At 65.4% G+C, this 100,897-nt stretch carries 87 protein-coding genes and 4 pseudogenes; 49 read left to right on the forward strand and 42 right to left on the reverse strand.

The features are described 5' to 3' along the window. The first annotated feature begins 169 nt into the window (after window positions 1-169). Both ACLQI9_RS08185 and ACLQI9_RS08190 read left to right on the forward strand, forming a co-directional pair. Window positions 170-2,206 carry an erythromycin esterase family protein gene (locus ACLQI9_RS08185; RefSeq protein WP_442378175.1) on the forward strand — a complete coding sequence of 679 codons (2,037 nt, stop codon included), beginning with the start codon at window positions 170-172 and terminating at the stop codon, window positions 2,204-2,206. A gap of 43 nt (window positions 2,207-2,249) precedes the next feature. Next, a pseudogene (locus tag ACLQI9_RS08190) lies at window positions 2,250-2,771 on the forward strand (PfkB family carbohydrate kinase); the annotation flags it as partial. Window positions 2,772-3,144: 373 nt separating this feature from the next. Here the strand turns inward: ACLQI9_RS08190 and ACLQI9_RS08195 are convergent. The 5 genes from ACLQI9_RS08195 to ACLQI9_RS08215 are packed head-to-tail and all read right to left on the reverse strand — an operon-like array spanning window position 3,145 to window position 7,586. After that, window positions 3,145-3,594: a hydrogenase maturation protease gene (locus ACLQI9_RS08195; protein WP_442378176.1), complete on the reverse strand. Its 450-nt coding sequence runs from the start codon at window positions 3,592-3,594 to the stop codon at window positions 3,145-3,147. Continuing rightward, window positions 3,591-4,880: a Ni/Fe hydrogenase subunit alpha gene (locus tag ACLQI9_RS08200; protein ID WP_442378177.1), complete on the reverse strand. Its 1,290-nt coding sequence runs from the start codon at window positions 4,878-4,880 to the stop codon at window positions 3,591-3,593. Before ACLQI9_RS08200 ends, ACLQI9_RS08195 begins: the two co-directional genes overlap by 4 nt. Beyond that, window positions 4,877-5,635 carry an oxidoreductase gene (locus ACLQI9_RS08205; RefSeq protein ID WP_442378178.1) on the reverse strand — a complete coding sequence of 253 codons (759 nt, stop codon included), beginning with the start codon at window positions 5,633-5,635 and terminating at the stop codon, window positions 4,877-4,879. The genes ACLQI9_RS08200 and ACLQI9_RS08205 overlap by 4 nt, the downstream gene beginning before the upstream one ends. Beyond that, window positions 5,636-6,493 carry an FAD/NAD(P)-binding protein gene (locus ACLQI9_RS08210; RefSeq protein ID WP_442378179.1) on the reverse strand — a complete coding sequence of 286 codons (858 nt, stop codon included), beginning with the start codon at window positions 6,491-6,493 and terminating at the stop codon, window positions 5,636-5,638. Next, window positions 6,486-7,586 carry a 4Fe-4S dicluster domain-containing protein gene (locus tag ACLQI9_RS08215; protein ID WP_442378224.1) on the reverse strand — a complete coding sequence of 367 codons (1,101 nt, stop codon included), beginning with the start codon at window positions 7,584-7,586 and terminating at the stop codon, window positions 6,486-6,488. The genes ACLQI9_RS08210 and ACLQI9_RS08215 overlap by 8 nt, the downstream gene beginning before the upstream one ends. A gap of 725 nt (window positions 7,587-8,311) precedes the next feature. On the opposite strand from ACLQI9_RS08215, the gene ACLQI9_RS08220 reads away from it, so the two are divergent. The 3 genes from ACLQI9_RS08220 (at window position 8,312) to ACLQI9_RS08230 (ending at window position 11,654) form a co-directional block, all read left to right on the forward strand. Further along, entirely contained in the window at window positions 8,312-9,169 is an 858-nt protein-coding gene (locus tag ACLQI9_RS08220) for a universal stress protein (protein WP_442378180.1), read from the forward strand. Window positions 9,170-9,247: 78 nt separating this feature from the next. After that, on the forward strand, window positions 9,248-9,898 hold the full coding sequence (gene dosR / locus ACLQI9_RS08225; RefSeq protein WP_442378225.1) for a hypoxia response regulator transcription factor DosR/DevR: 651 nt from the start codon (window positions 9,248-9,250) through the stop codon (window positions 9,896-9,898). A 37-nt stretch (window positions 9,899-9,935) separates the two neighbouring features. Next, window positions 9,936-11,654: a sensor histidine kinase gene (locus ACLQI9_RS08230; RefSeq protein WP_442378181.1), complete on the forward strand. Its 1,719-nt coding sequence runs from the start codon at window positions 9,936-9,938 to the stop codon at window positions 11,652-11,654. An 18-nt stretch (window positions 11,655-11,672) separates the two neighbouring features. On the opposite strand, the gene ACLQI9_RS08235 is transcribed toward ACLQI9_RS08230, so the two are convergent. Continuing rightward, window positions 11,673-12,566, reverse strand: coding sequence for a universal stress protein (locus ACLQI9_RS08235; RefSeq protein WP_442378182.1), 894 nt, complete (start codon window positions 12,564-12,566; stop codon window positions 11,673-11,675). A 240-nt stretch (window positions 12,567-12,806) separates the two neighbouring features. On the opposite strand from ACLQI9_RS08235, the gene ACLQI9_RS08240 reads away from it, so the two are divergent. Then, on the forward strand, window positions 12,807-13,799 hold the full coding sequence (locus ACLQI9_RS08240; protein ID WP_442378183.1) for an Acg family FMN-binding oxidoreductase: 993 nt from the start codon (window positions 12,807-12,809) through the stop codon (window positions 13,797-13,799). Between the two features lie 12 nt (window positions 13,800-13,811). Here ACLQI9_RS08240 and ACLQI9_RS08245 read toward each other — a convergent pair whose 3' ends face one another. The 4 genes from ACLQI9_RS08245 to ACLQI9_RS08260 form a co-directional block, all read right to left on the reverse strand. Beyond that, window positions 13,812-14,333 (reverse strand): GNAT family N-acetyltransferase, encoded by a 522-nt coding sequence (locus ACLQI9_RS08245; RefSeq protein ID WP_442378184.1) that lies wholly within the window; start codon window positions 14,331-14,333, stop codon window positions 13,812-13,814. A gap of 26 nt (window positions 14,334-14,359) precedes the next feature. Continuing rightward, window positions 14,360-15,190, reverse strand: a complete 831-nt coding sequence (locus ACLQI9_RS08250; RefSeq protein ID WP_442378185.1) for a universal stress protein — start codon at window positions 15,188-15,190, stop codon at window positions 14,360-14,362. 11 nt (window positions 15,191-15,201) lie between these two features. Beyond that, window positions 15,202-16,182, reverse strand: a complete 981-nt coding sequence (locus tag ACLQI9_RS08255; RefSeq protein WP_442378186.1) for an Acg family FMN-binding oxidoreductase — start codon at window positions 16,180-16,182, stop codon at window positions 15,202-15,204. 110 nt (window positions 16,183-16,292) lie between these two features. Next, window positions 16,293-16,886: a TetR/AcrR family transcriptional regulator gene (locus tag ACLQI9_RS08260; RefSeq protein WP_442378187.1), complete on the reverse strand. Its 594-nt coding sequence runs from the start codon at window positions 16,884-16,886 to the stop codon at window positions 16,293-16,295. Window positions 16,887-17,352: 466 nt separating this feature from the next. Here ACLQI9_RS08260 and ACLQI9_RS08265 point away from each other — a divergent pair, with 466 nt between their 5' ends. Next, entirely contained in the window at window positions 17,353-17,787 is a 435-nt protein-coding gene (locus ACLQI9_RS08265) for a hypothetical protein (RefSeq protein WP_442378188.1), read from the forward strand. A gap of 185 nt (window positions 17,788-17,972) precedes the next feature. Here ACLQI9_RS08265 and ACLQI9_RS08270 read toward each other — a convergent pair. Continuing rightward, a pseudogene (locus ACLQI9_RS08270) lies at window positions 17,973-20,371 on the reverse strand (HAD-IC family P-type ATPase). Between the two features lie 11 nt (window positions 20,372-20,382). Beyond that, complete coding sequence (locus ACLQI9_RS08275) at window positions 20,383-20,892, reverse strand: hypothetical protein (RefSeq protein WP_442378189.1); 510 nt, start codon at window positions 20,890-20,892, stop codon at window positions 20,383-20,385. A 509-nt stretch (window positions 20,893-21,401) separates the two neighbouring features. Between ACLQI9_RS08275 and ACLQI9_RS08280 the strand changes: the two genes are divergently transcribed. The 4 genes from ACLQI9_RS08280 (at window position 21,402) to ACLQI9_RS08295 (ending at window position 24,773) form a co-directional block, all read left to right on the forward strand. After that, window positions 21,402-22,385: an Acg family FMN-binding oxidoreductase gene (locus tag ACLQI9_RS08280; protein ID WP_442378190.1), complete on the forward strand. Its 984-nt coding sequence runs from the start codon at window positions 21,402-21,404 to the stop codon at window positions 22,383-22,385. Between the two features lie 45 nt (window positions 22,386-22,430). Further along, complete coding sequence (locus tag ACLQI9_RS08285) at window positions 22,431-23,318, forward strand: universal stress protein (protein ID WP_442378191.1); 888 nt, start codon at window positions 22,431-22,433, stop codon at window positions 23,316-23,318. 231 nt (window positions 23,319-23,549) lie between these two features. Then, window positions 23,550-23,981: a hypothetical protein gene (locus tag ACLQI9_RS08290; RefSeq protein WP_442378192.1), complete on the forward strand. Its 432-nt coding sequence runs from the start codon at window positions 23,550-23,552 to the stop codon at window positions 23,979-23,981. Between the two features lie 126 nt (window positions 23,982-24,107). Further along, complete coding sequence (locus ACLQI9_RS08295) at window positions 24,108-24,773, forward strand: hypothetical protein (protein ID WP_442391455.1); 666 nt, start codon at window positions 24,108-24,110, stop codon at window positions 24,771-24,773. Between the two features lie 38 nt (window positions 24,774-24,811). Here the strand turns inward: ACLQI9_RS08295 and ACLQI9_RS08300 are convergent, their stop codons facing one another. From ACLQI9_RS08300 to ACLQI9_RS08310, 3 genes are read right to left on the reverse strand one after another with little or no spacing between them, the layout of a single operon-like run. Continuing rightward, the gene (locus ACLQI9_RS08300) at window positions 24,812-25,621 is read right to left on the reverse strand and encodes a universal stress protein (protein WP_442378194.1); all 810 of its coding nucleotides are present in this window, start codon (window positions 25,619-25,621) and stop codon (window positions 24,812-24,814) included. Further along, window positions 25,618-26,802, reverse strand: coding sequence for a site-2 protease family protein (locus ACLQI9_RS08305; protein WP_442378195.1), 1,185 nt, complete (start codon window positions 26,800-26,802; stop codon window positions 25,618-25,620). The genes ACLQI9_RS08300 and ACLQI9_RS08305 overlap by 4 nt, the downstream gene beginning before the upstream one ends. Before the next feature lie 48 nt (window positions 26,803-26,850). After that, window positions 26,851-27,753, reverse strand: a complete 903-nt coding sequence (locus ACLQI9_RS08310; protein ID WP_442378196.1) for a universal stress protein — start codon at window positions 27,751-27,753, stop codon at window positions 26,851-26,853. A gap of 512 nt (window positions 27,754-28,265) precedes the next feature. Here ACLQI9_RS08310 and ACLQI9_RS08315 point away from each other — a divergent pair. From ACLQI9_RS08315 to ACLQI9_RS08330, 4 genes and pseudogenes are all read left to right on the forward strand, one after another. Continuing rightward, a complete protein-coding gene (locus ACLQI9_RS08315) occupies window positions 28,266-28,697 on the forward strand; it encodes an Hsp20/alpha crystallin family protein (protein WP_442378197.1) in 432 nt (143 codons plus the stop codon). A 111-nt stretch (window positions 28,698-28,808) separates the two neighbouring features. Continuing rightward, window positions 28,809-30,842: an erythromycin esterase family protein gene (locus tag ACLQI9_RS08320; RefSeq protein WP_442378198.1), complete on the forward strand. Its 2,034-nt coding sequence runs from the start codon at window positions 28,809-28,811 to the stop codon at window positions 30,840-30,842. A 25-nt stretch (window positions 30,843-30,867) separates the two neighbouring features. Beyond that, window positions 30,868-31,848: pseudogene (locus ACLQI9_RS08325) on the forward strand (1-phosphofructokinase family hexose kinase). Between the two features lie 23 nt (window positions 31,849-31,871). Further along, window positions 31,872-32,240 (forward strand): STAS/SEC14 domain-containing protein, encoded by a 369-nt coding sequence (locus tag ACLQI9_RS08330; RefSeq protein ID WP_442391457.1) that lies wholly within the window; start codon window positions 31,872-31,874, stop codon window positions 32,238-32,240. Between the two features lie 39 nt (window positions 32,241-32,279). Here the strand turns inward: ACLQI9_RS08330 and ACLQI9_RS08335 are convergent, their stop codons facing one another. Beyond that, on the reverse strand, window positions 32,280-33,032 hold the full coding sequence (locus tag ACLQI9_RS08335) for a 3-oxoacyl-[acyl-carrier-protein] synthase III C-terminal domain-containing protein (protein WP_442391459.1): 753 nt from the start codon (window positions 33,030-33,032) through the stop codon (window positions 32,280-32,282). Between ACLQI9_RS08335 and ACLQI9_RS08340 the strand changes: the two genes are divergently transcribed. Beyond that, a complete protein-coding gene (locus tag ACLQI9_RS08340) occupies window positions 32,913-33,464 on the forward strand; it encodes a hypothetical protein (RefSeq protein ID WP_442391472.1) in 552 nt (183 codons plus the stop codon). The genes ACLQI9_RS08335 and ACLQI9_RS08340 overlap by 120 nt on opposite strands. A gap of 31 nt (window positions 33,465-33,495) precedes the next feature. On the opposite strand, the gene ACLQI9_RS08345 is transcribed toward ACLQI9_RS08340, so the two are convergent. Together ACLQI9_RS08345 and ACLQI9_RS08350 are read right to left on the reverse strand one after the other, a co-directional pair. Further along, window positions 33,496-34,383 (reverse strand): universal stress protein, encoded by an 888-nt coding sequence (locus tag ACLQI9_RS08345; protein WP_442378201.1) that lies wholly within the window; start codon window positions 34,381-34,383, stop codon window positions 33,496-33,498. Window positions 34,384-34,435: 52 nt separating this feature from the next. After that, window positions 34,436-35,032, reverse strand: coding sequence for an Rv1733c family protein (locus ACLQI9_RS08350; protein ID WP_442378202.1), 597 nt, complete (start codon window positions 35,030-35,032; stop codon window positions 34,436-34,438). Between the two features lie 163 nt (window positions 35,033-35,195). Here ACLQI9_RS08350 and ACLQI9_RS08355 point away from each other — a divergent pair, with 163 nt between their 5' ends. Then, complete coding sequence (locus ACLQI9_RS08355) at window positions 35,196-36,026, forward strand: universal stress protein (RefSeq protein WP_442378203.1); 831 nt, start codon at window positions 35,196-35,198, stop codon at window positions 36,024-36,026. Window positions 36,027-36,359: 333 nt separating this feature from the next. Here ACLQI9_RS08355 and ACLQI9_RS08360 read toward each other — a convergent pair whose 3' ends face one another. Then, a complete protein-coding gene (locus tag ACLQI9_RS08360) occupies window positions 36,360-37,340 on the reverse strand; it encodes an Acg family FMN-binding oxidoreductase (protein WP_442391461.1) in 981 nt (326 codons plus the stop codon). A gap of 219 nt (window positions 37,341-37,559) precedes the next feature. On the opposite strand from ACLQI9_RS08360, the gene ACLQI9_RS08365 reads away from it, so the two are divergent. From ACLQI9_RS08365 to ACLQI9_RS08380, 4 genes and pseudogenes are all read left to right on the forward strand, one after another. After that, complete coding sequence (locus tag ACLQI9_RS08365; protein WP_442378205.1) at window positions 37,560-38,966, forward strand: acyl-CoA synthetase; 1,407 nt, start codon at window positions 37,560-37,562, stop codon at window positions 38,964-38,966. A 119-nt stretch (window positions 38,967-39,085) separates the two neighbouring features. Further along, window positions 39,086-40,381 (forward strand): MFS transporter, encoded by a 1,296-nt coding sequence (locus tag ACLQI9_RS08370; RefSeq protein WP_442378206.1) that lies wholly within the window; start codon window positions 39,086-39,088, stop codon window positions 40,379-40,381. Between the two features lie 126 nt (window positions 40,382-40,507). Next, window positions 40,508-40,573 (forward strand): annotated as a pseudogene (locus ACLQI9_RS08375) (PPE family protein, SVP subgroup); the annotation flags it as partial. An 88-nt stretch (window positions 40,574-40,661) separates the two neighbouring features. Then, window positions 40,662-40,757, forward strand: coding sequence for a hypothetical protein (locus ACLQI9_RS08380; RefSeq protein WP_442378207.1), 96 nt, complete (start codon window positions 40,662-40,664; stop codon window positions 40,755-40,757). Window positions 40,758-40,762: 5 nt separating this feature from the next. Here the strand turns inward: ACLQI9_RS08380 and dapD are convergent, their stop codons facing one another. Then, window positions 40,763-41,716 (reverse strand): 2,3,4,5-tetrahydropyridine-2,6-dicarboxylate N-succinyltransferase, encoded by a 954-nt coding sequence (gene dapD / locus ACLQI9_RS08385; RefSeq protein ID WP_442378208.1) that lies wholly within the window; start codon window positions 41,714-41,716, stop codon window positions 40,763-40,765. A 103-nt stretch (window positions 41,717-41,819) separates the two neighbouring features. Between dapD and dapE the strand changes: the two genes are divergently transcribed. Next, window positions 41,820-42,884 carry a succinyl-diaminopimelate desuccinylase gene (gene dapE, locus ACLQI9_RS08390; protein WP_442378209.1) on the forward strand — a complete coding sequence of 355 codons (1,065 nt, stop codon included), beginning with the start codon at window positions 41,820-41,822 and terminating at the stop codon, window positions 42,882-42,884. Here the strand turns inward: dapE and ACLQI9_RS08395 are convergent. Next, window positions 42,881-45,157 carry an AAA family ATPase gene (locus ACLQI9_RS08395; protein WP_442378210.1) on the reverse strand — a complete coding sequence of 759 codons (2,277 nt, stop codon included), beginning with the start codon at window positions 45,155-45,157 and terminating at the stop codon, window positions 42,881-42,883. The genes dapE and ACLQI9_RS08395 overlap by 4 nt on opposite strands. A gap of 105 nt (window positions 45,158-45,262) precedes the next feature. Between ACLQI9_RS08395 and ACLQI9_RS08400 the strand changes: the two genes are divergently transcribed. Together ACLQI9_RS08400 and fadD6 are read left to right on the forward strand one after the other, a co-directional pair. Further along, window positions 45,263-45,826: a TIGR00730 family Rossman fold protein gene (locus ACLQI9_RS08400; RefSeq protein WP_442378211.1), complete on the forward strand. Its 564-nt coding sequence runs from the start codon at window positions 45,263-45,265 to the stop codon at window positions 45,824-45,826. A 49-nt stretch (window positions 45,827-45,875) separates the two neighbouring features. Beyond that, the gene (gene fadD6, locus ACLQI9_RS08405; protein WP_442378212.1) at window positions 45,876-47,657 is read left to right on the forward strand and encodes a long-chain-acyl-CoA synthetase FadD6; all 1,782 of its coding nucleotides are present in this window, start codon (window positions 45,876-45,878) and stop codon (window positions 47,655-47,657) included. 205 nt (window positions 47,658-47,862) lie between these two features. Here fadD6 and ACLQI9_RS08410 read toward each other — a convergent pair whose 3' ends face one another. After that, window positions 47,863-48,855 (reverse strand): ABC transporter ATP-binding protein, encoded by a 993-nt coding sequence (locus ACLQI9_RS08410; protein ID WP_442378213.1) that lies wholly within the window; start codon window positions 48,853-48,855, stop codon window positions 47,863-47,865. A gap of 3 nt (window positions 48,856-48,858) precedes the next feature. Next, window positions 48,859-49,908: an ABC transporter permease gene (locus ACLQI9_RS08415; RefSeq protein WP_442378227.1), complete on the reverse strand. Its 1,050-nt coding sequence runs from the start codon at window positions 49,906-49,908 to the stop codon at window positions 48,859-48,861. Between the two features lie 493 nt (window positions 49,909-50,401). Between ACLQI9_RS08415 and ACLQI9_RS08420 the strand changes: the two genes are divergently transcribed. From ACLQI9_RS08420 to ACLQI9_RS08430, 3 genes are all read left to right on the forward strand, one after another. Continuing rightward, the gene (locus ACLQI9_RS08420) at window positions 50,402-51,589 is read left to right on the forward strand and encodes an amidase family protein (protein ID WP_442378214.1); all 1,188 of its coding nucleotides are present in this window, start codon (window positions 50,402-50,404) and stop codon (window positions 51,587-51,589) included. Beyond that, window positions 51,522-51,848, forward strand: coding sequence for an amidase family protein (locus ACLQI9_RS08425; protein ID WP_442378228.1), 327 nt, complete (start codon window positions 51,522-51,524; stop codon window positions 51,846-51,848). Before ACLQI9_RS08420 ends, ACLQI9_RS08425 begins: the two co-directional genes overlap by 68 nt. Before the next feature lie 116 nt (window positions 51,849-51,964). Continuing rightward, on the forward strand, window positions 51,965-52,972 hold the full coding sequence (locus tag ACLQI9_RS08430; RefSeq protein WP_442378215.1) for an NAD-dependent epimerase/dehydratase family protein: 1,008 nt from the start codon (window positions 51,965-51,967) through the stop codon (window positions 52,970-52,972). 54 nt (window positions 52,973-53,026) lie between these two features. Here the strand turns inward: ACLQI9_RS08430 and ACLQI9_RS08435 are convergent, their stop codons facing one another. The 5 genes from ACLQI9_RS08435 to ACLQI9_RS08455 form a co-directional block, all read right to left on the reverse strand. Continuing rightward, a complete protein-coding gene (locus ACLQI9_RS08435) occupies window positions 53,027-54,394 on the reverse strand; it encodes an FAD-binding oxidoreductase (protein ID WP_442378216.1) in 1,368 nt (455 codons plus the stop codon). Between the two features lie 29 nt (window positions 54,395-54,423). After that, complete coding sequence (locus ACLQI9_RS08440; protein WP_442378217.1) at window positions 54,424-55,416, reverse strand: NAD-dependent epimerase/dehydratase family protein; 993 nt, start codon at window positions 55,414-55,416, stop codon at window positions 54,424-54,426. Window positions 55,417-55,421: 5 nt separating this feature from the next. Further along, the gene (locus ACLQI9_RS08445; protein WP_442391463.1) at window positions 55,422-60,755 is read right to left on the reverse strand and encodes an amino acid adenylation domain-containing protein; all 5,334 of its coding nucleotides are present in this window, start codon (window positions 60,753-60,755) and stop codon (window positions 55,422-55,424) included. Continuing rightward, on the reverse strand, window positions 60,745-67,518 hold the full coding sequence (locus ACLQI9_RS08450; RefSeq protein WP_442378219.1) for an SDR family NAD(P)-dependent oxidoreductase: 6,774 nt from the start codon (window positions 67,516-67,518) through the stop codon (window positions 60,745-60,747). The genes ACLQI9_RS08445 and ACLQI9_RS08450 overlap by 11 nt, the downstream gene beginning before the upstream one ends. Before the next feature lie 61 nt (window positions 67,519-67,579). After that, the gene (locus ACLQI9_RS08455) at window positions 67,580-67,756 is read right to left on the reverse strand and encodes a hypothetical protein (protein WP_442391465.1); all 177 of its coding nucleotides are present in this window, start codon (window positions 67,754-67,756) and stop codon (window positions 67,580-67,582) included. Between the two features lie 126 nt (window positions 67,757-67,882). Between ACLQI9_RS08455 and ACLQI9_RS08460 the strand changes: the two genes are divergently transcribed. The 7 genes from ACLQI9_RS08460 (at window position 67,883) to ACLQI9_RS08490 (ending at window position 72,005) form a co-directional block, all read left to right on the forward strand. Further along, window positions 67,883-68,350: a hypothetical protein gene (locus tag ACLQI9_RS08460; protein ID WP_442378220.1), complete on the forward strand. Its 468-nt coding sequence runs from the start codon at window positions 67,883-67,885 to the stop codon at window positions 68,348-68,350. A 9-nt stretch (window positions 68,351-68,359) separates the two neighbouring features. Next, window positions 68,360-68,596 carry a hypothetical protein gene (locus ACLQI9_RS08465; RefSeq protein WP_442378221.1) on the forward strand — a complete coding sequence of 79 codons (237 nt, stop codon included), beginning with the start codon at window positions 68,360-68,362 and terminating at the stop codon, window positions 68,594-68,596. Window positions 68,597-68,872: 276 nt separating this feature from the next. Continuing rightward, window positions 68,873-69,697 (forward strand): dihydropteroate synthase, encoded by an 825-nt coding sequence (gene folP, locus ACLQI9_RS08470; protein ID WP_442378229.1) that lies wholly within the window; start codon window positions 68,873-68,875, stop codon window positions 69,695-69,697. After that, entirely contained in the window at window positions 69,694-70,668 is a 975-nt protein-coding gene (locus ACLQI9_RS08475) for a glucosyl-3-phosphoglycerate synthase (RefSeq protein ID WP_442378222.1), read from the forward strand. The genes folP and ACLQI9_RS08475 overlap by 4 nt, the downstream gene beginning before the upstream one ends. Before the next feature lie 45 nt (window positions 70,669-70,713). Then, window positions 70,714-71,070, forward strand: coding sequence for a DivIVA domain-containing protein (locus ACLQI9_RS08480; protein WP_442378223.1), 357 nt, complete (start codon window positions 70,714-70,716; stop codon window positions 71,068-71,070). Between the two features lie 5 nt (window positions 71,071-71,075). Continuing rightward, a complete protein-coding gene (locus tag ACLQI9_RS08485) occupies window positions 71,076-71,645 on the forward strand; it encodes a DNA-3-methyladenine glycosylase I (protein WP_442378230.1) in 570 nt (189 codons plus the stop codon). 192 nt (window positions 71,646-71,837) lie between these two features. After that, window positions 71,838-72,005 (forward strand): DUF3117 domain-containing protein, encoded by a 168-nt coding sequence (locus tag ACLQI9_RS08490; protein WP_003406247.1) that lies wholly within the window; start codon window positions 71,838-71,840, stop codon window positions 72,003-72,005. Window positions 72,006-72,039: 34 nt separating this feature from the next. Here ACLQI9_RS08490 and glgA read toward each other — a convergent pair whose 3' ends face one another. Beyond that, on the reverse strand, window positions 72,040-73,212 hold the full coding sequence (glgA, locus tag ACLQI9_RS08495; protein WP_442380815.1) for a glycogen synthase: 1,173 nt from the start codon (window positions 73,210-73,212) through the stop codon (window positions 72,040-72,042). Between the two features lie 167 nt (window positions 73,213-73,379). Here glgA and glgC point away from each other — a divergent pair, with 167 nt between their 5' ends. Beyond that, window positions 73,380-74,594: a glucose-1-phosphate adenylyltransferase gene (glgC, locus tag ACLQI9_RS08500; protein ID WP_442380813.1), complete on the forward strand. Its 1,215-nt coding sequence runs from the start codon at window positions 73,380-73,382 to the stop codon at window positions 74,592-74,594. Here glgC and ACLQI9_RS08505 read toward each other — a convergent pair whose 3' ends face one another. From ACLQI9_RS08505 to ACLQI9_RS08525, 5 genes are all read right to left on the reverse strand, one after another. Continuing rightward, window positions 74,595-75,269: a methyltransferase family protein gene (locus ACLQI9_RS08505; protein ID WP_442380811.1), complete on the reverse strand. Its 675-nt coding sequence runs from the start codon at window positions 75,267-75,269 to the stop codon at window positions 74,595-74,597. It lies immediately after the preceding gene. A gap of 10 nt (window positions 75,270-75,279) precedes the next feature. Next, the gene (locus ACLQI9_RS08510) at window positions 75,280-76,923 is read right to left on the reverse strand and encodes an ABC transporter permease (protein ID WP_442380809.1); all 1,644 of its coding nucleotides are present in this window, start codon (window positions 76,921-76,923) and stop codon (window positions 75,280-75,282) included. Window positions 76,924-76,972: 49 nt separating this feature from the next. Beyond that, complete coding sequence (locus ACLQI9_RS08515) at window positions 76,973-77,914, reverse strand: ATP-binding cassette domain-containing protein (RefSeq protein WP_442391467.1); 942 nt, start codon at window positions 77,912-77,914, stop codon at window positions 76,973-76,975. Next, window positions 77,904-78,545: a TetR family transcriptional regulator gene (locus tag ACLQI9_RS08520; RefSeq protein ID WP_442382409.1), complete on the reverse strand. Its 642-nt coding sequence runs from the start codon at window positions 78,543-78,545 to the stop codon at window positions 77,904-77,906. The genes ACLQI9_RS08515 and ACLQI9_RS08520 overlap by 11 nt, the downstream gene beginning before the upstream one ends. Window positions 78,546-78,617: 72 nt before the next feature. Further along, window positions 78,618-79,286, reverse strand: coding sequence for an O-methyltransferase (locus ACLQI9_RS08525; protein WP_442382408.1), 669 nt, complete (start codon window positions 79,284-79,286; stop codon window positions 78,618-78,620). Window positions 79,287-79,610: 324 nt separating this feature from the next. Here ACLQI9_RS08525 and sigE point away from each other — a divergent pair, with 324 nt between their 5' ends. The 4 genes from sigE to tatB all read left to right on the forward strand — a co-directional run bounded on the left by sigE (window position 79,611) and on the right by tatB (window position 82,999). Continuing rightward, a complete protein-coding gene (sigE, locus tag ACLQI9_RS08530; protein ID WP_442382407.1) occupies window positions 79,611-80,387 on the forward strand; it encodes an RNA polymerase sigma factor SigE in 777 nt (258 codons plus the stop codon). A 117-nt stretch (window positions 80,388-80,504) separates the two neighbouring features. After that, window positions 80,505-81,005 (forward strand): anti-sigma E factor RseA, encoded by a 501-nt coding sequence (gene rseA, locus ACLQI9_RS08535; RefSeq protein WP_442382406.1) that lies wholly within the window; start codon window positions 80,505-80,507, stop codon window positions 81,003-81,005. A gap of 86 nt (window positions 81,006-81,091) precedes the next feature. Then, complete coding sequence (gene htrA, locus ACLQI9_RS08540; RefSeq protein ID WP_442382405.1) at window positions 81,092-82,588, forward strand: serine protease HtrA; 1,497 nt, start codon at window positions 81,092-81,094, stop codon at window positions 82,586-82,588. Further along, complete coding sequence (tatB, locus tag ACLQI9_RS08545; RefSeq protein WP_442382404.1) at window positions 82,589-82,999, forward strand: Sec-independent protein translocase protein TatB; 411 nt, start codon at window positions 82,589-82,591, stop codon at window positions 82,997-82,999. It abuts the gene before it with no gap. A gap of 6 nt (window positions 83,000-83,005) precedes the next feature. Here tatB and ACLQI9_RS08550 read toward each other — a convergent pair whose 3' ends face one another. The 4 genes from ACLQI9_RS08550 to ACLQI9_RS08565 all read right to left on the reverse strand — a co-directional run bounded on the left by ACLQI9_RS08550 (window position 83,006) and on the right by ACLQI9_RS08565 (window position 87,650). After that, window positions 83,006-84,151, reverse strand: a complete 1,146-nt coding sequence (locus tag ACLQI9_RS08550; RefSeq protein WP_442382403.1) for an Mrp/NBP35 family ATP-binding protein — start codon at window positions 84,149-84,151, stop codon at window positions 83,006-83,008. A gap of 30 nt (window positions 84,152-84,181) precedes the next feature. Beyond that, complete coding sequence (locus ACLQI9_RS08555) at window positions 84,182-85,414, reverse strand: lytic transglycosylase domain-containing protein (RefSeq protein ID WP_442382413.1); 1,233 nt, start codon at window positions 85,412-85,414, stop codon at window positions 84,182-84,184. Window positions 85,415-85,812: 398 nt separating this feature from the next. After that, window positions 85,813-86,358 (reverse strand): DUF1003 domain-containing protein, encoded by a 546-nt coding sequence (locus tag ACLQI9_RS08560; protein ID WP_442382402.1) that lies wholly within the window; start codon window positions 86,356-86,358, stop codon window positions 85,813-85,815. Further along, a complete protein-coding gene (locus ACLQI9_RS08565) occupies window positions 86,355-87,650 on the reverse strand; it encodes a magnesium transporter MgtE N-terminal domain-containing protein (protein ID WP_442382401.1) in 1,296 nt (431 codons plus the stop codon). Before ACLQI9_RS08565 ends, ACLQI9_RS08560 begins: the two co-directional genes overlap by 4 nt. A gap of 23 nt (window positions 87,651-87,673) precedes the next feature. On the opposite strand from ACLQI9_RS08565, the gene ACLQI9_RS08570 reads away from it, so the two are divergent. After that, complete coding sequence (locus ACLQI9_RS08570; protein WP_442382400.1) at window positions 87,674-88,642, forward strand: HpcH/HpaI aldolase/citrate lyase family protein; 969 nt, start codon at window positions 87,674-87,676, stop codon at window positions 88,640-88,642. 76 nt (window positions 88,643-88,718) lie between these two features. Here ACLQI9_RS08570 and ACLQI9_RS08575 read toward each other — a convergent pair whose 3' ends face one another. Next, window positions 88,719-89,393 (reverse strand): DUF4190 domain-containing protein, encoded by a 675-nt coding sequence (locus tag ACLQI9_RS08575; protein WP_442382399.1) that lies wholly within the window; start codon window positions 89,391-89,393, stop codon window positions 88,719-88,721. Window positions 89,394-89,544: 151 nt separating this feature from the next. On the opposite strand from ACLQI9_RS08575, the gene ACLQI9_RS08580 reads away from it, so the two are divergent. From ACLQI9_RS08580 to ACLQI9_RS08605, 6 genes are all read left to right on the forward strand, one after another. Next, window positions 89,545-90,069: a general stress protein gene (locus tag ACLQI9_RS08580; RefSeq protein ID WP_442382398.1), complete on the forward strand. Its 525-nt coding sequence runs from the start codon at window positions 89,545-89,547 to the stop codon at window positions 90,067-90,069. 130 nt (window positions 90,070-90,199) lie between these two features. Beyond that, entirely contained in the window at window positions 90,200-91,612 is a 1,413-nt protein-coding gene (locus tag ACLQI9_RS08585; RefSeq protein WP_442382397.1) for an extracellular solute-binding protein, read from the forward strand. A gap of 53 nt (window positions 91,613-91,665) precedes the next feature. Next, entirely contained in the window at window positions 91,666-92,553 is an 888-nt protein-coding gene (locus ACLQI9_RS08590; protein ID WP_442382412.1) for a carbohydrate ABC transporter permease, read from the forward strand. 3 nt (window positions 92,554-92,556) lie between these two features. Then, entirely contained in the window at window positions 92,557-93,381 is an 825-nt protein-coding gene (locus ACLQI9_RS08595; protein ID WP_442382396.1) for a carbohydrate ABC transporter permease, read from the forward strand. Between the two features lie 4 nt (window positions 93,382-93,385). Further along, complete coding sequence (locus tag ACLQI9_RS08600; protein WP_442382395.1) at window positions 93,386-94,567, forward strand: ABC transporter ATP-binding protein; 1,182 nt, start codon at window positions 93,386-93,388, stop codon at window positions 94,565-94,567. Then, window positions 94,564-95,172: a suppressor of fused domain protein gene (locus ACLQI9_RS08605; RefSeq protein ID WP_442382394.1), complete on the forward strand. Its 609-nt coding sequence runs from the start codon at window positions 94,564-94,566 to the stop codon at window positions 95,170-95,172. Before ACLQI9_RS08600 ends, ACLQI9_RS08605 begins: the two co-directional genes overlap by 4 nt. Window positions 95,173-95,174: 2 nt before the next feature. Here the strand turns inward: ACLQI9_RS08605 and corA are convergent, their stop codons facing one another. Further along, window positions 95,175-96,275 carry a magnesium/cobalt transporter CorA gene (corA, locus tag ACLQI9_RS08610; RefSeq protein WP_442382393.1) on the reverse strand — a complete coding sequence of 367 codons (1,101 nt, stop codon included), beginning with the start codon at window positions 96,273-96,275 and terminating at the stop codon, window positions 95,175-95,177. 238 nt (window positions 96,276-96,513) lie between these two features. Between corA and ACLQI9_RS08615 the strand changes: the two genes are divergently transcribed. The 3 genes from ACLQI9_RS08615 to ACLQI9_RS08625 are packed head-to-tail and all read left to right on the forward strand — an operon-like array spanning window position 96,514 to window position 99,603. After that, window positions 96,514-97,503, forward strand: a complete 990-nt coding sequence (locus ACLQI9_RS08615) for a malate dehydrogenase (RefSeq protein WP_442382392.1) — start codon at window positions 96,514-96,516, stop codon at window positions 97,501-97,503. 55 nt (window positions 97,504-97,558) lie between these two features. Further along, the gene (locus ACLQI9_RS08620; RefSeq protein WP_442382391.1) at window positions 97,559-98,749 is read left to right on the forward strand and encodes an NAD(P)-dependent malic enzyme; all 1,191 of its coding nucleotides are present in this window, start codon (window positions 97,559-97,561) and stop codon (window positions 98,747-98,749) included. Then, window positions 98,746-99,603 carry a glycine betaine ABC transporter substrate-binding protein gene (locus tag ACLQI9_RS08625; RefSeq protein WP_442382390.1) on the forward strand — a complete coding sequence of 286 codons (858 nt, stop codon included), beginning with the start codon at window positions 98,746-98,748 and terminating at the stop codon, window positions 99,601-99,603. Before ACLQI9_RS08620 ends, ACLQI9_RS08625 begins: the two co-directional genes overlap by 4 nt. Before the next feature lie 11 nt (window positions 99,604-99,614). Here the strand turns inward: ACLQI9_RS08625 and ACLQI9_RS08630 are convergent, their stop codons facing one another. Further along, window positions 99,615-100,445, reverse strand: a complete 831-nt coding sequence (locus tag ACLQI9_RS08630) for an SDR family NAD(P)-dependent oxidoreductase (RefSeq protein WP_442382389.1) — start codon at window positions 100,443-100,445, stop codon at window positions 99,615-99,617. A gap of 213 nt (window positions 100,446-100,658) precedes the next feature. After that, window positions 100,659-100,895, reverse strand: coding sequence for a WXG100 family type VII secretion target (locus ACLQI9_RS08635; protein ID WP_442391470.1), 237 nt, complete (start codon window positions 100,893-100,895; stop codon window positions 100,659-100,661). Between the last annotated feature and the right edge of the window lie 2 nt (window positions 100,896-100,897).

The raw sequence follows: 100,897 nt of genomic DNA on the forward strand, positions 1-100,897 counted from the left end.
AACCACATCCGCCAACTCGAAGCCCTCGGTTACGCGGTAACCCTCAACCCTGCCGCGTGACCCGCACAGCACCACCGCACACGCGTGCACCACACCAGACGCACGTCACCTTCATTTTCGGATTAGAGTCAGACATCGAATTCCGCGAGCAGCCAGTGATGGCCACGTCATGACTCGGGCGGCTGATCTGGGTAGGCCTCGACAGGTGTTCCGCGACCGCCGTGAGGCCGGCCGGGTGCTGGCCGGCCTTCTGCACGCTTACCGCAACCGAGGCGACGTCGTGGTGCTGGGCTTGGCGCGCGGAGGAATACCCGTCGCGTGGGAGGTCGCGGCCGCGCTGCGGGCACCGATGGATGCCTTCGTGGTACGCAAACTCGGCGCGCCCGGACACGAAGAGTTCGCAGTGGGCGCCTTGGCCAGCGGTGGCCGGGTAGTAATCAACGACGATGTGGTCCGGGGGCTGCGAATCACGCCGCAGCAGTTGCGCGATATTGCCGAAGCTGAAGGTCGGGAGCTGATCCGGCGCGAGGCCGCCTATCGCGGCGGACGGCCCCCTGCCGACGTCGCCGGGAAGACAGTCATTCTTGTCGATGACGGGCTGGCCACCGGGGCAAGCATGCTCGCCGCGGTGCAGGCATTGCGTGAGGCCGAGCCGGCGCAGATCGTGATCGCCGTTCCGGCGGCTCCGGAATCGACCTGCAGAGAATTCGCGGGCATTGTCGACGACGTCGTGTGTGCCACCATGCCGACACCCTTTTTCGCTGTAGGCGAGTCGTTTTGGGACTTCCGCCAGGTCAGCGACGAGGAGGTCAGAGAACTGCTTACCACCCCCACCACGGGTGCGGTATCCGTCGTCAGGCCCGAAAGCACCGCAGCCGACGTGACCAGAGACGCGGCCGTCGAGGCACCCGACGGCGTTCCTCCGCCGGAAACCTTGGAGAAGCTGATCGGCGATGCGCGGATCGTATTAATCGGCGAAAGTTCACACGGCACCCATGAGTTCTACGAGGCACGCGCCGCCATCACGAAATGGCTGATCGAGCAGAAGGGCTTCTGCGCCGTCGCCGCGGAGGCCGACTGGCCCGACGCCTACCGAGTGAACCGGTATGTTCGTGGGCTCGGCGAGGATAAGAGCGCCGATGAGGCGCTCAGCGGGTTTGAGCGTTTCCCCGCCTGGATGTGGCGTAACGTCGTCGTCCGCGATTTCGCCGAGTGGCTGCGCGGCCACAACCAACGCTGCCGGTCAGAGGGCCGGCAGGAATCTGGCTTCTACGGCTTGGACCTCTACAGCCTGCATCGGTCGATGAACGAGGTGATCGCCTACCTCGACAAGGTCGACCCCACAGCGGCGGTGCGGGCGCGCCAGCGTTACGCGTGCTTCGACCACACCTCGGCGGACGATGGCCAGGCCTACGGGTTTGCCGCGGCGTTCGGCGCCGGACCACCGTGTGAGCGACAAGCAATCGAGCAGCTGGTCGAGTTCCAGCGCAACGCACTCGCTTACGCGCGCCGCGACGGGTTGCTCACCGAAGATGAGGCGTTCTACGCGCAGCAGAACGCACAAACGGTCCGCAACGCGGAGGTCTACTACCGTGCGATGTTCAGCGGACGAGTCACATCGTGGAACCTTCGCGACGCGCACATGGGCCAAACCCTGCAAGCCCTGGTGGCGCACTTGGACCGCGACCAGCAGACCAATCCCGCGCGAATCGTCGTCTGGGCGCACAACTCCCACGTCGGTGATGCCCGGGCAACCGAAATGGGCGTCGACGGGCAGCTCACGCTTGGGCAGCTTGTTCGCGGGCGATACCACGAGGAATCTCGTCTTGTCGGATTCACCACGTACACCGGCACGGTCACCGCTGCCAGTGAATGGGGTGGCGTTGCCGAACGTAAAACAGTCAGGCCGGCGCTCAACGGAAGCGTGGAAGAACTGTTCCATGAGACCGGCATGCGTGCCTTCCTGGTGTCGACCGTGATCAGCAGCGCCGCCGCGGAACCGTTGAGTGCCGTTCGACTGGGGCGCGCTATCGGCGTGATTTATCAGCCGGCGACTGAGCGGCAAAGCCACTACTTTCACGCCCGGCCCGCCGATCAGTTCGACGCGATCATTCACATCGACCACACTCGGGCGCTGGAACCGCTCGAACCGACCAGCCAGTGGATCGCCGGAGAGACGCCCGAAACCTATCCGACCGGCTTGTAGACACTGCGTCGCCGTGAAATGGAGTGAGTCCGAAATGAAACCGCCGACTCGGCCTTCGACGTGCGGATCGCGGACCGTCAACGAGGCATGCAGCGGCCAGCAGTATTGGTTCGTTCTTCCTGGTCCACGTTGAGCTTCGCAGAGCAGGCGCAATGCCTCGACGAATTGCGTACAGCGGCACGATCAGCCGAGTTCGTAGTGGCAAGCGGAGGGGCCTGCCGCCGGGTGTTCCCGCCGACTACTGTCAGCGCGTCGCAGATATCTGCGACAACCTTGGGGCGTCACTGGTTCTCGACACATCTGGCGGCGGCTTGCAGCACATCATTTCCGGTGTATTCCTGCTAAACGTGCGGGAACTCGCGAATGCGTTGGGCGGGACCTCGTCGGTGAATCAGACCAGCTAGCGGCTGCGCAGAAGCTCATCCGGTGCGGCCGCGCCCAAGCTGTCGTGGTGCCGCTGGGTTCACACGGCGCGCTGCTCGCGACACCGCTTAGGAGCCAACGATTTTCCACGATCCCGATGCCATCCGGCAGCGGCGTCGGGGCAGGCGATGCGATGGTGGCCCCGCATGAGGAGCTGCACGCCGTGGCCGAAGCAGGCGTTCACGCAAAGTTAATGCTAAGAATCCAGCAGCCTCGCGACGCCTATACGGAAAGAACGCCCGCTTCTTAGCGAGCCCCGGGCCGGCGCCACAGTCCTCCTCCAGAAGTGGGTAAATGGACAACTGGACAAGCCAACACCGTATTCAATGCCAAAGCTGCATGGCGGTAATCGACGTGGGCATCCATCTCCCAGGCCACAACGCGACAGAAAACCACAACACTATAGAGAAAGAGTCGCTCAACGAACTGCTGGTCGATTACGGCTGGCTACCAACATCCAAGGGGTCTTACTGCCCACGGCACGCCCGGGAGGCACGGGTCAGTTTTCGACACCCCTAGTTGCCGCGATCGATTTCGGCCAGAGCAGCGGTGACAACGTCCGGCACGGCGGCCGACACCTGCGGCGTCAGTCCGACACCGTGACCCACCTCCGCGGTCTCGACGGTGAACACCACCAGCCGCTCGGGTGCCCGGCCGAGCGTCTGACCTAGTGCGAATACCTGGGCGACATCGAGGCTGTGCGAACTAATCCCGCGCACCGAAGCCAGATCGTCGGCTGTAACCCGATGGATACGGCCGGGCGTCGATGGAGATGCGATTGCCGCGTCGATGACCAATGCGAGAGCCGCGCCAGACCAGGCATCCAGCAGATCCATTGGGTCCGCGGTTCCGACCACGACACAGACACCAGGGAGCTTCCGCTCGTTGATCGCGGCGGCCACGATCAACCCGACACCGTCGTCGCTGCGATATTCGTTTCCGATGCCGATAACAACGGTGTTCAACGCCGATCCACCGTTAGTCTCAGAAAATGCGCCGAGCACGAAATGCAGGGGTCATGGCTGCGAATCACCCTCTCGCACAGTGCTGTCAGTTCGCTGTCGTCCAGCGATAGGTTCTCCGATACCACCTGCGCCAGGTCGGCTTCGATGGCCGCCTGGTTCTGCGAGGTGGGCGGGACGATGGTCGCCGCGGCGATCAGCCCGTCTTCGATCCGGTATCGGTGATATAGCAGCCCGCGCGGCGCCTCGCTGACGCCGTGGCCAACCCCCGCGCGGGCCGGCACCTCGACGAACGGCCGTGAGGGGCGTTCATAATCATCGATGATTCGCAGTGCCTCTTCGATCGCATACACCACCTCGACCGCGCGAACCACGATGCTGCGAAACGGGTTTCGGCATTGTGCTCCCAACCCGGCATCATCGGCGGCTTGCCGGGCGACCGGCGAGAGCGCCGACGAGTTCAGCGAGTAGCGGGCCAACGGGCCGGTGAGGTAACGGTCACCGTCCAGAGTCGCGTGCAGCGCGGTGGAGTACGGCACCTGCGACTCGACAACGTGATCGCTGAATTGCGCTGCCCCGAAAGGTGTTCCGGCGCTGCGTGCGATCTCGCCGTTCTCGATCGGGTAACAGCCCGGCTGCATCAGCGCCAGCAGTTCGTGTTCGATTTCGAGATCGGGGAAGTCAAATTCGGACACCCACGCGACGGTGTTCAGCGCCTCGTCGAGCGCCCGGCGCAGCCCTTCGGCCAGCGGTGCCAGCTCCCTGCGGGTGGGCACCGAGTAAAACCCCCCCAGCCGAACGTTGATCGGGTGGATCGCCCGCCCGCCAATAAATTCCATCAGCGTGTTAGCGGCCTTTTTCAGCGCCAAGCCGCGTTCGACGGTATCCCGCTCGTCTCGCGCCATGCTGATCGCGTCCGGATAGCCAAGGAAGTCCGGCGCATGCAGCAGGTAGATGTGCAGGACGTGACTGTGGATCCACTCCCCGCAGTACAGCAGTCGACGCAGCTGCACCAAGGAGCGCTCAAGCTCCACGCCGCACGCATCTTCAATCGCGTTGCAGGCGCTGACCTGGTAGGCCACCGGGCAGATGCCGCAGACCCTCGCCGTGATGTCCGGCGGCTCGGTGTAAGCGCGACCACGCAGGAAAGCCTCGAAGAACCGTGGCGGTTCGTAGATGTTCAGCTCGACGCTCTCCAATGCGCCATCACGCAGCCTCACGTGGACGGCACCTTCCCCTTCGACACGGGTGAGCGCGCCAACGCTCAGCGTGCGGGTGGCCGGGTTCACTGCTGGTCCCGCTCCGCGGCGAACGCGGCGACGTTGAACGTCGAGAACACCCGGTCGACGTCGTCCTCGGACATCCCGTCACGGCGCAGCAGTGGGATCAGGGTCGCGGTTGTCGGGACAGCGGACGGGCCGAAACAGCCATAGCAGCCTCGATGATGCCTGGGACACAACGCTCCGCATCCGGCATGCGTCACTGGGCCTAAGCACGGGATGCCGTCGGCGACGATGACACACGTCACTCCGCGGAGCTTGCACTCCGTACACACCGTCTTGGCCGGTAGTCGGGGTTTGCGTCCGATCAGCAATGCCGCCAGGGTGTCGAGCAGCTGACCGCGATCGATCGGACACCCTTGCAGCTGGTAATCGACAGTGACGTGCGCCGACGCCGGCGTGGACGTTGCCAGGGTGTCGATGTATTCGGGCTTGGCGTAGACGACCGATGCGAACTCGGCGACATCGGCGAAGTTCCGCAGCGCCTGGACACCGCCGGCGGTGGCGCACGCCCCGATCGTGACCAGCACCCGCGACTGTTCGCGGATCTCGCGGATTCGTTTCTCGTCGGCCGCGGTAGTGATGGAGCCCTCGACCAGCGACACATCGTATGGTCCGCCGACAATCGTACTGGAGGCCTCCAGGAAGGTCGCGATCTGGACTTCTGCTGCCAGCGTGAGCAATTCGTCCTCGCAGTCCAGCAGGGTCAGTTGACAGCCGTCGCACGAGGCGAACTTCCAGACGGCCAACGTCGGTGTGCTCATCTATAACTCCTTGACCGCAAGCAGCGGAGCGGCGATGTCGTAGCCCACCACGGGCCCGTCGCGGCACAGCAGCAGCGGCCCGAGCTGGCAGTGACCGCACCAGCCGATCCCGCACTGCATGTTTCGCTCGAGTGAGACCCGAATGTCGCTTTGGGCCATGCCCTTTTCCAGCAGGGCCTCGGCGGCGAATTGCATCATCGGTTCGGGTCCGCACAAAAATGCCGTAACGCGAACGGTATTCAGCGCGAGCCGATGCAGCGGCTCAGTGACGAACCCGATCTCACCCGACCAGCCTCGCACCGGAACGTCGACCGTCAGGTTTACCTCGATCCGGCTATCGCGTGTCCACTCGTCGAGCTCGGCACCGAACAAGAAGTCGGCACGCGAACGCGCACCCGCGATCAGCACCACCCGCCCGTAGCGATCCCGGTGCGCCAGCGCGCCCAGCACCACCGGACGTAGCGGCGCCAATCCGACGCCGCCGGCGACGATTACCAGATCACGACCACCCGCGTCGGCAAGGCCCCAGTTAGTTCCGAACGGTCCGCGGACCCCTACGACCGTGCCCACCTGCGCGTCGCACAACGCACGGCTGACTGCACCGACCGACCGGATGGTGTGCGTAATCGTCCCGTCAGCGAGAGTCGGGTCACCACTGACCGAGATCGCGATTTCCCCAATCCCGAAGGCGTAGAGCATCATGAACTCACCGGGCAGTGGTGTCGGGAGTAAGTCGCGCCGTGGCTTCAAACATAAGGTGACTGAATCCCGGTTCTCGACCACGCGGTCGCGAACCAAGTAGGGGACCGGCGCCATTGCCGATGGTTCCGACTCGAAGCGGGTGGCGGCGTCAGTCATCGTCGCCGTCCGCGCTGGCCATCTTGTTCATCTCCTCGGTGATGTCAATGCCGGTCGGGCACCAGGCGATGCACCGCCCGCACCCGACACAACCCGACATCCCGAACTGGTCGTGCCAGGTGCCGAGCTTGTGGGTCAGCCATTGCCGGTAGCGGGATGCGCCGGACTGCCGGACGTTACCTCCGTGGATGTAGGAGAAATCGGGCTCGAAACAAGACGCCCAATTCTGCCAGCGTTCGGCGTGCTCACCGGTCAGGTCGGTGACGTCCTCGGTGCTGGTGCAAAAACAGGTTGGACACACCATCGTGCAGTTCCCGCACGTTAGGCAGCGGCTGGCCACCTCCTCCCACTGCGGCGACTCCCGCGAGGTCACCAGCAGGTCGCGCAGGTTCCCCGACGGCATCTGGCGGCCCATCCGGTGGGACGCCGCTTCGACGTCGGCTCGGGCACAGCTGATTTCATCGGCCTTGGCCGGGCAGTTCGGTATCGCCGCCAGTACCTCGGCACCATCCTCGGTGCCCACGTCAACAAGGTAGCGGCGCCCGTCGCCGTCGACGCGTTCGGTCAGTGCAAGGTCGTAGCCCGGCCCGGCGGCGGGACCGGTTCCCATCGACGCGCAGAAGCATAGGCCGCCCGGCTCTGTGCAGTTGACCGCGACGACGAAGATCTGCCGTCGACGCCGCGCGAATGATCCGTCCGGGAACTTGCCGCCGCCGAGCACCCGATCCAGCGTCGCGATTCCGGCGAGGTCGCAGCCGCGTACGCCAATAAAGGCGTATCGTGGAATCTCTTCTGCGGCATCATCACTCATTTCACCGCCGCGATCATCTGACCACAACCGTTGCCGGGGTGGGTGCAGGAACTGCTTCCAGGACTGTGGACCGGCCGAGTGTGCGAACGCCGCGTCATCGTCGCGGCGATGCAGCCGATAGTGCCCGGGACCCACGTCGACCCCCCAGCCGCGGGGCAGATCCTCGGCCGACTCCAGCTCGGCGAGCACGATCGCGTTATCCCGCAGTGTCGGGCCGACGACCTGATAGCCGCGCTCGATTAAGACACTGACGAGGCGGTCGAGTCCCGCCGTATCCAGCATCGCGGTCGCTTCCGCGCGTGTGCCGGCGGGCGTTTCGCCGTCCCGATCTTCGCACTGCCCGCTCATCCGTAACTCCTGTCGTTACGGCCACCATCATCGTCGATTAAGCATCGTAGCTCGCGCTCCCTTTGTCCGTCGCGCATCCGACCCATCCGCCAGTGCGCGACCGCCACCAGTGTCGCTGCGGCCGCGACCACGGTGAGAAGGATCGCTACGTCTCTGCGTATTCCATCGGCGGCGGCGCGCGAGGTTGGTGTATGTGCGTTGACTTGGTTACCATCGTTGCTCACCCCAAACGTCGCTTTCCTGAGCAGCTTTGGCTGGATTGCCGGCGTCGGCGGCGCTCCATCTGGCGTGTCCAGCGGGACCGGAATCATGCGCGGCTGTAAGGCCGCTCAGCACCGCGGCGCCCCGGAAGAACGCACGATCCACCAGCAGCACGGGTCAAGCGTGAATGTCAGCACAACAACTCCTTCGGCGATGCATGCCACATCGATCGAATGAGACGATTGTCCTTCGGAGCCCCGGAGGTCTCAAGGGCCGAAAGCCCCTGGCGTCCATGGCCGCGTGTCATTAAGCCGCGGCCGACAATCGGGGCGGGCTTGGCCGTGTTGGGACCAAGGGCCGACAAACTGAGGACCAACGGCTCTGAAGAGGCCGGCGTGTCACCGATAGCGTTGCGCACGAGGGCGCCTTCATTGGAGTGTGCCGGCTCGGAGTTCGCGATGAATGATTTGCCAACACCGCCCGCGGTTGTGGTCGGCGTCGACGGTTCGACGGCGGCCCTGCGTGCTGCCCTGTGGGCCGTTGACGAGGCAGTTAGCCGGGACATCGCGCTGCGCCTCGTTCACGCACTCCACGCCGACGACAGCGAGAGTCTGGACCGCGCGGACACCGCTCGCTCGTTCGCCACCGCCGAGCGCGCCGTTCGGCGTGTCATCGCTGCCGTTGAGGCCACCGACAAGCCAGTGAAAATAGAAGTCGAGATCACCAAAGGGCCGCCAGTCGGCACGCTGGTCCGCGCTTCCCGCTCAGCGGCGATGGTTTGTGTCGGCGCTGTTGGATCTGATCACTTCCAGCCGGACCGGGTCGGGTCCACGGCCACCGCAGTAGCCACCTCGGCGCAGTGCCCCGTTGCTGTCATTCACGGATTTGGCCATCCAACCCGACCGCATCCCGGGTGGGTAGTCGTCGAAGCCGACAAGTCCCCCGACAACGGCGTCGTGTTGGGGGCGGCGGTGGACGAGGCGCGCCTGCGTAACGCGCCGCTACGGGTGATCACCTGCTGGCCAGCTCCATCCTGCGACAAGTCGGCAGTCGCCGAGGGCGATCATCGGATACACGCGCGGCTGACCCGCCGGTTGTCCCCGTGGCGGCGGCGCTATCCAGACCTTCGGATCGAGCCGATTGCGGTGCATGGCAGCATCCTCGATTATCTGGCGAAAAGCGCTGGAGACGTGCAGTTGCTCGTCGTGGGCGCCCGAGATGCCCAACATCTAGCCGAGCTTGTCGGCCCAGCAGGCAACGCCGCGCTGCGTGACTCCGACCACGCGGTGCTCGTAGTTGATCGCCAACACCTGTGAGAAGGGGTCATTATGAGCATGATGGATGCCGATGCGTCGGTCCCCGACGCTAGCCGGCAACAGCGGGGAGGGCTCGCCATGGTTGTAAGGGTCTTTTTGGTCGACGACCACGAGGTGGTTCGTCGCGGGATTGTTGACTTGCTCGGATCGGATCCAGAGCTCGAAGTCGTCGGCGAAGCCGGCTCGGTTGCCGAAGCGATGGCGCGGATACCGGCGGTGCGGCCTGATGTTGCCGTGCTCGACGTCCGCCTGGCCGATGGCAGTGGAATCGAGCTTTGCCGCGACTTACTGTCTGACATTCCCGAGCTGCGTTGTCTGATGTTGACCTCGTTCACTTCCGATGAGGCGATGCTCGATGCGGTGTTGGCCGGCGCCAGCGGATACGTCGTCAAAGACATCAAGGGCATGGAGCTGGCGCAGGCCATCAAAGACGTCGGTGCCGGCAAATCGCTGCTGGACAACCGGGCTGCTGCGGCACTGATGGCCAAGCTTCGCGGCGCTGCCGAACGCACCGATCCGCTGCTTGGGCTCACCGACCAGGAACGGACACTGCTCGGGCTACTCAGCGAGGGGCTGACCAACAAGCAGATCGCCGCGCGCATGTTCCTTGCCGAAAAGACGGTGAAAAACTATGTCTCACGATTGCTGGCCAAGCTGGGAATGGAGCGGCGGACCCAAGCGGCGGTCTTCGCGTCCAGGCTAGACACCACCAACCGGCCGGACAGATAACTGAGCCGGAGGTCTCGCCTGGTGCCACCATGGTCGTGTGACCGAGACAGGTGAGCCGGTAGGCGGCGCGCATCCCCTACGCGAGACGTTGTCGCAGTTGCGGCTGCGGGAGCTGCTGGCCGAGGTCCAAGAACGCATCGCGCAGATCGTCGAGGGGCGCGACCGACTTGACGGCTTGGTCGAGGCGATGCTGGTAGTCACCTCGGACCTCGACTTGGACACCACCCTGCGCACGATCGTGCACACCGCAATCGAGCTCGTCGACGCCCGGTACGGGGCGCTGGGCGTCCGGGGGAGTGGACACGACCTGGTGGCGTTCATCTATGAGGGAATCGATGAAAAAGAGCGCGAGCGGATTGGGCACTTGCCCGAGGGCCGCGGTGTGCTCGGAGTATTGATCGACGACCCGAAGCCCATCCGGTTAGACGACATCGCGCAACAGCCTGCTTCGGTGGGATTTCCCCTGAACCACCCGCCAATGCGGGCGTTCCTCGGTGTGCCCGTCCGGATCCGTGACGAGGTATTCGGCAACCTGTATTTGACGGAAAAAGCCAACGGGCAACTGTTCAGCGAAGACGATGAGGTCCTTGTTAAAGCGTTGGCCGCCGCTGCAGGGATCGCCATTGAGAATGCCCGCCTGTATGAACAATCAAGGGCTCGTCAATCCTGGATTGAGGCGACCCGCGATATCGCAACGGAGCTGCTGTCCGGTGCCGACCCGGCGAAAGTATTCCGGCTCATCGCCGATAAAGCCCTGAAATTGACTGAGGCCCAAGCGACTTTGGTCGCGGTTCCGGCCCTTGATGGCAAACCGCCCGCCGATGTGGATGAACTGCTGGTCGCCGAAATCGCGGGAAAGCTACCTCCGCTCGGTGCGGCACCAACGATACCGGTCAGCGGAACCCCGGTGGGAGACGTTTTTCTGGACCGAACTCCGCGGCGATTCGATAATCTCAACCTCGAGATCGGCGACGTGGAGATCCGTTCCGGTTCCGCGCTGGTGCTGCCCCTTCGCACCACCGACAAGGTCGCCGGTGTGCTAGTCGCACTGCGGCATGACCAATCAACGCCGTTCAGCCAAAACCAGGAAGAGATGATGGCTGCCTTCGCCGACCAGGCAGCGCTCGCCTGGCAGCTGGCCACCTCACAGCGCCTGGCGCGCGAACTCGATGTGCTGGCCGACCGCGACCGTATCGCTCGGGACCTGCACGACCACGTCATCCAACGCCTCTTCGCCGTCGGGCTTGCCCTGCAGGGGACCATCCCTCGGGCGCGATCGCCCGAAGTACAACAACGGCTCTCGGAGTACGTCGACGACCTGCAAGCGATCATCGAAGAAATCCGGACGACGATATTCGATCTCCATGGGCCAGCCTCGGGAATGACCCGGCTGCGCCAGCGGCTCGACGAGGCGATCGCCCAATTCTCGGACGGGACGTTACACATCACGACGAAGTTCATCGGACCACTCTCGGTGGTCGATGCCACCCTGGCCGATCACGCCGAAGCCGTTGTGCGCGAAGCGGTCAGTAACGCCGTGCGACACGCCCACGCGACCACGCTCGCAGTCACCGTCAAGGTCGAAGACGAGCTGTCCATCGAAGTGGTGGACAATGGCCGCGGCATGTCCGGACGCACCAAACGCAGCGGCCTGGCAAACATGCATTATCGCGCACAGCAGGTGGGCGGCACATTCACCGTTGACACCCCCCCGATCGGAGGCACGTTGCTGCGGTGGTCGGCCCCGTTGCCCTAACCGACTTGCGCGATGTACTTACGCGTGCGACTCGCGTGCCACGATGACCGGCATCCGCGCCAACTGGGCAACGGTTTCGCTGACCGAACCCACCAGCATTTCGGCGAATCCGCCGCGGCCACGACTGCCGACCACCAGCAGCTGGGCTTCCTCCGAGCGTTTGACGAGCTCACGTGCCGGCTGATCGCGGACCACGACACGGTGCACGGTCACGTCGGGGTACCGTTCTTGGCAGCCCGCTAGGTGCTCGGCCAGTACCTGTTCGCCTATCGACTGCGTTGCCGGCCAATCGACGCCGGGCCACTCCGATACATCAACATCGCTCCAGGCGTGCAGAGCGATTAATCCCACGTTTCGACGCGATGCCTCTTCGAATGCGATCGCTGTCGCCAACTCGGATGCCGACGAGCCGTCAATGCCGACCAACACCGGTGCCTGAACTGGATATGGCATCAACGGATCCTCATCGTGGATGATCGCGACCGGGCAGTGCGCGTGCCGGACCAGCGCGGTACTGACCGAACCGAGAAGCCGGCCGGGCCACCGCCCACTGTCGTGGGATCCGGCGACTACCAGCTCGGCGTCTTTGGACAGGTCAACCAGTGTGGGAATGGCTGCCGACGACAAGACCTCAGTGTGGATCTGGGTGGGATCTGGGCGGTCGCAAGCGTTTTCAGCAACCTTGACCGCGTCATCAAGCAGTCGGCGCCCGTGTTCTTTCTGCCATTGCGCCAAGCCCGGGGACAGCGGCGTGTTCCACCATGTGGTTAAGTTCGGCGAAACCGCGTTCACGAGCGTTAGCGAGACATTACGTAGCTCTGCATCGCGCGCCGCCCAATCCACCGCTACCTTGGCAGCCGGCGAGTCGTCCACACCGACGACGATCCCCAAATGCGCGTTGCGCGACGACATGGCTTCTCCTGTAGGACCGTGGGTTTTCAAAGGGCGCCCCAGCAACGGTATCGGCGGTAGGCACGGCGGGTCAGGGTCATTCGTCACTAGCGATGTGGCCATAAGACCCGCAAGTATGCAACGTCAGGTGACTGCGGCTGTCAGGAAGTCCTCTGAACTGGAGTCTTTCGGCTCTGGCGGCTGCCACCTGTGCCGGGCGACGCTGGATTCACTATGTTAGCCACAGAAAGCGGTGTTCCGATGAGCGCTCACTTCCCGGATCACGAGACTGTCTACACGGCCTTGTCGCTGGCAACCCGTGCGCCGTCGGTGCACAACACACAGCCGTGGCGGTGGCGGGTGGGCTCGGACAGTCTGCACCTATATGCCGAGCGCGGGTTAAATCTACCTAGCACCGACCCTGACGGCCGTGACCTCATTCTGAGCTGCGGTATTGCCCTGCATCACTGCCTGGTAGCACTCGCGGCACTAGGGTGGCAGTCGAAGGTTCACCGGCTACCCAACTCCCATGAATCCGAACACCTTGCCGCTGTGGAGGTTTACCGTCGTCCAGCTAGTGAGGTTGACATCACGCTGGCGGCGGCGATCCCTCGGCGTCGCACCGACCGGCGCCATTACAGCTCGTGGAACGTGCCTTCCAACTACATCGCCCTGATGGGTGCTCGCGCAGCGCGCGCCGGGGTGATGCTGCGCCAAATCGAATCGTTGCCACGATTGCAACATATTGTGGCGCACGCGGTTTGGCGACACGCGACCGACCACGATTACTTGACGGAGCTGACCACTTGGAGCGGACGATACGCATCGCTGGCCGGCGTGCCGGCGCGCAATACACCGGAGTCCGACCCAGCCGCGCCGGTACCGCCGCGGCTCTTCGCCGGGCCCGCACTGGCACAGCCACCCGCCACCGACTCGGTCCACGACAACGCCGCCGTGTTGGCGCTGGGCACCAAAGACGACAGCACGCTGGCGCGGCTGCGCGCCGGCGAAGCCACCAGCCTGGTGCTGCTGAGCGCAACCGCGCTCGGTTTGGCGAGCTGCCCAGTCACCGAACCCTTGGAGATCACCGAGACGCGCGATGCCGTGCAGATCGAGGTTTTCGGGATCAGCGGGTTCCCACAGATGTTGCTGCGCGTCGGCTGGGCTCCGGTCAACGCCGACCCGTTACCGGCGACTCCGCGCCGCCCACTAGAAGATGTTGTTGAACACCTGGATGGATCAGCCTTCAGCTGATGCCGCTATGGTTCAGTCAGACTCAGGCTTGAGTTCAGCCAAATCAATGTCAAGGTGCACGACACCACTGTCATAGCTCTTGTGTTGCGGATGCAGGCTGGCGTCGTAGAGCACCTTGAACATCAAGTGATTCGTGGTCAAGACGTCTGCGACCAAGTGCCGGATTCCGTTGGCGTGGGCAATGTGAGCGAGCCGCCGAAGCAAAACGGTTCCTACTCCGCGCAAGTGATCGTTGTGGGCCACGACGACAGCGACCTCCGCGGTTGCCGGTCTACCGCAGAAGTCGTAGCTCGCGACGCCGATCAACGTTCCGGATTCGAAGGCGCCCAGCGCGTAGTTTTCAATGTTGCCGTCAGTGAGCTTGTCAGCCAAAGTTTTCAGATGGGCAGGGTGCGTCGTGAAGAATCTCAGGTAGCGTTCGCGTTCGCTGAGCGTGTCATGGAGCGCGATGACCGCGTCGATATCTGTCGGTTCGAGCCGCCGCAACAACACTGTGGCGCCATCCCGAAGCGTCGAGGTAGATACATCGTCCACTACTTGGCTTCCGCTCATCGTCCGTACTAGGACCGGACGATCAGCACTGAGCACTCGGCGTGCCCGAGGATGGGGTGGTGATGGGGCCCAATGAGACGCGCGAGTTGGTCAGCATCGGTGCTGCCGATTACGGCGAGCTGTATCGTTCTGTCCATAACGGCAAGGAAGTCTGCAATGTCGGTTCGGGTGGCCCCGGTGTAGATGTTGACGTCAGGGTGGCGCCGACGCCAGCACTCCACTCGTCGGTCCAGCTCGTCACTGGCCATGTCACCGGTGTCTTTTCGCAGCACTCCGAGGGCAAGAACCGGCGCGTGGCGCAGCTGCGCCTCTTGCATCGCGTGCTCGACAACGTCGTCGTTGTCTGGTGAATCGTTGACTGCGACCACGATCAAGGCACTGTCGGGCTTGGGCTGGCCATGCTGGGTGCGGATGATCGCGACCGGGCAGTGGGCGGCGTCGGCGACTTCGGCGGCAGTGGAACCCAGTAATGCACGCGCAAAGCGTCCGATTCCCACCGTACCGATGCAGATCATCTCGGCATTATGGGATTCGGCGATCAGCGTCGCCGCAGGATCGCCTTGCAGAATCACAGTTTCGACTTTTACAGGTTTCCCGGCGGCTTCCACCGCCGCGGTGGCGATCCTGAGCGCGGCCTCCCCATATTCGAGTTCCATCCGCAGATTGCCGACGGACGCGAACGGGGCAGGCTCGACCTGTTCAAGGACAATCTGGACCAGCCGCAGCGGGACCTCTCGACTGACAGCTTCATCGACTGCCCATTCTGCGGCGTGGATCGCGGCTTGAGAGCCGTCAATGCCGACGACGACAGCGGGCTTTGGCGAGTTCGAATCGTGCATCGCTGTTCCCCTCAACCTTTCAGGCGTAGAACTTCGGAAAGCGGTCGCCGCGGTGTCGGCGGCGGTGTTTTTTCAGTGACGGGCACCACGCCCACCCGGAGTAGCACTTGCGGTACGGCCTCGTGATCCATGAGCGACTGGATGAGTTCGCGGGTGACGTACAGCTCGGTGAGATGCGTAACCGGGCATGTGGCGAGGCCGCCCATCGTGCATTCCAGCATTACCGCGGAAAGCGCTTCGCCGGAAGCCAATGCGTCGGCGCGACCGTTGTCGTCGGTGGACAGCAGCAGGATCTTGGCGTGGTCGTCGGGAATTTCGGCGCGTCGTTCGGGCTGGTGGGTGACCGGGAAAGTCCGGTCTATTCCGACTCGGTCAGCCTCGGCTTCAGAAGTCAGGGCGCTGTACGGAATGCCTTCTGATGCCTCGAATGGTGCTGTCCACCAGTGCAGTTCGTCGTGGTAGGAAATGTCGTAGAACCGCAGTGACTCGGCGAGCTGAGTTGCCTCCACGAGTCGGGGACGCAAATGGTCGGAGAGGATGTCCAGATGGACGGCTGCTCCGTCCACCGTGCTGTCCAGCACCGGTTCGAAGGATTGCCAGTCCGTTGGTCCGCTGAACGGCAGCCGATCGGTGCGGCGTTCCCAGATGGCGCCGGCGCGACGGCGATCTTGGTCAGTCACGAAATCCATCGGGGTGAATTTGATCGACGCCAGGTGATTCGGGCTGTTGGGACTGGGAAACCGATCGACGTGCGACTGCCACCCGGCCGCGGCCATCGCTACTCGAAGATGATCGAGGGCCGCGCCGCAGCCGATCAGCGCTTCTCGCGCGGAATGGTCGGTCTCCGGTACCCGACTTGGATCCAGGAACAACCGGAGTTGATCACCATTGAGCACCCATTGCCAAGGTTGGCTGTTGTGCTGTGACGGGGCGCGGCACGCTGACCGCACCGCATCCTCGATGACTTCGGTTCCCACTACCGTGGCAGGCATTTCTCGACCTCCGATCGTTACCTGCCGTCAAGGGTTGTCCGGCGGCGCTGCCTAGGGCAGGGCCATTAGTCCTCGATCCGGCTGCCATCGGGCCATGCCCCGGTAGGCTATCACCGCGCGTCGACTGCTCGCCTTGCCCGTGGCCGCTCGTTGGCGAACCCTCGGACCAGGTGTGCACGCACAAAGTCTTCGACGACATCGGGGTTGTCCATGTCCAGGGTCGATGACGGCGTGCTGAACAGCGAGAACAGTATGCGCGCAAACCATTCTCCGGCCGACTGAACGTCGAGGTCCTTGCGAACCTCGCCGGTGAGCTTGGCCGCAGCGAGGCGGGGCGCACGGAAGTCCACGCATTCGCGCAGCAAGACCGCGGCGTCTTTGGTCAGCAGCAGGCTGATCGCGTCTTCGTCGAAGTACTTCTCGGAGGCGATGACTCGTCGTGCTTGGGCAACGAATACCGCTGCACGGCTGAGCTTGTCCTCCAGCGAGCTGCCCCGATCCATCGCCGTGGACATCCGGCGATAGAACTGCTCGGAAGCATGCTCGGCGCACGCTTCGACGATGGCGGCCTTGTCGCGGAAGTACTCATAGATCGTGCTTCGCGAGACACCCGCCACCTTCGCGATGTCGACGATCGTGACCTTACGGTTCCCCAGTCCCTCGGATTTAGGGTCTTCGGTCCCTAGCTCAGATGGTCCGATCACGGACCGACGCCCCTGGCATTCGGTACCAAGATCTCGGACTGAAACCTTGCCGGAGTTGGCCCTCGTTCGCGAGCCAGCCGAGCCAGCCGAGCCAGGTCTGATGGAGCAACTACCCAGGTCGACATCAGAGAAGTAATCACCCGTCAATTACACTGGTGCGGTTGGGGATTGATGGAAAGCGCCTCGGCGCTATTGGTCATAGTTTCGCTTATTACCGTGCTGCTGCGCACCGGTTAGCATCCGGGCGATCCAACCGAAGTCGGGACACCACTGCAGCACGTGGTGGCGAACGGCCCGGACAAGCGGGACTTCGGTCCCTATCGCAGGTCGGAGCTCAAATGATCGGATATGGCCACGGGATCAATGCATCTCGAACATAACAGCATGGTTGTCGTATCGCCGGATGACAGCCTTGAACGGAGGCAATACAATGAGATCTTCGCAAGAATCCCAGAGCAGGACGCGCATGTTCGCTCGCGTAGTCGGCCCATATTTGGTCATCATCGCTGCCACGACTGCTCTGCAGCCCAATGATATGCGCGCGCTGCTCTCAGGATTCGAAGCGAATCCCTTGTGGTCCTGGGTGACTGGCGCGTTTATCCTGCTGTTGGGTCTCATGGTCATCGCCCTTCATCCGTACTGGCGGGGCACTGCGGCGGCCATCGTGTCGGTTTTAGGCTGGCTTATCGCACTCAAGGGCCTGTTTCTAGTGGCCTTCCCCCACACCTACTTTTCGATGGCCAACTCTGCAGTTGACGCAATGGGCTGGTGGCGCGGCGGTGCTGTTATCGAGGTTCTGATCGGTCTGTATCTGACTTACGTCGGGTGGATGGCCGCGCGAAGCCATCCAGCGTCACACGAGGCGAGTCCACAACCCAAAGATCTTCGGCGTGCGGCCTGATTGCCGGGCGAGACATCTGGTCGACATGGTTGGTTCAAGGCATCCGCATGCGGGTCTTTGAACTTGGTCCGAGCATCCCGACTTGTGAGGTGATTCGTCCGCTTCGTCGAACTTCGGCCGCCCTCGCCGGGAATCGTCCCGGGAGGGTCATCGACGGCGACGGTGACTGGGAATCTATCGCCTAATCAGACTTCCGGCCGGCGCCACAAGCGAGGCGGTGCTCGGCCAGCGGAGCCCTGCAACCACCAGATCACTTCGACAATCGCCGCGCCGAACACGCCAATCCCCAGCGCGGTGGCGGTCAACGCGATGTTCGAGGGGTCTAGCATAAACTTCTCGCGCGCGAGCGGAATGCTGAACATCACCACGTACGCGCCGCCGGACAGGGCGACCAACACCACCCGCCACCAGGTGTAGGGCCGGGCCACCACCGCCAGCACCCACACCGCGACCACCAAAAGGGTGATTAAGGCGGAGGTTGACGCCTGCATCTGCTGGACCGGGGTGGCCGTAGCTCCTCGGAAGGACAGCAAATAGCTCGCGAAGGTCGCGATGCCGGCGATCGCGCCATTGGGCACCGCTGTCCTTAAGACCCTGCGGACGAAACCAGATTGCGCGCGTTCGTTGTTGGGCGCTAGCGACAGGATGAACCCGGGGATCCCGATGGTGAACCAGGCCGCGATGGTCACCTGGATCGGCTGGAACGGGAACATCAACGATTTGATGCCCAACCCTTTGGCGGCTAGGCAGGTGATGCCGATCAGCAATGCCAGCAGCACCGAGTACACGGTCTTGGTCAAGAACAGGTTGGATACCCGTTCGATGTTGCCGATCACTCGGCGTCCTTCGCCTACGACATCGGGCAGCGTGGCGAACTTGTTGTCTAGCAGCACGATCTGGGCGACAGCCCGTGACGCCGAACTCCCCGCCCCCATCGCAACACCGATGTCGGCGTCCTTCAGGGCCAGCACGTCGTTGACACCGTCACCTGTCATGGCGACGGTGTTGCCGCGGGATTGCAAGGCGCGCACCATCGCACGTTTTTGGTCCGGGCGGACCCGTCCGAAAGTGGTGTACTTCTCTAACGTTTCGGCCAGCTCGTCCGGGTCGGTGGGCAACTTCCGGGCGTCGAGCGTCTCACCGTCGAGGCCAAGCTTCGATGCCACGGCACCCACCGAGACAGCGTTGTCGCCCGAGATCACCTTGACCGAAACATTCTGTGCAGCAAAGTATTCTAAGGTATCGCGGGCGTCTGGGCGAACTCTTTGCTCCAGCATGATCAGAGCAGCCGGAACGACGCGGCCGGGGGCATCGGGATGATCGGCCCGCAGGTCGGTGAACCCTAGCAGTAGCACACGCATCCCCCGCGAACCGGCCGCCTCGGCCTGCCGAGCGACCACTGACGAAGAGTCCAGCAGCACGTCCGGGGCGCCAAGGACCCAGTTGCCGTGCTCGCTGTAGGACACCCCACTCCACTTCGTGGCCGACTTGAACGGGGCCGTCGCGGTGACGGTCCAGCCCGGCGGGTTGCGGTAGGCCTCCGCGATGGCCTGGATGCTGGCGTTGGGGCGGGCGTCGTCGGCAGCCATCGACGCCAGTACATCGATGATCGTGTCCATGCCAGCCGCGGAATCGAGCCGCTGCAGGTCGGCGACCTGCATCCGGTTCTCGGTCAGCGTGCCGGTCTTGTCGGCGCAGACCACGTTGACCCGCGCGAGTCCCTCGATGGCGGGCAGCTCCTGCACCAGGCACTGCCGGCGGCCCAGGCGAACGACGGCCACCGCGAACGCGATCGACGTCATCAGCACCAGTCCCTCGGGGACCATCGGGACCAGCGCGCCCACCGTGCGCAGCACCGACTGTTGCCAGCCGACATGGGTGGTGAACAGCTGCGTATAGATGATCAGCAGCCCGGCGGGAATCAGCAGATAGGTGATGAACTGGAGAATCTTGTTGATTCCGGCGCGCAGCTCCGAGCGCACCAGGGTGAACTTGTTGGCCTCCGCAATCAGCCTGGCTGCGTAGGCTTCGCGTCCCACTTTCGTGGCCCGGTATGCACCAGTCCCGGCGACATGAAGCTGCCGGACATCACCGCGTCATCGATGCGCTTCAGGACAGGGTCGGCCTCGCCGGTGAGCAGCGACTCGTCGACCTCCAGACCGGATTCCTCGATCACCACCCCATCGACCACCACCTGATCCCCGGGGCCCAGTTGGATGACGTCGTCGAGCACGACTTCGTTGGGCGACAGTTCACGTGTTCCGGCGGCCCGGCGCACCAGCGGCTTGGCTTCCCCGAGGATGGACAGCTTGTCCAGCGTCTGTTTGGCTCGCAGTTCCTGCACCATGCCGACGACGCTATTGACGATGATCAACAGCCCGAACAGCCCGTTGATCAATGAACCGGTCGTTAGCACGATCGCGAACAGCACAGCGAGGATCGCGTTGATCCGAGTGAATAGGTTGGCCCGGACGATGTCGGCCACGCTGCGGGTCGCCCGGCTCGGCACATCGTTGGTCCTGCCGTCGGCAACCCGCTGGGCCACTTCGGCGGCCGTTAGCCCAGCGGCCAGCGACGAGGTCATGGAGCGCAAGCCTACGGAAAAAGATATCGCGGAATGCGGTTGTCAGCGTGGTCGAGTCCCCGCGCGGCCGAGGTTGGCAGCGGAGCCGGGTCGGCGGCTAGCTGGCTGTACTGAGCAAGAAAGAACTCGCCGAGATCTTTGCGGCCCAGGAACTCCAAATCCATAGCCAGAAAGGCGGCGTCGTCGATTGTGTCGACGTACCGAAGGTTGTCGTCAAACTCCAGGCAGTCCAAAATTTCCGGACCGTTGGGAAGGCAGAAGATATCATCGGCAAGCAAATCGCCGTGTCCGTCGACGATCCGCCCGACGTGGACGCGTCCAGCGAACAGCAGCGCCCTGCCGGCGATGAATCGACCTGCCAACCGTTCGACGGCCTCGAAACGTTGCCGGTCGATGACCGTGCTGACAAATCGCTGCAGCTCCGCGATATTCGCATCCCAGCGGGCTTGGACCGCAGCGGCGGTGCTTTGCGCTTCGACGGGCCGGCCCCGCTCGGCGCTTTCGTGGAACCTCGCCAGCATCTCGGCGATTTTCTCTAGTGGGTCGGTGACTGGTTGGCCGCGGCGCACATCGTGGCCAGCCGGGACGAGTCCGGGTGGCGCTTCATGACGAGCACCGGCTCACTAGTGCCGGCCCACTCAGCGCTCAGGTGAGCGACGCCCGAATAGCTGGCGGACGCCAGCCGCCGGTTGAGCTCCAGTTCGCGCTGAAGAGCCCGTTCACGCCGTTGCTGAGTGCTGAAATCCAGGAAGTCGGTGCGAATCGGTTTTTTTGACCTTGTATGCCAAATCTCCGACGAGCACGACGAGCCCGGTGTGAGTCTCGTGTACCACGCTGTATGGCTCGACTGCCTGTTGGTTGGTGGCCATGGCGTGCCCCATGAGCACATTCTGTTAGCCGGCGCGTTCTTCGCGAAGCGGTCCGAAGACCTCCACAGCCGGGTAATACGCCGCGTCCTCAAGGGACCAATGACCCTGGCTTCCAGTGCCCCGCCCCGTAAAGCTTGAGAGAGGAAAGGGCTGGTGAACCTGTGTCGACAACGGCAGTGGCTACCGATGTGATCGCGCGGGCAGTGGAGTTGGCATGCCGTGCGCCATCGCTGCACAACAGCCAACCCTGGCGATGGGTGGCTACACCCGCCGACGTCGAGGTGTTCACCGATCCTCATCGTGTCGTGCGATCAACCGACAGTTCTGGCCGCGAGGCAATCATCAGCTGCGGCGCCGTGCTCGATCACTTCCAAACCGCGATGGCCGCCGCCGGATGGAACACCCAGATCGATGAGTTCCCCAACCCGAATAGGCTCGAGCACCTCGCGTCGATTTGTTTCACGTCGCTCGATTACGTGACTCAGGCCTGGCGCGACCGTGCCGATGCGATATCGCGACGCCGCAGCGACCGATTGCCGTTTGGGCCACCAGGGGATTGGCAGTCATTCGAGACGACGCTGCGCATCGCATTCGGGTCCGATTTGGTCTCCATCGAGGTGTTGGCCGACAACGCACGCCCGCAACTACATGAAGCGTCGCGGCTCACCGAATCCCTCCGCCGCTACGACGACTTTTATCACCGTGAGTTGCAATGGTGGACAAGTCCTTTCAGACAGTCCGAAGGAATCCCACCCAGCCAATTGGTGTCCTGGCCAGAAGCCGATCGAGTTGCGGTAGACCGAAAATTCCCGTCCAGTGGTTTTAGCGATCGGCGCTCCGCCACCTCGAAGGACCAAGCAAAGATACTGGTGCTGTCCACACCTGAGGACACCCGCGCAGACGCACTCCACGCCGGCCAGGTGTTATCGAAGGTGCTGCTGGAATGCACCATGGCCGGACTGGCGACGTGCCCCCTCACGCACATCACCGAATTGGAAGCCAGCCGGGACATCATCCGAGATCTGATGGTGACCAAGGCGATGCCGCAAGTCTTGATACGGGTCGGTACCGCGCCGGACGGCGAGGACGTTCCGCCACCGACGCCTCGCCGACCGTTGTCTGACGTCCTGGAATTTCATCGCTGATTGCTCGGCAGTCACGCGCAATCGGTCGCGATCAAGAGAGGCGAGATGTCAGAAACCTCAACAAAATACGGAATACTGGTCGGCGTCGACGGTTCGGCGGAATCGGATGCGGCCGTATCCTGGGCGGCGCGTGAAGCATCCCTGTGTCATGAACCCGTCGCGCTGATGCATGTCGTACAACCGGTGATCGTCAGCTGGCCGGTCAGCGCCGACCAGTCAACCGTCGCGGAATGGCAAGACGACAACGCGCGACACGTCATCGACCAAGCGCGCAAAGGTCTCAGCGCCGCCGTGGATCAGCCGCGGCTGCCAGACGTTCGAACAGAGGTGCTCTATTCGCATCCGGTGGATGCGCTGGTCGATGCCTCCAACCAGGCGCGGATGATCGTCGTCGGAAGTCACGGCAGGGGCGCACTCGGGCGTCTTGTAATGGGTTCGGTCAGTAGGGGCGTGGTTGAGCATGCGCACTGCCCGGTAGCGGTCATCCACGCCGACCAGGCGTCCCTTCCGGTCGACCCGGAAGCGCCCGTTCTGGTGGGTGTAGACGGTTCGCCCGGCTCCGAAGCCGCCACCGCCTGGGCATTCGACGAAGCTTCGCGGCGGGGAGTGGCGCTGATCGCGCTGCACGCGTGGAGCGACGTCGGGGTTTTCCCGATCCTCGGCATGGATTGGCGGACATATCAGGGCCAGGGTGAGGAACTGTTGGCCGAACGCTTGGCCGGCTGGCAGGAACGGTACCCCGATGTGCGCGTCAGTCGACGGTTGGTCTGTGATACGCCGGCGCGCTGGCTGATCGAGGAATCCCAAAACGCGCAACTGGTGGTTCTCGGCAGCCACGGCCGCGGCGGGTTCGGCGGCATGCGACTCGGCGCGGTCGGCGCTACGGTCGCACAGTCGGCGAGCGTTCCGGTAATCGTCGTACGCACACGGTAGAGCAATAGCTTTCGATCCGGCAGCGGACACATCCCGCTGACATTGTGACGAACGGCCCAGCGCTGCCGGGACTTCGGCCTCTGTCGCATGTCGGCGCCGAGATGATCGGATATTCATACGGGACCAACACATCTCGAATACAACAACACCGGTTGTCATCTCGCCGGATGGCGGCCTTAAACGGAGGTAGTTGCAATGAGGTCTTCACATCAATCCCAGAACAGGACACGCATGTTCGCTCGCGTGATCGGCCCGTACTTGGCCATCATCGCCGCGTCGGCCGCTTTGCGGCCAACTGATATGCGGGCGATGCTGTCCGGATTCGAAGCGGACCCGTTGTGGTCGTGGGTGACTGGGGCGTTCATCCTGCTGTTTGGTCTCGTGGTGATTGCCCTTCATCCGTACTGGCGGGGCGTCGCGGCGACCATCGTCTCGGTTGTGGGTTGGCTTGTCGCAGTCAAGGGGCTGTTTCTGGTGGCGGGCTCCCACACTTACTTTTCGATGGCCAACTCCGCTGTTGACGCAATGGGTTGGTGGCGCGCCGGCGCCGCTGTCGAGGTGCTGATCGGGCTGTATCTGGCCTACGTCGGCTGGATGCCTCCGCGGACCCGCCCGGCGTCACAACCGGCGAGCTCAACTCCGGACCTGCCCCGGGCCGCCTGACTAACACCTCAGACGTGCGGCTGAGGACACGGCGGCGACCCCTGCCTGGGGGTAGTCGCCGCGGACATGGCAGGTCATGACCAAAGGCCTCGATCTGAGGACTAACGACACAGGTTCCCTACGGTCGTGCTGCATAGCGTCGAAAGGCAAGAACTCAGAACAGGTTTGGGGCCCAACCCAGGAAGAGAAAGAACGATGGCAAACTATAGCTATGGGCATCCGGGTCCGCCCGGCCGGGAATCGCCTGGGCAGTTCGGCGTCCCGATCGCACCTAATCCTGAGCCGTCCAAAACCGGATCTAGACGCCGGGCGAAATGGATCATTGGCATCGCTATCGCCGTTGTTCTATTCGCTGGGGCAGCAGCCGGCATGGCTGTTATGAACCACCCGCGACAGATCGGTTCGGCGGGTCCGGCGACGTCCAGCGTTACAGCGCTGCAACAATGGTGGGCTGGGGCGGAGAAAGACTTCACTGATATGCGGAACGCATCGGATGACGTGGATCAAGCGTTCAGTCGTTTCAGGCCAGGCGCTTTGGCGGCGGCATGCCAGCATGTGCATGATGCTGCGGAGATCAAGATGCAGAGCCGTCTGCCTAGCCCCAATCCGAAGCTGACTGCCGAGTTGAGTTCGGCGATCATGGACTTCGGTTTCGCTGCGCATTTGTGCCTGGCAGCTGTGGCCGGCTCACCCGGAAACTATGACGGCGAATTCCTGTCGCTGATGACTCAGGCGAATAAGCACATGCGGACCGCTCAGGACATCATCGATCAGATGTTGACCAACATTTGACACTCGTTGCCGGTCGAGTCACCGCTGGTGACCCTTCACTAGCGGACGATGAGCACCGAGGATTGGGCATGCCGGAAGACGGGATGGTCCTGCGGCCCAACGATCCGCGCAAGTTCTCCGGCGTCGGCGGCGCCGACAACAGCCATCGGGACTAGGTCATCGATGGTCTTCAGGAAACGCGTGACGGTGTCGCCCGTTGTCACGGGGTAGATGTGGACGTCCGGATACCAACGTCTCCACGGCCACAAGCGATTGTCGAGTTCGTGAGACGGCGCCTCGGCCGCGTCAGCTTGCATAGTTGCGATAGCCAGCACCGGCAGCTTGCGCAGCTGTGCTTCTCTCATCGCCTGATCGACGATGATATCGCGTCCAGGCGCGTCGCTCACCGCCACCACGATCCAGTTGATGTCCGGTCCGGGCCGATCTGGCTGGGAGCGGATTACCGCGACCGGACACAGCGCCTTCTCTGCGACTTCGGTTGCGGTCGAACCCAACAACGCCCGGGAATAGCGACCGATCCCGACAGATCCGACGCAGATCATTTCAGCATCGTCGGACTCGGAAATCAGAATGGCACCCGGTTGCCCGCGGAGGATCCCGGTTTCGACTTTCACCGGTCTTCCCATCGCCTCGACCGCGACTCGTGCGGCCTGAAGCGATGTCTCGGCGTGTGCGACGTCTCGGTGGTAGTCCTCGGCGGAGGGATGAGTGGCCTTGATGACCCCAAGCATAAGTAACGAGACCCCACGACCGACGGCCTCATCTGCGGCCCACTCAGCAGCATGGATCGCCGCCTGCGAACCATCTATACCGACGATGACGGCCGGTCGAATTCGCCTGTCGCTCACAGTATCCTCCTTACCTCGCCACCTTCGTAACGGCCTCGGTACCCGTCTGCGGCGGTGATCTCGGGTTTTGCGAGCCGGTACACGTCGACCAAACGCGTGAGATCGCTTGGGGTGACGATACCTACGACACGCCCCCCGTCGATGACGAGAGCGCGGCTGCTTTCACCGGAGGCCAGCCGTTCCAGCAGCGCGGTGACCGGCTCGTCCGAGGTGGCGGTGGGGACCCGGCTCAACGGCATGGCGATTTCACCGATAAGGGTGTTGGAACGATTGCTCGGTTCCACTTGGCGCAACTGGGTCAGGGTTATCAGCCCCGAGATCGACCCGTTGTGATCCTCCACCGGGTAGGCCGAATGCCGGTCGCCGAGCAGATAACGCTCAATGAAGTCCTGGGCGGTGATCCAGGCCGGCGCCGTATGCGGGTGGGGAGTCATTGCCTCCCCGACTCGTACACCCGTAAGCGCATTCCGAGTCAAGGCCAACGCCTCATCCGTATGCGCGGCGGTGAAGATGAACCAGCCGATGAACGCCAACCAGACTCCGGCGACCATGGCTCCGGCCAGAAACTCGAGCAGCCCGAATGCGATCAGGACGAAAGCGAGCGTGCGCCCGGCCCGCGCTGCGCCTACGGCAGCGCGCGTAGGGTCACCGTAGCGGCGCCAGAGCCACGCGCGCAGCACTTGACCACCATCCAACGGAGCACCGGGCAGCAGATTGAAAACGCCTAGCAGTGCGTTGATTCCAGCCAGCCACCACACGACACCGATGGTGATGTGCCCGACTCCCAGGGTTCGCAATCCGGCTCCGGCGCCGGCAAATGACGCTGCCAGCAGCAGGCTCGTAGCGGGGCCCGCCACCGCGATCCGGAATGCCGTCTGCGGTGTCTTCGCTTGACCGCCCAGACGGGTGACGCCGCCGAAAATCCACAGCGTTACACCAAGAACCTTGACACCGGCGCGGCGAGCCACGATTGCATGCGCAAGCTCATGTGCGAGCAACGATGCCAACAATACCGTGGCGCCGCACGCACCGGCCACCCAATAGGCGCCTGGTGAGTAACCTGCGGCGGTGGTGGGCAGAGTTGAGGCCAGGCTCCAGGTAAACAGCCAGAGGATGACCAGTACGCTCCAATTGGCGTTTACCGGAAACCCCGCGATGCGCCCTAACGGGATGCCGCCCATGCTTAAACCTCCAAAACTACGGTGAGAGAGTAGATTTCTGTCGTTTGATTACTGCTGTCCGGCGACGATCACCGGCACGCGGGCCGCCTGCGCCACCGCCGTGCTCACCGATCCCAGCAGCATGCCGGGAAATCCGCCGCGGCCATGGCTGCCGACGACGAGGAGTTGCGAGGACTCGGCCTCTTCCAGCAGATGACGAGCCGGAGCATCCAACACAATTCGGCGCCGGACGGCAACGTCGGGATAGCGCTCTCGCCAGCCCGCCAAGCGTTCCGCCAAGGCTTCCTCCCCGACCGCTTGCTGGGCCGACCACTCAATGCTCGGAATGTCGGATACGTGCGCGTCGGACCATGCGTGCAGAGCGATTAGCTCGACACCTCGCCAGGACGCCTCGTCGAAAGCGATCGCTGTCGCCAACTCCGATGCCGGCGACCCGTCAATGCCGACCACCACCGGAAGCTGAGAAGGTTGGGAGGCAGCGGGTATTTCGTCGTGGATCACGGCCACCGGACAATGCGCATGGTGGATCAGCCCGGTACTGACCGATCCGAGCAGAACGCGACCCACCCTGCCGTGCCCGCGACAGCCCACCACAATCAGTTGCGCGTTAGTGGATAGATCGAAAAGCGCCGGACCGGTTGCCGAGAAGTACACCTCGACATTTAGTTCCGGAAGGGTCCCGTGTTGGACGGTGTCCTTGGCGAGCTCGACTGCGGCCGAGATGATCTCCTCGTCTTCTGTTTTCTGCCATTCACTGGTTGCGGACGGAGGTGGGAGAGCGTCTCCGCCCAGGGCTAGCATGCCCCACGGGGGTCTCTCGACGACATGAACGAGGCTCAGCGGAACGTTGCGCATCCCCGCTTCCTGCGCGGCCCAGCGGACCGCCATGTCCGATGACGGCGATCCGTCGACGCCGACAACGATTCCCTGATGTACAGAGCGATTGGACATTGCCGTCCTTCCTGTTGAGTGGCTTTGTTGGGCTCGTCGCTCCTGACTTTAGGAACTTGGCGGGCGACTGGCAGGAGTCATTAGTCCCGAAAATCGCGGCCGTAGGACCCTCCGCGACGGGATGAATTATCCAGCGGGGTAATCGCTTTCGTAGTTGGACGGACGGCAAAGCCGAGTTTAGTTTACTTCTCCGCGAATCGGGGATCGTGTCGCCGGCGCCGAGGGCGTCTCTCTCCGTGATGATCTGCCCGAACGCGGTATCCCCGTCTTGGGACGGTGGGTCAAACCAGGTGTCTAACTACCTGACGAACCGCGATTCGGGCAGATCTCATTATCGACTGTCGCACGGGCCGCCCGAGCGCCCTAGGGCCAAAGGTCACCTCACGTCTCGATTTCCAGACAAGTGCCGACAAATGTCCCCGGCAACGCGGGACTTCCGCCCCTACTGCCGCGTTGGGCCGAGTGGTCGAATCGTCCACGTAGCTAAACCAAAACATCAGCAGGAGGCCAGTATGAGCACCCTTCCCGTCAAACGTCAGCAGCACTCGCTGTTTCCCGAGTTCTCTGAGCTGTTCGCCGCGTTCCCGTCGTTTTCTGGACTGCGCCCAGCTTTCGACACCCGATTGATGCGGCTCGAGGATGAAATGAAGAACGGCCGCTACCAAGTACGTGCCGAGATCCCCGGCGTCGACCCGGCGAAGGACATCGACATCACCCTGCGCGACGGCCAGTTGACGATCAAAGCCGAGCGCAGCGAGAAGAAGGAATTCGACGGGTGCTCGGAGTTTTCCTACGGCTCGTTTGTCCGCACGGTGTCGCTGCCGGCCGGTGCCGACGAAGACGAAGTCAAGGCCACCTACGACAAGGGCATCCTGACAGTCTCGGTGGCCGTCACAGAATCCAAACCCGCCGAAAAGCACGTGCCGATTGCCTCGGCCAACTGACCAGATTGCGAGGCGGGCCCGCGGCAGCACACACCTTTGCTGCGGGTCCGCCCAACACCTACCGTGTCGTCTGCACCGCGGCGGCATCCGCGAGTTAGTGAGGACACGCAAATGAGTAGAGCGATCATCCTCGGCAAGGACACGCCAGATCGACTGTTCCGCAATCGTCGTGAGGCCGGCCAAGTGCTGGCGGGCCTACTGCAGGCCTACCGTGACAGACCCGACATCGTGGTCTTGGGTCTTGCCAGGGGCGGAGTGCCAGTCGCATGGGAGGTAGCAGCCGCACTGCATGCGCCGCTTGATGCATTCGTCGTGCGCAAGCTCGGCGTCCCGGGCCATGAAGAATTCGCGGCGGGCGCGCTCGCCAGTGGCGGTCGCGTTGTGCTGAACGATGACGTGGTGCGAGGTCTGCGGATCACCCCACAACAGTTGCGGGACGTCGCCGAACGTGAAGGACGTGAGCTGATCCGACGAGAAGCGGCCTATCGCGACGGTCGCCCGCCGACTGACGTGACCGGAAAGACTGTCATCCTCGTCGATGACGGGCTGGCCACCGGCGCCAGCATGTTCGCCGCGGTGCAGGCTTTGCGCGAGGCCCAACCGGCACAAATCGTGATCGCGGTGCCAGCGGCACCCGAGTCCACGTGTCGCGAATTCGCCGGCTTGGTGGACGACATGGTCTGCGCGTCCATGCCCACCCCGTTCTTGGCCGTAGGCGCATCGTTCTGGGACTTCAGCCAGGTCAGCGACGAAGAGGTTCGCACCCTGCTCGCCACCCCGACGACCGGGCCGACGCTGGCCCCCGCCGGAGAGACAGCGGCCGACGTTCTCAGGCGCGTTGCCATCGACGCCCCGGCCGGTGTACCACCACGAGAAATGTTGTCCGAGTTGATCGGCGACGCACGGATCGTGCTGATCGGCGAAAGCTCGCACGGTACTCACGAGTTCTATCAGGCCCGAGCCGAGATCACGAAGTGGCTGATTGACGAGAAAGGATTTTGTGCGGTGGCCGCCGAGGCGGACTGGCCGGACGCCTACCGGGTGAACCGGTACGTGCGCGGGCAGGGCACCGACACCTCCGCCGAAGAGGCGTTGCGCGGATTCGAGCGCTTCCCGTCGTGGATGTGGCGCAACACCGTGGTCCGTGACTTCGTCGAGTGGCTACGGGCCAACAATCGAGGCCGTAGATCGCAGCATCGCCGCCAAGCCGGTTTCTACGGCCTGGATCTCTACAGTCTCCATCGGTCGATGCACGAGGTGGTCAGCTATCTCGGCAAAATCGACCCGGTGGGCGCGGCCCGCGCGCGGGCCCGCTACGCCTGCTTCGACCACGCATCCGCCGATGATGGTCAGGCTTACGGCTTCCGGGCAGCATTCGGCGCCGGCCTGTCATGTGAAAAAGAGGCCATCGATCAGCTCGTTGACATCCAACGCAACGCGCTGGCCTACGCGCGGCGCGACGGGCTGCTTGCCGAAGACGAGCTTTTCTATGCGGAACAGAACGCGCACGTCGTGCGTGACGCCGAGCGCTACTACCGCGCGATGTTCAGCGGACGCGTCACATCCTGGAACCTGCGGGACCAGCACATGGCCCAAACGCTGCAGGCGCTGCTCGCCCACCTGGACCGCCACCCTGGCGCCGCACCAGCACGAATCGTGGTGTGGGCGCACAATTCCCATGTCGGTGACGCCCGGGCGACAGAGGTGTCCGCGGACGGTCAACTCACTTTGGGCCAACTCGTCCGTGAACGCTACGGCGACGACTGTCGGCTCATCGGGTTCAGCACCTACACCGGCGCTGTGACCGCTGCCAGCGAATGGGGAGGTGTGGCCGAGCGGAAGGTGGTTCGGCCGGCATTGCCAGGCAGCGTCGAGGAGCTGTTCCACGAGACCGGTAACCCTGCGTTCGTCGTGTCATCCGACGGCGCCGCGGGCGCGGCGTTGGACATGGTCAGATTGGGCCGCGCGATCGGCGTGATCTATTTACCGGCGACTGAAAGACAAAGCCACTACTTCCATGTCCGCCCGGCGGATCAGTTCGACGCAATGATTCACATCGAGAACACGGAGGCACTCGAGCCGCTCGAAGTGACCAGCCAATGGATTGCGGGCGAGACACCCGAAACCTACCCGACTGGCCTGTAGGGCCGGGCTTGACGAAAGCAGCACGATGAGCACACTCACATCGCCTGACGGAAACCGGTCCACGATCGTGACATTGACGATGAATCCGGCGCTCGACATCACGACCAGCGTGGACCGGGTGCGTCCCACCGACAAGCTCCGCTGTCAGGGCGCTCGGCATGATCCCGGCGGTGGCGGTATCAACGTGGCACGTATCGCAAGTGTGCTTGGTGCTTCAGTCGCCGCAGTGTTTCCAGCCGGCGGGCCGACCGGGGATGTGGTTGCCGATCTGCTTGTGGCAGAGGGCATTCCGTTTCACCGGGTCGGGACCGGCGGGCGGACGCGGGAAAGTTTCACCGTCAATGAAGAATGTAGCGGGCAGGCAGTATCGGTTTGTACTCCCCGGACCGCGGTGGACCTTCGCCGAACGGGCACAATGCGTTGACGAACTTCGCACGGTGGCCAGCTCCGCTCGGTTCGTCGTGGTGAGTGGCAGCCTACCGCCTGATGTGCCCGCCGACTTCTACGGACAGATAGCCGACGTCTGTGGTGATCTCGGGACGCGACTGATTCTGGACACGTCGGGCAGCGGCTTGCAACACATAACCTCCGGGGGTGTTCCTCCTCAAACCCAGCGTGCGAGAGCTACGTGAATGCATCGGACGTGAACTGGCTACCGAGGCAGACCAGGCCGCTGCGGCACAGGAGATAGTTCAGCGCGGACAGGCGCAGGTCGTCGTGGTGTCACTCGGTAACCGTGGTGCGCTGGTGATCACCCCTTCTGCTGCTCAACGCATTCCGGCGATCAACATGCGTTCCGGAAGTGGCGTGGACGCCGGCGACGCGATGGTCGCCGCGATTACGGTTGGCCTGAGCAGAGGATGGCCGCTGTCGAAGTCGGTTCGCTTCGGCGTCGCCGCCGGGGCCGCGATGTTGATGACCCCGTGCCGTGTGCACTCGTGGCGATGTCGAGCGCCTCTTCGGACTCGTCGCCGAGCCGGCGGATCTCAGTGCCGTGGGCAGCTAAGCTGATTGAGAAAGGAAAGGTTGATGATCGACGTATTGTCGGGCATGCCCGAGGGAGTGACCGGCATCCGGGTGTCGGGCCGGCTGCGTGGCGACGACCTGCGCGAGTTCAAGCCAGCCATGGAGAAGCTAATGAAAGCCGGCGAACTCAGGATCGTGGAGGTCATCGCGTCCGATTACGAAGGCTTCGGACCCGGCGGGTTGGTTGAGGACCTCAAGCTGGGATTCGGTGCTCTTTTCCAGCATCATGCGGCCTTTAAGCGAATCGCGGTGGTAACCGACAAGGAATGGGTTGCCCACACCCTGCATGCATTGGCGTGGATGGTTCCCGGGGAGCTTGCTCTGTTCGGTCTCGACGAGCTCGAGCGCGCCACGAAGTGGGCCGCCGGCTGACAGAAGGCTCCGGTCGGATATGCGGCTAGCGAGTCTTCGTCAGAGGGCCGGAGTGCGATACAGCGCGGCACCGGCTACGATTCCTGCACCCGCGGCGACGAGCAGAACTGGAGTGCCTGCCGGGATCCTTTCGGTTTCACGTTCCAGCGCTGCTACTAGCGAAGCCGCATGCATGCGTTCGTCGGTAGCCACGGCAATCCGTTCAACCGGTACCCCAAGCCGCGCAGCGAGTTCGGCTCGATACTGGTGGTGAGGAGGAGCGGCGATGATCACCGGAACGTCGGATGCGTCGAGCGCCGCTTCTTCGAGGCAACGCTGCGCCGCTTGCGCGCCTGCGGCGGCCAGCTCAATGTCTATTGCAGCGGATTCGCGAAAGCGCAGAACGTTGCGGGATTTATCGAAATCTATTGTTGCCCCGAAGTTTTCACCGTCATCCGGATTGTTCACCCAGTAAACCGGGCCGAGGCCGTCGTCCTGGTCGGACCACTTGCACAACAGGGCCGCGCCCACCGGCGAGAATGGGAACCGCTCACTGGCACGCCGACCCGGATCGGCGTCGCCCGCGACGACCAATGCTCGAGAGATCGTTTGTGATCGCAGGAATCCGTCCGCGATCTGCAACGCGGTCAGGACCCCGCAGGCGCCGTTGGCGATGTCGAAAGAGAATGTGCCGTGCGCATCGCTGTGCGGATCTTCCGGATTGGCGCCGATGTCGTCCTGGATGATGGCCGCCAGCGCTGGCTCACCCCTGAGGTGCAGCGACGTCTGGCGGAGCAGGTCGACGATTTGCAAGGAGTGATCCAGGACATCCGCACCGCGGTCTTCGGCCTGCACATCACGCCTTCGGGTGCGCGGCTGCGGCAACGGTTGGAGGATGCGATCGCTGAGTGCTCGGGTAGCGGTCTACGCACAATGGTGCAGTTCGTCGGCCCAGTGTCGGTTGTCGATGCAACCCTGGCAGATCACGCGGAAGCCTTCGTCCGGGCGGCCGTCGGCGATGCGACCCGCCAATCCAACGTCAGCAGGCTCAGCGTCATCGTCGAGGTCGGTGACGACCTGAGCATCAAGGTTGCCGTCGATGCGCAGGGCGTGCCAGACCAAGCCACTGCCAACAACCGCACCGAAATGCATCGGATCGCCGAAGAGATCGGAGGCGGCCTCACGGTCGAGACCGGCCCTGCCAGCGAGACGATACTGCGCTGGTCGGCGCCGTTACCCGAATAGCGGGCCGAAGAACCGATTTCTCTGTGCGCAGCTACGATTGACGCGCGACGATTACCGGCATCCGAGCCGAGTGAGCCAATGCGGCGCTAACCGACCCCAACAACATGCCGGCGAATCCACCCCGGCCATGGCTGCCGACGACCACAAGTTGCGCCGATTCGGACTGCCTGATGAGGTGATACGTCGGATGGTCACATTCAACGACGCGTCGCACCGTCACGTCGGGGTAGCGCTCCTGCCAACCGGCCAGGCGCTCGGCGAGGATCTCCTCTGCGGCCGGCTTCATCGCCGGCCAATCGATGGCGGGAAAATCGTTCACTTCGACGTCACTCCAGACGTGCATCGCGATGAGCTCGACGCCTCGCCATGACGCCTCCTCGAAAGCGATCGCGGTCGCCAGCTCCGATACCGGCGAACCGTCAATGCCAACCAGCACCGGCGCCTCAGCGGGATGAGGCATCAGCGGGTCCTCGTCATGAATGACCGCAACCGGGCAGCGTGCGTGCCGGATCAGGCTGGAGCTCACCGATCCGAGCAAGCTGCGCGCTAAGGGCCCTCGCCCCCGGGAGCCGACGACGACCATCTGGGCCTCCTTGGACAAATCGACCAAGGTCGGAACGACGGGCGAGAACAACGGCTCGCTTTCAATCTGCGCCGGGCCACCATCCCGAGTGGTGCTCCGCGCGATCTCGACAGCGTCGTCAAGGATCTTCTGCCCCTGCTCTACTTGCCATCGTGAGAAGGCCGTCGGCGCCGGCAGTGCCGGCAGGGTGGTCCCGATGGGCCGAACGGCATGCACGAGAGTGAGACGAACATGGCGCATCGCGGCGTCACGCGCCGCCCAATCGACGGCATAATTGGAGGCAGGCGATCCGTCGACGCCGACCAAGATGCCCGAATGGCTTATCGGAGCGGACATTTGCATCTCCTCAAAGGATCGGCGGCCCACGGCCGCCGCTTGACAAAGCTGATCATTGCGAACGGTTGGTGCGCCCGCCGTCGTCGTCGACGAGGCAGCGGATGTCTCGCTCCCACTGAGCGTCCCGCATGCGGCTCGCGTGGGCACGCACAGCCCACACCACTTGTGCGGCGGCCAGGGCGACGATCAACCATCCCACAACTGCTGCCGATAATGCGTCGGCGGCTGCGCGCTCTACCGGAGTTGGTCGATTGACTCGGTTGCCATCGGCGCCGACCCAAATCTGCAGCGGCTCACCGGCTTTGACGGCGTAATCCGAGCCGAGTACGTCGGCGTGATCAATGCCGTTCACTTGCCAGCGCGCGTAAACCGTGGAGGCCGTTGTTTCAGATGACACTGCTGGTTTGCTGTCGTCAATGGCCGTGGCCACGACGGCATGTCGCGTTTGCGCCTGTTGACGGTAGTTCTGGGCCTCGGTGTCGTGAATGACCGTCCCCAGTGCCCCTGCGCATGCCGCGGCGATGACAACCAATAATACGGCCAGCGTGACGACTGCTGTTTCGATACGATCGCTGGTCCGGATGAGCGGATTGCGGCTGAAAAGCCGAAGAATCGGCCACGTCATCGGCCGGATTACAAAGCTCTGCATGGCAACCTCACCTCGGGTTATTTGCGATGTTGCATCCAGCGTCGCAATTCAGAAGTCCCGCTCTTAGGGTCCAACGTCTACAGGTGAGAGGCCCTACGGCTCCTGTCCGGTGACCGGCCTCCGGATAGCGTCATCAACGTCCACGTCGAATCAGGAGCACGCGATGAACAACACAGAGTCACCCGGACCGGTTGTCGTTGGCGTCGACGGCTCGGACGCCGCGATCGGAGCTGCCCAATGGGCAGCCAGGGAAGCCATCCATCAAGATGTTCCCCTTCGGCTCGTTCACGTCATCCAGATCACCGACGGGCCGATCGCGTCGGCGTCTGCTTATCGAGACGACGAAGAATACGCCGAAAGTTCCTTGCGCGCTGCTCGTTTGGCGGTGGAGGCGACTGGCCTGCCGGTGAAGATCGACACAGCGGTGCTGCGTGCAGATGTCGATTCTGCCCTGATCGCCGAGTCGAATAACGCGACCCTGATCTGCGTCGGATCTACGGGGATCGGTCGAGTAGCCAGCATGGTGTTCGGATCGACCGCGGCAATACTTGCCGAGTATGCGCAGTGCCCGGTGGCGATTATTCGACGCACTGAGGACGGGCCGCTTCCCGAGGCCGGTTTCATCGCGGTGGTCGTCGACGACCAACCCGGCAACGACGAGGTCATGCAATGGGCCATGGAGGAAGCCCGGGCGCGGCGGGCTCCCCTGCTCGCGCTGGGAGTCTGGCGGTGGGCGCTCTTCGAGATCGGCGATGAACAGTTCTATCGGCGCCTGGATGGCTGGTTGCGACGGTATCCCGACGTGCAGGTTGAAGTCGCCTGCACGCGCATGAGTGCGGCTCGATATCTCGAGGGCTACATTGGTGCGGTTCAACTGGTCGTGATTGGCACTCAGGATGCCAACCGGGTGCCGCAGCTGGTCGGCCCGCGAGGTTTGCCGATCTTCGCCCATGCCGACTGCTCCGTGCTGATCGTGCGGGGTAAACACCGATGAAGGCGAGTCCCTCGAGCGGCCGGGCCCGCACCGGAATATTCTGCGAGGTTCAAATCTGTGTCAGCTGTTCGCCAGCCCAGCCAGCGGCATGCGGTCGGCGTTGATTGGCAGCCTGCACCCGCTCTGATGGGATCGCGGACACGTCATGCGGTGGATTCGGTGCCGCTAGCGAGCCATGCCCGATGGCCCGGCTACGACTCGACTCGAGGCGAGGGCTGTACCCGTTCAGCAGCCGTTCGAAAGCGAGTGGATCCATTGCCGTTTGAACGGTCCCCGACCTGGCCGGGCTGATGGCCTAACGGCTTGCGTCTTTCCGAGCTGTCGCTGTACCCGTCAAGCTCTCAGCCGCAAGACTTCAGACAGCGGTCGCCGCGGTGTGGGCCGTGGTGCTTTTTCGGCGACTGGCACCACGCCCACCCGGACCAGGACTTGTGGCACGGCGTCGTGATCCATGAGCGACCGGACGAGGTCGCGGGTGGCTTCGTGCTCGGTAGAGTTTGTTACCGGGCAGGTGGCGAAGCCAGCCATAGTGCATTCCAGCAAGGTCGCGGAAAGCGCTTCGCCGGAAGCCAAAGCGTCGGCGCGACTATCGTGGTCGGTGGACAGCACCAGGATCATGGAGTGGTCTTCGGAAATCTCAGTGCGCCTTTCGGGCCGACCGACGACGGGGAACACCCGTCCGACACCAACCCGGTCGCTCTCTGCCGCCGAAACCAGGGAGCTGTGCGGGATGCCCTCTGCTGCCTCGAATGGTGCAGTCCACCAATGCAGCTCGTCGTGGTAGGACGTGTCGTACAGTCGCAACGACTCCGCCATCTGCGCCGCCTCCACCAGACGCGGACGCAAGTCTTCGGGGATGATGTTTATGTGAATGGCGCCGCCGTCGACGCTGCTGGACATCACCGGTTCGAACGACTTCCAGTCCGTTGGCGCGCTGAACGGCAGCCGGTCGGTATGACGTTCCCAGATGGCGCTGGCGCGACGCCGATCTCGTTCCGTCATATATTCGATCGGGGTGAAGTGGATCGATGCCAGGTGGTTTTGGTTGTCAAGATTGGGAAACCGATCGACATGCGCCCGCCACCCGGCGGCGGCCATCGCTACCCGCAGATGATCGAGGGCCGCGCCGCAACCGATCAACGCTTCTCGCGCCGACTGGTCGGTATCCATGACTCGACTTGGATCGAGGAATAACCGGAGTTCGCCGCTGCTGAACACCCACTGCCAGGGTTGGCTGTTGTGCTGTGACGGTGCGCGGCACGCCGACTCCACCGCAGCCTCGATGACTTCGGCTTCTACCAAAGGGGTTGTCATATCTCTACCTCCCGACCTTTACCTGCTTTCAAGGCTTGTTGGACGACGTCGGCTGCGCCAGGGCCATAAGTCCTCGATGCCACGACCCATCCTGCCATGCGCCCGATCCATGACATAGGTATTCGCTGCACAGCGTGAGCGCGGTTCCCACAACGCATTGCGTGGTGTTAAACAACAATGACCGCTGAATGCCCCATCGTCGCAAGGTAACCTGCACACGTGCTGCTGACCTCGCTGGATCCCGCCGCCGTCACCGGCGGCCGCGATATCGGCGACGCCGTCCGCATCGGCGACGTCACGCTGAGCCGCAGCGATGTCGTCGGCGCCGCGACATCAGTGGCCGAACGCGTCGGCGGAGCGGACCGGATTGCGGTCCTGGCCACACCGACCGCCGCAACCGCGTTGGCCGTCGCCGGATGCCTGATCGCCGGCGTGCCGGTGGTGCCGGTGCCCGCCGACGTCGGGCAGGCCGAGCGTCGCCACATCCTCACCGACTCCGGTGCGCAGGCCTGGCTGGGTCCGGTGCCCGACGAGCCGGAGGGCCTGCCGCACATCCCGGTACGGACGCACGCCCGTTCGTGGCACCGTCATCCCGAGCCGTCCCCGCAGGACACCGCGCTGATCATCTACACCTCGGGCACCACCGGCCCGCCCAAAGGGGTGCAGCTGAGCGGCCAGGCGATCGCCGCCGACCTGGACGCGCTCGCCGAAGCCTGGCAATGGACGTCCGAGGACACCTTGGTGCACGGGTTGCCGCTCTTCCACGTGCACGGTCTGGTGTTGGGTCTGCTCGGGTCACTGCGAGTCGGAAACCGCTTCGTACACACCGGAAAACCAACGCCGGAAGCCTACGCAGCCGCAGGCGGCACGCTGTACTTCGGTGTGCCGACGGTCTGGTCACGGGTGGTGGCTGACACGGCGGCCGCCGAGGCGCTACGGCCGGCGCGGCTGCTGGTGTCCGGCAGCGCCGGCCTGCCGGTGCCGGTATTCGACCAATTGGTCCGGCTCACCGGGCACGCGCCCGTCGAACGCTATGGCGCCACCGAGTCGCTGATCACGCTGTCCACTCGCGCCGACGGCGAGCGCCGTCCCGGCTGGGTCGGCCTGCCGCTGGCCGGCATCGAGACCCGATTGGTCGACGACGACGGTGGCCCGGTGCCGCATGACGCGGAAACGATTGGCCGGCTGCAGGTTCGCGGCCCCACCTTGTTTGACGGCTACCTGAATCGGCCGGACGCCACCGCCGAGGCGTTCGACACCGACGGTTGGTACCGCACCGGCGATGCCGCCGTCATCGACAGCGACGGTATGCATCGCATTGTGGGTCGTGAGTCGGTCGACCTGATCAAGTCCGGCGGATACCGTGTCGGCGCTGGTGAAATCGAGACGGCGCTGCTCGGGCATCCCGGGGTGGCCGAGGCGGCAGTGGTCGGGCTGCCCGACGAAGACCTGGGCCAGCGCATCGTCGCGTTCGTCGTCGGCGACGCGCAGCCGAAAGAGCTGATTGACTATGTCGCCCAGCAGCTTTCGGTGCACAAGCGGCCGCGTGAGGTGCGGATCGTGGACGCGCTGCCGCGCAACGCGATGGGCAAGGTGGTCAAGAAAGAACTGCTGACCCGCGGCTGAGAGGCAACGGCGTCCGAGTCTTTACAGCGTCTTTACAGCGCGACATCTGCCTTCGTTGTGGGCAAGGGGAGGCGCCTTCCCCTACCGTCGTTACCGTGCACCGACGCAGCCAAACACCGATGCGACGGGTGGCTGCTGCGTGTCTGGTCGGCTCGGCAATCGAGTTTTACGACTTCCTGATCTACGGCACCGCGGCGGCGCTGGTGTTTCCCACCGTGTTCTTCCCGCACCTCAGTCCCACATTGGCCACGATCGCCTCGATGGCCACATTTGCCAGTGCGTTTCTGTCTCGGCCGATCGGTGCCGCCACCTTTGGCTACTTCGGGGATCGGCTGGGCCGCAAAAAAACCCTGATCGCCACGCTGCTGATCATGGCCGTCGCCACCGTGACCGTCGGCGCGGTTCCCAGCACGGCGTCCATCGGTACCGCCGCCCCAATGATCCTGATTGCGCTGCGGCTGCTGCAAGGGTTCGCCGTCGGCGGCGAATGGGCAGGGTCGGCGTTGCTGAGCGCCGAGCACGCGCCAGCCGGCAGACGTGGCCGTTATGGCATGTTCACCCTGCTCGGCGGCGGCACCGCGGCGGTCCTCAGCGGCCTGACGTTTTTAGCCGTGAACGTCAGCATCGGTGAAGAGAGCCCCGCCTTCATGCAGTGGGGATGGCGCATACCGTTCCTGATCAGCGCCGGCCTGATCGGTATTGCCCTGTATGTGCGGCTCAGGATCGACGAAACTCCGGTGTTCGCCGCGGAAAAGGCCCGAAACCTGGTTCCCACCGCGCCGATCGCGGAGTTGCTGCGCTTGCAGCGCCGGGAGATCCTGTTGGCCGGGGGCAGCATCGTGGGCGGCTTCTGCTTCGCCTACATGGGAAACACCTACCTGACCGTGTACGCCCATTTCCATCTCGGCTACACCCGGAGCTTCATCTGGGCCGTCGGCGCGCTGGGCGGGCTGGCAAGCATCGCGTCCGTCGTGCTATCGGCCAGTCTGTCCGATCGAGTTGGGCGTCGCCGCATGATGTTGCTGGGCTGGTCGGGATGTGTGCCATGGGCGCTTGCGGTGATGCCGTTGATGGACACCCGCCAGCCCGTTCTGTACGCAATCGCCATCGTCGGCATGTCCGCGATCGCCGCGATCGGCTCCGGACCTACCGGCGCATTCATCCCCGAGCTGTTCGCCACCCGTTACCGCTACAGCGGATCGGCGTTAGCGGTCAACCTCGCCGGCCTCGTCGGCGGCGCGTTGCCGCCGTTGATCGCCGGAACATTGCAGGCAACCTACGGCAGCTGGGCGGTCGGTCCGATGCTGGCCATCCTCGCTGCGGCCAGCCTGGTGTGCACCTACCTGCTCCCCGAAACCAAGGGAACAGCGCTGCAATCCACTCTGGGTGCCGGTGTAGCAGAGATGTCTTCCTAAGGTTGAGGTGTCCGGAGGCAGCCGATAGCTCAGTCGGCGTGCTTCGGCGGTCTCGGTATCGCGGGCTGGCCAGCTGGTTCCTCGGTGAGTGCTGCGAGCGTCGGTGGGGCGCCGGTCTTGGCGGGAATGGGCGAAGCGTCCTCGGTCGGCAAGTTATCGGTGCCGGCCAGTTTGTCCGCGGCCACGCCCGCCGAGCCGGTCGCTGCTTCGCCGCTGGCGGGCTCGGGGTGGACTGCCCCCGCCGAAGAAGGCGGCGGCATGAGTAGCCCTGGCGGCCGGCATGCCGGCGTACGCCTCCGCCGGTCGCGGGGGTTACGGCATGGGCCCGCGCTACGGCGTCAAGCCAACCGCGATGCCCACGAAATTGCTCGTCTGACGCGCCTAGTTGGCGTGCAGGTCTTCGTTGAGCGCGATGCCGCGACCGTCGCGGGACACCACCTCGACCGCGCCGGTCACCGAGTTGCGGCGGAACAGCATGTTGCTGCTGCCGGAGAGCTCACGGGCCTTGACCGAATTGCCTTCGGGCAGAGCGACTTTGGTGCCCGCGGTGACATACAGGCCGGCTTCGATGACGCAGTCGTCACCCAGTGAAATCCCCAGTCCGGCGTTGGCGCCGAGCAGGCAGTGCTTGCCGACCGAGATCACCTCGGCGCCACCGCCGGACAGCGTTCCCATGATCGATGCGCCGCCGCCGATGTCGGAGCCATCGCCGACCACCACGCCCGCCGAGATCCGGCCCTCCACCATCGAGGCGCCCAATGTGCCTGCGTTGAAGTTCACGAAGCCCTCGTGCATCACCGTCGTTCCCGACGCCAGATGCGCGCCCAGCCGCACCCGGTCGGCGTCGGCGATGCGCACGCCGGTCGGCACCACGTAATCGACCATGCGGGGAAACTTGTCCACGCCGTACACCGCGACCGGGCCGCGGCGGCGCAGTCGCGCCCGCACGATCTCGAAACCCTCGACCGCGCAGGGCCCGTGGCTGGTCCACACCACATTGGTCAGCACCCCGAACAAGCCGTCGGCGTTCAATCCGTGCGGCGCGACCAGTCGATGCGAGAGCAAATGCAGTCGCAGGTAGGCGTCGTAGGCGTCGACGGCCTTGTCGTCCAGCGAACCGATCACGGTGCGCACCACGACGGTCTCAGTGTCACGGTCGTCGTCGCGTCCGGCCAGCGCCGCCAACTCGCCGGGGACCTCGGCCACCGATAGCCGCACCGTGCCGCTGTCGCCCGATTCGATCAGTTCCGGTGCGGGGAACCAGGTGTCGAGGACCGACCCGTTGCCGGCCAACGTCGCCACACCAATACCTGAAGCTGCAGTCACGTGCCCCACGCTACTTTCCCGAGCCGAGCAGACGTAAAGGCCCCCAACACGCCGGTGTGAAAGGAGCTTTTACGTCTGCTCGGCCGTAGAGGTCGCCCACTAGGCTGGGTTCGTGCTGGACCTACGCGGCGACCCGATCGAGCTGACCGCAGCTCTGGTCGACATCCCCAGCGAGTCGCGGCAGGAAAAGCGCATTGCCGACGAGGTGGAAGCCGCGCTGCGGGCGCAGACGTCCGGCTTCGAGATCATCCGCAACGGCAATGCCGTGCTGGCGCGCACAGCGCTCGGTCGGCCGACTCGGGTGCTGCTGGCCGGGCATCTCGACACCGTTCCGGTCGCCGGCAACCTGCCGAGCCACCGAGACGGCGATTCGCTGCACGGCTGCGGCACCACCGACATGAAGTCCGGTGACGCGGTCTTCCTTCATCTGGCCGCCACTATCACAGCACCCACGCACGACCTGACGCTGGTGTTTTACGACTGCGAGGAAATCGAATCCGCGGCAAACGGTTTGGGGCGCATCGAACGTGAGTTACCCGACTGGCTGTCGGCCGACGTGGCGATCCTGGGTGAGCCAACCGGCGGCTACATCGAGGCAGGTTGTCAGGGCACGCTGCGGATCGTCGTCCACGCGACCGGAACCCGCGCGCATTCGGCGCGATCGTGGTTGGGCGACAACGCCATTCACAAACTTGGTGCCGTGCTGGACCGGCTGGCGGGTTATCAGGTCCGCAGTGTCGAGATCGACGGCTGCACCTACCGCGAAGGACTGTCGGCGGTGCGTATCGACGGCGGCGTTGCCGGCAACGTCATCCCCGATGCGGCGTCGGTGACGGTGAACTTCCGCTTCGCGCCCGACCGCTCGCCGGAGGCCGCGCTGCGCCATGTCCACGAGGTTTTCGCTCGCCTCGACGTGCGGATCGAGCAGACCGACCTTGCCGCCGGGGCGCTGCCCGGGCTGTCCAAGCCTGCCGCCAAGGCCTTGGTCGAGGCGGCCAACGGGCAGGTGCGGGCAAAATACGGCTGGACCGACGTGTCCCGGTTCGCCGCCAGAGGCATTCCGGCGGTCAACTACGGACCGGGAGATCCCAACTTGGCGCATACCCGCGACGAGCGGGTGGCGGTCGACCAGATCACCGCGGCGGTGGCCATGCTGCGGAGTTATCTGAGTAGCTAAGCGCGCTGCGCCTGTGCCGACGCGTCGGCGGCCGCAGGATGCATTCCCCGATCCGCTAAGTCGGCGGCCACGTCGGCCAGCGCTGCGGCATCGCCGTCGGCCAGCGCGCGGGCGTGCGCCAGCGTAAGCCTGCCGAGCACGCAGTTAACCTCGATCGACAGGCGTTCGGCCCGCTGCACGGCACGGGTGTCGCCGAGCCGCGTCGCGTCCTGCAGCGCGCGCAGTGCGATCGCGGACTGCCCGCCGCGTTCTGCGGCCTGCACGGCCTGACGGGCGGCTTCGATCGCGCCGGTCGAGTCGCCGCGAGCTGCTCTCGACCAAGCCCTGGCCAGCGCCAACTCCGGAGCGAACAGCGTCGATTTCAGGCCGTGTCGAGACTCGGCCCGGCTGAAGACCTTGGCGGCCTCGAGGTGTTCACCTTGCTGGGCGAGCGCCTGAGCAAGCAGCGTCAATGACAGCGGACCCCATGAATAGCCGGTCCGCGCCAACGGATCGGCGGCGCGGCTCAGCAGCTTGACGGCGGTGTCGAAATCACCCTGGGCGATTGCCACGTAGCCCACCAACGTCTCGCCGATCGCCCGGCCCGGCTGCTGCAGCTCGGCGAAGTCGGTGTAGCGCTGCGCCAATGCGCGGGCTTCGTCGAGCCGCCCGGCCATCAGCAGGGTGGTGATCCGGCCGAAGCCGCTGGTGAATCGGAGCAAACCGGGATGGTCGGCGGCCATCGCACGCCCGGCCAACGCCTCGACGTCGTCGAACCGGCCGGTGCGCGCTGAGCTCAGCGCCGCCGCCGACGCTGCCCATCCCACGGCCACCCCGTCGGCGTGCGGCGACGCCAACACCTCGCCTGCGATCCGCAACGCACGCAGCGGAGTGCCCGCGTTCATCGCAAAGGTCGCCGCGAGCGCGTCGAGGGTCGCCAACGCCGTCGGCGCCGAGATCCGGTTCCGCGTTGTCTGCAGAAACGCAGTGGCCCGCTCCGGCTCGCTGAGCATCCAGAACTGGTTGGCGGCTCGCGGCAGTGCCCACTCGATCAGCTTGGACTGCGACAACTGCGCGGGGTCCACCGCCTCCAGCACCGCGCCGGCTTCTCGCCCACGGCCCTGCCAGGCCAGCGCGTGCGCCAACGGAAGCCGCGCGGCCAGTCCTCCCGACCGGTCCAGAGCCGCCCGGGCGAGCTGTTCGGCGAGCTCCAACTCACCCAGCCGGAGCGCGTGTTGGGCCGCGGTCACGACGTCGGCGACTGCGCCGGGAGTGTCGCTGTCCACGGTCAGCGCCGATAGACGCAGCTGGTCGCCGATGTGGCCGGATGGTCTAGCCGCCAGCTGTTCGACCAGCGATGTTCGTAGCGCCCGTGCGGTGGCCGGTGCCAGCGCCGCGCGGACGCGGTCGGTGTAGAGCGGATGGCCCGCATACACCATTTCCCGCTCATCGCAAGCGATCGCGCCGACGGTTTCCGCTTCCTCGACGGCAGGCTCGCCGGCCAGCGCCGCCAGGTCGCCGCGGTGCAGTGGTTCTGCGGCCGCGAGATAATCCAGCACGGTGCGGACCGGCGTCGGCAGACCGGACAGATAGCCATCGATCAGGGCCGGGAGTGACACACGGTTCTCGTCGCGGCAGCGCCAGCCGCCGTCGACCTGAACCAGGCCACCGTCGCCGACGAGATGCCGCAGGTACAGCGGGTTGCCCTGACTGCGATGAAACACCTCGTCGGTGACCGCGGCATCCGGCGGCGCGCCCAGGGCCGATTCCAGCAGTGCGGCGGTCGCCGGCTCATCTAGCGGCTCGACCTCGACCACGGTCAGCAGCTCATCGGCCGACAGTGCTGCGACCGCGTCGGGCAGCTCGGTGTCGGCACGGACCGTGACGACCATTCGCGCCGAGCGACTCAGCGCCAGTTGGTACACCAGCGTGGCCGACAGGTGGTCGAGATGGTGTGCGTCGTCGATCACGAATAGCAGCTCGCCGCCGTCAGCGGTCAGCGATTCGTGCGCGGCCCGCAGCAGCTCGGCGGGCCTGCCGGTCTCGTTGATGTCGAGCAGGGCGCGGAACGCGCCGAACGGCACGATCCGGCCGGTCGCAGTGCCCACCACCCGGCGCATGACAATCGACGGCTTAGCCGCGGCGAAACTTTCGGCGGCACTGCCCGCAAGCAGCGTCTTGCCGGCGCCGTCGGCGCCGACCAGCACCACCCCGGACCTCTGGGGGTCGTCCAAGGTGGCCGCGATCGGTTGCAGGACGGCTTCCGCCGGCGCGGTAACCCAAGCAGTCGGCACCGCCGGATTTTATGGCGCGCACCCCTAGCGGCATGCGAATAGGCCCAAATGCACTCGGCGGCAAGGCGGTCTACTACGTCTACTAGGTCTATTAGGGTTTCGACTGTGCAATCCAAACGCGATGCACCGCAGGCGTGGGCGGTCTGTGTGTACTGCGCGTCCGGTCCCACTCACCCCGAGTTGTTGGCGTTGGCCGCCGAACTCGGCGAAGCGATCGCCGACCGGGGCTGGACTCTGGTCTGGGGCGGCGGCAACGTCTCCGCGATGGGCGCGTTGGCCACCGCCGCACGGGCCCGCGGCGCCTGGACGGTCGGCGTCATCCCCAAGATGCTGGTACGTCGCGAAGTCGCCGACACCGATGCCGACGAGCTGATCGTCACCGACACCATGCGGGAGCGCAAACAGATCATGGAGGACCGCGCCGATGCGTTCATTGCGCTGCCGGGCGGCATCGGCACGCTGGAGGAGCTGTTTGAGGCCTGGACCGGCGGGTATCTCGGTATGCACAACAAACCGGTGGTGATGCTGGACCCGGCCGGACATTTCGATGGGTTACGGGCGTGGCTGCACGGACTGGTCGACAGCGGTTATGTGTCGCAAGCCGCGCTGGACCGGCTGATGGTAGTCGACGAGGTGAGCGCGGCACTGGCGGCCTGCACACCCCGCTGAGCGGGTTAGGCTGGCCGCCATCTGTCGTCGCGCGAATCGAGGGATAACAGTGTCCGAACACGACTCCGGGGCCCGCACGTCGGTCGGGCTGATCGATATCGCGACCCGGGTGCCCGGCTTGTTGACTGACGCTCCGGTGATGATCCGCGGGGTGCTCACCGGGCTGCTGGCCCGGCCGACCTCCAAGACGTCGATCGGCAAAGTGTTCCAGGAACGCGCCGCCCGGTTCGGCGACCGGGTGTTCATCCGGTTCGGCGAGCAGCAACTGACCTACCGCGAGGCCAACGCGACCGCCAACCGCTATGCCGCGGTGCTGGCAGCGCGTGGTGTCGGTCGTGGCGACGTGGTCGGGGTCATGCTGCGCAACTCGCCCAATGCGGTGCTGATGATGCTGGCCGCGGTCAAATGCGGCGCGGTCGCCGGGATGCTCAACTACCACCAGCGCGGCGAGGTTCTCGCGTACAGCCTGGGGCTGCTGGACGCCAAAGTGCTGGTCGTTGAATCCGACTTGGTTGAGACGGTGGACGAGTGCGGCGCGCCCGGCGTCGCGCCGACGACGATCGAGGAGGTGGAGCGCCTCGCCGCCACCGCGCCCACGACCAACCCCGCGTCGGCGTCGGCGGTGCTGGCCAAAGACACCGCGTTCTACATCTTCACGTCCGGCACCACCGGGCACCCCAAGGCCAGCGTGATGACCCATCGTCGGTGGCTTGCCGCGTTGGGGGCGTTCGGCGGGCTGGGTTTGCGGCTGAAGGGTTCCGACACGTTGTACAGCTGTCTGCCGCTGTATCACAACAACGCGCTGACGGTCGCGGTCGGATCGGTGATCAACTCGGGATCGACGCTGGCGCTGGGCAAGTCGTTTTCGGCATCGAAGTTCTGGGACGAAGTGATCGCCAGCCGGGCCACGGCGTTCATCTACATCGGTGAGATCTGCCGGTATCTGCTGAACCAACCCCCCAAGCCGACCGACCGCGCCCACAAAGTGCGACTGATCGCCGGCAACGGGTTGCGCCCGGAGATCTGGGACGAATTCACCACGCGGTTCGGCATCGCGCGGGTCTGCGAGTTCTACGCGGCCAGCGAGGGCAACGTCGCGTTCATCAACATCTTCAATGTGCCTAAGTCGACCGGCGTTGCGCCGATGCCGTTGGCATACGTGGAGTACGACCCCGACACCGGCGCGCCGCTGCGCGGCGAGGATGGCCGGGTGCGACGGGTGCCCTCGGGTGAGCCCGGTCTGCTGCTCAGCCCGGTCAACCGGCTGCAACCGTTTGACGGTTACACTGATCCGACCGCGAGCGAAAAGAAGTTGGTGCGCAACGCTTTTCGTGAGGGCGACTGCTGGTTCAATACCGGTGACGTGATGAGCCCGCAGGGCATGGGCCACGCCGCCTTCGTCGACCGACTCGGCGACACCTTCCGCTGGAAGGGCGAGAACGTCGCCACCACAGAGGTGGAACGCGCGCTGGGGTCCGACAAATCCGTCGAGGAGTGCACTGTCTTCGGCGTGGAGATTCCGCGCACCGGCGGGCGCGCCGGAATGGCCGCGGTCAAGCTGCGCGACGGCGCCGAGTTCGACGGGAAAGCACTCGCCCACACCGTCTACGACCAGCTGCCGACGTATGCGCTGCCGCTGTTCCTGCGGGTGGTCGAAGCGATGGAGCACACCACCACGTTCAAGAGCCGCAAGGTGGCTCTGCGCGACGAGGCTTACGGCCCTGACATCGAGGACCCGCTGTATGTGTTGGCCGGCCGCGACGAGGGATATGTGCCGTTCTACGACGCATATCCGGACGAGGTCGCGGCCGGCAAGCGACCACAGGGCTAGTGCAGGCCAGGGCGCGACCATCTCGTCCGCCGGGGAGGCACCGGCGCGATGGTTAACGACGACCCGATACCCGGCCCCGGTAAGCATCACTGCATTAGCTGCACCGATACCCGGGCTGACTCCGGCGACCATCGCGACTAGTAACATCGGCGCGGCTTCGTCTAGCGGTGCATCCCGAGATCGAGGTGGTGGTCCTCGGCGTTTCCTACTTTATGTCGATCTCGTGGTGCTCGATGAGATGAGGCTCGGTGGACGTCCCGAGTCGCTCGCGGAATGCCTCCACGGTGTAGCCAACCACTGTTGCATCGGTGCGGGCGCGCACGGTGGCCGAGCGGGGCATGCGGAACAACGGTCCGATCTCGCCGAAGTAGTCGCCGGGGGTGGCGACCTTGAGGAGTTCTTCGCCTCCGCCTGCGGGTTCACGCACGATTTCCAGTTCGCCTTCGGAGACGATGTAGATCAAGTCTCCAATGCTGCCCTGTTCAAACAGTACGGAGCCGGGTGTGAGACGGACGGTTTCCGGCTCTCGGTCGGTGGAGGTGAAAGGCGGCACGAGCGCGACGACGCGGTCAGCAAGTGCCAGGATCCGGGTGTCGTGGGTCGCTACCACGACGATGCGCTCACCTGTCGCCAATTCCCGGAGTAGCCGCAGCACCTCTTCCACCTGGACAAAGTCCAAGTGTGCCGTGGGTTCGTCGGCCAATATCAGCCTTGGATCCAAGGCGATCGCGCGGGCAAACGCCACCCGTTGTTGCTGACCGCCGCTTAGGTCACCCGGCCGGTGTGTCATGCGGTCCTGCAGTCCGACGCGTGTCAGCAATTCGTGGGCGCGTTCGCGCGCCACCCGTTGCGACCACCCAGCAATCCACATCGGCACCATCACGTTCTCGAGCGCGGTGAGACTTGGCACCAGATTGAACATCTGAAAGACGATGCCTACGGTGTGGCGTCGGTAGGCGATCAGCTCGCGGCGGTCTAGCGCGGTTACCTCGACATCGCCGAATTCGATGCAACCGCTAGTCGGGCTGAGGATGCCGCCCAGGCACGACAACAACGTCGTCTTTCCACATCCACTGGGGCCCAACACGATCACCAGCGATCCAGCCGTGATCTTCAGATCCAGACCGTCGATCGGGCGGATCGCGTCGCCGCCGTCGGAGTACTCGACGACGAGATCTTTGATGCGGAGATCACCCACGACTTATGGACCTCCAAACGCCAGCGCCGGGTCGACAGCCACCGCGTGGCGCAGGCCTGCCAAGCTCGCCAACAGACCGATCACCACCGCCGTCACGACCAACGACAGGAACGCCGAGGTGGTCACCACCACGAGCATCGGAAACAGCGGACCGAGCACCACCGCGAGCAGCCCACCGAGCACCGAGGCGACCAACGCGACGAGCACCGCCTGTAGCGCTAGCCCGGCGAGCACCGACTGAGTAGTGGCGCCGAGAGCTTTGAACACCGCAAAGTCGCGGGTGCGCTCCAACGCAGAGAGATAGATCAGCGATCCCACGATCAGGCCCGCCACTGCCCACAGCAGAATCGCCATGTACGACATCGCCAGGCGGGCCCCCTGCAGCGGGCGCACCATGTCATCCACCGCAGCGTGGCGATCCACGATGCGGTAGCCGTTGGGTACCTGGGCGGGTGTGCCGCGCAAGCCGATGGCGGAAATCACCGGCTGGCCGGAAAACATCAACCGCTGCGCCCCCGCGACGGTAAGGAACGCGTTGGCTTGGCCCGCGAGCGTAGTGGATTTGCCGACGAGCCCGACGATCCGCAGCATGTTCGCACCGATCTCGACTTCGTCGCCAATGGATCGCCCCAGGGTGGTCGACATGGCAACCTCGCCGGGCTTCGACGGTGCGCGCCCCGCTGCGATCGGCGGCATCCCGGATCCGCGTTCGGGCACTCCGTACACGTTCACGTTTTGCGGCGAGCGACGATCTTGCAGGATCGTGTTGCCGTAGACCACCGGGATCGCCGATTCGACGCCCGGGAGCCGGGCGATCACCCCTGTTTCTGCCTCCGGGAACCTCGACGAGCCCATGAACGGACCTACTGCGCCCGCCGCGATGATGTAGGTGTCAATGCCCAGCGAGTCGACCACATGCTGGGCCTCGACACGAAAACCGTGCGTCAGCCCGGTGATGATGAAGGTCAGCGCGAATACCATTCCGGTGCCGATGGCCGCGGTGATGAAGCGTCGCCGCCGCCACTGCAGGTCCCGCAACGCGGTGATCAACATTCGCATGCGCGCCGGCTCTCGCAGTTCACCGATGTACTCAGCATTCGAAGGAACGCCGCCGCCTGTTCGGCGGCGGCGAGATCTGGGATCGGGTATTCAATTCTTTGTAGCACGGAAGGCGGGGTCACGTGGTGATTCCGGTGGTTGAGTGTGGTCATTTGGCGTCGCTGCCTTCGTGATACGCAGATGATCTTGGGCGACCGAAGGCCGCGCCAAGCCCACACCAGAGCAACTGCTGCGACCAAGAGCCCGAAGTCGTGCAGCGCGATGTCGCGAACTTGTCGATACCAGACCTACCAGGGCGCCAATCAGATTCAGCCCGTGGTGATGCCGCAGGCGTTATTGGGCTGATTGTCTTTGCGGTTGGCCATGATTCGCCGAAGTAACGGTTAAGTGTGCCCGGACGGCTACGGTACCGTCGCGCAGTGGTGCTTGGCAGCGTCGGCGAACGTGTGCATACACTCGGTCAGGGGTGGGGGTGAAGGAAGACACGATGACCACCGCTGATGATGGGGGTCTGGTTTTTACCGGGGTGGCGCGCCAGGCGCAGCTGGTGCGCGATCGTCAGGTTTCACCGCATGAGCTGGTGGCGCTCTATCTGGAGCGGATCGCCCGACTGGACCCGTTGTTGAACGCGTTTCGCGTCGTGCTGGCCGAGCAGGCGATGGCAGAAGCGGCGCAGGTCGAGCGGCGACTGGCCGCCGGTGAGGTGTTGCCGCTGGCGGGCGTGCCGATCGCGATCAAAGACGACACCGATGTGGCGGGGGTTTCGTCGATGTGCGGCACCGCGATCGATATGGGTCCGGCGAGCACCGACAGCGCCGCTGTGCGACGCCTTCGGGCGGCCGGGGCGGTGATCATCGGCAAGACGCATTTGTCCGAGTTCGGTGGCTACCCGGTGGCCGAGTCGGCGACCTGGGGGGTTACCCGCAATCCGTGGGACCTGTACCGCACATCCGGGGGTTCCAGTGGCGGTTCGGCCGCCGCGGTGGCCGCCGGGATGGTGCCCGGGGCGACGGGCAGCGATAGCGGCGGGTCGGTTCGCATCCCGGCCGCCTGCTGCGGGCTGGTGGGTCTGAAGGGTCAACGTGGGCGCATCAGCACCAAGCAGGCACCCGAGCGGGCCTACCGGTTCCACGGGCTGAATCACATCGGGCCGCTGGCTCGCAGCGTCGCCGACGTGGCGCTGTTACACGACGCGATGACCGGCGCCGAGCCGAACGACGAGATCCCCTCACCCCCGCCGGCACCGCCATTAATAAACGCGGTGTCGCGGGCGCCGGGTCGTCTGCGGATCGCGATGTCGTTCAAGCCGGTGGTTTCCGTGCCGGTCAGCGAGGAGGTGCGCCGCCCGGTGGTGGAGACTGCCGAGTTGCTCTGCTCGCTCGGCCACGAGGTCGTAGAGCGTGACCCGGTCTATCCGCCGGCCGGGATCGCCGCCGTGCTCGCCTTATTCATGAATGGTTTCGCCCATGAAATCGACCGGCTGCCAACACCCGAGCTGCTGGAGCGTCGCATGCGAGCCGAGGCGCGTACCAGCCGGCTGATCCCCGACTGGCTGGCTCGCCGCGCTGGCCGCCGAGGGCCGCCTCACCGAGCGCTCGCTGCGTCCAATCGCCGACTGCGACGTGCTGATGACACCGGTGCTGGCGATATCGCCAGTGCGTATCGGATATTTTGAAGGATTAGGGCCAACCCGGGCCATGTTGCGGCTGTTGAAGTTCATCCCGTTCACCTTCCCGCAGAATTACAGTGGCCAGCCAGCCATGTCGATTCCGGCCGGGATCTCGGCCGACGGCCTGCCCGAGGCAGTCCATCTGGTCGGGCGACCCCACGATGCGTCCACACTCATTTCGCTTGCGGCGCAACTGGAATCAGCGCGCCCGTGGGCCCACCACCGGCCGCGCCGCATCGCACACCAGCTTCGGGTTGACCTGTAATGGGTCATGCGGCGTCGACGATGGCGTACTTCCGGACTGTGCCACCGAACTGGGTCGACAGCTGGATGCGGCAGCCGACATCCACTACTGCAATGCTCTTTTGAACGGAAAACCCGATGGCACACGCCGTGGTAACCGGAGCAAGCGGGCTGCTGGGGGCCAACCTGGCCGCCGAACTGATCGCGCAGGGGCACACCGTGACCGCGACGCGACGCCCGAGCACCGATACGAGTTCGCTGGCCGACCTCCCGATCAAGTGGGTATGCGCTGACCTCGGTTCGGTAGCAGAACTCTGCAATGTGTTCGCCGACGCCGACGTTGTCTTCCATTGCGCTGCATGCGTTTCGACCAAGCGAACGATCACACCTGCGATCTCGGCCGTCAACGTTGATGCGACGCGAGCTGTCGTCGAAGCCGCGATTGCCGTCAGTACGCCGCGGGTCGTCCATACCTCGACCGCGAACACGATCGGACCCACATCCGATGGCACACCCGCCGACGAGCAGACGCCATGGGCGTGGGACAGAGCCGGGCTGGCATCGGCCTACCCAGTCACCAAACGGCGTGGCGAAATCCTCGTGCAGCGGGCCTGCGACAAGTTGGATGCAGTCATCGTAAACCCCACCTATCTGGTAGGCCCGCTCGATGCCAGACCCAGTTCCGGCCGTCTCATCGTCGAGGTCGCCAACCGCAGAATTCCTTATTGGACACCGGGATACAACAACTTCGCGGATGTCTGCGAGGTGGCGCGTGGGATGATCGCCGCCTGGTTGCACGGGAAACGCGGCGAACGCTACATCCTGGGCGGCCAGGAGCTGACGTATCGCGACTACCTGGAGCTAGTGGCACGGGTGGTCGGGGTCGACCCGCCGCGTAGACGGCTGCCCTATCCAGTCGCATGGATCGCGGGTAAGACCGGCGACCTGTTCGAGGTCGTCACCGGTCGGGAAACCACAGTGAACTCGATGTCCGTCGGATACGCGTTCACCGACCGCTACCGGTACCGGTGCGATAAGGCGGCGCGCGAACTGCGCTATGTAGTGGGACCCATCGAGCCTGCAATCCGCAACGCGGTCATATGGTTTCGCACTCGAGGGATGATCCCGTCTGGGGAGATTCCATGATGCCACAGCAGAGTGCGAGGTAGGGGTCATCGGTGCCGGCTTCGGCGTCCGGGTTCACGTATGCGTTGCGGGTTCGATGTTTTGGTTGAGGGCGAAGCGGTTGTCCGGGTCGAGGCGAGCCTTCAGCCTGGCGAGGCGCCGGTAGCTGACTTCACCGAAGCTGGCCCGGATGCGGGCCTGCCCTTCATCGCCGACGAAGTTGAGATACGCGCTTGCCGGGCCGAGGGGACGCAAGGTTTCGTATGCTTCGTTGGTCCACGACGTGCATCGTTGGGTGTCGGCGGGGTCGGTCCACGTGGTGATCAGATGGACGATGTAGGGATGGTTGCGGGCCGAAAAGGCCGTCGCCTGGGGCGGAACCCGGCTGGAAAAGCCGCCGAGCCTGATCACGTGTAGACGTGTTTGCGGCGCGGGGCGAGTTCGTCCGAGCAGCGCGATGCGTCGGATGGCCTCGTCCGATAACTCCGTCAGGAAGACCGACTTCCAATAGTTCAGCCGACCGAATGCGGCCGTGTGGTCGAGTACCTGCTGCCAGGTGGGATAGGAGAGTTTGCGCTGCAGCGCCATCACCGGTTCGGCGGTAACCCCGCCCATGTCCAGCAGTGCACCGATACCGGCCTGACCGACCTCATCGGATCCGGTCGAGCAGCCGAGGATCGTGACCAGGCGGCGTCCTGAACTCTCCTCGGTCCCGAAGTCCACAATCGACGCGAGGTGGTCGTCGGCGTTGTCCATCTGGGCGCGGAAGTGTTCAAGTACGGCGTCGGCGTCGGAGTCGTCGTAAGCTCGCACGCCTGCGATGACGTGGTCGACCGGGTGCAGGTCGAGCACGAAGTGTGCGACCACCCCGAAGTTGCCGCCGCCACCGCGCAGTCCCCACAGCACCTCCGGGTTCTGCAACTCGCTGACGTAAAGCACCTCCCCGCTGGCCAGCACCAGCTCCGCGGCGGTTAGGTTGTCGCAGGTCAACCCGTATGTCCGGGACAACCAGCCGACGCCGCCGCCGAGCGTGAACCCGCCGACGCCCGTCGTTGACACCACCCCGCCGGGGCAGGCGAGTCCGTAGCGGGAGGTGGCCTGGTCAATGTCGCGCCAGGTCGCACCGGGCTCGACGACCGCGATTCGGTGCTCGGGGTCGACAACGACGCCGCGCATCAAAGAGAGGTCGATGACGATACCGCCGTCGGTCGAGGAGTGTCCTGCCACGCTGTGCCCGCTGCAACGCACCGCGATCTCGGCTCCGGAGCTGACGGCGTAGCGGATGGCGGCGACGATGTCGGCGCGGGAGCGGCAGCGGAGTACAACGCTCGGCCGCTTGTCGATCAGGCCGTTGAAGACCTCCCGCGCCGAGTCGTAGGCGGCGCTGTCGGGAAGGACCACGTCGCCGGTGAAGTCGGGCACCGCGTCGATCGTGAGTGTCATCGCTGTCTCCGTGTCTCGGGGATGGTGGCCTAGCCCCGGAGGTAATCGTTTTCGAGATACCACTTGTATGCGCTCTTCGCCGCCGTGCGGAACGGCGTAGCGGGCACGCCGAGCTCGTCTCGGGCCTTCGAGCCGTCGGCGTATATAACAGCAGATGACAGCCGCGTCTGCTTTCCGTCGATGGGCAGGCGAGGGCGGACCACGGCGCGGGCCGCGCCCACCGCGGCGGCCGCCACCGGTATGGTCCAGCGCGGCAGGACGAGCGACGGTCCGGGCCGACCGACGATGTCGCACACCGTCGCGAAAGCGTCACGGAAACTCAGATTCTCACCGGCCAGGATGTAGCGCTCACCGACCCGGCCGCGTTCAGCTGCCGCGATGTGCCCGTGCACGACGTCGGTGACCGACACGAAGTTGGTGCCACCGGGTGCGGCGATCCGGAGTCGGCCACGCGCGGCCCAGACGAACATCGCGCTGGCGATGCGGTTGACGTCGCGCGGCCCGATGACGACCGACGGGTTGACCGTCACGGCGGGCAGGCCCGCGGCGACCACGCGGCGCAGCTCGCATTCGGCGAGATGCTTGCTGTACTCGTAGGGGAACCTGCGGGGACGCATGTTGAAGTGGTCGGCCTCGGTGAGCTCTCGCCCGGGTGCCCGCACGTGCAGCGCGGCGAGCGAGCTGGTGAAGACCAGCCGTTGCACACCCGCGCGCAGGGCGGCGACCGACATGTTGCGTGTCCCCTCGACATTGGTGCGGTAGAGACGTTTACGCCCGCGGTATCGCCAGTAGTCGGAGATCGCCGCGGTGTGGAAGACCCAGGCGCAGTCGGCCATCATGGCAGCGAGCGTGTCAGCATCGTCAAGCACGTCGCCGACACACATCTCATAGTCCAGCCCGTCCAGCGCCGCCGTCGATGAGGTTGCGCGCTGCAGCACCCGGACCCTGATCCCTCGATCGATCAAGGCAGCCACCAGGTTCGACCCGACGAACCCGGTTCCTCCGGTGACCAGTGCAGGCATGGGAATCAGAAGCGGTAGGTGGTGCAACCGACCTCGACACCCGAGCCGACGGCCACGATGAGCGCGAGGTCGCCCGGCCGTGACAGCCCGTGTCGGCGGGCGTGCTCCAGCGCATACGGCAGCGACGAGGTGAAGGGGTCGGTGTCGACGGCGAGGTTGACGAATCGTGATCTCGGGATGCCGATTCGGGCGGCCAGTTCGCGCAGCGCCGCCGGAGACAGATACGGCGGGAACACAATTGCGATGTCGGCGGGGTCCAGTCCCTCCAGCGTCAAAAGTTCCTTGACGCTGGAGGGGATGCAGTCGACGTAGATGGCGTCCAGGCTGGGGTCGCGGTCGATCTGCAGAAAGGTCCGCCCGTCCCGGTGCTGGGTGTAGCTGGCCAGTGCCCCGCCGTATTCGGGATGGTGCTGGAAGACGAACCGGCCGAACCCCGTCGAGCCCTCGCTGCTGCCCAGCAACACCGCCGAGCCGGTCTGGCTGATGCCGTTCAACGGATAGCCGCTTTCGGGGGTGTTGTTTTCGATCTCCGAGGCCAGCACCATCGCATGGTCGGTCTTTCCCGCCCCGATCATTCCGGCGGCGACGTGGCAGGCGGTGAGGAAGCCGACCGCGCCGTTGAGGACGTCGAAGGTGAAGGTCTTGGGCCCGTCAGCGGACTCCACTTCGTCGTTGATCCCGAGTTCACCGGCGACAAGCGCGGCCACCGCCGGCTCGCTGAGAAATTCGTCGCGATAGACGCCGGCGTGGATGATCAGACCAAGCTTGTTCCGATCCAGACCACTGTGGTCGAGGCAGGCCGCTGCCGCTTGCACCGCGAGCTCCAGCGAGTGCGGCGGAGAAGATTGCGAAGCGGGAGCGACGCCGACGCTGTCGATGCACACCCGAGGGGTCGCCGGCACGTTTTTGCGGTGGCTGCCGGCCCGAACGACGTGGCGGTGACGTGCGTCGGTCCCCCGGCGCACCCGGTCGGGCAGGTCGTCGAAGGTGTACAGCGCGGCGCCCACCGTCTGTCCGGATCCGGTGATGGAAAAGACCATGTTGTCGCCCGAATTGATTCGACCGCCGCGGACATTGTCCATCATTGCGACGAAGTGTGTCGTGGTGGCGGTGTTGCCCCGCTCAGCCAGGTTGTTGATGACGTTGCCGCCGCCTACCGCGGTTTGCCCGAACATCCGGTTGATGGCGGTAACCGCGTCATTGATCGACGCCGCCGACGTCTGGTGCATGAGCAGGTGGTCGCAGTACTCCGGTCGCCATCCGTGCCGCTGCATGACGGCAGCGACGTAGGGCACCGAATGCTTGACCGCGACCGCGGTCTGCGTGACGGAGTCGGCGACCATGATGGCACCGCCGTGCGGGCCGTCGGTCACCTTGGCGATGCACAGCTTGCTGTACCGGCTCACTGTGGTCATGTCGATGTCGTGGAAGCCGACCCGGTTGTTGGGACCGCGCTCCAGGATCACCGCAGCACCGGCATCACCGAGAGTCAGGCAGGCAAGCCGTGGGTCCATCGGCCCCTCGATTTCGTTTTGCGCTGTCTCAGTGAGGTGGCTGATGTATTCGCCGCTGACCACCATGACGGAACGAGCCAGCCCGGCCTTCAGGAATGCGTCCGCCACGGCGATGCCGGTGAACATTCCCGCGCACGCGTTGGAGATGTCGAAGGTCAGCGCGTTGACCAGACCGCATTGATCACGCAGCCGCGAGGCGGTGCTGGGTTCGAAGGTGAACTTGTGCCCGGGTCCGTCGCAGCGCGAGATATTGCAGGAGATGACCAGGTCGATCTCTTCCGGTCGATAGCTCGACCGGGCCAGACAGTCGGCCGCCGCCTGCCTGGCGAGGTCGATGGAGAACTCGCCGTCGCCGACCATCCGTCGGTTCTTGATGCCGGTCAGGCGTTCCAACGGTATGCGGATCTCGTTGGCGCACTTTGCCAGGACCGTCTCGGTCGACACTGTCCGCGCCGGCAGGTACACACCGAGGCTTTCGATCACGGTGTTCTGCGTCTCGGGGCCGTTGGATTGCACCGGCTGCTCGGGCCCTGGCGCCAACACGCTCGCCTCGATACCCCGGTCCCACCTGGATTCCGCGCCTTCCTGATGGTCCGGGTCGTCGTCGGTGAGCGGCCCGTATTCGGCGGCCAGGTCGGCGATTGTGCCGTAGACGAACATCGACTCCGGCCGAAGGGCCAGGCCGAGCGCGTTCGCCCGCACCGCGACCTCCAGGCCCTGGGTCGAGGCACCGCCGAGCGCGAAGAAGTCGTCGTTGACCCCGACCCGCTCCAAATCGAGTACCTCACACCAGATCTCGGCGAGAATCCGCTCGGTGTGGGTGCGCGGAGCCACGTACCCCGCCTGCGGGGGTCCCGGCGCCACATCCGCCGCCATCAAGGCTCGGCGGTTCACCTTTCCGCTCGACGTGAGCGGGAGCGCGTCGGTCACCTGAAAGACGGCCGGCACCATCGCCGCTGAGAGCAACTCCAGCAGGAAGCGGCGCAACTCGGCTGTCGACGGCGCGTCGCCGTCGGCCGGCACGACATGGGCGACAAGCAGGGTGTTGCCGTGGTCATCGTTTCTGGCCACCACCGCGTTCTGGCGCACTGCGGGGTGTTTCGCCAGTGCGGCCTCCACCTCGCCCGGCTCGATCCGGAAACCGTTGATCTTCACCTGGTAGTCGCGACGTCCCAGGTATTCGATATTGCCGTCCCGCAGATACCTGGCCAGGTCGCCGGTGCGGTAGAGAAGTTGGCCGGGTTCGTCGGCAAACGGGTCGGCGACAAAGCTGGCAGCCGTCAGGTCGGGGCGGTCGAGGTAGCCGCGCGCCACCCCGGCCCCGCCGATGAACAGCTCACCGGGCACCCCCACCGGCACCGGTTGGAGATAGTCGTCCAGAAGGTGAATGCGGACGTTGGCGATCGGTCGCCCGATCGGGACCACCGGGCCGGTCCCGGCTTCACAGTGGAAATGCGTGACATCGATCGCGGCCTCGGTGGGCCCGTACAGGTTGTACAGCTCGGCATCCAGTGTGGCCAGGAAATCATCCCGCAGGTCAGCGGGCAGCGCCTCACCGCTGCAGAACACCCTGCGCAGCCCGGCACACCGGGCCACGCCGGGTTCGGCGAGAAAGCGGCGCAGCATCGACGGGACGAAATGCGCTGTGGTGATTGCCTGCTCGGTGATGGTCCGAACCAGGTACGAGGCGTCCTTGTGGCCCTCAGGTTTTGCAATAACAACCCGTGCCCCGACGATCAACGGCCAGAAGATCTCCCAGACGGCGGGGTCGAAGCTGATCGGGGTCTTGTGCAGCACCCTGTCGTGGGGGGTCAGCCCGTAGGCGTCCTGCATCCAGAGCAGCCGGTTGCAAATCCCGGCATGGGTGTTGAGCGCTCCCTTCGGCACCCCGGTGGAACCGGACGTATGGATGACGTAGGCGAGGTTTGTCGCCGTCGTGTCGATGGCTGCGGTGACCGCGTCGTCGACCGATGTTATCGACGGCAGGTCGAGGTACAGCCGGTCACCGGTGAAGCCCGGCGGCAAGCGGTGCAGGTGGCACCGGTGTGTCACGCAGACCGGCGCGGCCGGCACGTCAGCCAGCATCGCGGCCATCCGGTTCACGGGCTGCGCCGGATCCAGCGGCATGAAGGCACCGCCTGCCTTCAGGACGCCCAGCAGCGCCACCACCAGATCCGCTGAGCGGTCCAGCAGGACAGGTACCACAGTGTCGGGACCGACACCGAGGTGCTGCAGCCGGTGCGCCAGACTCTCGGCTCGGCGGTCGAGCTCCGCGTACGTCAACTCATGATCATCACACGTCATCGCGACAGCGTTCGGGTTGCGCCGAACCGATGCCGCTACCAGCTTGTGTAGGCAGGTCTCGGCGTCGTAACGGACCTCGGTTCGGTTCCATGCTGCCTGCTGACGACGCTCCTCTCCGAACAGCAACGGCAGCTGCGAAACGTGCGTGCCGGGCTCGGTGATGATCCCATCGACGAGCGTCGCGAAGTGCCCGGCCATCCGCTCGATCGTCACCGCGTCGAAGAGGTCCGTGTTGTACTGCAGCGCCCCGCACAGCTTCCCGCTCTGTTCGGACATCTCCATCATCACGTCGAACGGGGCGCCGCCCTGCCCGATGTGGATGGTTTCCAGGTTAAGCCCCCCGCTTTCCAAACCGGGCCCGTCGGAAAAGCGGCGCGGTTGTTCCCACGCAAACGAGACCTGGAACAGTGGCGTGCGACTCCCGTCGCGCGCGACCCGAAGCCGCTCGACGAGCAACGGGAAGGGATAGTCCTGATGTGCGAGTGCGCCCAGCACGGTGTCCTTGACGCGACCGAGGAGGACCGTAAACGTCGGGTCGTCGCGCAGGTCGGCGCGTAGGGCCACCGGATTGGCAAGGTAGCCAACCAGACCCTCCAGCGCTGCCCGGTCACGACACGCGAAGGGTGAGCCGATGACAAGGTCGTCCTGGCCGCTGTAGCGGTGCAGCAACGTGACGTAGGCCGCCAGCAGTGTCATGTAAGGCGTCGCACCAACGGTCCGGCCTACCTGCGTGAGCCCAGCCGTCAGCGTGCCGTCGAGGGTAAAACGGTGAACGGCGCCCCGGTAGGTCTGCACAGCCGGTCGCGGCCGGTCGGTCGGCAATCGAAGGACCGGCAACTCGCCGGCCAACTGCTCACGCCAGTAACGCCAGAGGTGCTCGCCTTCGACACCCGCGAGCATTCGGGACTGCCTGTCCGCGTAGTCAACGTAGTGCTCCGCGGGTGGTGCAGGCGGGTTCGCCCCGTGCTCAGCGGCATACAGCAGGCGGAGCTCGTCGAGAATGACGTCGATTGACCAGAAGTCGACGGCGATATGGTGCACCACCAGCAGCAGTACATGTTGGTCGGGTGTGCGCTTGAGCAGCGTGAGCCGCACCACCGGGCCGGTGTAGAGGTCGAACGGACGATCGGTTTCCCGGCGGATCCACTCGTCGAGCTCGAGCTCGCCGGGGCCGAGGTTGTGCTGGGCGATCCGCACCGGCCATTTCGGATGAACGAATTGCACCGGTTGTCCGTCGCGCACGGTGAACGTGGTCCGCAGCATCGGATGCCGGTCAACGAGTGCCTGGACCACGCGTTCCAATGCCGGCACATCGAGCTCACCGCGGATCCGCCCGGCATACGTGATGCTGTAGGCGGCGCTGGTGGGTGCAAGTTTATGGACGAACCACAGGGATCGCTGCCCATACGACAGCGGATACACCAAGGCCGAGTTCTCCGCTTCCGCCATGAGGAGCTGGGACAGCAGCGCGCGTTTTCTCTCCGGTGAGAGGCCTGAGATGTCGATGGGCTTATCCGTCATCGCTACCTTCCTTCACAACAAGCTCTCGCTCGGCGATGACCTTCTGCAGCAGCTCTTCCACGGCATCGTCGGAAAGCTCAGGTACCCGGGTGAGCAGGTCGATCTCGTGTGATGGGGCGCCGTCAGTCTCAGGCGGCGGTGCCGCGGCTACCGCCGGGGCCGGACCGGTGGCGGACAGCTGGTCGCTCAGCCAGCCGGAGAGGCTGGCCACGCTGGGCCCATCCAGTAGCCGGGCGACCGGAACGATGATGCCCAAGTCGCGTTCAATCTGCAGGCGCAGCTCCAACGTGATCAGCGAGTCGACGCCGAGATAGCTCAGCGGCGAGGCAATGTCGAGGTTCGATGGGGCCAGACCGAGTTTGCCGGCAGTGAGATCACGCAAGTACGACTCGAGCAGCCGACGGCGCTCCACCGGTCCCGCGCCCTGCAGTGCGTCATTGAGGCTGCTTCCCGGCCCGGGCGCAGTGCCCGTTTCCGGGCCGCCGGGGAGTTCAGGGTGAAGATCCGTGAGCAGTGGTGGGTTCATGCCCGGGCGTAATCCCGAGCGCCACCGCGCCCAGTCGACGTCGAGGACCGCGGCCTGCGTAACAGACCGCGTCAGCAAATACGATAGCGCTGCAAGGCATTCCGCTGCCGGCATGGCCTCAACGCCGTGTTGGGTGAAGTGACCGCGCTGCTGAGCGGAAAAACCAAGCCCGGCCCATGGCCCCCAGTCGATGCTCAGCGCCGGCCTGCCTTCGGCACGTCGATGCCACGCCAACGAGTCGAGAAAAGCGTTCGCTGCCGCATAGTTCGCCGCCCCCGGCGAGCCCAGGAGCGTCGCCGCCGAGGAAAAGAGCACGAAGAAGTCCAGTGCCGCGTCTCGGGTTAACGCATGCAGATTCCAGGCACCCTGAACCTTGGGCGCCATGACCTCCCGCAGTTGTCGGTCATCGAGGAGTTGCAGGATGCCATCATCGAGGACCCCGGCCGCATGCACCACCCCGCGCAGCGGTGGCATTGAAGCGCCGATCGACCCCAGTATGGCCGCGGCCTGGTCCGCCCTGGTGACGTCGCCGCGCGCGACAACCACCTCGGCGCCAGCCGCCCGCAACTCGTCCAACGTCACCTGCACCGACGCTGACGCCGCACTACGCCCCATGAGGACCAGATGCCGGGCACCCTGCTCCACCATCCACGTGGCCACCGCACGTCCCAGCGCGCCGAGCCCGCCTGTGATGAGGTAGGTGGCATCAGCCTTGACGGCCCCCAACACCGTGGCGCCGAGCGGGGTTTCCGTGGGTTCGACATCGTCGCACCGGGTCAACCGCGCGACATAGCGGCGGCTGCCACGCAGCGCCAGGTCAACCTCCGGGTGATCCGTCCACACCTCCTGGAACAGTGCCCGGAGTTCTTCCGGGCCGCCGCCTGCAGACAAGTCGACGCGAGTGCAGCGCAGCTCCGGATACTCGTGGTCGATGGTGCGACCCATCCCCCACACCGGAGCCTGGGCGATCGACACGGGTTCGGCGCAGGCACCTGTCACCTGCGCCCCGCGCGTCACCAGCCACAGGCGCGGGGGGTCCGACCAGCCGGCCATCGCCAGCGCCTGCACGAGATGCAACACGCTCACCGGGCCCAGGGCAGCCGCGGACTCCAGCGCGCCAGGCGACGTGTCGGCTGGCGGCGCGGCCAGCAGATCCCACAGGTGCACCACGCCGCGGCACAGCGGCCGTTCGCCCCCGAACGCTTCTTCGAGCAGCCGCCGAAAGTGCTCGGGCTGCGTCGGGTCAAGACGGTAACCGCCGGATGCGTGACGCTCGAAGTCGACGCCTGGCTCGACCAGCACGCATGTCTGAGAATGCGATTCGAGGTGGTCTCGGAGCGTGTCCGCGGTGACCCCCCCGTCGCCCAAGATGAGCCAGCTCCCGGCTTCGATCGGCCGGTCCGGCCCGTCCCGATCCGGCGGGATGGATGCGGGAAGCCACCGCAGCTGGTAGATCCGATCACTCAGATCCGCTGCCTGCGCGGCGCGGTGCGCGGGCGCGGTAACGGCCGGAACGTCTAACCAAGAATGGACTCGCTGCCACGGGTAGGTCGGTGCGGCTACGCATCGGCCACCCGAGGATTGCAGCTGTTCCCACTCAACTGGTTGACCGAGGGTGTACAGGGCGCCCAGCGATGCGAGCGCGGTCCCGCGCCCTCCGTCGTCACGGTGCATGGACGGCAGCAAGGTGCAGTCCCGCCCTAGCTCCTCGGCGTCCTCGCGGATGGCGCTCAGCAGGATCGGATGCGGGCTGATCTCCAGGAACGCGTCATGGCCCGCGGCCAGCAGCCGGCGCAGTGCAGTCGAGAAGTGGACCGGCGACCGCAGGTTTTGCACCCAGTAGTCGGCGTCGAGCGGACGGTCGGCCAGCAGGTCGCCTGTCACCGTGGAGTACAGGGTTAGCACCGGCGCCGTCGGCTGCAGCCCAGCGAGCATGTCTCGCAGATCGGCGCCCAGCGCGTCCATCTGCGGACTGTGCGACGCGACATCGACCTCGATCCACCGGCAGAAACGCTCGCGCCGCTCCAACACCGCCATGAGATCGGTCAACACCGCCCGATCACCCGAGAGCACCGTCGATCGGCAGCTGTTGTTCGCGGCGATGGCGACACGACCCTCTTTGCCCGCGATGAGCTCGTGCGCTTCGGCCAGCGAGATTTCCGCCGCCAGCATCGCTCCCTGGCCGCGTGCCCGTCGAAGCAGCCGGGCTCGGGAACAGATCACCCGCGCGGCGTCTTCCAGGCTCAGCGCACCCGCGATGTGCGCCGCTGCCGCTTCGCCCAGGCTGTGCCCCACCACCGCGGCGGGCTCGACTCCCCACGAGCGCCACAGCGCGGCCAGCGCGACCTGGACGGCGAAGATTGTCGGTTGGACCACGCCGATGTCGGCGGGCCGGGAATAGTCTTGCCCCGCAGCGAGTTCCGCGAGCAGGGACTCCCCCAGATACGGGCTCATCGCGTGGTCGCACGCGGCTAATGCGTCGCGGAACGCCGGCTCGTCCACCTGTAACCGTTGCCCCATGCCGTACCACTGCGAGCCCTGGCCGGAGCAGACGAAGATCACCGCGGGCCGATGGGCGGGACGGCACCGCCCCACGGAGAGCCCGGGGCGGGTTTCCGCCCGCCGGTAGGCGGCGAGAGACTCCGACATCTTGTCGGGGGAGTCTGCGACCGCGGACAGCCGGTGATCATGGTGGCCGCGACGCGCACCGGCGGTGTAGCAGAGGTCGGCAAGCGCCAGCCCGCCGGCAAGCGCCAGCTCGTACCGGCCGGCCAACTCCGTCAGCGCCTCCGGTGAGCGGGCGGACAGCGGCAGCAGCTCCGCTCGATCCGCTGCGGCATCGTGCGGCGGCGGCGTGACTCGAACCTGCGGAGCCTCGGCGAGCACTATGTGCGCGTTGGTGCCTCCAAAGCCGAACGAGCTGACCCCCGCGATCGCTCGCCCCCCGTTGTCCGGCCACGGGGTACGGGTCTGCACCACCCGCAAAGGCAGGCTGTCGAAGGGGATGTGGGGATTGGGCTCGGTGAAGTTCAGGCTTGGTGGGATCATCCGGTGCCGCAGAGCCAACGCTGCTTTGATGAGCCCGGCCACTCCGGCCGCTGCCTCCAGGTGGCCGATGTTGGTCTTGGCCGAGCCGATCAGGCACCGGTTGCCCGGCGCACGACCCTCGGCCAGAATCGCGCCCAGGGCCTTCGCCTCGATCGAGTCGCCGAGAAGCGTTCCGGTGCCGTGCGCTTCGACGTACTGGACCGCACCAGGCGAAACACCCGCACGCCGGTAGGCGTCGGCCAGCACGGCTTCCTGGGATTGCCGGCTGGGTGCCATCAGTCCGTTGGTGCGGCCATCCTGGTTGGTGGCGGTGCCGCGGATCACCGCGTAGATCGGGTCGCTATCGGCCAACGCCAGACCCAGTGGCTTCAGGACGACGATCCCGGCGCCTTCACCGCGCACGTAGCCGTCCGCGCCTGCGTCGAAGGTCTTGCAACGGCCATCCGGGGCCAGCACCCTGGCCTTGCTGAAGTTGATCGAGATCGCCGGCGACAGCATGATATTCACGCCTCCGGCCAGGGCCAGCATGCACTCGCCGTCGCGCAGGCTGCGGCACGCCAGGTGCACGGCGACCAACGACGACGAACACGCGGTGTCGATCGCCATGCTCGGTCCGCGGAAGTCGTAGGCGTATGAGAGCCGGTTGGCGGCTATGCTCAACGCGTTTCCGGTGCCGCTGTAGGCGTCGACAAGCCGCGGCTGGCCAGACCGGAGATATCCGTAATCGTTGGTGGAAATACCGACGAACACGCCGGTGCGGCTGCCGACAAGCCGCTCCGGCACCTGTCCGGCGTCTTCCAGCGCCTCCCACGCCACCTCCAGGAGCAGACGCTGCTGCGGGTCCATTTGCACCGACTCCCTCGGCGAGATGCCGAAGAACGAAAAGTCGAAATGGTCGACCTCGGGCAAGAAACCGCCTCGCCGGCTGACCGCGGTGCCCGGCACGGACGGATCGGGGTTGTAGAAGGCGTCGGCGTCCCAGCGGTCCGCTGGTATCTCGGTGATCGCGTCCTTGCCGTCCGACAGCAGCTGCCAGAAGGCCTCCGGCCCGTCGGCACCCGGAAACCGGCAGCCGATGCCGACGATCGCGATCGGCTCATCCGCGTTGCTGGTCCGCGGGCCGCCGCTGTCCCCGGCTGGTGTGGCGGTGCGGTCGACGGTCGGGGCCTCCCCGGCCAAGTATCTGGAAAGACTGTCGATCGTGGGGTATTCGTACGCCAGCGTGGGTGAGACCTCGCGTTCCAGCCACGCCTCCAATGCGGCCGTCAGCCGGACGGCATGGACGGAGTCGAGGCCGTAGTAGGCGAACGGACTAGACGGGTCAATATCGGCTGCCGGGATACCGAGGTCCTGGGAAAGCCACGAGACGAACCAGTCAGCGATCTCGGCAGCAGTGTGCCCGCCGTGTTGGCCGGTCACTCGAGCCTTTGGCACGGCGGAGGGCGACGGCGAGTGCCAGTCGACGACCGCCGCAAGTTCGCCGTCGAGGTACCGCTGTCGGCACTGGCCCCGCTGGATCTTGCCGCTCGACGTCGTGGGAATCGACAACGGCTCGACCAGGACGACGGCGTGCGCTGCAATCCCGTGCTGCGCGGTGGTGGCTGCCCGGATTGCGTGCATGATCTCGGTGAGTTCGGCCTCGCCGACCTGATGGTGGTTCACCTCCTGCACGACAACGAGCTGTTCGGCAGCATCCGATCCCGGCGTAGCCGAGAAGACCGCACCGCGGCCTGGCAGCAGCGCCGGATGGCAGTCCTGCACGGTTAGCTCAATGTCGTTGGGGTAGTAGTTGCCGCCGCGGATGATGATGACGTCCTTGCAGCGTCCGGTGATGAACAGCTCGCCGGAGCGCAGGAAACCCAGGTCCCCCGTGCGCAGGAAGGGGCCGCCAGCCGGCTCCGAAAGAAACGCCGAGAATGTCTGTTCGGTCTCTTCCGGCTTTCCCCAGTAACCGTGGGCAACGCTCGGCCCGGCGATCCAGATCTCACCGACCTCGTCCGGCCCGCATGGCCGGCGGGTCACCGAATCGACGATGATGACTTGCTGGCCGCCTCGGGGCCGACCGCAACCTACCGACGCCGCAGCGGTGGGATCATCCGGTGCGACGTCGACAACGCGGTCCTCGCGCAGCGCGGTGCGGTCTATATGTCGAACCACCGGTACGGCGGAATCCGACCCACCGGACACCAGCAGGGTCGCCTCCGCGAGCCCATACACGGGATAAAACGCCTCCGGCCGAAAACCAGCCGGGGCGAAGGCGTCAGCGAAACGCTGCAGACTCGCGGCACGCACTGGCTCGGCACCGCACATGGCGGTGGACCAGTTGGACAGATCGAGCGCCGCACGCTCGGCCGCGCTGCTGAGTTCGACGCACATGTCATAGGCGAAGTTCGGCGCGGCGGTGATGGTGGCGCGGTGCCGGGAGATGGCTTCCAGCCACCGCATTGGGCGTTTGATGAAGGCGGTCGGCGGCATGAGCACGGATGTGCCCCCGACGTAGATCGTCTCAAGGATTCCGCCGATGAGGCCCATGTCGTGATGCGGCGGCAGCCAGAATACGCCGGTTGCGTGGCTGTCACCGTTCCACGCCTCACAGATAGCCGCCAGATTGTGGAGCAGGTTGCGGTGCGTCAGCACAACGCCTTTCGGCGAGCTGGCGGAGCCCGAGGTGTACTGCACGACGACGGCTGTGTTCGCGTCGACGTCTGGCGCCAACCACTTTTCGGCGTCCCCGACGACCTCGTCCGCGACACACCACCGCAAGGGACGCCCCTCGACCAGACCGTCGACCGTGGCCTTGATTTTCGCTTGTGTCTCAGCGGTGGTGAGCGCGAAGTTGGCTTGCGCATCGGCGGCGATGGACGCGACGCGCGGAACCAACCGATCGTGCATCGGCGGATGCACCGGCACCGCGATGGCTCCCGCGTAGATACACCCGAAGAGGCCGGCGACAAAGTCGAGGCCTGACGGGCATAGCACCAGTACACGCTGGCCCGCGGCGCCCTGTTGTTGCAGAATCGACGCGATTCCTCGCGCCTTGCTGTCCAACTCGTGATAGGTAAGCCGGCTACTGTGTTCTTCTTCGCCGTTGCGCGAGAAGCGAAACACAACGTTGTCTCGATAGCGTTCGGCTCTCCGCCCCAGAAGGTCGAGCAGGGTGCCCGCGATAGGCGCTGTGTCCTCTGGCATCTCGTCACCTAAACCGTAGTGCGGATCGCTGTGATTGCTGCCACATAGGCCGTGCGACCTTTCAGGCTGAACGTAACATCGCGGACGCAGCAACCGACTTCGATTGCGTCGACGGCCCCGAAATCGTGCCGGTATCGGGCAGTAGCTTGTCGGTGGCGTCGGCGGCACCCGACCCGGCGCGGCTGGCTGCACTGGCGCCGTCGCGGTCGGCATCAGCCGCACGCGTGCCGCTTACCATCTCGACAAGCTGGCCGATACGGGAATTCTCGCCGTCAGTTATGCCCCGGCTCCCGGGCGGTCAGGCCCCGGGGCTGGACGCCCGGCGAACCGGTACTTGCTTGCGCAGCAGGAGCTCTCGGCGAGCGTGCCGCCACGTAACTATGGCTTGCTGGCCAAGCTGCTGGTGGAAGCAGTGGCCTCCGACGATTCGGGAACTGTCGGCTCAACGGTGGCGGCGGTGGCACGTCAGGCTGGGCAGGACAGCGTGTCGGGCACCGGCGTCGTCGATGCGTTGTGCCGGTGCGGGTATGAGCCCGCCCAGAGAGCCGATGGCGACATCGAATTGCGTAACTGCCCATTCCATCAGCTCGCGCGCCAATATCCCGAGTTGGTGTGCAGCCTCAACCTGCAACTGATCCAGGGCATGCTCGAAGCCAACGGTGACCAACCTGAGCGAGCGGTGCTGGCGCCGCGCGAATGCGGATGCTGTGTCAGCGTGCGTGCGCCGGAGCGCCCCCCAGAAACGGGTCCGCGCGGCCAAAACGCCACCGCGGCCGACGCGCGACACCGCGGAGTGACGCCGCAGCCTGCGCCACAGCGGAAGGAGACATAGGCGAACCTGTTGGAAACACTCGGGTTGCAGTACCCGGTGATGCAGACCGGCATGGTGGGCGGGGGGCGAGGGGGACCACGATGGTTGCGGGCGTTGAGCCGGGCGAGTGGGCCGCTGGGAAGGATGCTGCCGTTGGGCGCGCTCGACATGCTTCGCTCACTACAGCGTGTCGCGCTACCGGTGTACACACCCGCTCTGCCGCTGGCCGGCATGAACGCCGCAGTGGTTGATCGGGCGGCGCTCTAGGCCGGCGAGACAATCCACCGCATCAGCGACATTGTTGCGGCGGCCGATACCGTGGCACGGCTCGCCCCCTGACCAGCGCAGCACCTGCGTCGGCGGCCGCGCAGGCCGGAAACCGATTGCGCTGTTCTCCCGCGCGAGCGGGGGTGCTGCCACCTCCAGCCGTTCCGGCCCGCATCATCGTAGGGCGAACCGCGCCGGCTCTCGGCGACCAGGCACCATAGAGGGGTGCAGTCCACACTGTGCGGTCGTCGGGTTGCCGACGACCGCCCGCTGATCATGGCGATCGTCAATCGCACCCCGGATTCGTTCTATGACCGCGGTGCGACGTTTGCCGACGATGCGGCCAGGGATGCCGCGCACCGCGTCATCGCCGAAGGGGCCGACGTCGTCGACGTCGGCGGCGTCAAGGCGGGCCCGGGGGAGATCATCGACACCGAAACCGAGACTGCTCGGGTGGTGCCCTTTATCGAGTGGCTGCGCGATACCTATCCCGACCAGCTGATCAGCATCGACACCTGGCGTTCGGAGATAGCCCGAGCTGCCTGCCGGGCGGGCGCGGACCTGATCAACGACACCTGGGGCGGCTTCGACCCCGCGATGCCCGAGGTGGCCGCCGAATTCGGAGCGGGCCTGGTCTGCTCGCACACCGGGGGTGTGCCGCCGCGCACCCGGCCATTCCGGGTCAGCTATGGGACAAGCACTCGCGGTGTGGTGGATGACGTGATCCGCGAAGTCACCGCGGCGGCTGAACAGGCCGTCGCCGCCGGTGTGGCCCCCGATCGCGTGCTGGTTGACCCGACCCACGACTTCGGCAAGAACACGTTCCACGGCCTGGCGCTGTTGCGCCATGTGGAAGATCTTGTTAACACGGGGTGGCCGGTGTTGATGGCGTTGAGCAACAAAGACTTCGTCGGGGAGACTCTGGGCGTGGATCTGACCGAACGGCTGGAGGGCACCCTGGCAGCCACCGCGCTCGCGGCTGCCGCCGGCGCGCGGATGTTCCGCGTGCACGAAGTCGGGCCCACCCGGCGGGTGCTGGAAATGGTGGCTTCGATCAATGGGCATCGGCCGCCCATGCGCACGGTGAGAGGACTCGCATGACGGCGTCAGAGCTTGTCGATCTTGCCGCTGAGGGGGCATTGACCGCACTGTCCGGCGACGTTTGGTTGTCCGACCGCAGTTGGACCCGTCCGCATTGGACGGTCGACGAGTTGGTGGCGGCTAAGGCCGGACGAACCATCTCGGTGGTGCTGCCTGCCCTCAACGAGGAAGACACCGTTGAATCGGTGATCGAGAGCATTTCACCGCTGGTCGGCGGGCTGGTCGACGAGCTGATCGTGCTCGATTCTGGCTGCACCGACGACACCGAGATCCGGGCGATCGCCGCCGGTGCGCGGGTCGTCACCAGAGAACAAGCCTTACCCCACATCCCGCCGCGGCCCGGCAAAGGCGAGGTGCTGTGGCGCTCGCTGGCCGCCACCGATGGCGACATCGTGGTGTTCGTCGACTCCGACCTGATCGACCCGCACCCGATGTTCGTGCCGCGGCTGCTCGGGCCGCTGCTCACCGAGGACGGCATTCACCTGGTCAAGAGCTTCTATCGCCGGCCGCTGAACGTGAGTGACGCCAGCGGCCGAGAAGGCGCCACCGGAGGTGGCCGGGTCACGGAGCTGGTGGCGCGCCCGCTGCTCGCGGCGCTGCGACCCGAGCTGGGCTGTGTGCTGCAGCCGTTGGGCGGCGAATATGCGGCCACTCGCGAACTGCTGACGTCGGTGCCGTTTGCGCCCGGCTACGGCGTCGAAATCGGCCTGCTGGTGGACACCTATGACCGGTTAGGCCTGGACGCGATCGCGCAGGTCAACCTCGGTGTGCGGGCGCACCGCAACCGGCCGCTGGCCGAGTTGGGCCCGATGAGCCGCCAGGTCGTCGCGACGCTGCTCTCGCGCTGCGGCATCCCCGACTCCGGGGTGGGTTTGACCCAGTTCTTCGTCGACGGCGACGGCTATACCCCGCGCACCTCGACGGTGTCGCTGACCGACCGGCCGCCGATGAACGCGCTGCAGCCCCGCTGAGCAGCCGCTGCGCTGCTGTCGCACCGATAAGGCAATATCGGTGACGTGGCATTGGTGTTGCTGTACGTAGTGGTGCTGGTCCTGGTCGCGATCGTGCTGTTCGGTGTGGTCAGTTTGCTGTTCGGCCGCGGTGAGCCACTACCGCCGCTGCCCACGGGGACCACGCCGACGGCGCTACCCGCCTCCGGTGTCACCGGCGCCGACGTCGACGCCGTCAAGTTCACTCAGACGCTGCGCGGCTACAAGACAAGCGAGGTGGACTGGGTGCTGGACCGGCTCGGCCAGGAGCTCGACCTGCTGCGCGGCCAGCTGTCGTCGGTGCATGCCGCGGCCGCCGCCGATGTGGATGCCGACGACGGAGATGTCGGCGCCGACGCCCAGGACAACCAGGAGCCGAGATGACCGTGCTGCCCGACGACGGGCTGGTCCGCTGCGACTGGGCCGTAGGTCGGCCGGGCCCGGACTTCGCGCTCTATCGCGACTATCACGACCAGGAATGGGGCCGGCCCCTACACGGGCGGGTGCCGTTGTTTGAGCGGATGAGTTTGGAGGCCTTTCAAAGCGGCCTGTCCTGGCTGATCATTCTGCGCAAGCGGGAGAACTTCCGGCGTGCGTTCGCCGACTTCGACATCGAAACGGTCGCCCGCTACGGCGATGCCGACGTGGCCCGGCTGATGGCCGACGAGGGAATCGTTCGCAACCGCGCCAAGATCGAGGCGACGATCGCCAACGCGCGTGCCGCTGCCGACGTCGACGACCTCTCCGAGTTGCTGTGGTCGTTCGCGCCCGCGCCGCGGCCCCGGCCCGTCGACACCTCCAAAGTCCCTGCGGTCACACTGGAATCCACCGCCATGGCACGCGAGTTGAAACGGCGCGGGTTTCGATTCGTCGGGCCGACCACCGCGTACGCATTGATGCAGGCGACCGGGATGGTCGACGACCACTTGCGAACATGCTGGGTCCCTTCGCCCCGGTGAGGAAGTCAGGCCCGGCAGCCGATCGAAACGCCGACCCGGAGGTCATGTACACCTGTCGGCCCGGATAGGGAACAATGGAGGGGTGAATCTGCAGTTCAATGCCCGGGATGGCTGGAATTCCGCTGGCGGGGCATGCCCGGCGCTGACCAGGTCCGTGACGGCGGGCCAGCTCGAACCTGGAGGGAGCACTCGATGGCGGCGATGAAGCCCCGGACCGGAGACGGTCCACTGGAAGCGACCAAGGAGGGGCGCGGCATCGTGATGCGGGTACCGCTGGAGGGCGGTGGTCGACTCGTCGTCGAGCTGACACCCGACGAAGCCGCCGCACTGGGCGACGAACTCAAAGGCGTCACCAGCTAAACCCCGTCAAGCCAAAGGCGCGTCGCGTGTGGCGTTACGCGCACACCTTCCGGTAGATCTCCAGCGTCTGTTCTGCGATGCGCGCCCAGGAGAATTCCGCGATGCACCGCTGCCGCCCCGCTCGGCCGTAACGCTCCGCCTTTCCCGGATCGGGGATCAGGGCGTTGACCGCCTCAGCGATTCTGGTCTGATAGCCGTTAGCGTCGTCAGGGTCGTAGTGCACCAGCGAACCAGTCACCCCATCGGCGACCACCTCGGGTATGCCACCGACGTCGGAGGCCACCACCGCCGTGCTGCAGGCCATCGCTTCCAGGTTGACGATGCCCAACGGCTCATACACGGATGGGCAGACGAAAACTGTTGCAGCCGAGAGTATCTCGCGTATCTTACCGATCGGGAGCATTTCCTTGACCCAAAACACGCCGGTGCGCTTGTGGGCCAGCTCGGCTACCCCGGCGGTGACTTCGGCGGCGATTTCCGGCGTGTCGGGCGCTCCGGCGCACAGCACCAACTGCACGTCGGGCCCGAACTGGTGCGCGGCCGCCAGCAAGTGTGCGACGCCTTTCTGCCGGGTGATCCGCCCGACGAATGCCACTATCGGCCGGCTGCGGTCGACGCCGAGGTCGGCGAGCACCGACTCCTCCGGGAGGGACCCCAACGGCTCGGCCGGGTGCCACACCTCGGTGTCGATCCCGTTGCGCACGACATGCACCCGGCCGGGATCCAGCGCCGGATAGACCCGCAGCACGTCGTCGCGCATACCCGAGCTGACGGCGATGACGGCGTCCGCGGCGGTCACCGCCGTCTGTTCCACCCATGACGACATCCGGTAGCCGCCGCCGAGCTGCTCGGCCTTCCACGGCCGCAACGGCTCCAGTGAATGCGCGGTCAGCACATGCGGGACGTCGTAGAGCAACGAGGCCAGCTGCCCGGCCAAGCCGGTGTACCAGGTGTGGGTGTGCACCACGCTGGCCTCCGCGGCGGCATTGGCCATCACCAGATCCGACGACAACGTCGACAGCGCCGGGTTCGCACCGCGCAACTGCGAGTCGGGCTGATACGTGAAGGCGCCCGCCCGGGGCGCGCCCATGCAGTGCACGTCGACCTCGCACAGCTTGCGCAGTTGCGCGACAAGCTCGGTCACGTGCACCCCCGCGCCGCCGTAGACCTCCGGCGGATACTCCCGAGTCATCATCGCCACCCGCATACCCGGCACGGTAGTAGTCCCTGCCGGACAGCGCTGGGGGGCCACCCGCTTGCGGGGGACAGGCCACCGCGTCGAATTCATCGAAATGGGTTGATGGACAGTCCGTCAGCATGGGTATTCAGAAGAATGAGCTGGCAGCGGTTGCCAGCGGCCGATAGGTTTGACTCATGAGGGCAGCGCCACACGTGCTGGGCATCGTCCTGGCCGGTGGGGAGGGCAAGCGGTTATATCCGTTGACCGCGGACCGGGCCAAACCCGCGGTTCCTTTCGGCGGCGCCTATCGGCTGATCGACTTCGTGCTTTCCAATCTTGTCAATGCCCGCTACCTGAGAATCTGCGTTCTCACCCAATACAAGTCACATTCGTTGGACCGCCATATTTCTCAGAACTGGCGGCTGTCCGGGTTGGCCGGTGAGTACATCACCCCGGTTCCGGCCCAGCAGCGGCTCGGCCCACGCTGGTACACCGGCTCCGCTGACGCGATCTATCAGTCGCTGAACCTGATCTTCGACGAGGATCCCGACTACATCGTGGTTTTCGGCGCCGACCACGTCTACCGGATGGACCCCGAGCAGATGGTCCAGTTCCACATCGACAGCAGCGCCGGGGCGACAGTGGCCGGTATCCGGGTGCCGCGCGCCGAGGCGTCCTCGTTCGGGTGCATCGACACCGACGAGTCCGGCCGCATTCGCAGCTTCCTGGAGAAACCAGCTAAGCCGCCGGGAACCCCCGATGACCCGGACTCCACTTACGTGTCGATGGGGAACTACATCTTCACCACCAAGGTGCTCATCGACGCGATCCGCGCCGATGCCGACGAGGATGATTCTGATCACGACATGGGCGGTGACATCATTCCGCGGCTGGTCGCCGACGGGCTGGCGGCGGTTTACGACTTCTCCGACAACGAAGTACCCGGCGCCACGGACCGCGACCGGGCGTATTGGCGCGACGTGGGGACGCTGGACGCGTTTTACGACGCCCACATGGACCTGGTGTCGGTGCATCCGATATTCAACCTGTACAACAAGCGCTGGCCGATCCATGGTGCGTCGGAGAATTTGGCTCCGGCGAAGTTCGTCAACGGTGGCTCCGCGCAGGAGTCGGTGGTGGGCGCGGGCAGCATCATCTCGGCCTCTTCGGTACGCAACTCAGTGCTGTCGTCGAACGTCGTCGTCGACGACGGGGCGATTGTGGAGGGCAGCGTGATCATGCCGGGCGTCCGAGTCGGCCGCGGGGCGGTGGTGCGTCACGCAATCCTGGACAAGAACGTCGTTGTCGGACCGGGAGAGATGGTCGGGGTCGATCTGGAGAAGGATCGCGAGCGGTTCGCGATCAGCGCCGGCGGCGTTGTCGCCGTGGGCAAGGGCGTCTGGATCTAGTCACCATACGTATGGCACCAGCCGGTAGTGCACCTGCTGCTCATACTCGCGGTAGCCGCGTAATTCCCGCTCGAGCAGCCCCTCCTCATCGTCGATGCGAAGAGCGAGCAGGACTAGTCCGGGTATCACGAAGACAAGTCCCCAATACGAGCCGAGCGCCAGGGGGATACCGATCATCATCACCACGGTGCCGGTGTACATCGGATGGCGCACTAGCCCGTAGAGCCCGGTGGAGACCAGCGTCTGCCCCAACTCGACGGTGATATTGGCTGCCGCATAACCGTTTTGGGCGACCACCAGCATGGCAACGCCCAGTCCGACCGCGACCAGAATGTCGCCGACCACGGTGACCGTCGTTGGCACTGGCGACCAGCCGAATCGATGGTCCAAAGCGCTGACCACCAACATGGCCGGAAAGCAGATGAACACGACGGTGCTGACGATCTGCTGCAACGTTCGGGTCTCCGCCAACGGCCCGGCATGCATGCGCCGCTCTAGCGCGGCCGGGTTCTTGCGTACCAAGTAAACGCTGGGGATCCACGTATAGAACGCGAATACCGCGAGGAAGACCCACGCCTGCCAGTAATGGAACGTCCCCGCCGGCAAGAATAGCATCAATCCGAAGGCCACCAGGCCCAAAGCAGCTGACACTACTCCTTTAACAAGGGTTTTCATGAAAGCCTCCTCAGGTCTGCACGTCGCGACGGCGGAAGGCCGCCATTCCCAGTGCGATTAACGCGGCGTCGATCACCAACAACCACAGCAGTGGAACCGGCGTGAACGCGCCGCCGGTGACCCGCGGAATATGCGCGAACGGCTCCAGGTCGAGCAGCCACTGGGGAAATCCCGACAGCGAGCCGATCAGGTACAGCGCGACGAATCCGACCAGCACCCCCCACGCCACCGGGCTGAACCTCGGCGCAAGCCCGAACAGGGCGACGGTCACTGCGGCGGAGAGCCACACGGCGGGCAGCTGTACCGCCGCGGTAGCGACGACCATCGAAAGCTTGCCGCCGATGTCGTGGGCAGCGACGCCGTAGGTCAGCCCGGCCGCTGCTCCGGCAATCAACATCGCGACGGCGGAGCCGATCAGTGCGATCGCCAAATGTCCTGCCAGCCAACGGCTCCGGCCGACTGCGCCGCCCAGCACGGTCTCGGCTAGCTGGCCGGCCTCCTCCTGGTGGGGCCGCAGGGTCAGCGAGATGGCGATGGCGGCCGCCATCATGCCCAGCATGCAGAACGCCACCGCGACGAAGGCCTGCTCCAATGCACCGGTGCCGCCCATGTGCTCGACAATGTCTTGCGCCGTGCCGCCGCCCAGCTCATCGCCGATGCCGTGTACGACGCTGCCGATCAGCAAGCCGTAGAGGCACAGCCCCACGGTCCACAGCAGCAGTGCGCCGCGGTCCAGCCGCCAGGCCAACCCCAAGGCGCCGCGCAGCATCGGCGATGCGGTGGCTGGACCCGGGCGTTCTGCGATCAAGCCTGCGCCGACATCGCGACCGGCAAGCAGTCGGTACGCCAGCGCGGTGAGCAGCATGGTCGTCGCGAGATGCAGCAGCAGTACCCACCATCGGTCGCCCGCGTACGGACGAACCTGCAGCGACCAGCCCAGCGGCGAGAGCCACGACAAGGTGCCCGAACCGGCGTCCCCGACGGCGCGCAGCGTGAATGCGGTGGCCAGCACGGCGAAGGCCGCGCCGCGGGCGAACCGGGCGCTGGATGACAGCTGGGCGGCCACCGCGGCTACCGCGGTGAACACCAGACCAGAGCAGGCCAGGGCTGCCCCGAACGCCAGCGAGCCACTCGGCGGGACGCTGGTGGTGAGCAGGCCGGCCGCCCCGACGGCTCCGGTGATCACGGATGCCCCGAACGACAGCAGGAGTGCCGCGGTCAGGCTGGCATACCGGCCCACCGCGGTGGAGTCGATCAGTTCGGCGCGACCAGTTTCTTCGTCCGCGCGGGTATGGCGGATGACGGTCAGAATGACCGCGACCGCGATCAGCAGATGGAACATTCCGGCTTTCCAGATGCCGGTCGCGCCAAGGCTGTCGTTGTAGATCTGTCCGTAGAGCGCCCGCTGCGCCGGGCTGGCCATGATCGAGGCGGCGAAGCCGGCACGTGCCGCTTGGTCGGGATAGACCTTCTCGATGCTGCCGACATAGACGGTCGCCAGCGGTAGCGACAGCAGAAGCACCCACAGCGGCAGGACCACCCGGTCGCGCCGCAGGTAGAGCCGCAGCATCCCCACCGTGCCGGCGAACGCCGAACCTCGTCGTGGCGCTTGGTGTGCCGGATGGTGGGGGCGGTCCAGTATCGCTGTGTTCATTGGCGCCACTCCTCCTCATCGCTGCGCTCTGCATCGTCGTTGGCGCGGGTCATGCCCGCACCTCTTGGCCGCTGACCTCGCGCCCGCCGTCGGTGCCGATGCCGTAATGGCGCAAGAAGAGTTCTTCCAGAGTGGGCGGCTGACTGACCAGGCTGCGCACGCCCGCATCGCCAAGCACCCGGATGAGTTCACCGAGGCTCTCACTGTCGACGTGCGCCCGCAGGGTGGTTCCGTCGATGCTGACATCCTCGACGCCGCGGATTCGGGTGAGATCGCCCGGGTCGCCGAGCAATTCCGCCTTGATCGATGTCCGGCTGAGATGGCGCATCGAATCGAGCGAGCCGCTTTCCACGGTCCTACCACCTCGGATGATTGTCACCCGTTCACACAGTGCCTCGGTTTCGGCCAGGATGTGACTGGACAGCAGAACCGTGGCGCCTCGGTCCCGCGCTTCTGCGACGCATTGCTGAAAGATGTTCTCCATCAATGGGTCCAGACCGCTGCTCGGCTCGTCGAGCAGCAGTAGCCGCGCCCGCGACGAGAACGCCGAAATCAACGAGACCTTCTGTCGGTTCCCCTTCGAGTAGGTTCGTGCTTTCTTGTGCGGGTCCAGCTCGAAGCGCTCGATCAGCTCCGCGCGTCGGTTCTCGTCGATGCCGCCCCGCATACGTGCCAGCAGGTCGATGGTCTCACCACCGGTGAGATTAGGCCACAGGGTCACATCGCCTGGAACGTAGGCGATCTGGCGGTGCAACTCGACCGCGTCCGCCCAGGGGTCACCACCTAGCAGCCGAGCCGTTCCGCCGTCGGCCTTCACCACGCCCAGCAGTATCCGGATCGTCGTCGACTTTCCGGCGCCGTTGGGTCCAAGGAACCCGTGTACCTCGCCCTCGCGTACCGTCAGCTCGAGACCGTCCAGCGCCCGAACCGCGCCGAAATTTTTGGTCAGGTTGTGAATCTCGATCGGGGCCCGGTGGCTATCAACTGGCATGGGATTCTCCTTGTTCGGCTTCGGCGAGGAAGGCGTCGTACATGGTGCTGTCCGCCATCAGCCCTTCGGTGTAGACCTCAAGGGACGGCAGCAACATGTCACGTGTGTAATCGCGCAGCACTGCACGCAGATCCGTTGGGTTGTTGTGCATTTGCAGATACATGAGAAACCCGCCGCCGCCCGTTATCGCCAGATACCTTGCCCTGGAACGGGGATCGCGGCTGGGTTTGAGCGTTCCCGCGCGCACACCCTCTTCGAGGTAACTTTCAGCATCGTCGATCATCCGGCCCCACAGCATTTTGGCCAGGTCGCCGCCCGACTGCATCGAGCGAACCAGGTAGGCCATCATCGGGGCGTACGACTCGATTTCGGCCAGCTGCGCGAACCAGGTCCCGGGTTCTTTTGCCCGCATCGCCTCCGACTTGTCGCTGCGGATCTCTTCGGCGACGTAGTCGTCGCAGGCTTTGCGCAGGCCGTCCTTCGAGCCGAAATGGTGGATGACAAGAGCCGCGCTCACTCCCGCCGCTTCGGCAATCGATCGCAGCCCGACGCCAAAGCCGTGCTCGCCGAACTGCTCGATCGCCGCGTCGCGGATCCGGGCCGCGGCGGTCAAATCGTCGGCTGAACGCATGTTCAGGACATTAAACGGTTGTTCAGTCGAACGTCAAGCAGGAACGCCGTCAGAAATCCGTAAAAAGCCGGGTCAGTCCCGGACGGCGGCAAGCAAGCCGTCGCCGAGGGGCACCAGCGCCGGGGTGAGCAGCTCGTTCTCGGCGATGAGGCGCGCCGCCTCGCGCACCGCCGCGACCTCGGCGTCACGGGCCGCCGGGTCGCCGGCCCGGCCACCCAACGCGGCTCCGTGGACGACGATGGCCCCGCCCGAGCGCAGCAGCCGCACCCCCTCGACGACATAATCCGGCTGATCGAACGGGTCGGCATCGATGAAGACCAGGTCATAGGACGCATCGGCAAGCCGGGTCAGCACCTCCTGGGCCCGACCGCTGATCAGCCGAGTCCGCGACGGCCCGATCCCGGCGTCGGAAAATGCCTGCTTGGCGATCAGCTGGTGTTCGGGCTCAATGTCGATCGTGGTGAGCACGCCGTCGTCGCTCATCCCCGACAACAACCACAGGCTGCTAACGCCCGCACCGGTGCCCACCTCGACGACCGCTTTGCCGCCACTGAGCTTGGCCAGCAGGCTGAGTAAAGCTCCCACCGCGGGGGTGACCGCGCCGGCGCCGATGTCGACCGCGCGCTCACGGGCGGCCAACAGAACCGCGTCTTCGGAGATCGACCCCTCGGCATGTGCGGACAGCGATTCGGCCCGACTCGGCGGAGCCGGCTGGCCCGGTGTGCGGTCAGTGGTGGCCATGTCCGCAGCGTAAGTCCAACCGATGCCGCGTGTTAACAGGCGCGCCCGGTGCCGCAGCCCGGCGACGATGCGGGCCGGAACGGCCCGAGGTGAGGGTACGCCCCCTCGCCGCCGCGCGGCTGGGGGGACCCCCACCCCCTTGCGGGGGAGAGCTGGGCAATCGGGCACGTTGTGCGATGGACCGCGACACGCCCGAACGTCACGGCGCATCAAGGTCACAATTTGGTGAATATGACCCGCGCAACGGGGCCTAAGCGCCCATTCTCAGTGAAAGCACAGTGCGATCACATACCGCACATACGCCGATAGGCGACGGTATCCCCCATGGAACGTGGGGGCCGCTGGTCCGGGAATACATCTCGGCGCCTTCGTGTTGCGCGCGGTGAGGAATTGCCTAACCTTGACGGCAGTCTGAACCTGGAGGACCTGAACATCACGACACTGACGAGCCCCGCCAGCATGTCGCATCCTGAGCGGTATCGCGACGCCGAGTGGGTCCAGCCCGACGACGAGCCCCATGGCACCGCGGTCTTCGACGCGACCGGGGACAAGGCAGCAATGCCGTCGTGGGACGAGCTTGTCCGTCAGCACGCCGACCGGGTCTACCGGTTGGCCTATCGGCTGTCCGGTAACCAACACGACGCAGAGGACCTGACCCAGGAGACGTTCATCCGGGTTTTCCGGTCGGTACAGAACTACCAGCCGGGAACCTTCGAAGGCTGGCTGCACCGCATCACGACGAACCTGTTCCTCGACATGGTGCGCCGCCGCGGCCGCGTCCGGATGGAGGCGCTGCCCGACGATTACGATCGGGTGCCCGCCGACGAGCCCAACCCCGAGCAGATCTACCACGAGTCGCGGCTGGGGCCTGACCTGCAGGCGGCGTTGGATTCGCTGCCCCCCGAGTTCCGCGCGGCTGTGGTGCTGTGCGACATCGAAGGACTGTCCTACGAGGAGATCGGGGCCACCCTGGGGGTGAAGCTCGGTACCGTCCGCAGCCGCATCCACCGGGGACGACAGGCCCTGCGTGACTATCTGGCGGCGCACTCCGAGGGCGCCAGGCATTCACCCGCCGGCGTCACTCCGGAGCTCTCGGACTAAGACACACGCCGCCTGATCCGTTGTTCATAGGTGTTCCGTATCGGGCAGCGCGCTACATTCGAGGTAGTGCTACCGATTACAGGGCAGACCGAACGCTGATACGGAGAGGAGCTGGTGATGTTCGAGCGGGGACATGTGTTCCGCCGAGCGTTCTCCTGGCTTCCCTCCCAATTCGCCTCGCAAAGCGACGCGCCGGTGGGTGCGCCGCGACAATTCGGTTCTACAGAGCATCTGTCCATCGAGGCCATCGCGGCGTTCGTTGACGGTGAGCTGCGGATGAACGCGCACCTGCGCGCAGCGCATCACATCTCGCTTTGCCCCGAATGCGCTGCAGAAGTGGACGGTCACCGCCGGGCCCGCGCCGCGCTGCGCGATTCCCATCCGATCAGGATCCCCAGCACGCTGCTGGGATTGCTGTCGCAGATTCCGCACTGCCCCCCCGACGACGATGCGGGCCACCCGCAGAGCGGCCCGTGGGGGTCGCCCGGCACGGAGCGAAGCGGGGGCACGCCGGCAGAAGGGGGCACTTCCACCCGCTCGTCGGGACGAGTCGGGCCTACGGAGCTGTCCGATCATTTAGCTGACGGCAGCCCGCCTGACCGGCGCGAGCCTCGGTAGGGTGGGTGTCAAGTTGCCCAGCCGGTGCACAGCGCCGTGCTCATAGCCCATAGCGCGCGTTTCTCAAGCGCTCGGAAGAGGATGACGTGAGCTCCGACCAAGACAAGAACGGCGCCCCCCGGCTGGCGCCGCGACCCATTTCCCGGCCGCCCGTCGACGCCGCGTCGCGCCAAGCCTTCAGCCGTCCCGACGGCGTGCAGGGCTCGTTCGTCGCCGAAACTGTGCGTCCGCCGAAGTACCGCAACTCCGGAGAGTTCACCCCGCACGATGAACCGGCCGACCCGGTTCTTTCGGAGGCCTTCGGCCGTCCCTTTCCCGGAGCCGAGTCGTTGCAGCGCCATCCCACCGATGCCGGCGCGCTCGACGGCGACAATAACCAGCCAGACGAACCCGCTGACCCCTGGCGCGACCCGGGCGCGGCCGCCGCTTTGGGTGAGCCGGCGCTAACACGCTCAGGCCCGCACGGCGCGGGTGCGGAACGCGACCGGCTTGGTGTGCGCGACGTGCTGTTCGGCGGGCGGGTGTCCTACACGGCGCTTCTGGTGCTGGCCGTCCTGGCGTTGTTGCTCGGCCTGGTCGGCGGTGTGATCGGACGCAAGACGGCTGAGGTTGTCGAGGCGTTCACCACGTCCAGGGTCACGTTGTCAACCAACGGAAACAGCGAATCGCCGGCCGGCCGATTCGCCAAAGTCGCTGCCGCGGTGGCTGATTCCGTGGTAACGATCCAGTCGGTTAGCGATCAAGAGGGTATGCAGGGATCCGGATTCGTGGTCGACGGCCACGGCTACATCGTCACCAACAATCACGTCATCTCCGAAGCCGCCAACAACCCGAGCCAGTTCAAGACCACTGTGGTGTTCAACGACGGCAAAGAAGTGCCCGCCAACCTGGTCGGGCGTGACCCCAAGACCGACTTGGCCGTCATCAAAGTCGACAACGTCAACAACTTGACGGTGGCCCGGCTCGGTGACTCCGACAAAGTGCGCGTCGGCGACGAAGTGCTCGCCGCCGGTGCGCCGCTGGGTCTGCGCAGCACGGTCACGCACGGGATCATCAGCGCACTGCACCGCCCGATCCCGCTGTCGGGAGAGGGTTCGGACACCGACACCGTTATCGACGCCGTCCAGACCGACGCCTCGATCAACCATGGGAATTCCGGTGGCCCGCTGATCAACATGGATTCTCAGGTCATCGGCATCGACACCGCCGGTAAGTCGTTGTCCGACAGCGCTTCCGGGCTGGGTTTCGCGATTCCGGTCAACGAAGCGAAATTGGTTGCCCAGACGTTGATCAAGGACGGCAAGATCGTGCACCCGACGTTGGGCGTGAGCGCCCGGTCGGTGAGCAACGCGATCGCGTCCGGTGCGCAGGTCGCCAACGTCAAAGCGGGTAGCCCCGCCGAAAAGGGCGGCGTCCTAGAAAACGACGTGGTGGTCAAGGTAGGCAACCGGTCGGTCGCAGACTCCGACGAGTTCGTCGTCGCCGTGCGCCAGTTGGCGATCGGGCAGCCCGCTCCGGTCGAGGTGGTCCGCGACGGCCGCCACGTCACGCTGACGGTGACACCCGGCCCGGACACCAGCTAAATGTTCGCCAACGTCGGTTGGGGGGAAATGCTGGTGCTCGTGGTGGTCGGGCTGGTTGTCCTAGGCCCCGAGCGACTTCCGGGCGCCATCCGTTGGACTTCCAACGCATTGCGCCAGGCCCGCGATTACCTCAGCGGGGTGACGACCCAGCTGCGCGAGGATATCGGGCCCGAATTCGACGACCTGCGCGAGCCGCTGAGCGAGCTGCAGAAGCTGCGGGGTCTGACGCCGCGCGCAGCGCTGGCCAAGCATCTATTCGACGGCGATGACTCGCTGTTCACCGGCCAGTTCGACCGGCCGTCGCATGGCGTGCCGGAAGGTGTTTCGGCCCAGCCGGCCGTCCCGCCGTCGTCAACCGCGCCGGAACCACCCGCCGCCGGGCCCGCGCCGTTCGACAGCGACGCCACCTGAATCGGCTCAGCGCCGCGTCGGATCCAGTCCCAGCGACATGCCGGCCAGGCCGCGGCGTCGCGATGAGAGGGCGTCGGCGACGCTATGCAGTTCCTTGCCCGCCGACGAGTCGGGGGCACTGAGCACGATCGGCACCCCGGCGTCGCCGGCGGCGACCAGCGCGGGGTCCAACGGGATCTGGCCAAGCAGCGGCACGTCGGCGCCGACCGTGCGGGACAGCCGCTCGGCGACCTGCTGGCCGCCGCCCTCGCCGAACACCTGCAGCTGCGAACCGTCTGGCAACGCGAGCCAGGACATGTTTTCCACCACCCCCACGACGCGTTGGCGGGTCTGCAGGGCAATACTGCCCGCGCGCTCGGCCACTTCCGCCGCCGCCAGCTGAGGTGTGGTCACCACGAGGATTTCTGCATTCGGAATCAGCTGCGCCACCGAGATGGCGATGTCGCCGGTGCCCGGCGGCAGGTCGAGCAGCAGCACGTCCAGGTCGCCCCAGTACACGTCGGCCAAAAACTGCTGCAACGCTCGGTGCAGCATCGGGCCGCGCCACACCACCGGCGTATTGCCCTCGGTGAACTGGGCGATCGAGATGACCTTCACCTCATGCGCGATGGGCGGCAGGATCATCGACTCCACCTGAGTGGGCCGATCGGTGGTGCCCATCATCCGCGGGATGGAGTGGCCGTGGATGTCAGCGTCGAGCACTCCGACCGACACCCCGCGCGCGGCCATCGCCGCGGCCAGGTTGACCGTCACCGTCGACTTACCGACACCGCCCTTGCCGGAAGCGACCGCGTACACCCGAGTCAGTGATCCCGGCTGGGCGAACGGGATGACGGGCTCGCGGGCGTCACCGCGTAATTGCTTACGCAGCTCGGTGCGCTGCTCGTCATTCATCACGTCCAGGCTGACCTTCACTGCGCCGGTGCCCGGGACGTCGGCCACGGCCTGGCTTACCCGCTCGCTGATTTCGGTCTTCTTCGGGCATGCCGCGGTGGTCAGGTAGATCTCGACGTGCACGTCGCCTTTGGCACCAACGTCGATACCTTTGACCATCCCGAGTTCGGTGATGGGGCGCCGCAGTTCAGGATCGATCACCTTGGCTAGTGCAGTTCGGATGGCTGCGCTCAGGTCAGCGGGGTCATGACGGGACATCACCGCCGAGTGTAGTGCGGCTACGGCCTGTCAGTTGGCGGGAGCAGGTCCCGGCGGCGGACCTGTCGGTTGGCCGGCCGGTGGGACCGCAGCAGGCGCCGCCGGCGGGGCGGGCGCGGGCTGCTGGACCGGTGGCGCGGCCGGAGGCGGAGGGGCAGGTGCCGCCGGAGGCGGTAGGACCGATGCAGCCGCCGGCGGCGGGGCAGGCGCACCGCCCGGTGCTGCGAACGCTGGCACCTCGGGTGGCGGCGTGTTCAGCGCCGGCTGCTGTGGGCCAACGGTGTCTTGGCCAATGCAGATCACCGTGCACGCCGGGCGGGACCCGATCTGCTGCCACGGGTATTGCTGGCTGCTGCTCGGGGTCCCGCTCAGGTCGATCAGCGGCATCTGCGCCAGCGGGTCCGTAGACGCTAGGCCGTGCATGTTGAGCGGCAGGCTCGGCCCGAGCCCTTCGGGGTTCTCCAGGTGTGCATCGCCGAGCGGCGGTGGCGGCCCGGTAAGCGGCGGCAGATCGACCGGGACCACGCCGGTGGCGTACGCCGCAGCCCAGCCCAAGACATTTTGGGCATACGGCATGGAGTTGTTGTAACGCAGGATCGCGGCCAGGACCTGTGACTGGTCGCGCAGGTTCAGCCCGCCGCTGCACAGGTATCGAGCGGCGGCCAGCGTGGCGTCATACAAGTTTTGGGGATCGGCCACGCCGTCGCCGTCGCCGTCAGAGGCGTAGCGCGCCCATGTGCCCGGCAGGAACTGCATTGGACCCATCGCACGGGCGTAGGTGACGCGTCCGCCGCCGTTGCCTTGGACGATGACCTCGTTGCCGGGCAATGTGCCATCCAGGGCTGGGCCGTAGATCGGTCGTATCGCGGTCCCGTGCGCGTCGGTAGCGCCGCCGTTGGCGTGCAGAGATTCGATGCGCCCGATACCGGCCAGCAGGTTCCAGCTGATGCCGCAGCCAGGGTCGGCTCCGGCCATCATCCGTTCGGCGTTGCGGTACGCGGACAGCGCCATCGTCGGAATGCCCAGCGCGCCAGGTGAATTCACCACAACCGTCGGTGGGGGAGCCGATACCGTAGCCGCGCCGATGTGGAAGCCGATCTTGGGATGTTGGACGGTGATCACCATCGGGCCCGTCGGGTCGGTGGAGGCGGGTGCGACCGCAGCAACGGGGGTGATGGCGGCGTCGCGCAGCGTCGACCTCGGCACGGGGAATGGTGGGGCAGCGGCGCCTACGACTCCGGCGAAGATCAGGCAGGCGATCATGGCAACACCGAAAGCCGGGGTCCGGGCCGTGCGAGTCAGCAACTGCTGCACCGTGGCAACGGCGGCAGGGATTTTCGAGGCCTGGGCCGCGCGGACTACCGACTGCCGCACGGTGGTGAGGGTGGTGACGAGGGCGGCAGGCATCTTTGGGGCGCGCGGCACGCGAATTACCCGCTGCCGCATCTTTGCAAGGACCAAGCCTCCCCCGATGCGCACTCGACCTTCCTCAATATTCGAGCCCTATCAGGCACTTGTGAAACCTCTTTGCGCCTCGTGACCTAAGTCACCATACATAACCCGCTGATCACAATGGCAACAATCCCAGACTCTGTGCACAGTGACGGCAGACGCAATTTCAGATTCGTCTTCCAAGATCGCATTTTGATCTTAGGCATTCCTTAAGTGGACTTCGCGGCGCGTGCGTCCGAACCGTCACTGCTGGGCGCCGGCGCTCTGTTCGCCCTGTCCGGGTGCCGGTCCTCCAGCAGGCCTCGCAGGTCTTCCAGTTCGCGGCGCAGGTACTCGCGGGTCTTCGCGACGTCGCCGATCGCCAGCCGCAGCGCGGCCAGCTCACGCGCCAGGTATTCGGTGTCGGCCTTGGTTTCCTCGGCTCGTCGGCGATCCTCGTCGACCGTGACGCGGTCTCGGTTCTCTTGGCGGTTTTGTGCCAGCAGGATCAGCGGCGCCGCGTAGGCGGCCTGGGTGGAAAACGCCAGGTTGAGCAGGATGAATGGGTAGGGGTCCCAGCGCAGGGCGACGGCGAAGACGTTCAGGATGATCCACACCACGACAACCACGCTCTGAATCAGCAGGTAGCTACCCGTGCCGAAAAACCGGGCGATCGATTCGGTGAACTGCCCTACGGCCTCGGCGTCCACCCGTGGCGTGACCATTCGCGAGCGACGCGGGGTATACAGCCGCGGCCGCGATGCTGACTTGCTCATGAGCGTCCTCCAGCGGCGTCCAGCGCCAGCTCTCCATTGGTTGCTCGCCAGTCGTGCGGCAGCAGGTGGTCGAGCACGTCATCCACGGTCACCGCGCCTAACAGATGATGCCGTGTATCGACCACTGGGCCGCAGACCAGATTGTAGGCGGCGAAATAGCGTGTCAGCACGGGTAGCGAGGTATCTGGATCCAGCCAGGGCAGGTCAGTGTCGACAATCCCGCCGACCAGCATGGACGGTGGCTCGCGCAGCAGTCGCTGCAGGTGGACACATCCCAGGTACTGACCAGTCGGGGTGGCGGTCGGAGGACGGACCACCAAGACCAGCGACGACAACGCCGTGGTCAGGTCGGGGTCGCGGACCCGGGCCAGCGCCTCAGCGACCGACGTGTCCGGGGTCAGTACCACCGGCTTGGAGGTCATCAAGCCGCCCGCGGTGTCGGGTGAGTGCTTCAACAACCGCCGCACCGGGTCGGACTCCTCCGGGTCCATCTGGCGCAGCAGCCCCTCGGCCTGGGTCGGATTCATCGTGCCGAGCAGGTCGGCGGCGTCGTCGGGGTCCATCTCCTCGAGCACATCGGCCGCGCGTTCGTCGCCCAGCTGCATCAACAACTCCGCCTGCTCCTCCTCCGACAGCTCCTGCAAAATGTCGGCCAGCCGGTCGTTGTCAAGCGCGGCGGCCACCTCGTAGCGCCGTTTCGGCGGCAGCTCACGCACCGCATCGGCGACATCGATCGGCCGCCACTTTTCGAACTGATGCAGCAACTGCGCCACGGCCTGGCCTGGCATCGCCAGCGCCGAGGGAGTCAGTCCCTGCACATTGCGCCAGCCCACGATGTGGGTGTTGCTGCGCCGGCCAAGCCGTCGGGGGATGCGCACCGCGACCCGTGTCACCATCCAGTCGCGGGTTCGAGTCTGCTCCAAAGCCAGGTCGGTGACGACGACCTCGGTGGCGGCGAGCTCCGGCAATTCCGGGTCATTGATCCGCACCTTGGTGTCGACGATCTGTCCCAGCACCAGCACTTCGCCGGGCCGTTGCTCGAATCGGCTCATTGAGACGCTGGCGGTGTTAAGGGTCACCGCGCCGGGCTCGATCGCAGCAACCCGCAGAATCGGTACGAAAATCCGTCGGCGCGAGGTCATTTCGACGACGAGTCCAAGGACTCGGGGTTGCTGGCGGACGATGCTGATGCTGACCACCACGTCGCGCACTCGGCCGAGCGACTCCCCCATCGGGCCCAGCACTACCAGTCGCGCCAGCCGCGCGGCGTACACCCTGTTGATCGAGGCCATGGTTGAAAGGGTAGGAGTGAATCGTGACCGACGCCTACCGACCCCGCCGTACCTGCCTGTCAGTGCCGGGCAGCAGCCAGAAGATGATCGACAAGGCCAAAGGCCTTCCCGCCGATGAGGTCTTCCTGGACCTGGAGGATGCCGTCGCGCCGGACGCGAAGGCCGAGGCGCGCACCCGGGTTGCCGCCGCACTCGCCGAGCCCGGATGGGCCGGACAGTTGCGGGGCGTGCGGGTCAACGACTGGACCACACCGTGGACTCACGCCGACATCATCGAGGTGGTTTCCGCCGTGGGCGCCGCGCCCGACGCCAAGCTCGACGTCGTTGTGCTGCCCAAAGTGTCTGACGTCTCCCACGTTCAGGCGCTCGACCTGTTGCTGACCCAGGTGGAGACCGTTCACGGGCTCCCGGTGAGAGAGATCGGGATCGACGCGCAGATCGAAGATGCCCGCGGTCTGACGAACGTAGATGCGATCGCGGCTGTGCCGCGGATGCAGGCCCTGGTGCTCGGCCCCGCCGACCTGATGGCCAGCCTCAATATGCGCACGCTGGTCGTCGGCGAGCAGCCCGAGGGCTACGACGTCGGCGACGCTTACCACCACGCGCTGATGACCATCCTGGTGGCTGCCCGTGCGAATGGCATCGCCGCTATCGATGGCCCGTATCTGAAAGTGCGTGATGTGGCGGCGTTTCGGCGGGTGGCGGGCCGCTCGGCGGCATTGGGTTATGACGGTAAGTGGGTGTTGCATCCGGATCAGATCGCCGCCGGCAACGAGATCTTCAGTCCACGCCAAGAGGAGTACGACCACGCCGAGTTGATTCTGGAGGCCTACGAATGGCATACCTCCGCCGCGGGCGGCGCCCGCGGAGCGGTGATGCTCGGCGACGAGATGATCGACGAAGCCAGCCGCAAGATGGCGTTGGTGGTCGCCGCTAAAGGCAGGGCGGCCGGGATGCGGCGTGAGTCGGGTCCGTTCGTCCCGCCGGCATAGTCAGGTGACGATGCGGGCCGTGAGGCCCGCTGAGGAGCCGGACAAATCCGGCATAGTCAGGTGACGATGGAGCGGATCACGTTATGGACGGCGTTATGGACGGGGAGCGCAATGCCGCCATGACTGCGATCACGAATATCACCAGCAGCACCGCGGCAGTCACGCCGACCGCAATCCCGGCGATGGCCATTCCGCGGCCCTGTTGATGGGTCCGCTTGATCTGACTGAGCGAGACTACGCCCAGCACGGCACCGACGATGGGGATCAGTATCCCGATATAGCAGACAAAGGACAGCGGAATGCCGAGCAGAAGACCCGCGATCGAGGTCACCAAGGATCCGATGGCGAGCCCGTTGGTCTCGTGCGTACGAGCTTGGTAGGGCTGATAGGGGTCGTAAGGGCCGGGGTATCCGGGTGGACCGCCGTATCCCATCGGTGCGCCGTAGCCGGGGCCGGACTGCTGGCCGTAGCCACCCCCGTGGCCCGGTGGGGGATAAGGCTGGCCGTATTGCGGCGGTGGCGGCGGATATAACGGACCGCCGTAAGCCGGGGTCTCCCGAGATCCGGGCGGTCCGTAACCCGGGGGTGGCGGATAGTCGGAGGACGGCGGGTTCCATGGCGGCACCGGGCCCGACGGCGGCGGATTGTGGGGAGCGTGCGGATCGGGGTGGGCCGGTGGTTGTTCCGCGTATGCGGGCGGGGTGAACTCGTCTCTGGCTTGCTCGCCGGAGTCGCCGCCCTGGACTGTCATGCTGTTCAACACTAGCGTGAGGCCAGCTTGGGCCGCCCGGACCGGGCGCAGTCGCGCTCCGGGACGCACCGTTTGTGCTGGTAGTGGGCCCGCTGAGGCGCTGGCGGCACTAAGCCGGGATTCCGTCGGCTCGGCGGAGGAGAATGGGGCCATGACGAGCCCCTTCCAGCCCGGACAGGTTCCCGGTGCCACGCCCGGCACCTCGGCCGCGAGCCGGCGTGCACCCGGATTGCCGACGCCGCCGAAAGGCTGGCCAGTGGGGTCATACCCCACCTACGCGGAGGCGCAGCGAGCCGTCGACTATCTGTCTGAGCAACAGTTCCCGGTGCAACAGGTGACGATCGTCGGTGTCGACCTGATGCAGGTCGAACGGGTCACCGGGCGGCTGACGTGGCCGAAAGTGCTCGGCGGTGGTGTGATCACTGGCGCATGGCTGGGTCTTTTCATCGGCTTGGTGCTGGGGTTCTTCAGTCCCAACCCCTGGGGAGCGTTGACGACCGGCCTGGTCGCCGGCGTGTTCTTCGGCTTGATCACCTCCGCGGTCCCGTATGCGATGGCGCGCGGCACCCGGGATTTCAGTTCGACGATGCAATTGGTCGCCGGCCGATACGACGTGCTCTGCGACCCGCAAAACGCAGAGAGGGCCCGGGATCTGCTTGCCCGCTTGGCAATCTGACTCGACCCGCCACTTCTGCTGCTCACGACGGTGATGCGGTAACCGGGCGTGTTGCATATCACGCGTGCCTGGCTCTACCGTCTGCCGCGGGACAATCGACGACCAGGAAAACGGGAAGAAAGGACGTGCGGTGGCGAGTCGTCGCGGGCGCGCGCGCCGGCTGAGCGCGGTCGCGCTGGCGGCGCTGCTAGCCGCGTCGGCGGTGTCGGCCTGTGGCTCCGGCGACAACGCGCGAGCGATCAGCCTCTACACCCCGGCCAGCGGCGCCGCGACGTTCGCTGCGGTTGCCAAGCGCTGCAACGACCAGTTCGGCGGACGGTTCACCATCCAGCAGTTCAGCCTGCCCCGGTCCTCCGACGACCAGCGGCTGCAACTGGCCCGCCGACTGAGCGGCAACGACCGCACCTTGGACGTGATGGCGCTGGACGTGATCTGGACGGCGGAGTTCGCTGAAGCCGGCTGGGCCTTGCCGCTGTCGGACGACCCGGCCGGCCGTGCCGAGGTCGACGCCAGCACCGACACGCTGCCGGGGCCGCTGGCCACGGCCACCTGGCAGCACCGGCTCTATGCCGCGCCGCTGACCACCAATACCGAATTACTCTGGTATCGGCCAGATTTGATGGATAACCCGCCGACAACTTGGAACGCCGTGGTGGCCGAGGCAACCCGGTTGCACGCCGCCGGCCAACCCAGCTGGATCGGCGTACAGGCCAGCCAGGGCGAGGGGTTGGTGGTGTGGTTCAACACCCTGCTGGAAAGTGCGGGCGGCCGGGTGCTGTCCGAGGACGGCCACAAGCTCACTTTGACCGATACACCCGCACACCGTGCCGCCACCGTCAACGCACTGCGGATCCTCAAGTCGGTTGCCACCGCTCCCGGCGCCGACCCGTCGATCACCCGGAGCGATGCGGGCACCTCGCGGTTGGCGTTCGAACAGGGTAAGGCCGCGCTGGAGGTCAACTGGCCATATGCGCTGGCATCCATGCTGGAGAACGCGGTGAAGGGTGGCGTGGCGTTTTTGCCGCTCAACCGTCGACCCGACCTGGCCGGCAGCATCAACAACGTCGGCGCCTTCGTCCCGACCGACCAGCAATTCCGCGCCGCTTACGACGCCAGCAAGAAGGTGTTCGGTTTCGCCCCCTACCCGGGTGTGCAGCCCGGCCAGCCGGCCAAGGTGACGATCGGCGGGCTGAATCTGGCGGTGGCCAAGACGACGCGCCATAAAGCCGAGGCCTACGAAGCGATCAGATGCTTGCGCGACGTGCAAAACGAAAAGTACATCTCGCTCGAAGGCGGCCTGCCCGCGGCGCGGACCTCGCTCTACTCCGACCCGCAATTCCAGGCGAAATACCCGATGTACAACATCATTCGCCAGCAACTCACTAACGCCGCTGCGCGGATCGCGACGCCGGTCTACCAGGCAGTGTCCACCCGGCTGTCAGCAACCCTGAGCCCGATCAATCAGATTGACCCGGAGAGGACGGCCGACGAGCTCGCGGTGCAGGTGCAAAAGGCCATCGACGGCCGGGGGCTGCTGCCGTGATCGTGACCGCCACCGCCACCGAACCCCAGGCCGCTTCCAACCGGGCACGCAACATCCCACACACCGGGAACCGGAGGTCGGAGCGGGCACTGGCATTCGTCCTGGTCGCGCCCGCGGCACTGGTGATGCTGGCTGTCACGGCTTACCCGATCGGCTACGCGGTTTGGCTGAGCTTGCAGCGCAATAATTTGACCACTCCCGACGAGACCAAGTTTATCGGGCTCGGCAACTACCAGACGATCTTGACTGACCGGTATTGGTGGACGGCACTTGCTGTGACGCTGGCGATCTCGGTTGTTTCGGTGTCGATCGAATTCGTGCTGGGCCTGGCGCTTGCATTGGTGATGCACCGCACGCTGATCGGCAAGGGCCTGGTGCGCACCGCGGTGCTCATCCCTTACGGCATCGTCACGGTGGTGGCGTCTTACAGCTGGTACTACGCCTGGACGCCGGGTACCGGCTACCTGGCCAACCTGCTACCACCAGGCAGCGCGCCGCTGACGCACCAGATTCCGTCGCTGGGCACCGTGGTCATCGCCGAGGTCTGGAAGACGACGCCGTTTATGTCATTGCTGCTTCTCGCCGGGTTGGCGCTGGTGCCCGAGGATCTGCTGAAGGCGGCGCAGGTCGACGGCGCCGGCGCGTGGCGACGGTTGATAAAGGTCACGTTGCCGCTGATGAAGCCCGCGATCCTGGTGGCGCTGCTGTTTCGGACGTTGGACGCGTTCCGAATTTTCGACAGCATCTATGTGCTCACCGGCGGTACCGGCAACACCGGCTCGGTGTCGATCCTTGGCTACGACAACCTGTTCAAGGGCTTCAATGTTGGCCTCGGCTCGGCGATTTCGGTGCTGATCTTCGGCTGCGTCACCATCATCGCGTTCATCTTCATCAAAGTGTTCGGCGCGTCAGCACCGGGTGTCCACGGCGATGGACGCTGAGCCGTGACCGTACGGCGCGCTTCGGTCTGGGTGGTGATCGACACTCTGGTGCTGTCGTATGCGCTGTTTCCGGTGCTGTGGATCCTCAGCCTGTCGCTCAAGCCGACGTCAACAGTCAAGGACGGCAAGCTGATTCCGACGTCGGTGACCTTCGACAACTACCGTGGAATCTTCCGGGGTAATTTCTTCAGCTCGGCACTGATCAACTCCGTCGGAATCGGCTTGCTCACCACGGTGATCGCGGTGGTAGTCGGCGCGATGGCGGCCTATGCGGCAGCGCGGTTGGACTTTCCCGGCAAGCGGCTGTTGATCGGTGCCGTGCTGCTGATTTCGATGTTCCCGGCGATCTCGCTGGTTACCCCGCTGTTCAACATTGAGCGGCGGATCGGGCTGTTCGATACCTGGCCCGGGCTGATCACCCCTTACATCGCGTTCGCGCTGCCGCTGGCGATCTATACGCTGTCGGCGTTCTTCCGGGAGATTCCGTGGGATCTGGAGAGGGCGGCCAAAATGGACGGCGCCACGCCAGGACAGGCATTCCGGAAGGTAATCGCCCCGCTGGCAGCACCGGGAATCGTCACTGCCGCAATCCTGGTATTCATCTTCGCCTGGAACGATCTGTTACTCGCTTTGTCGTTGACCGCCACCAAGGCGGCGATCACCGCGCCGGTCGCGATCGCCAACTTCACGGGCAGTTCGCAATTCGAGGAGCCAACCGGATCAATCGCGGCCGGCGCAATGGTGATCACGGTCCCGATTATCGTTTTTGTTCTAGTCTTCCAACGACGGATGGTCGCTGGGTTGACCTCCGGCGCGGTGAAGGGATAGGTCGATGGCCGAGATCGTGTTGGCTCACGTAACCAAGAGTTACCCCGACGGCGCGACGGCGGTGAAAGACCTCAGCATCACGATCGCCGAAGGTGAGTTCATCATCCTGGTCGGGCCGTCCGGCTGTGGCAAGTCCACTACGCTGAATATGATTGCCGGACTTGAAGATATCTCGTCCGGGGAGCTGCGCATCGGTGGCGAGCGGGTCAACGAGAAGGCGCCCAAAGACCGCGACATCGCAATGGTGTTCCAGTCCTACGCGCTCTACCCGCATATGACGGTGCGACAGAACATCGCATTTCCGCTCACCCTGGCGAAGATGAAGAAAGCGGAGATCGCGGACAAGGTCGAGGACACCGCCCGAATTCTCGACCTGACCGAAGTTCTGGATCGCAAGCCTTCGCAACTGTCGGGTGGGCAGCGGCAGCGGGTCGCGATGGGTAGGGCGATCGTGCGCCACCCCAAGGCGTTCCTGATGGATGAGCCGCTGTCGAACCTCGACGCGAAATTGCGGGTCCAGATGCGTGGCGAGATCGCACGGCTTCAGCGGCGGCTGGGCACCACCACCGTCTACGTGACTCACGACCAGACCGAGGCCATGACGCTTGGCGACCGGGTGGTGGTCATGCGCGGCGGTGTAGCGCAGCAGATCGGCGCGCCCGACGAGCTTTATGAGCGGCCCGCCAATCTGTTCGTCGCAGGCTTCATCGGCTCGCCGGCAATGAACTTCTTCCCCGGCACGCTGACTGCGACCGGGCTGAGCTTGCCATTCGGCGAAATCACGCTGACCCAACCCGTCCACGATGTGCTCGCGCAGCATCCGACACCGGACAAGATCATCGTCGGCGTGCGCCCCGAGCATCTGCAAGATGCCGCCTTGATCGACGGCTACCAGCGAATCAGCGCGGTAACTTTCGAGGTGGACGTCGACATGGTCGAGTCGCTGGGAGCCGACAAATACGTCTACTTCACCGCCGAGGGTTGCGTTGTTCATTCGGACCAGCTGTCCGAGTTCGATGAGGAATCCGCTGGAGAGGAGCACGAATTCGTGGCCAGGGTTCCCGCCGCGTCGAAAGCGGCGAAAGAGAAGTCACTCGAATTGGCCTTCGACACCTTGAAACTCGCCGTTTTCGACGCCGACACCGGCGTGAACTTGACTGTTCCACCGCCGCCTGAGACTGAGTGACCCAGATATTGGCCCGGGTGCGCGCGCACCTGCGGGCTCACTTCTCCGAAGCGGGCCTCCGCGTCGAGCCTGATGTCGCGAGCGTGACATTTCTGGGCGCCGAGCCAATCGAGGTGTTGCGGTTTCTCCCCGGCGCAGACGGGGTGGTGCATTATGTCTCGCTGGGCTGCTCGCGGCATCCGATGGCCGATCCAGCGGCAATCGTCGCCGATCCGCAGCGTGGCCCGCGCGCAGAAGTCATTTTGCGGCTGCGCAATCCAGGGCAGATCAGCCGTCTGGCGCACAGCCTGGCGATCTTGGCGGCAACGCCTGCGGTCGACGGGGTGGTGTTGACCGAAGACGCGTTGATCGATCTCGGTTCGCCGCTATGGGAGAAACGATCGCGGCCGGCGCCGTTCACTGCGATTCTGTTGGGTCGCAGCGACATTCCAGACCTACCGCTGGACCCGCCGCGAGACCCGGTGCGCTTTCTCTCCGCGACCCCGATCACCGCGACCGAGGCCGCGTGGGTGCGGCTGCGAGGTGCCGACGCGATGCGCGAGGCGTGGCGCAGCGACGGGGTGGATGTGTTGGATCCCAATCGGCCTGCCGCACAGCCAAACTGATTCTACAGCCAGTCTCTGCGGCGGAAGTTGCGGTACAGCAGCGCGACGACGATCACCATCAGGGCGACGGTCGCCGGGTAACCCCAATGCCATTTCAGGATGGGCATATACTCGAAGTTCATCCCGTAGATACCGGCGATCATCGTGGGCACCGCCAGAATGCCGGCCCATGCCGATATCTTGCGCATGTCGGTGTTCTGCTGCATCTCGACCCGGGCCAGCGCGGCCTGCACCAAGGAGCTGAGATTCTCGTCGTAGCTGGCGATCTGATCGGCGGCGTGGGCGTGGTGGTCGCCGACGTCGCGCAAATACCGCCGCACCTCCTTGCTGATCAGGTCCTTGTGTTCGGTCTGAAATCGTGCAAATGGCATGGAGAGCGGGTTGACGCACCGGCGCAGCTCGACGACTTCGCGCTTGAGCAGATAGATCGGCTCGATTTCGGTTCGGTGGCCGGGCGCGAACGCTACTTCTTCGATGGCGTCGATATCGGTCGCCATCAAGTTGGTCACGTCGAGGTAATGGTCCACCACGTTATCGGCGATGGCGTGCATGACCGCGAATGGGCCCAGCCGCATCTGCTCGGGGTCGGCATCCATCCGCTTGCGCACCTCGGACAATCGGCCGTGCTCGCCGTGCCGGACTGTCACCACGAAATCGCCGTTGACGAAAATCATGATCTCGCCGGTCTGGACGATCTCGCGGGTTAGCACCAGCGATTCGTGTGGAACGTAGTTGACCGTTTTGAGAACCAGGAACAGTGTCTCGTCGTATCGCTCCAACTTCGGCCGCTGGTGGGCCTGTACGGCGTCTTCGATGGCCAGCGGGTGTAGGCCGAAAACGCGGCCGACCTCCTGCATCTGCTGCTCGGTGGGCTCGTGCAAGCCGATCCAGGCGAACGCCTCCTGCCCGGCCAGGTGCAGCTCACCCACCTTCGCCTTTGCATCGGCGTGGGTGTACGTCCCGGCCAGTCGCTTCCCGTCCACATAGATGCCGCAGTCGACCACCGCCTGCTCGGCCGGGAGATAATCCGCGTGCGGAGGCTCGGCCTTTTCGGAGCGTGCCAGAGGACGCGGTGTTTCAGGTATGTCGCGAAACGAAGGCATCCAAAACCTCCCGTCTGCAGCGCGGATCCGATAGAGCCCCGGTCATGCTACGCGCCTCAGCCAGGTATTGCCCGACACCGATGCCGCGGCAAGGGCCCCGCTGAGCTGGCGCGATTGACGGTCGGCGTGACGCTGAGGTCGCCCCCGATCGGGGCCGGGGTTTATCGCGCGCATGCGTGCGCTAGTTTCGACCCGACGCGATTCTGCGTAGGGCCGATCTCCACGAGGAGCGAATGACGTGAGCACGACACCCCTGAAGGTTGCCGTCACCGGCGCCGCCGGCCAGATTGGTTATAGCCTGCTGTTCCGCCTGGCGAGTGGCTCGCTGTTGGGTCCTGACCGCCCGATCGAGCTGCGGCTGTTGGAGATCGAGCCCGCCCTCAAGGCGCTCGAGGGCGTCGTGATGGAGCTGGACGACTGCGCGTTCCCATTGCTGTCGGCAGTGCGGATCGGCGCGGACCCGAACAAGATCTTCGACGGCGTGCACCTGGCGCTGCTGGTCGGCGCGAGGCCGCGTGGCCCGGGCATGGAGCGCGGCGACTTGCTGGAGGCCAACGGCGCGATCTTCACTGCGCAGGGCAAGGCGCTGAACTCCGTCGCCGCTGACGACATCCGCATCGGTGTCACCGGCAACCCGGCCAACACCAACGCGCTGATCGCGATGAGCAACGCACCCGACATCCCTCACGAGCGGTTCTCGGCGTTGACCCGTCTGGACCACAACCGGGCCATCTCACAGCTGGCCCACAAGACCGGCGCCGACGTCAGCGACATCAAGAAGATCACGATCTGGGGCAACCACTCGGCAACCCAGTACCCCGACATCTTCCACGCCGAGATCAAAGGCAAGAACGCTGCCGAGGTGGTCAATGACCAGTCCTGGATCGAGAACGACTTCATCCCCACGGTCGCCAAGCGTGGCGCGGCGATCATCGACGCGAGGGGCGCATCGTCGGCCGCCTCGGCCGCGTCGGCAACCGTCGACGCCGCGCGGGACTGGCTGCTGGGCAGCCCGAAGGACGACTGGGTGTCGATGGCCGTCGTGTCCGACGGCTCCTACGGCGTGCCCGAGGGCCTAATCTCGTCCTTCCCGGTGACCACCAAGGGCGGCGATTGGAGCATCGTCACCGGCCTGGAGATCGACGAGTTCTCCCGCGGCCGCATCGACAAGTCGACAGCCGAACTCGCCGACGAGCGGGAGGCCGTCACCGGCCTGGGACTGATCTGAGACGGACTCACCTCGTCGATTAGGGCTACTAATGAGTAGTCAGTACCCTGAGTCCGTGTCCGAATTACTTGAATCGATTCAGACTCGCAACGAGAGCGGCGCCATCACCGACGCGGAGATTTTCGAGGCACATCTCGGCGGCAAGCTTTCGGTGGACGCGACGACTCCGCTGGATACTGAGCGCTCCCTTTCGATTGCGTATACGCCTGGGGTCGCTCAGGTCAGCCGAGCGATCGCCGGCGACCACACCTTGGCTGCCCGCTACACGTGGGCGGGCCGTTTGGTCGCGGTGGTCAGCGACGGCAGCGCAGTCCTCGGCCTCGGTGACATCGGGCCGGCGGCATCGTTGCCGGTGATGGAAGGCAAATGCGGCCTCTTCAAGGAGTTCGCGGGGCTTGATGCCATCCCGATCGTGCTGGACACCAAGGATCCCGACGAAATCGTCGAGACCCTGGTGCGGTTGCGGCCGACATTCGGCGCGGTCAACCTGGAGGACATCGCCGCACCGCGCTGCTTCGAGATCGAGCGTCGCCTTGTCGACGCGCTGGATTGCCCCGTGATGCACGACGACCAGCACGGCACCGCGATCGTTGTGCTGGCGGCGCTGCTCGGCGCCACGAAGGCGCTCGACCGGGACATGACGGCGCTGCATGTGGTCATCTCCGGCGCCGGGGCAGCGGGCGTCGCGTGCGCGAATCTCCTTCAAGCGAACGGGATTTCCGATGTCACCGTGCTCGACTCGCGTGGCATCCTGCACTCCGGGCGCGACGACATGAACAGCGTCAAAGCGCAGCTGGCGCTACGCACCAACCCGCGCGATCTTTCCGGCGGCATCGTCGAGGCGCTGGAGGGGGCCGACGTTTTTCTCGGTGTGTCCGGCGGGGTGATTCCCGAGGAACTGATCGCGACGATGGCACCCGAGGGCATTGTGTTCGCGCTGTCCAATCCCGACCCGGAGATCCGTCCCGACGCAGCGGCCAGGCACGCCGCCGTGGTCGCCACCGGGCGAAGCGACTTTCCCAACCAGATCAACAACGTGCTGGCGTTTCCCGGCGTGTTTCGTGGTGCGCTGGAGGCCGGTACCCGCAAGATCACCGACAAGATGAAAGTGGCCGCGGCCGAGGCGATCGTCTCCGTCGTCGCCGACGACTTGGCGCCGGATCGGATCGTCCCGAGCCCGCTGGACCCGCGGGTTGCGCCAGCGGTTGCCGCTGCGGTAGCTGCCGCCGCAGATCGCGCAGAGTGATCGTCGGCAGGTTGACTGCGCCGGCGCTCGCTGTGGCGCTGGCGATGACGGGCTGCGCGCACACCACTGGCAGTCAGCACCGCGCGGGTGAAGTGGTGGTCGGGTCCCGTCCCGGTGCCGAGTCGGTGTTGCTGGCCGACATCTACACCGGGGCGCTGCGCTCCTACGGGTTCCCGGCGCGCACCGAGCAGGCAGCTGACCCGCTGACCAAGCTCGACTCGGGTGCGTTTGTCGTCGTTCCCGGTTTCACCGGTCGGGTGTTGCAGCGCTTTCAGCCCGGCACCACCGTGCGGTCCGACGCACAGGTCTACAAGGCGATGGTTGGCGCGTTGCCCGAGGGCATCGCGGCTGGCGATTACACGACCGCTGCCGAGGACAAGCCCGCGCTGGCGGTCAGCGAGTTGACGGCCAAGAGCTGGGGCAGCACTGATCTCAGCGCGGTGCCGCGGCACTGTGACGGCCTGCTCATCGGGTCCAGCGCCGGCGCGTCGACGCCCTCGGCGGTCGGCAGCTGCCTGCTCCCTGCTGCTCGCGAATTTCCAAACGATGCAGCACTTTTCGCCGCGCTTCGAGCCCAAACAGTCACCGCGGGCTGGACCACCACCACCAACCCCGGCGTGCCGGCCGACCTGGTTGTGCTGACCGACGGCAAGCCGGCGCTGTTGCAGGCGGAGAACGTGGTCCCGCTCTACCGCCGCAACGAGCTGACCGATCGACAGCTGCTGGCGGTCAACGAGGTGGCCGGCGTGCTGGACACCGCCGCGCTGGTCGAGATGCGTCGCCAGGTGACCGCAGGCGCTGATCCCCAAGTGGTGGCAGACGGCTGGCTGAGCGAACATCCGCTCGGCCGCTAGACCACTATCGACTAGCGCGAGGCCGGCTTCGTCCGGCCCACCACCGGGGAGAACAGCCGCTGGTAGCCCGAACCGGTCAGCCGCACGACCAAATCCAGCGCCTTGGCGTCCAGGCCGACCAGCACCCTGGCCTTGTTTTTGCGTACCGCTCCCAAGATGATTTGGGCAGCCCGCCGCGGGGTGGTGCTGGCCATTCGTTCGTCGAAGAACTTGGCCTGCGCTTCGGCGTCCACTCCCTCTGCCACAAGGCCATTGCGGGCGATCGCGGTCTTGATGCCACCAGGATGCACTGCGGTCACCTTGACCGGGTGGCCGTTTAGCACCATCTCCTGACGCAAGGCTTCGGTGAAGCCGCGCACCGCGAATTTGGCCGAATTGTAGGCGGCCTGCCCGGGCACCGACATAAGCCCGAAAAGGCTGGAGACGTTGATGATATGGCCGTCGCCGGAGGCGATCAGATGCGGCAGGAAAGCCTTGGTGCCGTTGACGACGCCCCAGAAGTCGACGTCCATCACCCGCTCAATGTCCTTGAACTGGCTGATCTCGACGTCGCCGGTGAACGCGATCCCGGCGTTGTTGTAGATCTGGTTCACCTTACCGAAATGCTCGTTGATCTGGTCGGCGTAAAGGTGAAAGGCCTCCCGTTCGGTGACGTCGAGTCGGTCGGCCCTGACCGGCGCACCGATGGCTCGCAGCTGTTCTTCGGTCTGCGCGAGCCCCTCGATGTCAACATCGCTGATCGCCAGCGTGGCACCGGAGCGTGCCAGCTCGAGAGCTAGCGCCTGACCGATACCCGAACCAGCGCCAGTGACCGCAGCCACCTTCCCGGCAAACCCTTCCATGGACGCTCCTTGCTACGTGGGTTGCCGCTAAGGTTAGCCGATCCGGCGGTATCCCTGGCGTGCGGGTAGCCGCGGCAGATGCCGATTTCGGGGATAACCGCGTGCGACTGGCGCTCAGCGTAAAACAGCGTGACAAGCACGCTCACGTCGGTCGCCTCTGGCGCCGCGAATGCGCAATAGCGCCAACGATGTTGGCGCTATTGCAGGAAGTTGTTAGGCCCAGCTGGAGCCGACGGCGCTGTCGGTGGAGCTCATGTTGTTGCCGGCGTTTGACACATTCTGGCCGTGGGAGTTGGCTTGTTGGTAGATGACCTGGAAGTTGCGGCCCAACTGGGTGATGAACTCCTGGCAGGCCACCGAACCCGAGCCGCCCCAGAAGTCACCGGCGGCCAGCACATCACGCACGATGGACTGGTGCTCGGCCTCCAACGACGCGGCCTGGGAGCGGATCA

Source organism: Mycobacterium sp., from assembly GCF_052143115.1.
Lineage (GTDB): Bacteria > Actinomycetota > Actinomycetes > Mycobacteriales > Mycobacteriaceae > Mycobacterium.

Excerpts from the sequence above, each read along its gene's own strand:
- ACLQI9_RS08185 (WP_442378175.1), top strand. The coding sequence starts at position 170 with ATGACTCGGGCGGCTGATCTGGGTAGGCCTCGACAGGTGTTCCGCGAC.
- ACLQI9_RS08205 (WP_442378178.1), bottom strand. The coding sequence starts at position 5,635 with ATGAGCACACCGACGTTGGCCGTCTGGAAGTTCGCCTCGTGCGACGGC.
- ACLQI9_RS08210 (WP_442378179.1), bottom strand. The coding sequence starts at position 6,493 with ATGACTGACGCCGCCACCCGCTTCGAGTCGGAACCATCGGCAATGGCG.
- ACLQI9_RS08215 (WP_442378224.1), bottom strand. The coding sequence starts at position 7,586 with ATGCTGGATACGGCGGGACTCGACCGCCTCGTCAGTGTCTTAATCGAG.
- ACLQI9_RS08220 (WP_442378180.1), top strand. The coding sequence starts at position 8,312 with ATGAATGATTTGCCAACACCGCCCGCGGTTGTGGTCGGCGTCGACGGT.
- dosR (WP_442378225.1), top strand. The coding sequence starts at position 9,248 with ATGGTTGTAAGGGTCTTTTTGGTCGACGACCACGAGGTGGTTCGTCGC.
- ACLQI9_RS08235 (WP_442378182.1), bottom strand. The coding sequence starts at position 12,566 with ATGTCGTCGCGCAACGCGCATTTGGGGATCGTCGTCGGTGTGGACGAC.
- ACLQI9_RS08240 (WP_442378183.1), top strand. The coding sequence starts at position 12,807 with ATGAGCGCTCACTTCCCGGATCACGAGACTGTCTACACGGCCTTGTCG.
- ACLQI9_RS08250 (WP_442378185.1), bottom strand. The coding sequence starts at position 15,190 with ATGCACGATTCGAACTCGCCAAAGCCCGCTGTCGTCGTCGGCATTGAC.
- ACLQI9_RS08255 (WP_442378186.1), bottom strand. The coding sequence starts at position 16,182 with ATGCCTGCCACGGTAGTGGGAACCGAAGTCATCGAGGATGCGGTGCGG.
- ACLQI9_RS08265 (WP_442378188.1), top strand. The coding sequence starts at position 17,353 with ATGTTCGCTCGCGTAGTCGGCCCATATTTGGTCATCATCGCTGCCACG.
- ACLQI9_RS08275 (WP_442378189.1), bottom strand. The coding sequence starts at position 20,892 with ATGCTGGCGAGGTTCCACGAAAGCGCCGAGCGGGGCCGGCCCGTCGAA.
- ACLQI9_RS08285 (WP_442378191.1), top strand. The coding sequence starts at position 22,431 with ATGTCAGAAACCTCAACAAAATACGGAATACTGGTCGGCGTCGACGGT.
- ACLQI9_RS08290 (WP_442378192.1), top strand. The coding sequence starts at position 23,550 with ATGTTCGCTCGCGTGATCGGCCCGTACTTGGCCATCATCGCCGCGTCG.
- ACLQI9_RS08305 (WP_442378195.1), bottom strand. The coding sequence starts at position 26,802 with ATGGGCGGCATCCCGTTAGGGCGCATCGCGGGGTTTCCGGTAAACGCC.
- ACLQI9_RS08310 (WP_442378196.1), bottom strand. The coding sequence starts at position 27,753 with ATGTCCAATCGCTCTGTACATCAGGGAATCGTTGTCGGCGTCGACGGA.
- ACLQI9_RS08315 (WP_442378197.1), top strand. The coding sequence starts at position 28,266 with ATGAGCACCCTTCCCGTCAAACGTCAGCAGCACTCGCTGTTTCCCGAG.
- ACLQI9_RS08320 (WP_442378198.1), top strand. The coding sequence starts at position 28,809 with ATGAGTAGAGCGATCATCCTCGGCAAGGACACGCCAGATCGACTGTTC.
- ACLQI9_RS08330 (WP_442391457.1), top strand. The coding sequence starts at position 31,872 with ATGATCGACGTATTGTCGGGCATGCCCGAGGGAGTGACCGGCATCCGG.
- ACLQI9_RS08345 (WP_442378201.1), bottom strand. The coding sequence starts at position 34,383 with ATGTCCGCTCCGATAAGCCATTCGGGCATCTTGGTCGGCGTCGACGGA.
- ACLQI9_RS08350 (WP_442378202.1), bottom strand. The coding sequence starts at position 35,032 with ATGCAGAGCTTTGTAATCCGGCCGATGACGTGGCCGATTCTTCGGCTT.
- ACLQI9_RS08355 (WP_442378203.1), top strand. The coding sequence starts at position 35,196 with ATGAACAACACAGAGTCACCCGGACCGGTTGTCGTTGGCGTCGACGGC.
- ACLQI9_RS08360 (WP_442391461.1), bottom strand. The coding sequence starts at position 37,340 with ATGACAACCCCTTTGGTAGAAGCCGAAGTCATCGAGGCTGCGGTGGAG.
- ACLQI9_RS08370 (WP_442378206.1), top strand. The coding sequence starts at position 39,086 with ATGCGACGGGTGGCTGCTGCGTGTCTGGTCGGCTCGGCAATCGAGTTT.
- ACLQI9_RS08380 (WP_442378207.1), top strand. The coding sequence starts at position 40,662 with ATGCCGGCGTACGCCTCCGCCGGTCGCGGGGGTTACGGCATGGGCCCG.
- ACLQI9_RS08415 (WP_442378227.1), bottom strand. The coding sequence starts at position 49,908 with ATGTTGATCACCGCGTTGCGGGACCTGCAGTGGCGGCGGCGACGCTTC.
- ACLQI9_RS08420 (WP_442378214.1), top strand. The coding sequence starts at position 50,402 with ATGACCACCGCTGATGATGGGGGTCTGGTTTTTACCGGGGTGGCGCGC.
- ACLQI9_RS08430 (WP_442378215.1), top strand. The coding sequence starts at position 51,965 with ATGGCACACGCCGTGGTAACCGGAGCAAGCGGGCTGCTGGGGGCCAAC.
- ACLQI9_RS08435 (WP_442378216.1), bottom strand. The coding sequence starts at position 54,394 with ATGACACTCACGATCGACGCGGTGCCCGACTTCACCGGCGACGTGGTC.
- ACLQI9_RS08440 (WP_442378217.1), bottom strand. The coding sequence starts at position 55,416 with ATGCCTGCACTGGTCACCGGAGGAACCGGGTTCGTCGGGTCGAACCTG.
- ACLQI9_RS08445 (WP_442391463.1), bottom strand. The coding sequence starts at position 60,755 with ATGACGGATAAGCCCATCGACATCTCAGGCCTCTCACCGGAGAGAAAA.
- ACLQI9_RS08450 (WP_442378219.1), bottom strand. The coding sequence starts at position 67,518 with ATGCCAGAGGACACAGCGCCTATCGCGGGCACCCTGCTCGACCTTCTG.
- ACLQI9_RS08455 (WP_442391465.1), bottom strand. The coding sequence starts at position 67,756 with ATGGTAAGCGGCACGCGTGCGGCTGATGCCGACCGCGACGGCGCCAGT.
- folP (WP_442378229.1), top strand. The coding sequence starts at position 68,873 with ATGGCGATCGTCAATCGCACCCCGGATTCGTTCTATGACCGCGGTGCG.
- ACLQI9_RS08475 (WP_442378222.1), top strand. The coding sequence starts at position 69,694 with ATGACGGCGTCAGAGCTTGTCGATCTTGCCGCTGAGGGGGCATTGACC.
- ACLQI9_RS08490 (WP_003406247.1), top strand. The coding sequence starts at position 71,838 with ATGGCGGCGATGAAGCCCCGGACCGGAGACGGTCCACTGGAAGCGACC.
- glgA (WP_442380815.1), bottom strand. The coding sequence starts at position 73,212 with ATGCGGGTGGCGATGATGACTCGGGAGTATCCGCCGGAGGTCTACGGC.
- glgC (WP_442380813.1), top strand. The coding sequence starts at position 73,380 with ATGAGGGCAGCGCCACACGTGCTGGGCATCGTCCTGGCCGGTGGGGAG.
- ACLQI9_RS08505 (WP_442380811.1), bottom strand. The coding sequence starts at position 75,269 with ATGAAAACCCTTGTTAAAGGAGTAGTGTCAGCTGCTTTGGGCCTGGTG.
- ACLQI9_RS08510 (WP_442380809.1), bottom strand. The coding sequence starts at position 76,923 with ATGAACACAGCGATACTGGACCGCCCCCACCATCCGGCACACCAAGCG.
- ACLQI9_RS08515 (WP_442391467.1), bottom strand. The coding sequence starts at position 77,914 with ATGCCAGTTGATAGCCACCGGGCCCCGATCGAGATTCACAACCTGACC.
- ACLQI9_RS08520 (WP_442382409.1), bottom strand. The coding sequence starts at position 78,545 with ATGCGTTCAGCCGACGATTTGACCGCCGCGGCCCGGATCCGCGACGCG.
- ACLQI9_RS08525 (WP_442382408.1), bottom strand. The coding sequence starts at position 79,286 with ATGGCCACCACTGACCGCACACCGGGCCAGCCGGCTCCGCCGAGTCGG.
- sigE (WP_442382407.1), top strand. The coding sequence starts at position 79,611 with ATGGAACGTGGGGGCCGCTGGTCCGGGAATACATCTCGGCGCCTTCGT.
- rseA (WP_442382406.1), top strand. The coding sequence starts at position 80,505 with ATGTTCGAGCGGGGACATGTGTTCCGCCGAGCGTTCTCCTGGCTTCCC.
- tatB (WP_442382404.1), top strand. The coding sequence starts at position 82,589 with ATGTTCGCCAACGTCGGTTGGGGGGAAATGCTGGTGCTCGTGGTGGTC.
- ACLQI9_RS08550 (WP_442382403.1), bottom strand. The coding sequence starts at position 84,151 with ATGTCCCGTCATGACCCCGCTGACCTGAGCGCAGCCATCCGAACTGCA.
- ACLQI9_RS08555 (WP_442382413.1), bottom strand. The coding sequence starts at position 85,414 with ATGATCGCCTGCCTGATCTTCGCCGGAGTCGTAGGCGCCGCTGCCCCA.
- ACLQI9_RS08560 (WP_442382402.1), bottom strand. The coding sequence starts at position 86,358 with ATGAGCAAGTCAGCATCGCGGCCGCGGCTGTATACCCCGCGTCGCTCG.
- ACLQI9_RS08565 (WP_442382401.1), bottom strand. The coding sequence starts at position 87,650 with ATGGCCTCGATCAACAGGGTGTACGCCGCGCGGCTGGCGCGACTGGTA.
- ACLQI9_RS08575 (WP_442382399.1), bottom strand. The coding sequence starts at position 89,393 with ATGACAGTCCAGGGCGGCGACTCCGGCGAGCAAGCCAGAGACGAGTTC.
- ACLQI9_RS08580 (WP_442382398.1), top strand. The coding sequence starts at position 89,545 with ATGACGAGCCCCTTCCAGCCCGGACAGGTTCCCGGTGCCACGCCCGGC.
- ACLQI9_RS08600 (WP_442382395.1), top strand. The coding sequence starts at position 93,386 with ATGGCCGAGATCGTGTTGGCTCACGTAACCAAGAGTTACCCCGACGGC.
- corA (WP_442382393.1), bottom strand. The coding sequence starts at position 96,275 with ATGCCTTCGTTTCGCGACATACCTGAAACACCGCGTCCTCTGGCACGC.
- ACLQI9_RS08630 (WP_442382389.1), bottom strand. The coding sequence starts at position 100,445 with ATGGAAGGGTTTGCCGGGAAGGTGGCTGCGGTCACTGGCGCTGGTTCG.